92 protein-coding genes (1 of these 92 only partly in view) are annotated in these 113,181 nt (G+C 69.7%); 38 read left to right on the top strand and 54 right to left on the bottom strand.

Annotation, left to right across the window (positions count from 1 at the left end):
• Nucleotides 1–523, bottom strand: partial view of a putative bifunctional diguanylate cyclase/phosphodiesterase gene (locus Acor_RS10165; protein WP_246238542.1) — the start only. Its footprint begins 2,120 nt before the window's first position; only the first 523 of its 2,643 coding nucleotides appear in the window; the start codon lies at nucleotides 521–523; its stop codon lies off the left edge, out of view.
• 190 nt (nucleotides 524–713) lie between these two features.
• The gene (locus Acor_RS10170) at nucleotides 714–1,619 is read right to left on the bottom strand and encodes a 2-hydroxyacid dehydrogenase (protein ID WP_155336325.1); all 906 of its coding nucleotides are present in this window, start codon (nucleotides 1,617–1,619) and stop codon (nucleotides 714–716) included.
• Nucleotides 1,620–1,686: 67 nt separating this feature from the next.
• Here Acor_RS10170 and Acor_RS10175 point away from each other — a divergent pair, with 67 nt between their 5' ends.
• A complete protein-coding gene (locus tag Acor_RS10175) occupies nucleotides 1,687–2,781 on the top strand; it encodes a PQQ-dependent sugar dehydrogenase (protein ID WP_246238543.1) in 1,095 nt (364 codons plus the stop codon).
• On the opposite strand, the gene Acor_RS10180 is transcribed toward Acor_RS10175, so the two are convergent.
• From Acor_RS10180 to Acor_RS10200, 5 genes are all read right to left on the bottom strand, one after another.
• Nucleotides 2,782–4,740 carry a VanW family protein gene (locus Acor_RS10180; RefSeq protein WP_155336327.1) on the bottom strand — a complete coding sequence of 653 codons (1,959 nt, stop codon included), beginning with the start codon at nucleotides 4,738–4,740 and terminating at the stop codon, nucleotides 2,782–2,784. It abuts the gene before it with no gap.
• 172 nt (nucleotides 4,741–4,912) lie between these two features.
• Nucleotides 4,913–6,400: an Asp-tRNA(Asn)/Glu-tRNA(Gln) amidotransferase subunit GatB gene (gatB, locus tag Acor_RS10185; protein ID WP_174876131.1), complete on the bottom strand. Its 1,488-nt coding sequence runs from the start codon at nucleotides 6,398–6,400 to the stop codon at nucleotides 4,913–4,915.
• 11 nt (nucleotides 6,401–6,411) lie between these two features.
• A complete protein-coding gene (gene gatA, locus Acor_RS10190) occupies nucleotides 6,412–7,902 on the bottom strand; it encodes an Asp-tRNA(Asn)/Glu-tRNA(Gln) amidotransferase subunit GatA (protein WP_155336329.1) in 1,491 nt (496 codons plus the stop codon).
• Nucleotides 7,899–8,198, bottom strand: a complete 300-nt coding sequence (gene gatC / locus Acor_RS10195) for an Asp-tRNA(Asn)/Glu-tRNA(Gln) amidotransferase subunit GatC (RefSeq protein ID WP_155336330.1) — start codon at nucleotides 8,196–8,198, stop codon at nucleotides 7,899–7,901. The genes gatA and gatC overlap by 4 nt, the downstream gene beginning before the upstream one ends.
• 191 nt (nucleotides 8,199–8,389) lie before the next feature.
• Complete coding sequence (locus tag Acor_RS10200; RefSeq protein WP_155336331.1) at nucleotides 8,390–10,459, bottom strand: putative bifunctional diguanylate cyclase/phosphodiesterase; 2,070 nt, start codon at nucleotides 10,457–10,459, stop codon at nucleotides 8,390–8,392.
• Nucleotides 10,460–10,784: 325 nt separating this feature from the next.
• On the opposite strand from Acor_RS10200, the gene Acor_RS10205 reads away from it, so the two are divergent.
• Nucleotides 10,785–12,188: a glycoside hydrolase family 6 protein gene (locus Acor_RS10205; protein WP_155336332.1), complete on the top strand. Its 1,404-nt coding sequence runs from the start codon at nucleotides 10,785–10,787 to the stop codon at nucleotides 12,186–12,188.
• A gap of 475 nt (nucleotides 12,189–12,663) precedes the next feature.
• On the opposite strand, the gene ligA is transcribed toward Acor_RS10205, so the two are convergent.
• The 3 genes from ligA to Acor_RS10220 form a co-directional block, all read right to left on the bottom strand.
• Nucleotides 12,664–14,976, bottom strand: coding sequence for an NAD-dependent DNA ligase LigA (gene ligA / locus Acor_RS10210; protein ID WP_155336333.1), 2,313 nt, complete (start codon nucleotides 14,974–14,976; stop codon nucleotides 12,664–12,666).
• Between the two features lie 128 nt (nucleotides 14,977–15,104).
• The gene (locus Acor_RS10215) at nucleotides 15,105–15,512 is read right to left on the bottom strand and encodes a hypothetical protein (protein ID WP_155336334.1); all 408 of its coding nucleotides are present in this window, start codon (nucleotides 15,510–15,512) and stop codon (nucleotides 15,105–15,107) included.
• A gap of 63 nt (nucleotides 15,513–15,575) precedes the next feature.
• Nucleotides 15,576–16,577 carry a methionine synthase gene (locus Acor_RS10220; protein ID WP_246238544.1) on the bottom strand — a complete coding sequence of 334 codons (1,002 nt, stop codon included), beginning with the start codon at nucleotides 16,575–16,577 and terminating at the stop codon, nucleotides 15,576–15,578.
• Nucleotides 16,578–16,596: 19 nt separating this feature from the next.
• Between Acor_RS10220 and Acor_RS10225 the strand changes: the two genes are divergently transcribed.
• The gene (locus Acor_RS10225) at nucleotides 16,597–17,226 is read left to right on the top strand and encodes an MBL fold metallo-hydrolase (protein WP_155336336.1); all 630 of its coding nucleotides are present in this window, start codon (nucleotides 16,597–16,599) and stop codon (nucleotides 17,224–17,226) included.
• 10 nt (nucleotides 17,227–17,236) lie between these two features.
• Here the strand turns inward: Acor_RS10225 and mnmA are convergent, their stop codons facing one another.
• A complete protein-coding gene (mnmA, locus tag Acor_RS10230) occupies nucleotides 17,237–18,313 on the bottom strand; it encodes a tRNA 2-thiouridine(34) synthase MnmA (protein ID WP_174876128.1) in 1,077 nt (358 codons plus the stop codon).
• 233 nt (nucleotides 18,314–18,546) lie between these two features.
• Here mnmA and Acor_RS10235 point away from each other — a divergent pair, with 233 nt between their 5' ends.
• The 4 genes from Acor_RS10235 (at nucleotide 18,547) to Acor_RS10250 (ending at nucleotide 23,528) form a co-directional block, all read left to right on the top strand.
• Nucleotides 18,547–19,581, top strand: coding sequence for a DUF695 domain-containing protein (locus Acor_RS10235; protein ID WP_155336337.1), 1,035 nt, complete (start codon nucleotides 18,547–18,549; stop codon nucleotides 19,579–19,581).
• A 220-nt stretch (nucleotides 19,582–19,801) separates the two neighbouring features.
• Nucleotides 19,802–20,956: a cysteine desulfurase family protein gene (locus tag Acor_RS10240; RefSeq protein WP_155336338.1), complete on the top strand. Its 1,155-nt coding sequence runs from the start codon at nucleotides 19,802–19,804 to the stop codon at nucleotides 20,954–20,956.
• Between the two features lie 280 nt (nucleotides 20,957–21,236).
• On the top strand, nucleotides 21,237–21,758 hold the full coding sequence (locus tag Acor_RS10245; RefSeq protein ID WP_155336339.1) for a TetR/AcrR family transcriptional regulator: 522 nt from the start codon (nucleotides 21,237–21,239) through the stop codon (nucleotides 21,756–21,758).
• Nucleotides 21,759–22,349: 591 nt separating this feature from the next.
• Nucleotides 22,350–23,528, top strand: a complete 1,179-nt coding sequence (locus Acor_RS10250; protein WP_155336340.1) for an MFS transporter — start codon at nucleotides 22,350–22,352, stop codon at nucleotides 23,526–23,528.
• A gap of 102 nt (nucleotides 23,529–23,630) precedes the next feature.
• Here Acor_RS10250 and Acor_RS10255 read toward each other — a convergent pair whose 3' ends face one another.
• The 11 genes from Acor_RS10255 to glgP form a co-directional block, all read right to left on the bottom strand.
• Nucleotides 23,631–24,269 (bottom strand): flavin reductase family protein, encoded by a 639-nt coding sequence (locus Acor_RS10255; RefSeq protein ID WP_155336341.1) that lies wholly within the window; start codon nucleotides 24,267–24,269, stop codon nucleotides 23,631–23,633.
• Nucleotides 24,270–24,459: 190 nt separating this feature from the next.
• Nucleotides 24,460–25,413, bottom strand: coding sequence for an electron transfer flavoprotein subunit alpha/FixB family protein (locus Acor_RS10260; protein WP_155336342.1), 954 nt, complete (start codon nucleotides 25,411–25,413; stop codon nucleotides 24,460–24,462).
• 10 nt (nucleotides 25,414–25,423) lie between these two features.
• Nucleotides 25,424–26,203, bottom strand: a complete 780-nt coding sequence (locus Acor_RS10265; protein WP_155336343.1) for an electron transfer flavoprotein subunit beta/FixA family protein — start codon at nucleotides 26,201–26,203, stop codon at nucleotides 25,424–25,426.
• A gap of 123 nt (nucleotides 26,204–26,326) precedes the next feature.
• Entirely contained in the window at nucleotides 26,327–27,565 is a 1,239-nt protein-coding gene (locus Acor_RS10270; protein WP_155336344.1) for a serine/threonine-protein kinase, read from the bottom strand.
• A 62-nt stretch (nucleotides 27,566–27,627) separates the two neighbouring features.
• Nucleotides 27,628–29,649 carry a serine/threonine-protein kinase gene (locus Acor_RS10275; protein ID WP_155336345.1) on the bottom strand — a complete coding sequence of 674 codons (2,022 nt, stop codon included), beginning with the start codon at nucleotides 29,647–29,649 and terminating at the stop codon, nucleotides 27,628–27,630.
• Nucleotides 29,650–31,779 (bottom strand): serine/threonine-protein kinase, encoded by a 2,130-nt coding sequence (locus Acor_RS43120; RefSeq protein ID WP_155336346.1) that lies wholly within the window; start codon nucleotides 31,777–31,779, stop codon nucleotides 29,650–29,652.
• A gap of 106 nt (nucleotides 31,780–31,885) precedes the next feature.
• On the bottom strand, nucleotides 31,886–32,377 hold the full coding sequence (locus Acor_RS10285) for a YbaK/EbsC family protein (protein ID WP_155336407.1): 492 nt from the start codon (nucleotides 32,375–32,377) through the stop codon (nucleotides 31,886–31,888).
• A 14-nt stretch (nucleotides 32,378–32,391) separates the two neighbouring features.
• Nucleotides 32,392–33,933 (bottom strand): flavin monoamine oxidase family protein, encoded by a 1,542-nt coding sequence (locus Acor_RS10290; RefSeq protein WP_155336347.1) that lies wholly within the window; start codon nucleotides 33,931–33,933, stop codon nucleotides 32,392–32,394.
• The gene (locus Acor_RS10295; RefSeq protein WP_155336348.1) at nucleotides 33,930–34,772 is read right to left on the bottom strand and encodes a M55 family metallopeptidase; all 843 of its coding nucleotides are present in this window, start codon (nucleotides 34,770–34,772) and stop codon (nucleotides 33,930–33,932) included. The genes Acor_RS10290 and Acor_RS10295 overlap by 4 nt, the downstream gene beginning before the upstream one ends.
• A gap of 11 nt (nucleotides 34,773–34,783) precedes the next feature.
• Nucleotides 34,784–34,978 (bottom strand): hypothetical protein, encoded by a 195-nt coding sequence (locus Acor_RS10300; protein ID WP_155336349.1) that lies wholly within the window; start codon nucleotides 34,976–34,978, stop codon nucleotides 34,784–34,786.
• A gap of 145 nt (nucleotides 34,979–35,123) precedes the next feature.
• A complete protein-coding gene (gene glgP, locus Acor_RS10305) occupies nucleotides 35,124–37,727 on the bottom strand; it encodes an alpha-glucan family phosphorylase (protein WP_155336350.1) in 2,604 nt (867 codons plus the stop codon).
• Nucleotides 37,728–38,060: 333 nt separating this feature from the next.
• Here glgP and Acor_RS10310 point away from each other — a divergent pair, with 333 nt between their 5' ends.
• Genes Acor_RS10310 through Acor_RS10320 form a run of 3 tightly spaced genes read left to right on the top strand, consistent with a single transcriptional unit; the run spans nucleotide 38,061 to nucleotide 43,228 of the window.
• A complete protein-coding gene (locus Acor_RS10310) occupies nucleotides 38,061–40,136 on the top strand; it encodes an alpha-1,4-glucan--maltose-1-phosphate maltosyltransferase (protein ID WP_170316868.1) in 2,076 nt (691 codons plus the stop codon).
• Between the two features lie 31 nt (nucleotides 40,137–40,167).
• Nucleotides 40,168–41,880, top strand: coding sequence for a maltose alpha-D-glucosyltransferase (treS, locus tag Acor_RS10315; RefSeq protein ID WP_155336351.1), 1,713 nt, complete (start codon nucleotides 40,168–40,170; stop codon nucleotides 41,878–41,880).
• Between the two features lie 4 nt (nucleotides 41,881–41,884).
• Entirely contained in the window at nucleotides 41,885–43,228 is a 1,344-nt protein-coding gene (locus Acor_RS10320; RefSeq protein ID WP_155336352.1) for a maltokinase N-terminal cap-like domain-containing protein, read from the top strand.
• On the opposite strand, the gene Acor_RS10325 is transcribed toward Acor_RS10320, so the two are convergent.
• Together Acor_RS10325 and Acor_RS10330 are read right to left on the bottom strand one after the other, a co-directional pair.
• Nucleotides 43,229–44,923: a S49 family peptidase gene (locus Acor_RS10325; RefSeq protein WP_155336353.1), complete on the bottom strand. Its 1,695-nt coding sequence runs from the start codon at nucleotides 44,921–44,923 to the stop codon at nucleotides 43,229–43,231.
• A gap of 107 nt (nucleotides 44,924–45,030) precedes the next feature.
• Entirely contained in the window at nucleotides 45,031–46,614 is a 1,584-nt protein-coding gene (locus Acor_RS10330) for a glycosyl hydrolase family 18 protein (protein ID WP_246238546.1), read from the bottom strand.
• Between the two features lie 189 nt (nucleotides 46,615–46,803).
• Here Acor_RS10330 and Acor_RS10335 point away from each other — a divergent pair, with 189 nt between their 5' ends.
• From Acor_RS10335 to Acor_RS10370, 8 genes are all read left to right on the top strand, one after another.
• Complete coding sequence (locus Acor_RS10335) at nucleotides 46,804–48,702, top strand: 5'-methylthioadenosine/S-adenosylhomocysteine nucleosidase family protein (RefSeq protein ID WP_155336354.1); 1,899 nt, start codon at nucleotides 46,804–46,806, stop codon at nucleotides 48,700–48,702.
• Between the two features lie 253 nt (nucleotides 48,703–48,955).
• Entirely contained in the window at nucleotides 48,956–49,741 is a 786-nt protein-coding gene (locus Acor_RS10340; protein ID WP_155336355.1) for a vWA domain-containing protein, read from the top strand.
• A 21-nt stretch (nucleotides 49,742–49,762) separates the two neighbouring features.
• Nucleotides 49,763–50,317 carry a nucleotide exchange factor GrpE gene (grpE, locus tag Acor_RS10345; protein ID WP_155336356.1) on the top strand — a complete coding sequence of 185 codons (555 nt, stop codon included), beginning with the start codon at nucleotides 49,763–49,765 and terminating at the stop codon, nucleotides 50,315–50,317.
• A gap of 43 nt (nucleotides 50,318–50,360) precedes the next feature.
• Complete coding sequence (locus Acor_RS10350) at nucleotides 50,361–51,944, top strand: Hsp70 family protein (RefSeq protein WP_155336357.1); 1,584 nt, start codon at nucleotides 50,361–50,363, stop codon at nucleotides 51,942–51,944.
• A 4-nt stretch (nucleotides 51,945–51,948) separates the two neighbouring features.
• Nucleotides 51,949–54,456, top strand: coding sequence for a hypothetical protein (locus Acor_RS10355; RefSeq protein WP_155336358.1), 2,508 nt, complete (start codon nucleotides 51,949–51,951; stop codon nucleotides 54,454–54,456).
• A 3-nt stretch (nucleotides 54,457–54,459) separates the two neighbouring features.
• The gene (locus tag Acor_RS10360; protein ID WP_155336359.1) at nucleotides 54,460–55,602 is read left to right on the top strand and encodes a TRAFAC clade GTPase domain-containing protein; all 1,143 of its coding nucleotides are present in this window, start codon (nucleotides 54,460–54,462) and stop codon (nucleotides 55,600–55,602) included.
• Between the two features lie 4 nt (nucleotides 55,603–55,606).
• Nucleotides 55,607–57,838 carry a GAP1-N2 domain-containing protein gene (locus Acor_RS10365; RefSeq protein ID WP_155336360.1) on the top strand — a complete coding sequence of 744 codons (2,232 nt, stop codon included), beginning with the start codon at nucleotides 55,607–55,609 and terminating at the stop codon, nucleotides 57,836–57,838.
• Nucleotides 57,838–59,940, top strand: coding sequence for a TRAFAC clade GTPase domain-containing protein (locus tag Acor_RS10370; protein ID WP_155336361.1), 2,103 nt, complete (start codon nucleotides 57,838–57,840; stop codon nucleotides 59,938–59,940). The genes Acor_RS10365 and Acor_RS10370 overlap by 1 nt, the downstream gene beginning before the upstream one ends.
• Here Acor_RS10370 and Acor_RS10375 read toward each other — a convergent pair.
• The 3 genes from Acor_RS10375 to glgB all read right to left on the bottom strand — a co-directional run bounded on the left by Acor_RS10375 (nucleotide 59,924) and on the right by glgB (nucleotide 64,530).
• The gene (locus tag Acor_RS10375; protein WP_155336362.1) at nucleotides 59,924–60,841 is read right to left on the bottom strand and encodes an FKBP-type peptidyl-prolyl cis-trans isomerase; all 918 of its coding nucleotides are present in this window, start codon (nucleotides 60,839–60,841) and stop codon (nucleotides 59,924–59,926) included. The two genes, Acor_RS10370 and Acor_RS10375, sit on opposite strands and share 17 nt — an antisense overlap.
• 205 nt (nucleotides 60,842–61,046) lie before the next feature.
• The gene (locus tag Acor_RS10380) at nucleotides 61,047–62,192 is read right to left on the bottom strand and encodes a hypothetical protein (RefSeq protein WP_155336363.1); all 1,146 of its coding nucleotides are present in this window, start codon (nucleotides 62,190–62,192) and stop codon (nucleotides 61,047–61,049) included.
• A 163-nt stretch (nucleotides 62,193–62,355) separates the two neighbouring features.
• Nucleotides 62,356–64,530: a 1,4-alpha-glucan branching protein GlgB gene (gene glgB / locus Acor_RS10385; RefSeq protein ID WP_155336364.1), complete on the bottom strand. Its 2,175-nt coding sequence runs from the start codon at nucleotides 64,528–64,530 to the stop codon at nucleotides 62,356–62,358.
• A 156-nt stretch (nucleotides 64,531–64,686) separates the two neighbouring features.
• Here glgB and Acor_RS10390 point away from each other — a divergent pair, with 156 nt between their 5' ends.
• On the top strand, nucleotides 64,687–65,010 hold the full coding sequence (locus Acor_RS10390) for a hypothetical protein (RefSeq protein ID WP_155336365.1): 324 nt from the start codon (nucleotides 64,687–64,689) through the stop codon (nucleotides 65,008–65,010).
• 212 nt (nucleotides 65,011–65,222) lie between these two features.
• Here Acor_RS10390 and Acor_RS10395 read toward each other — a convergent pair whose 3' ends face one another.
• The 5 genes from Acor_RS10395 to Acor_RS10415 are packed head-to-tail and all read right to left on the bottom strand — an operon-like array spanning nucleotide 65,223 to nucleotide 69,032.
• Nucleotides 65,223–65,702 (bottom strand): flavin reductase family protein, encoded by a 480-nt coding sequence (locus tag Acor_RS10395; RefSeq protein ID WP_246238547.1) that lies wholly within the window; start codon nucleotides 65,700–65,702, stop codon nucleotides 65,223–65,225.
• Between the two features lie 47 nt (nucleotides 65,703–65,749).
• Nucleotides 65,750–66,664 carry an ABC transporter substrate-binding protein gene (locus Acor_RS10400; RefSeq protein WP_155336366.1) on the bottom strand — a complete coding sequence of 305 codons (915 nt, stop codon included), beginning with the start codon at nucleotides 66,662–66,664 and terminating at the stop codon, nucleotides 65,750–65,752.
• 37 nt (nucleotides 66,665–66,701) lie between these two features.
• The gene (locus Acor_RS10405; RefSeq protein WP_155336367.1) at nucleotides 66,702–67,364 is read right to left on the bottom strand and encodes an ABC transporter permease; all 663 of its coding nucleotides are present in this window, start codon (nucleotides 67,362–67,364) and stop codon (nucleotides 66,702–66,704) included.
• Nucleotides 67,361–68,032: an ABC transporter permease gene (locus Acor_RS10410; RefSeq protein WP_246238548.1), complete on the bottom strand. Its 672-nt coding sequence runs from the start codon at nucleotides 68,030–68,032 to the stop codon at nucleotides 67,361–67,363. Before Acor_RS10410 ends, Acor_RS10405 begins: the two co-directional genes overlap by 4 nt.
• Nucleotides 68,025–69,032, bottom strand: coding sequence for an ABC transporter ATP-binding protein (locus Acor_RS10415; RefSeq protein ID WP_155336368.1), 1,008 nt, complete (start codon nucleotides 69,030–69,032; stop codon nucleotides 68,025–68,027). The genes Acor_RS10410 and Acor_RS10415 overlap by 8 nt, the downstream gene beginning before the upstream one ends.
• Before the next feature lie 218 nt (nucleotides 69,033–69,250).
• Between Acor_RS10415 and Acor_RS10420 the strand changes: the two genes are divergently transcribed.
• Complete coding sequence (locus Acor_RS10420; RefSeq protein WP_155336369.1) at nucleotides 69,251–70,708, top strand: hypothetical protein; 1,458 nt, start codon at nucleotides 69,251–69,253, stop codon at nucleotides 70,706–70,708.
• A gap of 6 nt (nucleotides 70,709–70,714) precedes the next feature.
• Here Acor_RS10420 and Acor_RS10425 read toward each other — a convergent pair whose 3' ends face one another.
• Genes Acor_RS10425 through Acor_RS10445 form a run of 5 tightly spaced genes read right to left on the bottom strand, consistent with a single transcriptional unit; the run spans nucleotide 70,715 to nucleotide 75,412 of the window.
• Nucleotides 70,715–71,875 (bottom strand): lipid-transfer protein, encoded by a 1,161-nt coding sequence (locus Acor_RS10425; protein ID WP_155336370.1) that lies wholly within the window; start codon nucleotides 71,873–71,875, stop codon nucleotides 70,715–70,717.
• Between the two features lie 15 nt (nucleotides 71,876–71,890).
• Nucleotides 71,891–72,283 (bottom strand): MaoC family dehydratase, encoded by a 393-nt coding sequence (locus tag Acor_RS10430; RefSeq protein ID WP_281353194.1) that lies wholly within the window; start codon nucleotides 72,281–72,283, stop codon nucleotides 71,891–71,893.
• On the bottom strand, nucleotides 72,283–73,200 hold the full coding sequence (locus Acor_RS10435; protein ID WP_155336371.1) for a bifunctional MaoC family dehydratase N-terminal/OB-fold nucleic acid binding domain-containing protein: 918 nt from the start codon (nucleotides 73,198–73,200) through the stop codon (nucleotides 72,283–72,285). The genes Acor_RS10430 and Acor_RS10435 overlap by 1 nt, the downstream gene beginning before the upstream one ends.
• Nucleotides 73,197–74,351, bottom strand: coding sequence for an acyl-CoA dehydrogenase family protein (locus tag Acor_RS10440; RefSeq protein WP_155336372.1), 1,155 nt, complete (start codon nucleotides 74,349–74,351; stop codon nucleotides 73,197–73,199). Before Acor_RS10440 ends, Acor_RS10435 begins: the two co-directional genes overlap by 4 nt.
• Nucleotides 74,351–75,412, bottom strand: coding sequence for an acyl-CoA dehydrogenase family protein (locus Acor_RS10445; protein WP_155336373.1), 1,062 nt, complete (start codon nucleotides 75,410–75,412; stop codon nucleotides 74,351–74,353). Before Acor_RS10445 ends, Acor_RS10440 begins: the two co-directional genes overlap by 1 nt.
• Before the next feature lie 207 nt (nucleotides 75,413–75,619).
• Here Acor_RS10445 and Acor_RS10450 point away from each other — a divergent pair, with 207 nt between their 5' ends.
• The 4 genes from Acor_RS10450 to Acor_RS10465 all read left to right on the top strand — a co-directional run bounded on the left by Acor_RS10450 (nucleotide 75,620) and on the right by Acor_RS10465 (nucleotide 79,406).
• Nucleotides 75,620–76,291: a TetR family transcriptional regulator gene (locus Acor_RS10450; RefSeq protein ID WP_246238549.1), complete on the top strand. Its 672-nt coding sequence runs from the start codon at nucleotides 75,620–75,622 to the stop codon at nucleotides 76,289–76,291.
• 42 nt (nucleotides 76,292–76,333) lie between these two features.
• Nucleotides 76,334–77,461 carry a steroid 3-ketoacyl-CoA thiolase gene (locus Acor_RS10455; RefSeq protein ID WP_155336374.1) on the top strand — a complete coding sequence of 376 codons (1,128 nt, stop codon included), beginning with the start codon at nucleotides 76,334–76,336 and terminating at the stop codon, nucleotides 77,459–77,461.
• 261 nt (nucleotides 77,462–77,722) lie between these two features.
• Nucleotides 77,723–78,703, top strand: a complete 981-nt coding sequence (locus Acor_RS10460; protein ID WP_155336414.1) for an MBL fold metallo-hydrolase — start codon at nucleotides 77,723–77,725, stop codon at nucleotides 78,701–78,703.
• A gap of 7 nt (nucleotides 78,704–78,710) precedes the next feature.
• On the top strand, nucleotides 78,711–79,406 hold the full coding sequence (locus tag Acor_RS10465) for a FadR/GntR family transcriptional regulator (RefSeq protein WP_281353195.1): 696 nt from the start codon (nucleotides 78,711–78,713) through the stop codon (nucleotides 79,404–79,406).
• Nucleotides 79,407–79,477: 71 nt separating this feature from the next.
• Here the strand turns inward: Acor_RS10465 and Acor_RS10470 are convergent, their stop codons facing one another.
• The 8 genes from Acor_RS10470 to Acor_RS10505 all read right to left on the bottom strand — a co-directional run bounded on the left by Acor_RS10470 (nucleotide 79,478) and on the right by Acor_RS10505 (nucleotide 86,248).
• Nucleotides 79,478–79,957, bottom strand: a complete 480-nt coding sequence (locus tag Acor_RS10470) for a hypothetical protein (protein WP_155336376.1) — start codon at nucleotides 79,955–79,957, stop codon at nucleotides 79,478–79,480.
• A 168-nt stretch (nucleotides 79,958–80,125) separates the two neighbouring features.
• Nucleotides 80,126–80,530 (bottom strand): C40 family peptidase, encoded by a 405-nt coding sequence (locus tag Acor_RS44190; protein WP_246238551.1) that lies wholly within the window; start codon nucleotides 80,528–80,530, stop codon nucleotides 80,126–80,128.
• A gap of 755 nt (nucleotides 80,531–81,285) precedes the next feature.
• A complete protein-coding gene (locus tag Acor_RS10480; protein ID WP_246238552.1) occupies nucleotides 81,286–82,119 on the bottom strand; it encodes an amidohydrolase family protein in 834 nt (277 codons plus the stop codon).
• Nucleotides 82,112–83,041, bottom strand: a complete 930-nt coding sequence (locus Acor_RS10485; protein WP_155336378.1) for an aldo/keto reductase — start codon at nucleotides 83,039–83,041, stop codon at nucleotides 82,112–82,114. The genes Acor_RS10480 and Acor_RS10485 overlap by 8 nt, the downstream gene beginning before the upstream one ends.
• Nucleotides 83,041–83,343, bottom strand: a complete 303-nt coding sequence (locus Acor_RS10490; protein ID WP_155336379.1) for an L-rhamnose mutarotase — start codon at nucleotides 83,341–83,343, stop codon at nucleotides 83,041–83,043. Before Acor_RS10490 ends, Acor_RS10485 begins: the two co-directional genes overlap by 1 nt.
• A gap of 3 nt (nucleotides 83,344–83,346) precedes the next feature.
• The gene (locus Acor_RS10495; RefSeq protein ID WP_155336380.1) at nucleotides 83,347–84,093 is read right to left on the bottom strand and encodes an SDR family NAD(P)-dependent oxidoreductase; all 747 of its coding nucleotides are present in this window, start codon (nucleotides 84,091–84,093) and stop codon (nucleotides 83,347–83,349) included.
• Nucleotides 84,090–85,400, bottom strand: coding sequence for an enolase C-terminal domain-like protein (locus Acor_RS10500; protein WP_246238553.1), 1,311 nt, complete (start codon nucleotides 85,398–85,400; stop codon nucleotides 84,090–84,092). Before Acor_RS10500 ends, Acor_RS10495 begins: the two co-directional genes overlap by 4 nt.
• A complete protein-coding gene (locus tag Acor_RS10505) occupies nucleotides 85,397–86,248 on the bottom strand; it encodes a fumarylacetoacetate hydrolase family protein (RefSeq protein ID WP_155336381.1) in 852 nt (283 codons plus the stop codon). The genes Acor_RS10500 and Acor_RS10505 overlap by 4 nt, the downstream gene beginning before the upstream one ends.
• A 212-nt stretch (nucleotides 86,249–86,460) precedes the next feature.
• Between Acor_RS10505 and Acor_RS10510 the strand changes: the two genes are divergently transcribed.
• Nucleotides 86,461–87,663: a cytochrome P450 gene (locus Acor_RS10510; RefSeq protein WP_155336382.1), complete on the top strand. Its 1,203-nt coding sequence runs from the start codon at nucleotides 86,461–86,463 to the stop codon at nucleotides 87,661–87,663.
• Between the two features lie 3 nt (nucleotides 87,664–87,666).
• Here the strand turns inward: Acor_RS10510 and Acor_RS10515 are convergent, their stop codons facing one another.
• The gene (locus Acor_RS10515) at nucleotides 87,667–88,671 is read right to left on the bottom strand and encodes a GDP-mannose 4,6-dehydratase (RefSeq protein WP_155336417.1); all 1,005 of its coding nucleotides are present in this window, start codon (nucleotides 88,669–88,671) and stop codon (nucleotides 87,667–87,669) included.
• A 252-nt stretch (nucleotides 88,672–88,923) separates the two neighbouring features.
• On the opposite strand from Acor_RS10515, the gene Acor_RS10520 reads away from it, so the two are divergent.
• The 3 genes from Acor_RS10520 to Acor_RS10530 are packed head-to-tail and all read left to right on the top strand — an operon-like array spanning nucleotide 88,924 to nucleotide 91,949.
• Nucleotides 88,924–90,153, top strand: a complete 1,230-nt coding sequence (locus Acor_RS10520; RefSeq protein ID WP_174876130.1) for a glycosyltransferase family 4 protein — start codon at nucleotides 88,924–88,926, stop codon at nucleotides 90,151–90,153.
• A gap of 18 nt (nucleotides 90,154–90,171) precedes the next feature.
• Entirely contained in the window at nucleotides 90,172–90,891 is a 720-nt protein-coding gene (locus Acor_RS10525; RefSeq protein ID WP_281353197.1) for a class I SAM-dependent methyltransferase, read from the top strand.
• Complete coding sequence (locus Acor_RS10530; protein ID WP_155336384.1) at nucleotides 90,888–91,949, top strand: glucosidase family protein; 1,062 nt, start codon at nucleotides 90,888–90,890, stop codon at nucleotides 91,947–91,949. The genes Acor_RS10525 and Acor_RS10530 overlap by 4 nt, the downstream gene beginning before the upstream one ends.
• Before the next feature lies 1 nt (nucleotide 91,950).
• Here the strand turns inward: Acor_RS10530 and Acor_RS10535 are convergent, their stop codons facing one another.
• Nucleotides 91,951–92,571: a class I SAM-dependent methyltransferase gene (locus tag Acor_RS10535; protein WP_155336419.1), complete on the bottom strand. Its 621-nt coding sequence runs from the start codon at nucleotides 92,569–92,571 to the stop codon at nucleotides 91,951–91,953.
• A gap of 66 nt (nucleotides 92,572–92,637) precedes the next feature.
• On the opposite strand from Acor_RS10535, the gene Acor_RS10540 reads away from it, so the two are divergent.
• From Acor_RS10540 to Acor_RS10550, 3 genes are read left to right on the top strand one after another with little or no spacing between them, the layout of a single operon-like run.
• Nucleotides 92,638–93,090, top strand: coding sequence for a pyridoxamine 5'-phosphate oxidase family protein (locus Acor_RS10540; RefSeq protein ID WP_155336385.1), 453 nt, complete (start codon nucleotides 92,638–92,640; stop codon nucleotides 93,088–93,090).
• 10 nt (nucleotides 93,091–93,100) lie between these two features.
• A complete protein-coding gene (locus Acor_RS10545) occupies nucleotides 93,101–93,295 on the top strand; it encodes a ferredoxin (RefSeq protein ID WP_155336386.1) in 195 nt (64 codons plus the stop codon).
• An 18-nt stretch (nucleotides 93,296–93,313) separates the two neighbouring features.
• Complete coding sequence (locus Acor_RS10550; protein ID WP_155336387.1) at nucleotides 93,314–94,399, top strand: Zn-dependent alcohol dehydrogenase; 1,086 nt, start codon at nucleotides 93,314–93,316, stop codon at nucleotides 94,397–94,399.
• Nucleotides 94,400–94,487: 88 nt separating this feature from the next.
• On the opposite strand, the gene Acor_RS10555 is transcribed toward Acor_RS10550, so the two are convergent.
• From Acor_RS10555 to Acor_RS10575, 5 genes are all read right to left on the bottom strand, one after another.
• On the bottom strand, nucleotides 94,488–95,492 hold the full coding sequence (locus Acor_RS10555) for a sugar phosphate isomerase/epimerase family protein (RefSeq protein WP_155336388.1): 1,005 nt from the start codon (nucleotides 95,490–95,492) through the stop codon (nucleotides 94,488–94,490).
• A 145-nt stretch (nucleotides 95,493–95,637) separates the two neighbouring features.
• Complete coding sequence (locus Acor_RS10560) at nucleotides 95,638–96,804, bottom strand: Gfo/Idh/MocA family protein (RefSeq protein WP_246238554.1); 1,167 nt, start codon at nucleotides 96,802–96,804, stop codon at nucleotides 95,638–95,640.
• The gene (locus Acor_RS10565; protein ID WP_155336389.1) at nucleotides 96,801–97,865 is read right to left on the bottom strand and encodes a substrate-binding domain-containing protein; all 1,065 of its coding nucleotides are present in this window, start codon (nucleotides 97,863–97,865) and stop codon (nucleotides 96,801–96,803) included. Before Acor_RS10565 ends, Acor_RS10560 begins: the two co-directional genes overlap by 4 nt.
• Before the next feature lie 92 nt (nucleotides 97,866–97,957).
• Complete coding sequence (locus Acor_RS10570; protein WP_155336390.1) at nucleotides 97,958–99,010, bottom strand: ABC transporter permease; 1,053 nt, start codon at nucleotides 99,008–99,010, stop codon at nucleotides 97,958–97,960.
• 33 nt (nucleotides 99,011–99,043) lie between these two features.
• Nucleotides 99,044–100,576, bottom strand: coding sequence for a sugar ABC transporter ATP-binding protein (locus tag Acor_RS10575; protein ID WP_155336391.1), 1,533 nt, complete (start codon nucleotides 100,574–100,576; stop codon nucleotides 99,044–99,046).
• Nucleotides 100,577–100,692: 116 nt separating this feature from the next.
• Between Acor_RS10575 and Acor_RS10580 the strand changes: the two genes are divergently transcribed.
• Both Acor_RS10580 and Acor_RS10585 read left to right on the top strand, forming a co-directional pair.
• On the top strand, nucleotides 100,693–101,862 hold the full coding sequence (locus tag Acor_RS10580; RefSeq protein ID WP_155336421.1) for an ROK family protein: 1,170 nt from the start codon (nucleotides 100,693–100,695) through the stop codon (nucleotides 101,860–101,862).
• 167 nt (nucleotides 101,863–102,029) lie between these two features.
• Nucleotides 102,030–106,004: a ThuA domain-containing protein gene (locus Acor_RS10585; protein WP_281353198.1), complete on the top strand. Its 3,975-nt coding sequence runs from the start codon at nucleotides 102,030–102,032 to the stop codon at nucleotides 106,002–106,004.
• A gap of 66 nt (nucleotides 106,005–106,070) precedes the next feature.
• Here the strand turns inward: Acor_RS10585 and Acor_RS10590 are convergent, their stop codons facing one another.
• Complete coding sequence (locus Acor_RS10590) at nucleotides 106,071–106,925, bottom strand: GntR family transcriptional regulator (protein WP_155336392.1); 855 nt, start codon at nucleotides 106,923–106,925, stop codon at nucleotides 106,071–106,073.
• Between the two features lie 259 nt (nucleotides 106,926–107,184).
• Here Acor_RS10590 and Acor_RS10595 point away from each other — a divergent pair, with 259 nt between their 5' ends.
• The 4 genes from Acor_RS10595 to Acor_RS10610 all read left to right on the top strand — a co-directional run bounded on the left by Acor_RS10595 (nucleotide 107,185) and on the right by Acor_RS10610 (nucleotide 110,992).
• A complete protein-coding gene (locus Acor_RS10595) occupies nucleotides 107,185–107,412 on the top strand; it encodes a hypothetical protein (protein WP_155336393.1) in 228 nt (75 codons plus the stop codon).
• A 22-nt stretch (nucleotides 107,413–107,434) separates the two neighbouring features.
• Nucleotides 107,435–108,013 (top strand): HD domain-containing protein, encoded by a 579-nt coding sequence (locus tag Acor_RS10600; RefSeq protein WP_155336394.1) that lies wholly within the window; start codon nucleotides 107,435–107,437, stop codon nucleotides 108,011–108,013.
• Between the two features lie 283 nt (nucleotides 108,014–108,296).
• Nucleotides 108,297–109,535, top strand: a complete 1,239-nt coding sequence (gene fxlM, locus Acor_RS10605; protein ID WP_155336395.1) for a methyltransferase, FxLD system — start codon at nucleotides 108,297–108,299, stop codon at nucleotides 109,533–109,535.
• Nucleotides 109,536–109,861: 326 nt separating this feature from the next.
• On the top strand, nucleotides 109,862–110,992 hold the full coding sequence (locus tag Acor_RS10610) for a Fic family protein (protein ID WP_155336396.1): 1,131 nt from the start codon (nucleotides 109,862–109,864) through the stop codon (nucleotides 110,990–110,992).
• Here the strand turns inward: Acor_RS10610 and Acor_RS10615 are convergent.
• The gene (locus Acor_RS10615) at nucleotides 110,989–111,885 is read right to left on the bottom strand and encodes an SDR family oxidoreductase (protein ID WP_155336397.1); all 897 of its coding nucleotides are present in this window, start codon (nucleotides 111,883–111,885) and stop codon (nucleotides 110,989–110,991) included. The genes Acor_RS10610 and Acor_RS10615 overlap by 4 nt on opposite strands.
• Nucleotides 111,886–112,091: 206 nt before the next feature.
• Between Acor_RS10615 and Acor_RS10620 the strand changes: the two genes are divergently transcribed.
• On the top strand, nucleotides 112,092–113,141 hold the full coding sequence (locus tag Acor_RS10620) for an NAD(P)H-dependent amine dehydrogenase family protein (RefSeq protein ID WP_155336398.1): 1,050 nt from the start codon (nucleotides 112,092–112,094) through the stop codon (nucleotides 113,139–113,141).
• Nucleotides 113,142–113,181 lie beyond the last annotated feature (40 nt).

Below are 113,181 nucleotides of genomic sequence, written 5' to 3' on the forward strand. Positions count from 1 at the left end.
GCAGGCAGAGCACCGGCAGCGCCAGCGTGGAGTAGAACGCGCCGGTGTCCTCGGCCTGCGCGGCCATCGGCCCGAGCAGCACCGCCCAGGTGATCGCGAAGATCGAGGCCGCGCCCAGGTAGGCCTCGGTGGCCTGCCGGAACACGCCCCGGCGCTGCGGCGGCGGCACCGCGGTCAGCCAGCAGCCGATCATCAGCAGCAGCGAGCCGACCAGCATCAGCAGGTCGGCGAAGGTGAGCACGAACGCGGTGCCGGCCGCCACCGGGCGGACCCCGATGCCGAACAGCCAGGTGAGCGCGCCCCCGGCGAGCCAGCGCCAGGCGACCGCCTCGCGCCGGTGCGCGGAGGCGTTCCTGGTCGAGGCCACCACCAGCGAGACGGCGGCGAGCAGCCCGGTCACCAGGCCGGCCACGGCCGTCACCGCGGTGTCGGAGCCACCCGCGATGAGGGCACCGGCGATCACCGCCGCGCCGAGCCCGGCCGCGGCGATCAGCGAGACCCTCGGGTCCCTCCTGCCGTTCACGCTCGTCGCCCTTTACATCCGGTCACATCGTCAGTTTGCGCGGCGGCAGCTCTTGACTTCAGGCCAATGGCCCAGTCGTCACCGATCTGATAACAGGGATCCGCGCGTTAGGTAACGCTACGGACCAGAGGTCACGGGCCAGGCACGGTCCGGATCCATCTTCACTAGACGGCGCGTTCAGTAACCGAAGTCAGTACACCCCGCTGATCACGTTGACCAGCGGCTCACCGGCGCGGAAGCGGAGCAGTTGGGCGCGGACCAGCTCGATCGCCCGCCGGGTGGAGGCGGGCGTGCTGCCGGCCACGTGCGGGGTGAGGAACAGGCCGGGCGCGGACCAGAGCGGGTGCCCCGGCGGCAGCGGTTCCGGGTCGGTGACGTCCACGGCGGCCCGCAGCCGCCCCGAGTTCAGCTCTGCGACCAGGGCCGTCGTGTCCACGACCGAGCCGCGCGCGGCGTTCACCAGGACCGCGCCGTCCTTCATCCTGGCCAGGAAGTCGGCGTCCACGAAGCCGGCGGTGGCCTGGGTGGCGGGCACCAGCAGCACCACCACGTCGGCCTCCGGCAGCAGGGCCGGCAGGTCGGCCTCGGCGTGCACGCCGTCCCTGACGGTTCTGGCCACCCGGACCACGTTCACCTCGAACCCGGCCAGGCGGCGTTCGAGCGCCTCGCCGATCGAGCCGTACCCGACGATCAGCACGGTGGAGTCGGCGAGCACGCCGGTGTGGTGGTAGCGCCACTGGCCGGCCAGTTGGTCGGCGGTGAACCCGGGGAACTCGCGGAGCACCGAGATCATCGCGCCGACCGCCCATTCCGCGGTCCCGGCGTCGTGCACGCCGCGCGCGTTGCACAGCACCACGCCCTCAGGCACATGCGGCCGGTACGGCTCGACGCCCGCCGTCACCGTCTGAATCAGCCGCAGCCGTTTCATCCGTGACAGCAGTTCGGGGATCTCGGGCACGGGCATGAGTGTCGGCACCCAGACGTCGACGTCCTCGACGCCCGGCGGCTCGGTGGTGCCGTCATACACGGCGAATTCGATATCGGGCAGGTCGGACGGTATTGCCGCGGCCGCCTGGGGGGCGATCCAGATCTTCACAGCTGACAACCTTAGGGAACCTTTCGCCGAAGAAGCCAGTATGGGGAGGAACAGGAGGGTGGCAATCATGAAACTGAGCTGGATTGGCGCGGCGCTGCTGGTGGCGGGGTGTTCGGCCGCGCCCGCGGTGGACACCGCGAGCGACCCCGGCGGCGCGGGGCCGCCGACGCCGACGCTGGCGAGCGTGACCCCGGTACCGCCGGCCGGGCCGCCGCACACGCTGGTGCAGGGGCTTGAGGTGCCGTGGGCGATCGCGTTCCTGCCGGGCGGGGACGCGCTGGTGACGGAGCGGAACTCCGGACGGCTGCTGCGGGTGAGCGCGCAGGGCCAGACGAGCGTGGTGGCCACGATCGAAGGGGTGGCCGCCGGCGGCGAGGGCGGCCTGCTGGGCGTCGCGGTGTCCCCGACATTCGCGGAAGATCACTATGTCTTCCTGTACTTCACCGCGGGTGACGACAACCGGATCGTGCGCGCCCCCTACGACCAGCAGCTCGGCGACCCGGTCGCCATCGTCACCGGCATCCCCAAGGGCGGCAACCACAACGGCGGCCGCCTGGAGTTCGGCCCCGACGGCTTCCTGTACGCCGCCACCGGCGAGGTCGGCGACCGCGGCCTCTCCCAGGACAAGGCGTCACTCGGCGGCAAGATCCTGCGCATGACCATGCAGGGCACCCCCGCCCCCGGCAACCCGTACGGCACCCTGGTCTGGAGCATGGGGCACCGGAACGTGCAGGGCATGGCCTGGGACAACGCGGACAACATGTACGCCACCGAGTTCGGCCAGAACACCTACGACGAGATCAACCTCATCAAGCCGGGCGTGAACTACGGCTGGCCGGAGGTCGAGGGGGTCTCCGACGACAACCGCTACGCCAACCCGATCGTGACATGGTCCACCGACGAGGCGTCGCCGTCCGGGCTCGCGTACGCGGACGGCTCGCTCTGGGCGGCGGCGCTGCGCGGCCAGCGGCTGTGGCAGGTCCCGGTGACCGACCAGGGCACGGCCGGGAAGCCGGTGGCCCGCTACGTGGACGAGTTCGGCCGGATGCGCGCCGTGGCCACCGCGCCGGACGGGCTGCTGTGGGCCTCGACCAGCAACCTGGACGGGCGCGGCTCGTCCCGCGAGGGCGACGACCGCATCCTGGTCATCCCGACCGACTGATCACTCCGCCGCCGGGGGGCAGACCACCGCCCCCTGTGGCCGGTAGGTGGTGGTGATCGTCTCGGTCTTGGCGTCGCCGCCGTCGACGGGCGTGCTGGTCCGGGTGGTCCTGATGGTGAAGCCGTCCACGCCGGTGATCGGCGCGCAGTTCTCGGCCGGGCCGATGGTGGTGGTCGCGGGGACGACCTTGGTCCGGCCGGACTGCTTGACCTCGACGTCGTGGTGGGCGGTGCTCCAGAGCGCGACCGTGACCGCGGTGCCGGTGGCGGTGGCGCGGATCAGCACGCCGTACGGGGAGTCGTTGCGCCAGCGCAGGTCGGGGCCGGGGTAGGAGATGGCGACCTCCAGGCCGGGCGGGTACTGGGGGACGAAGGTCTCGTGCGGGGTGGCCTCCACGGTTTCCAGACCGGCGTACAGGACGGCCTGGTACATGGCGGTGGCGAACTGGGAGATGCCGGCCACGTCCTGGCCGCGCTTGCCGCGCACGTCGACCGCCTCGACCGAGCCGCTGTAGCCGGCGACGCCCTCGCGGCGGCCGGTGGCGGCGTTCAGCGAGAACGTCTCGCCCGGTTTGACCACCCGGCCGTCGAGCAGGCGGGCCACGGTCTGGATGTTGCTCACCCGGGGCTGGCAGCACGGGTACGCGGCGGAGCGGGCGCTGATCTGCTCGGTGACGCCGAGGGTGGCCGCCTCGTCGTCGCTCAGCGCGGGCCGCGCGACGGTCAGCGGGACGCTCACCCGGTGGCTGCCGCCCGCGCCGATCGCCTTGATCACCGCAGTGCCCAGTTCGATGACGTCCACGGCCCGGCCGGGCTTGGCCTTCACCAGGACGGGACGCTCGCCGGCGGTGCTGAAGGTGGCGTCCCTGGGGGCGAGCTCGGGCGGGACCAGCGGGAGCCCGCGGACGGCCGCCGCGGCGTCGAACCGCGCGTCCAGGCCGCCGGACCCGTCCGCGTAGAAGATCAGATGAGCGGCCACGGCCTCCGGCGTCAGCCTGACCTCCGCATCCTTGGTCACCAGCGTCAGCGGCTTGGCCACCGCCCGCTTGGCCCAGGCGACCGCCTCGTTCACCCCCGACTTGGTCACGGTCGGCCGGACCTGCCGGGGTTCCACCTCGACCATCAGATCCGAGGTGAGGTACGCCTTGTGCACGTCGGCGGCGATCTCCTCGATGTCGAGGGCGACCCCCGCCTCGGGTTCGATCGCGACCGGGCGGGTGCCGTCGAACCGCACCCCGCCCTCGACCATCTTCTTCTCCAGCTCCCGCCCCACGCTGGTGGAGATCACGTTGAGCAGCTTGGCGCGGTCGACGGCGATCACCGGCTCGATCTCGCGGTGGCCGGTCAGCCCCTGCCACACCTCGAAGGGGCTGGGGAAGCCCGCCGGGGCCGACTGGATCGTCGCGGGCACGTCCAGGGACAGGCCGCTGTCGTCGGGGTTGAGGCTGACCCGATGCTGGCCCTGCTTGATCACGATCGCGGTGGCGATGTGGCCGGCCATCCTGGCCCGTAATCGGCTCTCCGCCTCGGGCGGGCTGAGCCCGCCCAGGTCCACGCCGAGGATGGTGGTCCCCGGCAGGATGCCGCCGGTCATGAAACCGGCCGGGACCAGGTAGACCAGCAGGACCATGATGAGCAGGGTGATCGCCAGCAGGCGGCCCCAGCGCAGGTGCGGGTCCTCGGGTTCCGGCACCAGCTCGGGGGAGAGCGCCGCGCCGGGCTTGGTCCCCGCCATCGGCCACGGCTCGACCGTCAGCGGCGGCGGGAGCTGGCTTTCCTGGGTGGTGGTCGGCGCGGTGAGCGGGCGGCTACCGAAGATGTCCGAGGAGACGCCGGGCGGCAGGAAGGTCGGGCCGGTCGGGGCGGCGCGCATCTGCTGCCGTCGCCGACGGGGAACGGGCGGAGCTGCCGACGCGACCGGGTCCGTCGGCGGGTCGATGGACGCTCCGGCGTTCCGCACGCCTCGCTCTCCTCCGGCTCAGGGGAATCACCCTTCAGTTAACCCTAAAGCACTCACTTCTGAATATGTCACTAATTCAAGTCCTTCAAGTTGTCATCCCTCTCGTCAAGTCCCACCAATGACGAGCGGGCGTTCGGCTCGCCCGCCGGGAGCGGGCGAGCCTGACCTTCGGCTATTCGGTCACGCCGAGCTTGTCCAGGATCAGCTGGCGAGCCCGGCCGGCGTCGGCCTTGCCGCGGCTGGCCTTCATGACCCCGCCGACCAGCGCGCCCACCGCCGCGATCTTGCCGCCGCGGATCTTGTCGGCCGCGTCGGCGTTGGCCGCGATGACCTGGTCGATGATCGCCGACAGCTCACCGTCGTCGTTCACGATCTGCAGGCCGCGGGCCGCCACCACGTCGTCCGGGGAGCCCTCCCCGGCCAGCACGCCCTCCAGCACCTGGCGGGCCAGCTTGTCGTTGAGCGCGCCGGAGGCGACCAGCTCGGTCACCCGGGCGATCTGGGCGGGGGTGATCGGCAGGGCGGCCAGCGTGGTGCCCGCCTCGTTGGCGCGGCGGGCCAGCTCGCCCATCCACCACTTGCGGGCGTCCGCCGCCGGAGCGCCGGCCGCCACCGTGGCCTCGACCAGGACGAACGCGTCCGCGTTGTGCATGGCGGCCATGTCCAGGTCGGACACGCCCCAGTCGGCCTGGAGCCGGCGGCGCCGGACCGAGGGGAGCTCGGGCAGTTCGGCCTTGAGCCGGGCCACCCACTCCGGGTCGGGCTCGATCGGCACCAGGTCGGGCTCGGGGAAGTAGCGGTAGTCCTGCGCCTCCTCCTTGGAGCGCCCGGACGTGGTCAGGCCGGTGTCCTCGTGGAAGTGGCGGGTCTCCTGGACGATCCGGCCGCCGTCCGCCAGGATCGCGGCCTGCCGCTCGATCTCGCTCCGGACCGAACGCTCCACGCTGCGCAGCGAGTTGACGTTCTTGGTCTCGGTCCTGGTCCCCCACTCGGTGGCGCCGCGCGGCATCAGCGAGACGTTGACGTCGCAGCGCATCGAGCCCTCCTCCATCCGCACGTCGGAGACGCCCAGTGAGCGCATCACCTCGCGGAGCTCGGTCGCGTACGCGCGCGCGACCTCGGGGGCGAGCCGGTCGGTGCCGGGGATCGGCTTGGTGACGATCTCGACCAGCGGGATGCCGGCCCGGTTGTAGTCCACGATCGAGTAGTCCGCGCCCTGGATCCGGCCGGTCGCGCCGCCCACGTGGGTGGACTTGCCGGTGTCCTCCTCCAGGTGCACCCGCTCGATCTCGATGCGGACGGTGCGGCCGTCCACCTCGACGTCGAGGTAGCCGTCGAAGCAGAGCGGCTCGTCGTACTGGCTGATCTGGTAGTTCTTCGGCATGTCCGGGTAGAAGTAGTTCTTCCGGGCGAACCTGCACCAGCCGGCGATCGAGCAGTTCAGCGCCAGGCCGATCCGGATCGTCGACTCGATCGCCATCTCGTTGGCCGTCGGCAGCGAACCCGGCAGGGCCAGGCAGACCGGGCAGACGTGGGTGTTCGGCGGGGCGCCGAACGCGGTCGGGCAGCCGCAGAACATCTTCGAGACGGTGCCCAGCTCAACGTGCGTCTCCAGGCCGAGCACCGGCTCGAACTGCGCCAGCGCCTCGTCGTACGGCATCAGCGTGTCGGTCACAGGGCCGGAGCCTCCTTCAGCAGCGGGCCGCCCCAGCGGTCCTCGAACGCCTTCTCGACAGCGGCGCCGACCCGGTAGCAGCGGTCGTCGCCCAGCACCGGGGCCATGATCTGCAGGCCCACCGGCAGCCCGTCCTCGTCGGCGCGGCCGCACGGCACCGAGATGGCCGCGTTGCCCGCCAGGTTGGACGGAATGGTGCACAGGTCGGCCAGGTACATGGCCATCGGGTCGTCGGCCCGCTCCCCGATCGGGAACGCCGTGGTCGGCGTGGTCGGCGAGATCAGCACGTCCACCTGGTGGAAGGCGGCCTCGAAGTCGCGGGCGATGAGGGTGCGGACCTTCTGGGCCGAGCCGTAGTAGGCGTCGTAGTAGCCGCTGGACAGCGCGTAGGTGCCGAGCATGATGCGCCGCTTGACCTCGGGGCCGAAGCCGGCCGCCCGGGTCAGCGCCATGACCTCCTCGGCGCTGCGGGTGCCGTCGTCGCCGACCCGCAGCCCGTAGCGCATCGCGTCGAAGCGGGCCAGGTTGGAGGAGCACTCCGACGGCGCGATCAGGTAGTACGCGGGCAGCGCGTAGGTGAACGAGGGGCAGGACACCTCGACGACCTTGGCGCCGAGCGACTCCAGCAGGTCCACGGCCTCCTGGAAGCGGGCCAGCACGCCGGGCTGGTAGCCGTCGCCGCCGAACTCCTTGACCACGCCGATGCGCAGCCCGTCCACGGACGCCTGCCTGGCGGCCTCGACCACCGGGGGCACCGGCGCGTCGATCGAGGTCGAGTCCATCGGGTCGTGCCCGGAGAACGCCTCATGCAGCAGCGCCGCGTCCAGCACGTTGCGGGCGAACGGGCCGGGCGTGTCCAGCGAGGACGCGAAGGCGATCAGCCCATACCGCGACGAACCACCGTAGGTGGGCTTCATGCCCACGATGCCGGTCACCGCGGCCGGCTGCCGGATCGAGCCGCCGGTGTCGGTGCCCGTGCTCAGCGGCGCCTCGTAGGCGGCCACCGACGCGGACGCGCCGCCGGACGAACCGCCGGGGATCCTGGTCAGGTCCCACGGGTTGCGGGTCGGACCGTAGGCGGAGTTCTCGGTGGAGGAGCCCATCGCGAACTCGTCCAGGTTGGTCTTGCCGAGGATGACCAGCCCGGCCGCGCGCAGCCGCTGGGTCACGGTCGCGTCATACGGCGGGCGCCAGCCCTCAAGGATCTTGGAACCGGCCGTGGTCGGCATGTCGGCGGTGGTGAACACGTCCTTGTGCGCGATCGGCACCCCGGCCAGCGGGCCGAGCCGCTCCCCGGCCGCCAGCCGCTCGTCCACCGCGCGCGCCTGGGCCAGCACCCCGTCGGGGTCGACGTGCAGGAACGCGTGGACCTTGGGCTCGACGGCCGCGATCCGGTCCAGGTGCGCCTGGGCGACCTCGACGGACGAGGTCTCCCCCGTGGCGATCAGCCGGCCGAGTTCCGCCGCCGTCTTGTGGATCAGGCTCACGCTTCCTCCCCGAGGATCCTGGGCACCCGGAACCGGTCGTCCTGGACGGCGGGCGCGCCGGACAGCGCCTGCTGCGGGGTGAGGCTGGGCCGCACCTCGTCGGGGCGGAACACGTTGGTCAGCGGGAGCGCGTGCGAGGACGGCGGGATGTCGGCGCTGGCGACCTCGGCGACGCGGGCCACCGCGCCGACGATCTGGTCGAGCTGGGCGGCGAAGTGGTCGAGTTCCTCATCGGCCAGCGCCAGCCGGGACAGCCGGGCGAGGTGAGCGACCTCATCGCGGGTTATGGCGGACATGAGTCTCGAACCCGTTTCTGAATGGAAGTCTGGACACAGCCATCCTAGGGGCTGTGCTTATGGCCGATCCTCCGGATCGGCGGGCTTGGCCGCTGGGGAGCCTGTGTCTTCCCTCGTCACTCCGGCCGCTCCGCGACCTGCGTTCCTCAGTCCAGACACAGGCGCGGCCTAGCCAGTTGGTTACGGGAGAATTAGACGGTGCCGTCCATGGCCATATGTGAGTCGTGAGACAGGCTGGGCAGCCGGAGGCGGGCCTTGAGCCAGACGGTGGCCTCGGTGGCGGGCATTGGTTCGGCCAGCCACCAGCCCTGGCCCGCGTCGCAGCCCATGGCGCGGAGCTGGGTGGCGATCTCGGCGGATTCGACGCCTTCGGCGACCGCGCGCAGGCCGAGCGAGCGCACCAGGTCGATGATCGAGCGAACAATCCGCTCATCGTCCGGCGATTCGCCGATTTTTCGTACGAAAGAGGCGTCTATTTTGACTTCGTCGACCTGGAGGCGCTGGAGCCGTACCAGCGTGGAGTAGCCCGTGCCGAAATCGTCCAGGGCCAGCGGGACGCCGAGGGCGGCCAGGGTGCGGATGGTGTCGGCGGAGTAGGCCTGGTCGGTCATCAGGATGCGCTCGGTGACCTCCAGGTGGATGGCGTTCGGCGGCAGCGACAATCGGGCCAGACCGGCGGAGAGCTGGTCGGGCAGGCCGGAGTCGAGCAGGTCGCGGGCCGAGACGTTGACCGAGACCGGCACCTCCAGGCCGTCGTGCCACCAGCGGGCCGCCTGGTTCATGGCCTTGTCGATGACGTGCTGGGTGAGTTCCCGCATCAGGTACGACTGCTCGGCCAGCGGGATGAACTCGACCGGGGAGATCGGCCCGCGCACCGGATGCCACCAGCGGAGCAGCGCCTCGACGCCCTCCACCCGGCCGTCCGCCAGCGAGACCTTCGGCTGGTAGTGCAGGTCCAGCTCGTCCCGGTCGATGGCCCTGCGCAGGTCGCCGAGGAGGCTGAGCCGCTCAGGTGAGTTCCGGTCCCGCTCGGCCACGTAGAACTCCACCCCGGTCCTGCCCTCCTTGGCCATGTACATCGCCACGTCGGAGCGCTGGAGCAGGAGCTCGAAGTCGGGGGCGTGATCCGGGAAGAGCGCGATGCCGATGGAGGCGTCCAGGTCGAAGGTCATGCCCTCCAGGCGGACCGGCTCGGTCAGCGCCACCCGCAGCCGGGAGGCGACCTCCTTGGCGGCGTGGCCGTCCCGGATCGAGGGCAACAGCACGGCGAACTCGTCGCCGCCGAGCCGGGCCACCACGTCGCCGGGGCGCACGCTGTGGGTGAGGCGGTGCGCCACGATCTGGAGCAGCAGGTCGCCGACCGGGTGGCCGAGGGTGTCGTTGACCTCCTTGAACCGGTCCAGGTCGAGCAGGAACAGGCCGACCCGTTCGTCCTCCCTGGCCTCGGCCAGGGCCTCCTCGGTGCGCAGGATCAGCAGCTTGCGGTTGGGCAGCCCGGTCAGGCCGTCGTGCATGGCCTGGTGGTCGCGGCGCATGGACAGGGTGGCGGTGAAGTACACGGCCGCCAGCGGGGCCACAAACAGCGGCACCAGGCCGGTGGAATGCTCCATCACGACCACGACCAGGGGGGCCAGGCCGAGCAGGGCGCCGTAGACGAGGGCCTGCGGGCCGATCGAAGCCTTGATCACCCGGATGATCGATTTGCGTTCGTGCAGCGCGACCGCGCTGCAGACCAGCAGGCCCCGGACGGTGAAGTAGGCGAGCCCGGCCAGCGCGATGGCCGGCATGTCGGTGCCCTCGGGGGTCCAGGTGTCGAGCGGGCGGGGGTGGATGCCGAACGCCCCGAAGACGACGGCGGAGGCCGTACAGGCCAGGGTGATCTGGGCGATGTTGAACGCGATGCGGTGCCAGGAGCGGCGATGGACCAGGCCGCTGACGACCACCGCGACCGCCTGCATCAGCACGGCCGCGGACAGGCCGTGGTGCATCAGGACGGCGAAGGTGAACATGGTCGAGGTGGGGGTGCCGCCGACGAGGGTGGAGGAGCTGACCATGACCGGGCGCAGTTCGCCCAGGACGACCAGCACGACCAGGATCCAGAACAGCGCGGTCGCGGCGAGCCCGGCGAGTTCGGGCACGCCCAGCCGGATCTGCGCGACGGCCAGCGCCGTCAGCCCGATCGTGATCACCCCGGTGAAGTAGGTCCACAGGGGTGAGCCGAGGCGCGGTCCGGTGTCCCGCGTGTCGGTGGGGTCCGCCATCTCTGGGCATGGCGCGAGATGGCGCGCAATCGCTGTCATCGGTAAGAAACCCCCCAAGAGGTCACTATGGGAGGGTACGGCCTCTGGGCCACTTCGCGAAACCGGTTGGGCACGTTCCGTTACTGGATATTTCGCGGCTTCTCGTTATCTGGGCGCTTCGGGGTGAAAGTTTCAGACGGCCTGATACCGGTTACGAGCGCGTTGCCAGGGCGTTTCAAGTTGGACCTTCCGCCATATTGCCCTGGGGCTTCTAGTACCTACGATCAGGTGATTAGATCCCTGCAGATTAGTGGGAGCGCTCCCACTTCTCAGGGATGGAGACCTCATGTTTCGTAAAGGGCCCCTGACGGTGGCCGTTATCGCGGCGGCCACCGCACTCGGCATGGGCGCCGCGGTGCTCACGAGCTCCGCGGCCAACGCCGCGGATTCCGTGTTCTACGTGGATCCCCAGACGAGCGCGGCCCGCTGGGTCGCCGCCAACCCGAACGACAGCAAGACCGCCGTGATCCGCGACCGGGTCGCCGCGGTCCCGCAGGGGCGCTGGTTCACCACCACCAACACCGCCACCATCCGGAGCGAGATCAGCGCCTACGTCGGCGCGGCCGCGACCGCCGGGAAGATCCCCATCATGGTGGTCTACAACATCCCGAACCGGGACTGCAGCGGCGCCTCCACCGGTGGCGCGCCCAACCACACCGCCTACCGCGCCTGGATCGACGAGATCGCGGCCGGCCTGGCCGGACGGCCCGCGTCGATCATCCTCGAACCCGACGTGCTGCCGATCATGACCAACTGCCAGAACGCCACCCAGCAGGCCGAGACGCGGGCCTCCATGGCGTACGCGGGCAAGAAGCTCAAGGCCGGCTCGTCCGCCGCGAAGGTCTACTTCGACATCGGCCACTCCGCCTGGCTCGGCGCGGGCGAAGCCGCCAACCGGCTGATCGCCGCCGACATCGCCAACAGCGCGGACGGCATCTCGATCAACGTCTCCAACTACCGCTCCAACAGCACCGAGATCGCGTACGCGAAGGCGATCATCCAGGCCACCGGGATCAGCCGGCTCAAGGCCGTCATCGACACCAGCAGGAACGGCAACGGGCCGCTCGGCAGCGAGTGGTGTGACCCGGCGGGCCGGGCCACCGGCACGTGGAGCACCAACGTCACGGGCGACGCCGCGATCGACGCCTTCCTGTGGATCAAGCTTCCGGGCGAGGCCGACGGCTGCATCGCCGGGGCCGGGCAGTTCGTCCCGCAGCGCGCCTACGACCTGGCCATCGCCGCCCCGCCGCCCACCAACACGCCGTCTCCGACGCCGTCGCGCTCCCCTTCACCTTCCCCCTCCCCGTCACCGCCGCGCTCGCCTTCCCCCTCCCCGTCACCGCCGCGCTCGCCCTCCCCGTCTCCGTCGCCGTCCCCCAGCGCCGGTAAGGCCTGCACCGCGACCTACGCGGTCACCAGCCAGTGGAACAACGGCTTCGGCGCGACCGTCACCATCCGCAACAGCGGCACCGTGGCCACCACCGGCTGGACCGTCCGCTGGACCTTCGCCAACGGCCAGACCATCACCCAGCTCTGGAACGCCGCCCACACCGTGAGCGGCGCCAACATCACCGCCACCAACATCAGCTGGAACGGCAACCTGGCCGTCAACGCCAGCACCTCATTCGGCTTCAACGCCACCCACACCGGCACCAACGCCCTCCCCGCCGTAACCTGCACCGCCGTCTAACTCTCTCCCCCGGCCGGTACGCCTAAGCGCGACCGCCCCCTAGAGGCCACCCGGCCCCGCCACCAAACCGGCGCCGGGTGGCCTCCGCCGTTCCGCCCCACAACCGAATGGCTGCCGATGGCTCGGCGGGACATGCTTCGACTCGAGGGCTGGCCGAGGAGATCGTCCGACATTCCCGCCTCATGACCGAATGGCGGCTGGGTGGCCTCCGGCATTTCTGCCCCACCACCGAACGCGACCGCGTGACCTCCGGCATCCCATCCCGCGACCGAATGGCCTCCCGCGTTTCCATCCGACGGCCAAATCGCTGGAAACGTCCTCGCATTTCCGACCGCGCTCAGGGCTACTTCCCCAGCGGTCACCATGACGAGCTGCGGGCCCCACTTGGCGCCGATGCGGCGAGGAGTGTCACCGGTGTGAACGGCGCCGGATATCGGCGAGAAACCTGAAGAAGCGCCCGTTTCGGTGGGCGCTCCTACTCTTCGGTCAGTCCGGTGGGTGAGTCGGCAGCCGGTTCCGCGGGTGGACTGACAGCCTCCGGGCCGTCGGCTTCTTCAGCGGGTTCCGCGGGTGGGCTGACGGCCTCCGGGCCGTCGGCTTCCTCAGCCGGTTCCGCAGGTGGGCTGACGGCCTCCGGGCCTTCGGTGAGGAGGGTTTGGAAGGCCGCTTCTTCGAGGATGGGGACGCCGAGTTTGGTGGCTTTGTCGTGTTTGGAGCCGGCGTTTTCGCCGGCGATCAAGAAGGAGGTTTTCTTGGAGACGGAGGCGGTTACCTTGCCGCCCCGGGTGGTGATGGCGGCGGCGGCTTCGTCGCGGGTGTAGGCGGCGAGGGTGCCGGTGACGACGAAGGTCAGGCCTTCCAGGGTTTGCGGGCCCCGGTCGGCGGGGGGTTCGTCTTCCATGCGGACGCCGGCGGCTTTCCAGCGGGTGACGATGTCGCGGTGCCAGTCGACGGCGAACCAGTCGATGATGGCGGCGGCGACCCCGGCGCCGATGCCGTCGACGGCGGCGAGTTCCTCTTCGGTGGCGTTGGCGATGGCGTCGAGGGAGCGGAACTCGTCGGCCAGGGCTTGGGCGGTGGGCGGGCCGACGTGGCGGATGGAGAGGGCGACGAGCACACGCCAGAGCGGCTGTATTTTGGCCTTCGCCAGCTGTTCCAGCATCTTTTCCGCGTTCTTGCTGGGAGCTCCGGCCTTGGTGGCGAAGAAGGAGACCTCCTTCTGCTCGCCGGTTTCGCGGTCGGTCTTGGGCTGGCCGGTGTCCTGGTCGCGGACTATCGACCTGATCGGGAGCAGCCGGTCCATGGTGAGGTCGAAAAGATCGGCCTCGGTGCGGACCGGCGGATTCACGTCGTGCGGGGGCAGCGGCTGGGTGAGGGCGGTGGCCGCGACGTAACCCAGGCCCTCGATGTCGAAGGCCTTGCGGCCGGCCGCGAAGAAGATGCGTTCACGTAGCTGGGCGAGGCAGAACCGGGTGTTGGGGCAGCGCAGGTCGGCGTCGCCCTCCCGCTCGTAGGCGAGCTCGGTCCCGCACTCGGGGCAGTGCGTGGGCATCACGAAAGCCCGCTCGGTGCCATCCCGCAGGTCGATCACCGGCCCGACGATCTCCGGGATCACGTCGCCGGCCTTGCGGAGCACGATCGTGTCCCCGATCAGCACGCCCTTCCTGACCACTTCGGACGCGTTGTGCAGGGTCGCCCGCTCGACCGTGGACCCGGCCACGACCACCGGCTCCATCACCGCATACGGCGTGACCCGCCCGGTCCTGCCGACCCCGACGTGGATGTCACGCAGCTTGGTGTTGACCTCCTCCGGCGGATACTTGAACGCGATCGCCCACCGGGGAAACTTGCTCGTCGACCCGAGCTGCCGCTGCACGTCAATGCGGTCGACCTTGACCACCACACCGTCGATCTCGTACGCCGGATCGTGCCGGTGCTCGTTGTAGTAGTCGACGAACGCCTGCACCTCGATCAGCCCGTGCACCACCCGATAGAGGTCGCTGACCGGCAACCCGAACGACCGCAACCGGTCATACATCTCCGACTGCGTCTTGGGCGGCGCCGCGCCCTGCCACTTCCCGACCCCGTGCACGATCATCTGCAGCGGCCGTCGCGCGGTGATCCGAGGATCTTTCTGCCGCAGCGACCCGGCCGCCGCGTTCCGCGGATTGGCGAACGCCGGCCGCCCCGCGTCCATGATCTGCTCATTGAGCTTCTCGAACCCCGCGACCGGCAGGAACACCTCACCTCTGACCTCGACCAGGTCGGGAAAGTCGTCCCCGGTGAGCCGGTCAGGCACCCCGCGGACCGTGCGCACATTGGGCGTCACGTCCTCCCCGGTGCTCCCGTCCCCGCGCGTGGCGGCCCGCACCAGCCGCCCCTTCTCATAGACCAGCGCGATGGCCAGCCCGTCGATCTTCAACTCGCAGAGATAGGGCCCCGGCTCGGCCTCGACCAGCCCTTCGGCGCGCACCTGCCAGGCGACCAGATCCGCCGCGTTGAACGCGTTGTCCAGGCTCTCCATCCGCTGCAGGTGACTCACCGCGGCGAAATCCGTGGAGATCGGCGCCCCGATCTTCTGGGTGGGCGAATCCGGCGTGCGCAGTTCGGGGAATTCATCCTCGATCGCCCGCAGTTCGCGCATCCACGCGTCATACTGCGCGTCACTGACGGTCGGCGAGTCGAGCACGTGGTAGCGCCAGTTGGCCTGCTCGACCAGTTCGGTCAGCTCCGCATGCCGCCCCCGGCGCTCGGACAGCTCGTCGGAAACACCGTCAGGCGAGGTCATCCGGGACTCCCCTCATCGTCCAATCCCAGGAGAACGGTAGCGCCGACCACCGACATTCTCCTGGTCGAAGACCGGACCTTGACGGAAGAGGGCCGCGCCCCGAGGACATCGGGCACGGCCCCCCGCCCTCAGCCGCCCTGCGCCCAGACCCCTTCGTACGCCGAGCACTTGCTGGTGATTTTCACCGACGTGCCCCGGCACACCCGAGCCTCGACCGACAGGACATACCCGGTGTTCATCGTGAACTTCCGATAACCCGCCGAGCAGTTCTTGTAGCTCTTGTAGACGGTCTTGCCCTGGTCCGTGAGGTACTTGAACCGGATCCACGAGCAAGCCCCCGAACTGGACCCGTCGTACAGCTTCCCGGTGATCCGGAGGCCCCCCGGCCGGGTGGCGATCTTCCCGCTGGTCGCCTTGGCCTTGCCGTCCGAGGAAGACACCGGCCCCCAGTGCCACGTGTCGGCGGCGTTCGCCGGGGAAACCAGGACTCCGAGCAAGGTCGCGGCCGCGAGCCCGGCGATGACGAGTGCACGCATGTATCTCTCCTTAGATGCAGACCAAGAGATACGCGGCGGCGCTTGCAGTTGACTTGCTACCGGCTACTCCGCCTCGGGATCCTCGCGCAGCACCCGGGCCGCCTCGCGGCACCGGATCAGGGCCGCCTTCGCGTAGCCGGGTGAGGCTCCGGCCAGGCCGCAGCGGGGCGTGAGCACGACCTGCCTGGCCAGGTCCTCCGGCCGGAAGCCGAGGCGGCGCCACAGCTCGACCGCGGGTTTGGCGGCCACGTTGGGCGCGGGCAGGCGGCTGTCCACGCCCGGGACGACGCCCAGCAGGAAGGCGGTGCCGGCTTCGATCGCCTCGCCGATGTGGTCCTCGTCCGCCCGGCGCAGCAGGGACGCGTCCAGGGAGATGCCGCGGGCGCCGGCCGTACCGAGCACGGAGAAAGGGACCTGGGGCGCGCAGCAGTGCACGATCGGGAAATCGGCCACCGACAGCACCCGCCCGAGGCGCTCGGCGGCGACCTGCGCCTCCACGGCGGCGATCCGCCCGAATCCGGACGCGGTCGGCACCATCCCGGCCAGCACGCCCGGCAGGCCCGGCTCGTCGATCTGAACGATCAGCTCGGCTCCCGGCACCCGCTTGCGCACGTCCGCCACATGGGCGGCGAGCCCGTCCGCGAGCGAGTCGACCAGATCCCGGACCGCGCCCTTGTCCGCGAGGGTCTTGTCGCCATACCGCAGCTCGATGGCCCCGGCCAGGGTCCACGGCCCGCAGATCTGGATCTTGAACGCCCCCGCGTACCCCTGTGACTCCTCCTCCAGCAGGTCCAGGTCGCGCAGCAGATGATCGCGGGCGCGCTTGAAGTCCCGCCCCGGACGGTCGCTGAACCGCCACCCCGACGGCTGCACCTCGACGGGCAGCTCCACCAGCAGCGACGCCGTCCGCCCGATCAGGTCCGCGCCGACCCCCCGCCCAGGCAGCTCCGGCAGGTACGGCACCGGCAGCTCGTCGAACACGGTCTTCAACGGCGGTCGGCCGTCCTCGCCGGGATGCGACCCGACCCCGGTCGCGGAGCCCTCGTCCCAGGGATAGTCAGTCACAGGTCCTAGCTTAGAGACCATGAAGCTCACCAAGTTCGGTCACGCCTGCTGGCGGGTGGAGAAGAACGGCTCCACCCTCGTCATCGACCCCGGTTCGTTCAGCGGCTCCGGCCTGCTCGACGGCGCCCGAGCGGTCCTGATCACGCACGAGCATTTCGACCATTTGGACCTGAAGGTGCTCCAGGCCGCCTCGCCGGACGTGGAGATCTGGACCTGCCAGGCGGTCGCCGACCAGCTCGTCGACGTCCCCGCCAAGATCCACGTGGTCCGGGACGGCGACACCTTCGACACCGCCGGATTCTCCGTACGGACCATTGGGGAGTGGCACGCCCTCGTCCACCCCGACGTGGCGATCATCCAGAATGTCGGTTTCTTCATCGACGAGGAGGTTTTCTATCCGGGCGACGCCCTGACCCCGCCCGGCGTGGACGTGCCCACGCTGCTGGTCCCGTCCAACGCGCCCTGGATGCGAGGGTGGGAAATGATCGAATACCTACGCGCGGTCCGCCCGGCACGCGCCTATTCGACCCACGACGGCCTGGTCAACGAGTACGGCCAGCTCCTGATCGACAACTGGCTCACCAAGGAAGCCGACCACCAGAACGCCGACATCCGGCGCATCCCCGTCGGCGACTCCGTCGAGATCTAGGCCGCGGAATCTAGGCCGCGGACTCGATGGTGGCCGAGCCGATGACCATGTCACCGGTGTAGAGCACCGCCGCCTGACCCGGGGCCACGCCGGTGGCCGGGGTGGCCAGGTGGATGTTCAGCTGGTCGCCGGAGAGCTGCGCCCGGCAGGGATAGACCTCGCCGTGGGCGCGAAGCTGGACATGGCAGGCGAACGGGGTGGCCGGCGGGTCGGCCGGGCCGTTCCAGACCGGCCTCGCGCACGTGATCGAGGTGACCTCCAGGGAGGTTCGGGGGCCGACCGTGACCGTGTTCGAGACCGGCTCGATGGACAGCACATACCGCGGCCTGCCGTCGGCGGCCGGGCGGTTGAGGTGGAGGCCCTTGCGCTGGCCGATCGTATAGCCGTACGCCCCCGGGTGGGTGCCGACGACCTCCCCGGAGAGTGCGTCCACGATCGGGCCGTCGGCGGAACCGAGGCGGTCGGCCAGGAAGGCGCGCGTGTCACCGTCGGCGATGAAGCAGATGTCGTGGCTGTCCGGCTTGTCGGCGACGGTGAGGCCACGGCGGGCCGCCTCCTCGCGGACCTGGGCCTTGGTCGAGTCCCCCAGCGGGAAGACGGCGTGGCTGAGCTGCTCGCGAGTGAGCACGCCCAGCACATACGACTGGTCCTTGCCGGCGTCGGGCGAGCGGTGCAGGACCCCGTCGTCCAGCCGGGCGTGGTGGCCGGTGGCGACGGCGTCGAACCCGAGGGCCAGCGCCCGATCCAGCACCGCCTCGAACTTGATCTTCTCGTTGCAGCGCAGGCAGGGGTTGGGAGTGCGGCCGGCCGCGTACTCGCTGACGAAGTCCTCGACCACGTCGCGGTGGAAACGCTCGGCCATGTCCCAGATGTAGAACGGGATGCCGATCACGTCGGCGGCCCGCCGCGCGTCCCGGGAGTCCTCGACCGTGCAGCAGCCACGGGCTCCGGTCCGGTACGACTGGGGATTGGCGGACAGGGCGAGATGGACGCCGGTCACATCGTGACCCGCTTCGGCGATCCTGGCCGCCGCGACCGCTGAGTCGACACCGCCCGACATGGCGGCGAGCACACGCAAGGTTCCCATAACAATTCGAGGTTACCGCCACTGACGGGGTTACTCGGCGGGGTTTTCCGGAGGGCCGACGACGCTCACGCATTCGCACGGTCGCCCACCACCGCGGTCGTGTGATCGCACGCTCACCACCCGTGCCGGAGTCGCCCGTATCGGGGTCACCGCCCGTGCCGGGGTGGCCGGTGGGGTGGCCCGTTCGGGGTCTCGTTGGCGGTGGGGTGATTCGGCTGGGATGATTGCTGCCCATGCGACTGTTCGGGCGCAAGAGCGAGCCGGTGGACCATGGCGAGTTGATCGCTGCCTTCTGGAGCTGGTGGGACGAGGCTCGGCCTCGGGTGGATGCGCTGGTGGATGCGGGTGATGCCGGTGAGCTGGCCGAACTCGTCGGGCCCGCGGTGACCGCGCTGGACGCGTCGTTGATCTGGGAGGTCGCGCCGGGGCTGGCGGCGAAGCATGCGCTCGTGGTCAGTGCGGCCGGGAATCCGGAGTTGCGGGCGTTCGCCCATCGGTGGGCGCTGGCCGGGCCCGCCGCCGACGAGCGCTGGGAGTTCCATCCGTCCCGACAGGCCAATCCGCAGGCCCTCGATCTGACCATCGACGTCGGCGGCCATCAGTTCAGCATGGACCGGTTCGTCCTCGGGCTGCGGGTTCCGCCAGGTACGCCCCGGGTCAACGTCTCCGCGTACCACCCGATTTTTCAGGACATCGACGACGAGACGCGGATGGAAACCACCCTCCTCGCCCTCGACTGGCTCCTCGGCGAAGACGAGGTCGCCCGCTGGGTCGGCGACATCGTCGCCGCCGAATACGAGCCCATCGACTCCATCGCCGCCATCCACCTCCCCGGCGTCGTCGCCGACGTAGCCCAAAGCTTCCCGGCCGACCGCTGGGCCCTCCTCGAAGGCCAGACCGGCACCGGCAAACCCCTCACGGCCACCGCCCGCTACCCCCTCCGCCCGGTCGACTACCCCCTCTTCGACCAGCACATCTCCCTTACCGTCCCCTACCGCGACGCCGACCCCAACGGCCTCCCCACCCCCGAGGCCCTCGCCGCCCTAACCACCTTCACCGAACAACTAACCACCCACCTGACCGCCGAAGCCGTCCTCACCGCCCACCTCACCACCGAAGGCACCCGCACCTTCCACATCTACGCCAACCCCACCAGCCCCACCGCCACCACCCTCAAAACCTTCGCCACCACCTGGCCCACCGGCCGCCCCCGCCTCACCACCGACAACGACCCCTCCTGGTCAGCCGTGGCCCACTTCCTGACCTAAGTACTGCACCGCGTCAGTTCGTTGAGATTGCCGGATTTGGCGCGGCTTGCCGCACCCGCCCATCCTTCGTTTCACCTCGGGCTCCGCCCGCCCGCGCCATTGCCGTGACGGCACATCGGGAGTGGCAGGGTCTGGCGCGGCTCAGCCCACCCGCCGGTCCGAGCGATCGGCTGCGCGCACAGTACGCTTGGTTGGTTGTGCGTTTTTGAACGGAGGGGTCGTGGGGACCGCTTACCTGGATCATGCTGCTACCACGCCGATGTTGCCGGAGGCGATTGGGGCGATGGTGGCCGAGTTGGACCAGGTGGGGAATGCTTCGTCGTTGCATGCGGCGGGGCGGCGGACTCGGCGGGTGGTTGAGGAGTCGCGGGAGACGATCGCTTGTGCGCTGGGGGCGCGGCCCAGTGAGGTGGTGTTCACCTCGGGGGGGACTGAGGCGGACAATCTTGCGATTAAGGGAGTGTTCTGGGCGCGGAAGCGGGCTCGGGTGCTGGTGAGTGCGGTGGAGCATCATGCTGCGCTGGATCCGGCGTACTGGCTCGCGGATAACCAGGGGGCGGTTGTCGAGCTTTTGCCGGTGGATGAGCGGGGGCTGGTGCATCCGGATACGTTGCGGGCGGCTATCGACGCCGATCCGGGGGATGTCGCGCTGGTCAGTGTGATGTGGGCCAACAACGAGGTGGGCACGGTTCAGCGAGTGCCGGAGTTGGCGGAGATCGCGCATGCGCATGGGATTCCGATTCATACGGATGCGGTTCAGGCGATCGGGCAGCTTCCGGTGAACTTCGCGGAGTCCGGGGTGGACGCGATGACCATTTCGGGGCACAAGGTCGGCGGGCCGATGGGGGTCGGGGCGTTGCTGCTGGCGCGTGGGGTCGATCCGGTGCCTGTTCTGCATGGTGGTGGGCAGGAGCGGGACGTTCGGTCGGGCACGCTGGACGCGCCTGCCATCGCGGGGTTCGCGGCTGCCGTGGAAGCCTCGGTGGCGCGGCGGGCCGAGCATGCCGCACGTCTGGCCGCTCTGCGTGATGATCTCGTGGAGCGGGTTCGCCAGGCCGTTCCGGACGTCATCCTGAACGGTGACCCGGTCGACCGGCTGCCGGGTAACGCGCATTTCAGCTTCCCGGGGTGCGAGGGCGATGCCCTGCTCATGCTGCTGGACGCCAAGGGCATCGAGTGCTCGACCGGCTCTGCCTGCTCGGCGGGGGTCGCGCAGCCGTCGCATGTGCTGCTGGCCATGGGTCAGGACACGACGCGGGCCCGGGGGTCCCTGCGGTTCACGCTGGGGCACACCTCCACTCAGTCGGATGTCGACCGACTGGCCGACGTGATCGCCGTGGTGGTGGAACGCGCGCGTCGCGCCGGCCTCACCTGAGGTTCAGACCTCCGCATCACGCCAGCCTTACCTGCGGTTGAAACCCCGCAACACGCCGGCCCTTACTGCGGTTGAAACCCCCGCAACACGCCGGCCCTTACCCGCAGTGAGATTCGCATCACGCCAGCCCTTACCTGCGGTTGAACCCGCAACACGCCAGCCTTACCCGCTCGGGTGAGACCCCGCATCGCGCAGGCCCTTACCTGCGGTTGAGATCTCCGCGTCGCGTCGGTCTTGTCCAAGGTTGAGACTTAACCGTCCGGACGGTACAGTAGAGGGTATGAAGAGGGATGAGTTGCTTGACGCTGCGGAAGGCCTGCTGGCCGACCATGGCTCGCAGGCGCTTACCCTCGCTGCGGTCGCTGAGCGTGCCGGGGTCAGCAAAGGTGGGCTGCTGTACCACTTCAAGACCAAGGACGCCCTGGTGGCGGGCATGATCGAGCGGCTTATCGCGGACTTCGACGCGCTCATCGCCGCACAGGAGGAGACCCGCTACACCCGGGCGTATGTGCGAGCCACCTTCGTCGCCGTCCAGAGCGGACGCCTGCGTCGCTGGGCCGTCGCCACCGGAGCGGCGGGCGATCCCGCCCTGCTGGTCCCCCTCCGGGAGGCCATGGCCCGCTGGCACAGCCACGACCTGGCCGCCGAACCGGACCCGGTGATGTCACGGATTGTCCGGCTGGCATGCGAAGGCGTCTGGGAGGCCGCCACGCAGTGCCCCGCCATCTTCGACCCTGGCCGCAGCCCCGCCCAGGGCGACTACCCCGGACTACGTGACCGCCTCCTCTCCCTCCTGCCTTAACCGACGTTCACGTTCCCGACCTGACGCGGCGCCAAGATCCCTGATTAGGTCGGTCGCCTACGTTCCCGACCTGACGCGGCGCGAAGGTCCCTGACTTAGGTCGGTCGTCCACGTTCCTGACGTGACGCGGTCGCGCACCTATCTGACGGAACGCGGCCACGCACATTTCCGACGTGACGCGGTCACATAACCCCCGGTAGAACGCAGACGCACATGTTCATGACATGACCCGATCACGCACCTTCTCAGCGGAACAAACCCCACATGCGTTTCTGACGCGGTCGCGCTACGCAACCGCACATGTTCACAAATGACACGGGCGCACAGCTTCCCGACAGAACGCGGCCACACCGTTTCTGACGTAACGCGGTCGCACAACCCCCGGGTAGAACGCGGTCGCACATGTTCATGGCATAGCGCGATCACGCGCGCTCCTAGCGGAGCGTGGTCGCGCACGTTAGTGGCATGGCGTCGTGGTGCACGTTCATGACGCGGTCGCGTTGGGTTCGTGGTCAAGGGTCTGCCGTAATCCCTCTCTCATCATTATCTCGTCGCCATTTCTTGGCTGGCGGTCTCGAAAAGGAGTTTGTAATGACGCGCGCCCTGAGGACTGCTCGTTTGGGGGCAATCCTCACTTTTGTCCTGGCTGGAGTGATGTGCGGGACGTACACCGTGCGGATTCCGGCGTTGACCGACAAGCTCGGTATGTCCGAGGCGGAGGTCGGGCTCGTTCTGCTGGCCTGGGGGCTGGGGGCCCTGGTGACCATGCAGGCGATGCGCGGGGTCATGGGTCGGGTCGGCAGCCGCGGGGTGCTGCGGGTGGCCGCGCCGCTGTGCGCGGGGACGCTGGCGCTGGTGGCGTTCGCCTGGTCGGTGCCGGTGCTCGTGGTGGCGTCGGTCGTGTTCGGGATGGCGTTCGGGGCTGTGGATGTGGCCATGAGCGCGCAGGGGTCCGCGGTGGAGCGGCGGGCCGGGCGGCCACTGTTGAGCGGGATGCACGCGGGCTGGTGCGTGGGCGCCATCGCCGCAGGTCTGCTGGGTACGGCGGCCATCGCGGCGGGGTTGTCGCTGACCGCGCACGTGCTGGTGATCGCGCTGATCTCGCTCCCGGCCTCGATGGTGCTGAGCCGGTTCTACTTGAATGACCGCATCCGTACCGCGGAGGCGGGGACCAGGCGGCGGCTGCCCGCCGCCGTCTACCTGCTGGGCGCGATCATGTTCGGGGCGTTCATGGTGGAAGGCGTCGTCGCCGACTGGAACGGCCTCTACCTGCGCGACGTTCTGCACGCGCCGGAAGCGCTGGCCGCGCTCGGTTACCCCATCTTCGAGGGCGGCATGCTGCTCGGCCGTCTCTCCGGCGACCGGCTGCGGCTGCGCTTCGGCGCCCCCGGCCTGATCGCCTGCTCCGGTCTCGCCACGGCGGCCACCTACGGCGTGGTCATCCTGGTCGCGTCCCCGGTGGCGGCGGTGGCCGGCATGCTCTTCGTCGGCGTCGCGGTGGCGATGATCTCCCCCATGGCCCTGTCCCTGGCCGGCACCGCCAGTGACACCCCCGGTGCCGCCATCGCCCAGACGGGCGCGATGGGCTACGCCGGTCTGCTGCTGGGCCCGGTCCTGGTCGGCTTCCTGTCGGGGGCGACGTCCCTCCGGATCGCCATGGTCACCGCCGTCGTGCTCGGCGTGCTCATCGCGGTGGCCGCCCGCTTCCTGCCCCGATCCCGTACGGCCGAGATCACGGCAGTCCCGGAGCGCCTCCCGATCGCCGCCTGACGCCAGGCGGACGGTGCCGGTGGATAAGCGGGGGCTGGTGCATCCGGCGATGCCAGGCGGTGGATGAGCCGGGGCTGGTGCATCCGGCATCGCCGCCTGGCGTCAGGCGGACGCGCGCTCCAGCTGGTGCGGCATCTTCCAGCCCTCAGCCAGCCGGGACGGGTAGACGTTCTCGCCACCGCCGAAGAACTCGCAGAACTTCATGATCAGCGGATCCCACTTGAGCGGGTCGATGTAGTGGGTCCCCGGGATGATGAGCTTCTCCTCGATGTGCGCACGCAGCACCCTGACCTGGTACGCCGTCGCCTGCATGTCAGGCCCGCCGAACCGGTGGCTCGCCAGCAGCTCGCATTCCAGCTGGATCGGGCACTCCTTCACCCGGGGTGCCTTGACCAGTTCACCCGCCTGCTCGGTCAGCCCGGCCACCCCGAACTTGTCCCGCTCGAACCGGCAGTTCTGCGCCAGCCGGTACTCCGGAATGGGCGACTTCGCGGTGGTCAGCGCGAGCCGGTCGACGGCGTCCACCAGGTCGGCGGAGGCCAGGTTGAGCACGCACTCCCCCTCGCGGAGAATGTTCGGCCCGGTCTGCGCGTTGTCGCCGAGCCCCAGCATGCACGAGTCTCCCAGCCACCAGGCCGACGACATGGGCGAGATATTCGGCGTCCCGTCCTCATTCCGGGTCCCGACCAGCACCACCGGCGTACCGAAATACTTCACCTTCAGGTCAACGACCTCGTGCATTTTTCTGTCCCTTCGCCCGTCGCTTCGTTATGACTATCCCGCAGTCCGGGCCCTGGTGCTGGTGGAAATCGGACCTGGCATTTAGCGCCGGGGAAAGCACATATTCGCGCCCGAGTAAAGGGCCACTCTGAGTGGTACACGAAAAGACAATGGCGCCGCCCCGATCAGGGGGTGGCGCCATTGTCTGGAATTACTTGCGCTTCGCGATTTCCTCGGTCAGCTGGGGGACGACCTGGTTGAGGTCGCCGACGATGCCGAAGTCGGCGATCTCGAAGATCGGCGCTTCGGGGTCCTTGTTGATGACCACGATGGTCTTCGAGGTCTGCATGCCCGCCCGGTGCTGGATGGCCCCGGAGATACCCGCCGCGATGTACAGCTGCGGCGAGACCGTCTTGCCGGTCTGGCCGACCTGGAAGGCGTGCGGATACCAGCCCGCGTCGGTGGCCGCGCGGGACGCGCCCACGGCGGCGCCGAGCGAGTCGGCCAGCTTCTCGATGATGGCGAAGTTCTCGCCGGAGCCGACGCCCCGGCCGCCGGAGACGACGATGGCGGCCTCGGTCAGTTCGGGGCGGGCGCCCTTCTCCTGCTTGACCCGCTCGACGACCTTCGCGGCGCGGGCCGCGTCCGACAGCGCCACGTCCACCTTCTCCTCGGCGGCCGCGCCGGTCGAGGGAACCGGAGCGGTCGAGTTCGGGCGGACCGCCACGATCGGGGTGCCCTTGCTGACCCGGCTGTGCACGTTGACGCCACCGCCGAAGATCGACTGGTCGGCGACGAAGCCCTCGCCCAGGCCGACCGCGTCGGTGATGACGCCGGAGTCGGTCTTGACGGCGAGCCGGCCGGCGATCTCCTTGCCCTCGGCGGTCGAGGCGATCAGCACCGCCGCCGGGGCGCGGGAGGCGACCAGCGACGCGAGCAGTTCGGCCTTCGGCGCGACCACGTAGTCGACGATGTCGGCGGAGTCGGCCACGTAGACCTTTTCCGCGCCGAACTCGGCCAGCCTGCCCTTGGCGACCTCGGAGTAGCCGGGACCGGCCCAGACCGCGGCCGGTTCGCCCAGCGAGCGGGCCAGGGTCAGCAGCTCCAGGGTGACCTTCTTGACGTCCCCGTCGACGTGCTCGACGAGCACCAGGATCTCTGTCACGCCACCCTCCTCAGATGAACTTCTTCGACGCGAGGTAGTCGGCGGTCTTGACGCCGCCGTCACCCTCGTCCTTCACCACGGTGCCGGCCGCGCGCGGCGGCGCGACCGCGAAGTCGGCGACCTCGCTCCACGCGTTGGCGACGCCGACCTGGGCCGCGTCGATCTCCGCGTCGGCGATGCCGAAGGTCTGCACCTGCTTCTTCTTGGCCGCCATGATGCCCTTGAAGGACGGGTACCTCGGCTCGTTGATCTTCTCGACCACGGAGACGATGGCGGGCAGCGACGCCTCGACCTTGTCGAAGCCGTAGTCGGTGACCCGCTGGACGGTGATGCCCGCGCCGGAGATCTCGACCTTGTTGGCGAGAGTGAGCTGGGGCGTGCCGAGCCGCTCGGCCAGCATCGCGGCGAGCATGCCGGTCCTGGCGTCGGTGGACTCGGAGCCGAGGATGACCAGGTCAAACCCGATCTTCTTCAGCGTCTGCGCCAGCGCGTAGGACGTGGACAGGGCGTCCGAGCCGTGCAGGGCCGGGTCGACCAGGTGCACGGCCTTGTCGGCGCCCATGGCCAGGGCCTTGCGGATGGTGTCGGTGGCCTTGTCGGGGCCCATGGTGAGCACGGTCACCTCGCCACCGTGGGCCTCCTTCAGACGCAGCGCCTCCTCGACCGCGTACTCGCACAGCTCGTTGATGACGCCATCGGCGGCGTCCCGGTCGAGCGTCTTGTCATCGGACCGCAGCTTGCGCTCGGTCGCCGTGTCGGGGACCTGTTTCACGCAGACGACGATGTTCATGGCCGGTGGCCGACCTCCCGTATTCGGTGTGGCTCTGATCGCATGTTACCCGTGAGTAGCTTAGCCGCAAACCTTATACCCGCACCCTACCGAATTATGTTCCGGAGGCGACCGGCGGGGGGCTCAGCCGGCCAGCGCCAGCAGGCCGAGGGCGAACAGCAACGCGCCGACCGCAAGTAGCAGCGTGAACGTGCTGAACAGCGTGCTCAATCCCGCCCACAGCACGACGGAACCGGCGATGCACACCAGATCCACGACCACCCGGGGCCGGGCCTTCGCCACCAGGCCGAAGCCCGCGTCCACCAGGACTCCTGTCCCGTACGCGACGAGCAGCAGCAACGACAGTTCGGGCACGTGCTCCCGCCCGGTCGCGGCCAGCAACCCCACCACCAGGCCGGTGCCCACCACCCAGCGGCGGCGGACGACCTCCCGGCGGCGCAGCCGCGCGTCGTCGGGCCCCGGCTTGCGCTCGGGGGTGAGGCCGGGCCGCCACTCGCGCGTCTCGGCCTCCCGGTGACCCGCCGACTCGACCGGCATCGGCTCGGCCGCCGGCTCGGGCGCGCCGGTGAGCACCCGCTGCCGGGCCGTCCCGGCGAGGCGGTTCAGCAACTGGGCGGCGGACGGGCGGGCGGACGGTTCCGCGCGCAGGCATTCGCGCAGCAGCGGCACCAGCCAGGTGGGCACATCGTCCAGGTCCGGGTCCCCGTGCACGACCCGGTAGGCCACGCCCGCCACCGGTCCGAGCCCGTACGGGTGCCGCCCGGAAGCCGCGAACGCCAGCGTGGCCGCCCAGGCGAAGACGTCGGCCGCAGGACCGGCCTCCCGGCCCTCCAGGACCTCGGGCGCCAGGTAGCCTGGCGTGCCGACGACCGCGCCCGAGGTGGTCACCGCGGCCGTGTCCAGCGCGTACGCGATGCCGAAGTCGATCACGTATGGTTCGCCGTCGGCGACGATCACGTTGGCCGGTTTCAGGTCACGGTGCACGACCCCGGCCCGGTGCACGGCGACCAGAGCCTCGGCCAGGCCGTGCGCGAACCGGACCAGATCGTCGCCGTGCAGCGGCCCGTCGGCGACGACGGCGGAGAGCGCGCGGCCCTGCACATACCGGGTCACCAGGTACGGCTGGTCGCCGTCCAGCGAGGCGTCCAGGACCTCGGCGACGTGGTGGCCGTGGACCCGGCGCATGGTCTCCACCTCGCGGGCCAGCCGGGCCAGCGCGGAGGCGTCGGCGGCCACGTGCGGGTGCAGCACCTTCACCGCGACCGTCCGGCCCTCGCCGTCCAGCGCCAGGTGGACCGCGCCGAAACCGCCTGAGCCAAGGGGGGAGAGCAACTTGTAGGGCCCCAGAAACTCCTCGCCCATGCACCCTCCCTCGCGACTCCACGATCTATCGTGCCCAATCAGGGCACGACCGCACCTATGGGTCAGTTCCAGAATGTGATGAAGCCAAGTCCGAGCTGGTTCATCAGGTCCTCGATCAGGCCGCCGACCAGGTTGACGACCGTGTCCTCGCCCTTCTGCCTCAGGTCGGCGACGATCGCCTCGATGGCCTCGGACGGGGGCCGCCAGGGCGCCCAGGACGGAGCCGACGAGATCGCGGTCATCACCACGAAGAAGGCGAGCGTGCCGACCGCGATGGCGGCCACCATGCCCGCGCCGGGGCTGCGGATCAGCCCGCTGAGCGATTTGGCGACGGCCTTACGGGGGCCGCCGCCGCCCGGCAGGATGAACAGGCCGGCCACGAAGGCTCCGGCCGCGTATCCGGCGGCGGGGTCGGTGGGCAGGTTCGCGCCGTACACGAGCGCGCCCCAGACGCACATCCCGAACATGATCGAGAGCGGCACCTGGACCAGCGTGCCCAGGGCCGCCCTGATCAGCGCCCACGGGGTGCCGAGCACGGCCAGCATCGGCGTCTGCCGCCGGTCGGGGTGGTCGCCGAACAGGTAGTTGACGACCCGCAGGCAGAGCGCGGCGGCGATGGCGAACAGGCTGATGATCACCGGCAGCAGGCAGGCCGCCGCGACCAGCACGACCAGCAGCAGCCCCGCCAGGAACGGGTGCGCGGTCCGATACCTCGGCCCGGCCTCCGGCTGGTACGGCCTGGCCTGCGCGGGCGGCGGCGGCTGGTACCGAGGCGGCGCGCTCGGCTGCGCGTTGGCCGGCGCCGGATACCCGGCCACCCGCTGGTCGGCGTAGGGCGCCGGCTGGTACGGCGGCGGCACATACGGAGGCGGCGGCGCGGCCTTGCGCGCCTTCGGCACCTTGGGCGGCTTCTGCGGCCGCTGCGGCCGATCCGGTTTGACGTAGTTCACCGGAGTCAGCAGGTCGGCGTGGTTCTTGTCGACCGGCAGCCCCCGGGTGTGACCGGGCGCGTCGTCCAGAACCCGGGTGCCGTCATTAAGGATCTTGGTGCCATCGGTCAGCACCCGCGTCCCGTCGCTGCGGACCTTCGTGCCGTCGGCCAGCACCCGCGTGCCGTCGCTGAGGACCTTGGTGCCGTCGTTCAGCACCCGGGTGCCGTCCACGTGGATGCGGGTGCCGTCCGCGAGGACCTGCGTCCCGTCCTCCAGGACCCGCGTGCCGTCCTCCCCGGTCAGCACGTGGGTGGCGGCGGACTCCTTGAACACGGTGACCGACGGGTCCAGCGCCCGCGCCAGCCGCAGCAGCGCGCCCGCCGTCGGCCGGGTGGTCGCGTCGGTGGACAGGGCCAGCCGCAGCCAGCCGCGCAGCCAGGCGGGGGCCAGCTCGACCTTGGCCTTGCCCTCCAGGATGTTGTAACAGACCACCTCGAAGGTGCCGGACCCGAACGGCGGCTGCGCGGTGGCCGCGAAGAACACGGTCGCCGCCAGCGCGTGCACGTCGGCGGCCTGGGTGATCGCGCTGTCCCTGATGATCTCCGGGGCCAGGTAGCCGGGGGTGCCGACGAACATGCCGGTCTGGGTCAGCCGGGTGGCGTTGACCAGGTGCGCGATGCCGAAGTCGATGACCAGCGGCTCCACCCCGCCGGATCCCTCGACCATCATCACGTTCGCCGGTTTGAGGTCGCGGTGGATGACGTCGGCGGCGTGCACGGCGACCAGCGCCTCGCACAGGCCGCGCGCCAGCCGGACCAGTTCCCGGCCGCTGAGCGGCCCGCCGTCCAGGACGCGCTGCTCCAGCGTTCGTCCGGGCGCGAACCTGGTCACGATGTACGGCGTGGCCCCCACCAGATCCGCGTCGAGCACTTCGGCGACCCGCGGGCTGCGCACCCGCCGCATGGTCTCCACCTCGCGGGTGAGCCGGTCGCGCGCCTTCAGGTCGGACGCGACGTGCGGGTGCAGCACCTTGACGGCGACCTCGCGGTTGTCCCGGTCGAGTCCGAGGTGCACGACCCCCATGCCGCCTTCACCGAGCCGGCGAAGCAATCGGTACGGACCGATTCGCTCCGGAGCCTCAGTTGTGGCCATTTATGACCCCCCAGGTCCCTTTTGCCGTAGAACGGTCAAGCGGTCAACCAGATCCAGAATGTCGAAGCCCCAGAACAGGCCGGCGGTGTCGTCCCCCCTAACCGACAACAACGCGATTCCAGCCAACATCACCGCGAGCACCCCCGTGCCCCACGCCACGCCGACGGCCGCCGTCCTGGCCGGGAAGAGCGAGGCGAGCGTCCGCCGTACCTGGCGGGTGGGGGCTTCCACGGCGGGTCCCGCGCAGATCGCCCACAGGGCGACGGCGATGCCCCAGGCGATGGTGGCGCTCTCGTCCATGCTGGTGACCAGGACGGTCAGCAGCAGGGTGACGGGGACGCCGAGGATCAGGCCGTACAGGACGAGCCCGGCCGTGGCCGCGATCGACTTGAACAGCGGGCCGGGCAGGCTGATCACCCGGAACACGTCGGCCGCCGCGGCGCCGATCGGGCGGCGCGAGTTGAGCTGCGGCTGGGCGATGTCGGCGGCCCGGAACAGCACCACGGCGGGCAGCGCGATCAGCGCCACCAGCACCGGCGCGATCACGGCCGCCGCGGTCATCGCGACCAGCATGAGCACACTCGCCACCCCGTACGCCTTGGAGCGCTGCAGCATCGTGGCCCCCGGGCGCATGCCCGGGTTGTGCGGCGGCTGCGGCGGCGGCACCCTGACCGTCTGCTGGAACGGCGGCGGATGCGGCTGGTTGACGTGCGGGGTCTGCTCGTAGAAGTCGGGCGGCTGCTCGAAGAAGACCTGCTGCGGAGCCGGCCGGAGCTCCTCGGGACGCACCCGCCGGGTGGGGATGTCGCCATCCCGGCCGGGCTGCTGCTGCGGCGGAGGCGGCGGCTGATGCGGCTGATGCGGCTGATGCCAGGCGCTCGCGCCGGACGGCGGCCCCATCCGGGTAGGGATGTCCCCTTCGACGATCTTGGGGATGGTCGGCGGCTCGTACTTCGGCGGAGACGGAGGAGACGGAGGGGACGGCGGCTGCGACTGCTGCGTCTGCGGCTTGGCGCCCAGCCCGGCCCGGCGCAGATCCTCGCCGGTCACCCGCACCGTCGGGAACGGATCGCCACCCTGACCGGCGGGCGGCGGCGACGCCACCTGGCCGGTCTCCGGGGCGTCCCCGAGCAGCGACACGAACTCCGACCGCGACACGGCCGGAGTGATGTGCGGGTTCGGCCTGACCGGCGCGACCGGCTGGTTGACCTGCTCGTGCGAGGCCGGGCGCGGCACCGGCGGCGGCCCGTCCAGCCCGAGGATCTTGATCGGCTTGCCGGTGGTCTGGTCCACGTTCGGAACCGTGGTCACCTCGTCCGGCACCCGCTGCCGGTACGGATGCGGCAGCAGCCGGGAGACCTGGTCCCGCAGCTCACTCGCGGTCGGCCGGCGGGCCGGATCGCGCTGCAGCGCGGCCCGCAGCACCGGCTGGATCACCTGCGGCGCGCCCTCCACGTTCGCCTTGCCCGCGGTGATGTTGAAGAAGATCATCTCCAGCGTGCCCTTGCCGAACGGCGGCAGGCCGGTGGCGGCGTAGAGCAGCGTGCCCGCCCAGGCGTGCACGTCGACCTCGGGCCCGGCCTCCTGACCCTCGATGATCTCGGGGGCGAGGTAGCCGGGCGTGCCGATGAACATGCCGGTCTGGGTCAGCCGGGTGGCGTCGACGGCCTGCGCGATGCCGAAGTCGATCAGCACCGGCTCGCCGTCCAGCATCAGCACGTTGCCCGGTTTCAGGTCGCGGTGGATGACCCCGGCGGCGTGCACGGCGGCGAGCGCCTCGGCCACCCCCGCGGCCACCTTGAGCAGCGCCTCCACCGGCAACGCGCCGTCCTGCTTGACGATCTCGTCCAGCGGGCGCCCCGGCACGTATCTGGTCACGATGTACGGCCGCTGGCCGGTCACATCCGCGTCCACGACCTCGGCGATGTGCCGGTTGCGGACCCGGCGCATGGTCTCGACCTCGCGTGAGAGGCGACGGCGCGCGGTGTCGTCTCCGGCGACCTCCGGGCGCAGCACCTTGACGGCCACCTGCCTGCCATGAGCATCCAAGGCCAGGTGGACCACGCCCATACCACCCTCACCGAGCCGCCGCAGCAACCGGTAGGGGCCCAGTCGGTCGTCCTGATTCATGCCTTAAGCACCATACCGACTAAAACACCGTCCATGAGTGAGCCATCGGGCCACATTCCTGCTAAGCACAACGTTAGGAGTGGCTCAACGGTTTCCCACCCTACGGTCACAATGTGAGCACCAGTGTCTCGCCACCCGTCGCCGCGACCAGGTCCGCGCCGGAAATGGCCAGCTTAGAGCGGCGAAGACCACTCCCGATCACTAAAAATGAACGGCTGGTCACGTTTTCATCAACGAGCACCGGCCAGCTCTCCGGCAGGCCCAGCGGGGTGATACCGCCGTATTCCATGCCGGTGAGGCTGACCGCCTCCGGCTGCGGGGCGAAGGAGACCTTCCGGACGTCCAGCCGTTTCCTGATCACGCCGTTCACGTCGGCGCGGTCGGTGGCCAGGACCATGACGGCCGCGTAGCGGGTCTCGCCGCCGCGTCTGCCGGCCACGATCACGCAGTTGGCGGAGTCTTCCAGGGCCACGCCGTACCGGTCGCAGAAGGCGGCGGTGTCGGACAGGCCCGGGTCGATCTCGGCCACCCGCAGGCCGGGGACGAGCGCCTTGGCCACCGGATCGGCGAGCAGGTCGAGGTGGTCGGCGGCGGGCATCCAGTCGAGCTGCGTCACTCGGACTCCTCCTTCAGCACCCGCTGGTGCAGGCTGGCCACCACGTGGCGGGCGGATTCGAAGGCTCCAGCCTGCCAGGCGACCAGATGGGTGAGCCAGTCGCCGGCGAAGTAGACCCGCCCGGCGGGCTGCTTGAGCAGACCGGCCGAGGGCATGTAGGCCCAGGCGCCGTTGATGTGCGGGCGGTTGGACCAGGTCATCGAGATGCTGGAGAGCAGGTCCTTCCGGTATTTCGGGCCGTGCACGCGTTCGCCCTGGGCGAGCGCCTTCTCCAGGCGTTCCGGGTGTTTCAGACCGGCGTAGGCGTCGGCGTCTGCGGCGAAGTTGTAGTAGCCGACCACCAGGCCGCGGGGGCGGTGGAACCCCTCGGACGGGTACCAGATCCGGCCGATGTCCAGGTCGGTCTCGGTGATGCCGCCGTAGATGCGGTCCTCCTGCTCCCACCAGCGGCGGCCGTACTCCAGGCCGAGCTTGCCCGCAGAGAACGCGGTGGCGGAGCGGAGCGCGGCCACGACGGGCGCTTCCAGGTTGCCGGGGACCAGGGCCATCAGGTGCGGCGGGAGGGTGGCGATGCAGTAGTCCGCCCTGAGCACGCCGCCGGAGTGGGCGACCTCGACGCCGTCCGGCAGGTTGGCGACCTTGGTGACCTTGGACGAGAGCCGGATCCGGTCCCGGCCGACCACGTCGGCCAGCGCGGTCACGATCCGGTCCATGCCGCCGACCGGCTGGAACATGGGCATGGCCTGGTCGGCGGCGAGGTCGAAGGTGAGCGCGGGGCCCAGCTGGTAGCCGAGGAGTTCGCTCAGCGTGGGCGGCGGCGGCAGCGGCGCGCCGGCCTCCATGCCCGGATAGGTGGCGAAGCCGCGCCGCTCGGAGTCCTCGTAGGTGGTCTTCTCGCCGAGATCCCCGTACTGGCGGAGGAAGTCCAGCAGGAGTTGCCGGTCGGACTCCTGGACGTTCTCGTCGAGCGCGCCCTGGCTGGTGACCTTGGCGAGGAGTTCGGCGAGGTGGCCCTGCATGTCGGCGCGCGCCGTCCGGTAGCGGACGGGGGCCTTCATGCCGGAGGTGTAGACATACGCGGAGGCGTTGCTGTTGACGAACAGTTCGATGGGCACGCCGAGTTCGCGGCAGTAGTCGAGGGTGACCATCCACGAGGCGATCCGGGCAGGGCCCGCGTTGAAGTAGACCCCCTCCCCGAAGGCCACCGCCTGCTTGGCGCCGCTCAGCTCGGTGACCTGGTCGCCGCCGCGCAAGGTCAGATTGCGCCCGCCGATCCGATCCGCGGCCTCCAGGATCGTGCAGTCATATCCGGCTTTGCCTAATTCGTAGGCACAGGCCAGCCCCGCCACCCCCGCGCCCAGCACGATCACCTTGGCGGCGGCCTTGCCGCGTAACGTGAAGTCCGACTGACGCGGCGCCTCGAAGTCCGAACGCTGCTCCCCCGGGGCCAGCCCGAGCACGTTCATGGCCGCGAACATGGTGCCCGCCCCGCCGGCGGCGCCCAGGCCGATCAGCAGCGCCCGGCGGGAGATCGTCATCCGTACACCCCACTCCCGCAGGCCACCTGGCCCGCGATCATCGCGTAGATCCCGAACAGCGCCATGATCTCGTGGTAGTCGTCGGTACGGAACTCGGTGTGCCTCGGCCCGAGCAGCCGCGTGCCCGGCACGATCGCGCAGCCCGCCGCGATCGCCGTGGAGTTCCACTCCACCCCCAGCCGGTACGGCGGCTCCACCACATAAGGCGAAAAATCCGGCAGCCGGTTCAACGCCCGCCCGGCCGCCTCCCGGATCCGCGCCTGCGCCACCGCCGGCGGCAGCAACTCGGCGGCGAACCGGTCCACCCCCTTCTTCACGGCGACCGTCTCCACCTCGCCCAGCAGCTCGGCGGCCTCGGCACAGACCGCCTCATCCCCCGTGACCAGCATGACCGGCACCCCCAGCGCCCCCGCGAACCCAGCGACCAGCCGCGTCTCCCCGCAGATCTCGCCGTTGAGGTAGACGTTGTGGATCTCCTTACCCATCCAGGTGTGGTTGAGCACCCCATCCGGCACACCGGCCCGCGCGTGATACCCCGCGAAGCAGGCGGCGGCGAACCCCGCGGTCAGCCCCTGGGCCATCCGATGCGGCTTCCCCGGCCCCCGAATCAGCGTGGCCCTCGGATCGATCAGGTCGATCCGGAGATTCTTGGTGGAGCCGTGCGCGTCATTGACCAGCACGCTCCCCGCGCCCGCGTCGAACGCCCCCGCGACGACCGCGTTGGCGTCCCCGGTCATCAGCTCGCAGCCGCGCTCGTAGCCCCGGCCCCCCGCGTGCATCTCCTCCGGATCGGTCAGCCCGGTGACACCCTCCATGTCGACCGACACATAGACCTTCATACGCCCCGCTTTCAGACGGCCTTGAGATCCCGTAGCCGGTCCAGTTCGCGGCGCAGCGCCACCACCTCCCGCCGCAACATCTGGACCTCCCACAGGGTGTCCCTGATGTCCCGCAAGTGATCGGCCTTCGTGACATAACGCGCATCGATCCGGACCCGCACCGCCCGCCGAAGCCGCCTGGGAACCACCCTCAAGACGAACCGCATGAACGGCCACGATAGTGGCTTCCCGTGACGATTCCGCCGGGCTCTGATCACAATCGAGTGGCTTCCCAGCGTATGTCGCGAACTGGGTGACCTGCACAACGTGCGAACGGCCCGCCGCAGGTGCGGCGGGCCGTTCGCATGATCGTCAGCGGAGGGTGCCGTTGGTCATACCGGCGGGTTCCTCGGGGACGGCGATGAGACCGAGCTCGGCCGGGGAGGCCATCAGGGGGTGGTGCGGGACCACCCGGACGGAGTAGCCGAAGGCGCCGGTGCGGTCCAGCGGGATGGTGCCGGTGAAGGGAGCGCGGCCGTCGTCGCCGGGGTCGCCGGGGGTGAGGGAGACATAGGTGGGTTCGATGAGTTCGTCGTGCGGGCCGACCCGGCCGTAGCCGGCCTGGACCTGGACGTCCTCGGGGGTGAGGTCGCCCAGGGCGATGGTGGCGGTGATCTCCATCAGGACGCCCAGCTCCGGGGTGTCGCCGATGCCGGAGGTCTCCACGTGCTCGACGCGGACGCCGGGCCAGGCCTGGGAGACGCGGAGTTTCCAGGCCGCGAACGACTTGGCGCCGTGGAAGTGGTCGGCGGAGAGGGTTCTGGCCGCGTGGGCGGCGGGCGCGTACAGATCCACGACGTAGTCGCGGAGCATGCGGCCGGCCAGGACCTTGGGGCCGAGGGAGCTGAGGGTGTGCTTGACCATCTCCAGCCAGCGGCGCGGCAGGCCGTCGGCGGCGCGGTCGTAGAAGCGGTCGGCGACCTCGCGTTCGATCAGGTCGTAGAGGGCGGTGGCCTCGAGTTCGTCCCGGCGGTCGGGGTCGGTGACGCCGTCGGCGGTGGGGATGGCCCAGCCGTTGGTGCCGTCGTACCACTCGTCCCACCAGCCGTCCTTGATGGACAGGTTGAGGCCGCCGTTGAGCGCGGCCTTCATGCCGGAGGTGCCGCAGGCTTCGAGCGGGCGGAGCGGGTTGTTCATCCAGACGTCGCAGCCCTGGACCAGGAGCTGGCCGAGGGCCATGTCGTAGTCGGGGAGGAAGACGATGCGGTGCCGCACGTCCTCCATGTCGGTGAAATTCACGATCTGCTGGATGAGCTTCTTGCCGCCCTCGTCGGCGGGGTGGGCCTTGCCGGCGATCAGGATCTGTACCGGCTTGTCGGGGTCGAGCAGCAGCTCGCGCAGGCGGTCGGGGTCGCTGAGCATGAGGGTGAGCCGCTTGTAGGAGGGCACCCGCCGGGCGAAGCCGATCGTCAGCACGCCCGGGTCGAGGGCCTCGTCGGTCCAGCCGAGTTCGGCGGCGGAGGCGCCGCGCTGCCGCCAGGAGTGGCGCAGGCGCTTGCGCGCGTCCGCCACCAGGCGGCCCCTCAGCTGGCCGCGGATGGTCCAGATGTCGGCCTCGGAGAGCTTCTGCACGCTGTCCCAGCCCTGCGCCCGGTCCACCAGCGTGGGCAGCTCCTTGCCGGCCAGTTCCATCACCTCGCGGCCCACCCAGGTGGGGGCGTGCACGCCGTTGGTGATCGAGCCGATCGGGATCTCGGACAGGTCGAAGCCGGGCCACAGGCCCTGGAACATCCCCCGGCTGACCTCGCCGTGCAGCACCGAGACGCCGTTGACCCGCTGGGCCAGGCGCATGCCCATTACGGCCATGTTGAAGACGGCCTTCTCGCCGTCCCCGTCCGAGCCCTCCGGCTCGGCGCCGAGCTCCAGGATGCGGTCCACGTTCACGGTCGGCCAGGCGTTGTCGCCGCCGAACTGGCGGCCGATCATCTCGGCCGGGAAGCGGTCGATACCGGCCGGGACGGGCGTGTGGGTGGTGAACACCGTGCCCGCGCGGACGGCCTCCAGGGCCTCGTCGAAGGAGAGCCTGGCCTCGGTGAGCTCGCGGATGCGCTCCAGGCCGAGGAAGCCCGCGTGGCCCTCGTTGGTGTGGAAGACCTCAGGCTCGGCGTGGCCGGTGATCCGGCAGTACGCGCGCAGCGCCCGGACGCCGCCGATGCCGAGCAGCAGTTCCTGCATCAGGCGGTGGTCGCCGCCGCCGCCGTAGAGGCGGTCGGTGACGTCGCGGGCGGCGGCGTCGTTGTCGGCCACGTCGGAGTCGAGCAGCAGCAGCGGGATGCGGCCGACCTGCGCGATCCAGATCTGGGCGTGCAGGGTGCGCCCGCCGGGCAGGCCGATCCGGATCCTGGACGGCGTGCCGTCCTCCTCCTTCAGCAGCGTGAGCGGCAGGCCGCCGGGGTCCAGCGACGGGTAGTGCTCCTGCTGCCAGCCCTCCGGCGACAGCGACTGGGAGAAGTAGCCGTGCCGGTAGAGCAGGCCGACGCCGAGGATCGGCACGCCCAGGTCGCTGGCGGCCTTCAAGTGGTCGCCGGCCAGGATGCCGAGGCCGCCGGAGTACTGGGGCAGCGCGGCGGCGATGCCGTACTCAGGGGAGAAATAGCCGATCGCGGCCGGACCGCCGGGGATGGTCTGGAACCAGCGCGGCGCGGTCATGTACTCGCGGAGATCGTCGGCGGCGTCGGCGAGCCGGCGCAGGAAGCGGCGGTCGCGGGCGAGTTCGCGCAGCCGGTCGGCGGCCACGGCGCCGAGCAGCGCCACCGGGTCGTGACCGACGCGCTCCCACACCTCGGGGTCGACCTCGGCGAACAGGTCCATCGTCTCCGGGTGCCACGACCAGCGGAGATTCTGGACCAGCTCACCGAGCGGGGCGAGTTCGGCCGGAAGGACGGTACGGACGGTGAACCTGCGAATAGCTCTCACGTGGCCAGACCCTAGGGGATGTGAGGGGGTGGAGGAGCACATACAGCTCTCACCAAAGGTGGTCCCGCTCAAACATCACAGGTCCGCTGCCCGCCACGGTGAAACCGTTGACACGACATGTAGTTGATCAGTAACCCTGCGGAAGAGGATGGAGTTGACTGTCGCGATGCTCTTTCATATCGATGGGTAAACATGGAGCATTAGGGCAACTCCTGTATGAGCTACCGGCCCGCCCGGCGGGTCGTGGTTCGTGCTGCCCGACTCCGAGCCAAGATCGATCCTTGCCCGTGAACTCCGGCGGTACCGGGTGTGCCGTCGCTACGTTGAGAAACGATGATCGGAAGAATCCCAATCCAGGACATCCACCCTGTCGTCGACTGCGGGAAGCGTCCCGCGAAGGCGGCCGCGGGTGAAACCTTCGAGATCAGCGCCATCGTGTTCCGTGAGGGACACGACGCGGTCGCCGCCGGGGTGGTGCTCATCGACCCGGACGGCGTGCCGGGGCGGCTGCAACCCATGCGCGAACTGGCGCCGGGCACGGATCGATGGGGGGTGAGCGTCACCCTGCCGTCGGAAGGGCTGTGGTCCTTCCGGGTCGAGGCGTGGAGCGACCCGGTCGCGACCTGGCTGCACGACGCCGGGATCAAGATCCCCCGAGGGCTGGACAGCGACCTGATGTGCGAGGAGGGCGCCCGGCTGTTCGAGCGTGCCGCCAAGGCGGTGCGGACCGGGGACTGCCCTTCCGGCACCGGCCGGCTGGGCCGCAAGGGCAAGGATCGTGCGCCGGCCCAGGTCTGCGGGCATCGGGCGGCGCTGCAGGCGCTGGCCGCGCGGCTGCGGGACGACGAGGTGGATCCGCGGGCCAGGTTCACGGCGGCGCAGCGGCCGGAGTCGCTGGCGCTGATCGCCGCGCACCCGCTCCGGGACCTGGTCACCAGGTCCACGCCGACGAAGATCCGGGTGGACCGGCGGCGGGCCCTGTTCGGCTCCTGGTATGAGTTCTTCCCCCGCTCGGAGGGGGCGGTGGTCGAGGACGGGGTGCCCACGTCCGGCACGTTCGCGACCGCCGCGCTACGGCTGCCCGCGGTCGCCCAGATGGGCTTCGACGTGGTCTATCTGCCGCCCATCCACCCGATCGGGATGGCGTTCCGCAAGGGCCGCAACAACACGCTGACCCCCGAGCCGTTCGACCCGGGGTCGCCGTGGGCGATCGGCGCGGAAGAAGGCGGACATGACGCCATAAATCCGGATCTGGGGACGACCGAGGATTTCGATGCGTTCGTGGAGCGGGCCAGGGAACTGGGCATGGAGGTCGCGCTCGACCTGGCGTTGCAGTGCTCGCCGGACCATCCGTGGGTGAAGGAGCATCCGGAGTGGTTCAACATCCGGGCCGACGGGTCCATCGCGTACGCGGAGAATCCGCCGAAGAAGTACCAGGACATCTATCCGCTCAACTTCGACAAGGATCCGGTCGGGATCTACGCCGAGGTCAAGCGGGTGGTGCGGCACTGGATGGCGCACGGCGTACGGATCTTCCGGGTGGACAACCCGCACACCAAGCCGGTGGCGTTCTGGGAGCGGCTGCTGGCCGACATCCGGGCCGACGACCCCGACGTGCTGTTCCTGTCGGAGGCGTTCACCCGCCCGGCGATGATGCGCGCCCTGGCCAAGGTCGGGTTCCACCAGTCCTACACGTACTTCACCTGGAAGAACTCGCGGACCGAGCTGGAGGAGTATCTCTCGGAGCTCGCCCAGGAAACGGGACATTTTTTGCGCCCGAATCTATTCGTCAACACTCCCGACATCTTGCATGAGTACCTTCAAAACGGTGGCATACCAGCCTTCAAGATCCGCGCGGTGCTGGCCGCGCTGACCGCGCCGAGCTGGGGGGTGTACGCGGGATATGAACTGGGCGAGAACGTCCCGGTACGTCCGGGCAGCGAAGAGTACCTGGACAGCGAGAAGTACCAGTACCGTCCAAGGGACTGGTCAGCGGCCGAACGCGAGGGCCGCAGCCTGGCCCCGCTCATCACGCAGCTCAATTTGTTCAGAAGAGCACACCCGGCACTCCAGGAATTGCGTAATCTACGGTTTCACAACGTTGATCAGCCCGATGTGATCTGCTTCTCCAAGCGGCTCCCCGGCGCCTACGACACGGCCACACGACGGCACGGCCTAGGCGACGTCGTTCTGGCTGTCGTCAACCTGGATCCGCACAACACCCATGAGGGCACCGTCCATTTGGACTTGCCGGCCCTCGGTCTCGACTGGCAAGCCGAGTTCGTCGTGGACGACGAGCTGTCGGGCGAGTCGTACCGCTGGCGGCAGGCCAACTACGTGCGCTTGGACCCTCACGTCAATCCCGCACACGTCTTCACGCTGCGTCACGGGTCAGCGCACCGCCCGTGAGGTCAGCCCTGCACATCCGGGGAGTACAACGGTGAGCCTTATACCGAGTCAGAATCAGCCCATTCCGAACACCTTCACGCACGAGAAACCCCGCGATCAGTACTGGTACAAGCGGGCGGTGTTCTACGAGGTGCTGATCCGAGGCTTCGCCGACTCCAACGGTGACGGCACGGGCGACATTCGCGGTCTGATCGACAAGCTCGACTACGTCCAGTGGCTGGGGGTGGACTGCCTCTGGCTGCTCCCGCTGTACGAGTCCCCCCTACGAGACGGCGGATACGACATCGCCGACTTTATGAAGATTTTGCCGGACTTCGGCGATCTGGGGGACTTCGTCCGGTTGATCGAGGAGGCTCACAAGCGCGGCATCCGGGTCATCGCCGACCTGGTCATGAACCACACCAGCGACCAGCACCCGTGGTTCCAGGCCTCCCGGCGTGACCCGGACGGTCCGTACGGCGACTTCTACGTCTGGAACGACAACGACGAGCTGTACAAGGACGCCCGGATCATCTTCATCGACACCGAGACGTCCAACTGGACCCACGACCCGGTCCGCGGCCAGTACTACTGGCACCGCTTCTTCAGCCACCAGCCGGACCTCAACTACGAGAACCCGGACGTGCAGGAGGCGATGCTGGAGGTGCTGCGGTTCTGGCTGGACCTCGGCATCGACGGGTTCCGGATGGACGCCATCCCGTACCTGTTCGAGCAGGAGGGCACCAACTGCGAGAACCTGCCCAGGACGCACGAATACCTCAAGCGGGTCCGGAAGGAGGTGGACCGCCTCTACCCGGACCGGGTGCTCCTGGCGGAGGCCAACCAGTGGCCGGCCGACGTGGTCGAGTACTTCGGCGACCCGGTCACCGGGGGCGACGAATGCCACATGGCCTTCCATTTCCCGCTGATGCCCCGCATCTTCATGGCGGTACGGCGGGAGTCGCGCTACCCGATCTCCGAGATCATGGCGCAGACCCCGAAGATCCCGGAGAACTGCCAGTGGGGCATCTTCCTGCGTAACCACGACGAGCTCACCCTCGAAATGGTCACCGACGAAGAGCGCGACTACATGTACTCCGAGTACGCCAAAGACCCCCGGATGCGCGCCAACGTGGGCATCCGCCGCCGCCTGGCGCCCCTGCTGGAGAACGACAGGAACCAGATCGAGCTCTTCACGGCGCTCCTTTTGTCCCTGCCGGGTTCGCCGGTGCTCTACTACGGGGACGAGATCGGGATGGGGGACAACATCTGGCTGGGCGACCGCGACGGAGTCCGTACGCCCATGCAGTGGACCCCCGACCGGAACGCGGGCTTCTCCACCTGCGACCCTGGCCGCCTCTACCTGCCGCCGGTGATGGACCCCATCTACGGCTACCAGGCGATCAACGTCGAGGCGCAGCAGAAGAGCTCGGGCTCGCTGCTGCACTGGACCAAGCGGATGATCGACATCCGCAAGCGGCACCCGGTGTTCGGGCTCGGCGAGTTCATCGAGCTCAACTCCTCCAACCCGAGCGTGCTGGCCTTCGTCCGGGAACTGGGCGACGACCGGGTGCTCTGCGTCAACAACCTGTCCCGCTTCCCGCAGCCGGTCGAACTGGACCTGCGGCGATTCGAGGGCGCCGAGCCGGTGGAGACCATGGGTGGCGTGCCATTCCCCCCAATTGGTGAACTTCCGTATCTTTTGACGCTCCCTGGGCATGGTTTCTACTGGTTCACCATCCCACCGGTGTCACGGGAGGAATAGGAACGTGCTGACCGAGCTCCTTACCGGCTGGATCGCCAATCAACGCTGGTTCGCCGGTAAGGGCCGCCCGATCGACGACCTGTCGATCGAGTCGAGCACGCAACTCGCCGCCGACGACCCTATCCTCGCCCACCTGGTCGTCTCGGTACGGCAGGGCGACCGGGCCACCCGCTACCAGCTGCTGCTGGGGCTGCGCGACGAACTCCCCGACCGGCTCAGGCACGTGCTGATCGGCCGCACCGAGTGGGGCGGCCGGGAGCGCTACGCCTACGACGCCGCCCACGACTCGGGCCTGACCGGACGGCTGCTGGCCGGCATGGACGTGGAACTCCAGATCGGCCCGCTCTCCTTCCACCGGATCCAGGACGTCGAGATCGACACCACGCCGCGCAGCCTGGTGATGACCGCCGAGCAGTCCAACACCTCGATCGTCTTCGGCGACCGGTACATCCTCAAGCAGTTCCGCGCGCTGATCCCCGGCGTCAACCCCGAGCTGGAGATCGTCACGGCGCTGGCGGCGGCCGGGTCCTCGCATGTGGCCAAGCCGTACGGGTGGATCGAGAGCACGCTGGACGGGCAGCCGACCACGCTGGCGATCATGCAGGAGTTCCTGTCGAACTCCAGCGAGGGCTGGGCGATGGCGCTGACCAGCGTCCGCGACCTGTACGCGCAGCCCAGGGACCTGTCCGCGGCCGACTCCGGCGGCGACTTCGCGGCCGAGGCGCACCGGCTGGGGGCGGCCACCGCGCAGGTGCACCGGGACCTGGCCCGGGTGTTCCCGACGGCGGTGATCGAGCCGCCCGAGGTCAAGCGGATGACCGAGACGTTCCGCCGCCGGCTCGACCGGGCCATCGCGGAGGTGCCGCAGCTGTATCCGCACGCGGATGTCGCGCACGCGGCCTACGACCAGCTGGCCGACATCGACCGGCCGGTGGCCGTGCAGCGGGTGCACGGCGACTACCACCTGGGCCAGGTCATGCGGACGGCCGCCGACTGGGTGGTCCTCGATTTCGAAGGGGAGCCGGGGCAGCCGCTGGCCGAGCGGCGGGCGCTGGACTCGCCGCTGCGGGACGTGGCCGGCATGCTGCGCTCGATCGAGTACGCGGCCCGGCACCTGCTGGCCGACCACCCGGACGCGGCTTCGCTGGCCTCCCGGGCCCAGGAGTGGGCGGCCCGCAACCGGTCCGCGTTCCTGACCGGCTACACCGAGGCGGGCGGCAGCATCACCGGCGCGGACGCCGTGCTGCTGCACGCCCTCAAGCTCTCCAAAGCCGTGTACGAGGTCGTGTACGAGGCGCGGAACCGGCCGACCTGGCTGCCGATCCCGCTGGCCGCCTTCCAGGAATGATCAGCGAATCGTCCACTGGCCGGGCAGCATCAGCGGCCCGCCGGCGGCCGGCAGGCCGAGTTCTGCGGCCAGCGCCGACATCGGGCCCCACGCCTCCAGCCTGATCCTGGTCAGCGCGGCGGCCTTGTCCTCGCTGGACTCCGCCGGGCGCAGCCGCTCCAGCGGGTTCAGCCGGGGATAGGAGCGCACCGGCGCGTCGACCGGCAGGCCCGCCTTCTTGCGGGCCAGGGCCAGCGCGTCCTCCAGGCCGCCGAGCTCGTCCACCAGGCCGTTCTCCCGCGCGTCCGCGCCGGTCCACACCCGGCCGCGGGCCAGCTCGTGCGCCCGGTCGCGGTCCAGGCCGCGGCCCTCCGCCACCTTGCCGACGAAGTCGTCGTAGATCCGGTCCAGCCAGGCGTTGACCCGCGCCCACTGGGCCTCGGAGAAGCCCCGGGTGAGGGAGAACATCCCGGCGTTGGCGCCCTCGGTCACCGTCTCGGAGACCACGCCGATCCGGCTGAGCAGTTCGCCCAGCACCGGCTTGCCGCCGAAGACGCCGATCGAGCCGGTCAGCGTGCCCGGCTGCGCCATGATCACGTCGGCGGCCATGGCCACGAAGTAGCCGCCGGAGGCGGCCACGTCGCCCATCGAGACGATCACCGATTTGCCGGCCTTGCGGGCCAGCACGACCTCGCGCCAGATCGTGTCTGAGGCCACGTACGACCCGCCGGGGCTGTCCACCCGGAACACGATCGAGCGGACCTTGTCGTCGCGGCGGGCCGAGCGCAGCGCGGCGGCGATGGTGTCGGAGCCCATCGCGCTGCCGCCGCCGAGCGGGGACCGGCCGCTGCGGCCCATCCGGATCGGCCCCGAGCCCTGGACGAGGGCGATCACGTCCGCGTTCGGGTGCGGCATCTTGCGGGGCAGGGCGTTCTTGGCGTAACGCGCCACGTAGAGAAGGTGCGAGCCCTCCGGCACGGTCTCCGCGTAGACCTCGTCACGATATTTCAGGTCATCGACCAGACCGGCGTCCACCGCTTCCGCGCCGATGAAAGGCCCCTGGTCGATCAGTTCGCGCACCCGGGCCGGCGCCAGACCGCGCGAGTCCGCGATGCCGGCCACGATCTGCTCGGTCACCGACTCCGCGATCCTGGCCGCCGACTCGCGGTGCGCCTCGGTCATATGGTCCTGGGTGAACATGTTGGCGGCGGTCTTGTACTCGTGCCGCTGCCCCATCTGGTACTCCACGCTGAGCTTGGCCAGCGCGTCCTTCACGAACCGCTGCTCCAGCGCGATCCCGGTCAGCCCCACGTCGCCGGACGGCTGCAGATAGACCCGCTCGAAGGCGCTGGCCAGGTAGTAGGCGACGGTTCCCGCGCCGAACTCCCCGTACGTCTCCGCGTAGGCCACCGTCAGTTTCCCGGCGGCGCGCAGCTTCACCACCGCGCCGCGCAGCTCCTGCACCACGCCCAGGCCCAGCGGGCCGCCGCCGATCCGCACGATCAGCGCCTTGACCCGGGGATCCTTGCGCGCCCTGCGCAGCCCGGCCAGCACGTCGGCCAGCCGCGCCTTGCGCATGGTCAGCAGCGCGCCCAGCGGATCGGCGGGCGGCGCGTCGGCCAGGCCCTCGGTCAGGTCGAGCTCAAGGACCAGTGGTCCCGTGCGGCGCTGCCGCATCCGCCCGACGGTCTCCACGATCGTCCTCGTCGCGTCCATACCCGCCACCCTAAGCGACGCGGGAACGGCCCTCGCGTCCTCAGACGCGAGGGCCGTCGATCCTCTGGGGGGTGTGGGGTGATTCAGCCCTGAGGATCCGGAATTGGCTAGCTGAGGCCGTTGGCGATGGCGCTGATCAGCTCGCCGTTGGCGGTGTCCCCGCTGGTCTCCCAGAAGAACGCGCCCGCCAGGCCCTGGTTCTTGGCGTAGCTCATCTTCCCGGCGATCGTGGCGGGGGTGTCGTAGGACCACCACTGGCCGTTGCAGAACCCGTACGCGGTGCCGCCGACGGTGCCGGTGGCCGGGCACCTGGTCTTGAGCACCTTGTAGTCCTCGATGCCCGCCTCGTAGGTGCCGGGCGCGGCGCCCGTGGCCGTGCCGCCAGGAGCGCTCTGGGTCACGCCGGTCCAGCCCCGGCCGTAGAAGCCGATGCCGAGCAGCAGCTTGTTGGACGGGATGCCCTTGGACTTGAGCTTCTGGATGGCCGCGTCCGAGTAGAAGCCCGGCTGCGGGATGCCGGTGAAGGAGGTCAGCGGCGAGTGCGGCGCGGTCGGCCCGGCCGGGGCGAAAGCGCCGAAGTAGTCGTAGGTCATCGGCATGTAGAAGTCGACGTGCTGGGCCGCGCCGGCGTAGTCGGCGGCGTCGATCTTGCCGCCGTTGGTGCCGTCGGCGGTGATCGCGGCCGTCACCAGGTTGTTCGGGCCGAACCGGGTGCGGAGCGCCTGCATCAGGTTCTTGAAGGAGGCGAAGCCGGTGGCGTCACAGGTGAGGCCGCAGGCGTTCGGGTACTCCCAGTCGATGTCGATGCCGTCGAACACGTCCGCCCAGCGCGGGTCCTCGATCACGTTGTAGCAGGAGTTCGCGAACGCGGTCGGGTTGGCGGCGGCCTGGGTGAAGCCGCCGGAGTAGGTCCAGCCACCGAAGGAGAAGATCACCTTCAGGCCGGGGTGCATCGCCTTGAGCCGCCGCAGCTGGCCGAAGTTACCGCGCAGCGCGCCGGTGTCCCAGGTGTCGGCGACGCCGTTCACCGAGTCGCCCGCCGCGTAGAACTTGTCGTAGTCGGAGTAGGTGTCGGAGAGCGAGCACTGGCCGTTGGTGACGTTGCCGAAGGCGTACAGGATGTGGGTGAGCTTGTTCGCGGAGCCGCTCGTCTCCAGGTTCTTCACGTGGTAGTTGCGTCCGTAGACGCCCCAGTTGGTGAAGTAGCCGATGACCTTGCGGCCGGGCTGCACGGTCGGCGTCGGAGTCGGCGTCGGGCTGGGCGAGGGCGACGGGGAAGGTGAGGCCGTCGGTGTGGGGCTGGGTGACGGCGACGGGTTCGTGCCGCCGGCGCAGGCCGCGCCGTTGAGGGTGCAGTTCTGTACGGCCGACAGCCCGCCGGGCGCGCCGATCAGGCCGAACGCGGCCTGCCCGCCCGCCGGGACCGCGCCGTTCCAGCCCTTGTTCACGAACGTGTAGTGGTTGCCGGTCTTCGTCATGTCGGCGTCCCAGGCCGAGCTGATGGCGGTGCCGGCCGGCAGGTCGAACTCGACGCGCCAGCTCGCCAGCGCGGAGTCACCCGCCCGGACCGTCACCTTGCCCTCGAAGCCGGAGCCCCAGTTCGAGGTGACCGCGAAGGTGGCGGTGGCCGGAGTGGCAGCGGAAGCCGTCCCGATCCCCAGCGGCACCAGCAGCGCCGCCGCAGCGATCAAGGACCCGAATGTCATTCGACGCAAGGGTTGCTCCAGATCAGATAGGGCCAATTCCCGTACTAATAGGAAAGTTTCCTAAGAGTTAGCCGGAGCGTACGGTTCATGATGACGGGGGGTCAATGACCTGCGGTTCGCGTTAATCTTCGCTTAAGCCGCCCATAAGACACCACCACGGTGCAAGGTATATGCGTGCTTCCCGACGGCGACCGATCACGGCTCTCGTTCCTGGCCGCCAGGGAGGCCGCGCGCCGCGTCCGACGCGCGGAACGCGGCCGCCAAGCCATCGGCACGGTACGGCCACGCGGAGTCGGCGTGTTCCGCGCGAGGGCGCCACTGGCCGTGGTCCTGTACGCGGCCGACCGGGAAGGCCGCCTGGTCTGGCAGGACCCCCACACGTTCGCCCTGCTGGAACCACCCCAGGACGACATGCGCGGCCATCGCCCCCGGGGCTGGCTCCGCGCGGTCGACCGCCAGTGGGAGTTCGCGATGTTCCTGGGCCCGGCCACGCTGGTCATGCTCAGCGGGCTGGTCGTCGGGCTGGCCTGGTCTCCCGTGCTCGGCATCCTGCTCGCGCTGGCCGCCATGCTGTACGCGGGCGCGCTGATGACCCTCACCGTCTGCCTGCTGACGCTGGGCTGGCTCCGCCACATCCTGACGCGGCGGACCGGCGACGAGGCGAAAGACTCCGTGAGTTTCGTCCACTGGACAATGCCGCTGTGCCACTGCGCGGACGCGGGACGGGCCCCGGCCCTGCTCGCGGCGGTCGCGGATCGGCTGCACCGGCTCATGACCATCCGGGTCGACCGGTCCACCGAGAACCTCGGCGCGGTCGCGGCCCGGGTCGAGATCGTGGAACCGCTGGTCTGCGTGCTCAGCGGGGCCACCGGCGCCGGCACCGAGGCGGCGATCATCGCCGCGTCCACCGGCCCCCCGGAGGCCGGGATCACGTTCCTGACCAGGAGTTCGCGCAGCCGGATCCGCCGCCCGAAGCTCATCGAGACGGGCGGCGGCCTCGCCCTCTACCTCGTCGCGACGGCGCTCCTGCTGGTGGTCCAGGCGCTGGGGGTGTACGAAGGCGAGCGCGAGGCGTGCGAACCCGTGGGCGACTGCGCCGGGCGACCGGCCACGTTCGGCAGGGCGGTGCTCTGGTTCACCTACCGGCTCGCGTTCCAGAGCCCCCCGGGCATCGTCCCCGCCACCACCCAGACCTGGGTCGGCGGCTGGGCCGACGGCCTGCTCGGGCTCACCGGGCTGCTGCTGGCGGGGGTCACCCTGCGCCGGGCCGCCGCGGCCCGCAAGGAGCGGCTCACCGACTTCCGGAAGGACATCGACACCGTGCTGAGCACGTCCACGGTCCTGTTGCTGGTGGTCACGCCCGCGGAGCGCAACGCCGTCATGGCGGCGGTCGCCGGGCTCACCGGAGTGCCGGCCAGCCGGCGCCATCTGGGCTATCACACCGCTTTCGACCTCGGGGTGGTGAAGGGAGCCAGGGTCATGCTGGCGCAGAGCCGGCCGGGGTCGATCGAGCCTGGCGCGGCCACCCTGACCGCGCAGTCACTCATCGACCAGCTGAAACCGGACTATCTCCTGCTGGTCGGGGTCTGCTACGGGCTGCGTGAGCGGGATCATCGGCTGGGGGACGTGCTGGTGTGCACGCAGCTGCGGGTGATGGACCACAAGAAGGTCGTCGACTACCGGTGGGGCGAGCCCGCCGAGATCATGCGCGGAGATCGGGTCACGCCGTCGGTGACCCTGCTCGACCGCTGCCACCACGCCCGGCTGGAGGAGGGCGTCCCGGGGGTGCACTTCGGCCCGATGCTGTCCATGAACACCCTGCTGGACTCCGCGGAGCTGCGGACCCGGATGGCCGCCGCCGAGCCCGACGCGTACGGCGGCGAGATGGAGGGGTCGGGGGTGTACGCCGCCGCCGGCAAGGGCAAGGTCGACTGGATCGTGGTGAAGGCGATCAGCAACTGGGGCATGGCCAAGAACGACGACGCCGAGGAGCTGGCGGCCCGCAACGCGGCCGAGTTCGTCGCCGACCTCCTCGCCAACGGCGGCCTGGACCGCCCACCGCCCCGCCCATAACAATCCCTAAGGGTCATGTTGACCCAAACACCTCTCCCAGGTTAAGGTGAAGGTGACCTAAACCAAAGGGAGTCAAGGCGATAATCCGCCCATCGGCCGACATTTCCAGTTAAATCGCGATATCGGCATGTCTTTTGCGCTGCGATTCATCGGAACAACTCTGCATCATCACAATTCACCACAACATCTCGAAACACTCCCAACACCCCCCTTATTCTGATTTCTCGCTGGAACGATCCACGGGAGGCCCTCAATGTCAGGTGATTTCCCTCGCCTGGGCGGCTCCGGACATTCGCCCGGCCGGTTACCCGGCCCGACCGGCTCCGGCCCGAAACCGCCGGTCGGCGGCGGCGTGTCCCGGCTGGCCATCGGCGGACTGATCGTTCTCGCCATTCCGGCCGCCATCGCGATCTGGTTCTACACCGGAAAAGCGAACAACCCCTCCCTCCAGGAGACCACCCTCACCGGCGCCCGGGTCACCCAGGGCGCGGTCTGCCTGGACGTGGCCGGCGACTTCTCCGGCTCGATGCGGAACAGCGTCGACGCCAGGGACGAGGCGCTGACGCTGCTGAAGGACTTCATGACCAGGGAACTCCAGCCCGGCGACGTGCTCACGGCCGTCCGCTTCGCCCACACGGCGACGATCTCGTTGCCTCCCACCAAAGCCTCCGCGCTCGCCAACACCAGCGAGGGCGAAAATTACCCCGAAGACGGCGAATACACCTATTTCGCACCCGCACTCAAAGAACTGGACCGCGCCCACCAACGCGCCGGCACCACCTGCGCGAAACGTGTTCTGGTCGCCATCACCGACGGCGAAATCAGCGACACCATGTCCGACCTGGTCCCGCTGACCCGGCATTTCGACCGGATCTATCTCGGCATCCCCGACCAGGCCCCGAATTTCCGCCCGACATTCGCCTACGACCCAGAACTGCGTTCCATCGCGACCGCCGGATACGTCGACGCGGAACAGCTCAGCCTGGTGTACGGCAAAGCCCTGGCCGAAGCCACCGGCCAGCACCTCACCCACCCCTAATCTCCCGCCCAGGACCGGAAAATGACCGAAGAAGTGATCGAACAACCCAGCCTCGAAACCCAGGACCCACCGGAAACGCTGGACTCGGTGCACGAGGCCCTGGCCCGGCTCACCGCCGAGATCAAGCGCGACCACGACCGCGCCACCCACCGCGAAGAGATCATCGACCGGCTGCACGCCGACAACCGCGACCTGCGCCACGGCCTGCTCCAGGAGGCCCTCACCCCGGTACGCGCCGGGCTCTACCGCCTCTACGACATGGCCAACCGCGAAGCCGCCCGGCTCCGTACCGCACCCGGAGACGGCCAGCACGTCGGCGCGCTGCTCGCGGCGGTCGCCGACGAGGTGGCCGAGATCCTGGCCAGAACCGGCGCGGAACTCCTGGAGACCGCCCCAGGAGACCCGTACGACCAGGCCCGCCACCGCCCGGCGGGCACCGAGGATGGCCCCGACGGCCAGGTGGTGACCGTCCTCGCGGACGGCTTCCGGCTGGGCGAGCGGGTCCTGCGCAAGGCCGAGGTGACGGTGGGCCGCCCCGCCGCGCCGCCGGAGACCCAGCAGAGGGAGGACGCATGACAACGAGCACCGTAATCGTGCCCGCAAGAAAGAGGGTGCCCTAGTGACCGTTCACGGAATCGACCTGGGCACCACCTACTCGTGCATCGCCAGCATCGGCCAGGTCGGCCGCGCCGAGGTGTACCGCAACCAGGAGGGCTCCGACACCACCCCGTCGGCGGTCTTCTTCGAGACGCCGGACAACGTGATCGTCGGGCAGGCGGCCAAGGACAACGCCGTGCTCTTCCCGGACAACGTGGTCACCCTGATCAAGCGGGAGATGGGCCACGGCACCCCCCGCTCGCTGCACGGCCGCGAGTACACGCCGGAGGAGATCTCCGCGCTGATCCTGCGCAAACTGGCCGAGGACGCCGAGCAGGACAGCGGCGTCAAGGTCTCCGACGTGGTGATCACCGTGCCCGCCTACTTCGGCGCGGCCGAGCGCGACGCCACCCGCAAGGCCGGCCAGATCGCCGGGCTCAACGTGATCGACATCATCTCCGAGCCGACCGCCGCGGCCATCACCTACGGCGTGCTCAACCCGGCCCAGGACTGCCACATCCTGGTCTACGACCTGGGCGGCGGCACCTTCGACACCACCGTCATCGCGCTCCGCGGCGGCAGCATCGAGGTGATCTGCACCGACGGCGACCACGAACTCGGCGGCACCGACTGGGACTCCGCCGTGATGGAGCACCTGGTCCAGCGGTTCGTGGCCGAGCACCCCGACGTCAGCGACCCGCTGGACAACCGGCAGACCGAGCAGGACCTGCGCCGGATCGCCGAGGACGCCAAGAAGATGCTGTCCGCCCGGGTCAAGCACGGGATCAGGGTGATGCACGAGGGCCGGGTCACCACGGCCGAGCTGACCCGCGAGGAGCTGGAGTCGGTCACCCGCCACCTGCTCGACAAGACGGTGTCGATCACCGACAGGACCATCGAGACGGCCCGCGCCAAGGGCGTCGCGCACCTGGACCACCTGGTGCTGGTGGGCGGCTCGTCGAAGATGCCGGCCGTGGCCGAGGCGCTGGCCAAGAAGTTCGGGCTAACCCCGAAACTCCAGGACCCTGACCTGGCCGTCGCCAAGGGCGCCGCGCTGTACGCGTTCGAGGAGACCTACCGGCGGCTGCTCAGCGCGGGCCAGCGCACCGTGGCGGAACAGATGGCGCTCGGCGCCGGCCTGACCCACGACCAGCAGGAGGAGATCGCCGCCCGCACCATCAGGACGGTCGCCTCCCGCGCCTTCGGCATCGTCACCACCGACGGGCGCACCCGGATCGACTCGGTCGCCCACCTGGTGCACGCCAACGACACCCTGCCGGCCGCGATCACGCGGGGCTTCTCCACCCTGGACGACAACCAAACGCGGGTCGCGATCCAGGTGATGGAGCAGGCCGGAGCCAAGGAGTCGGCGGAGGTCGCGGACAACAACAAGATCGGCGAGGGCGACCTGCGCATCCCGCCGGGCAAGCCGGCCGGGTTCCCGATCGAGGTCACCTTCGCGCTGGACACCTCCGGCCTGCTGCACGTCACCGCCCGCGAGAACGAGACCGGCCAGCAGCTCGACCTGGACATCCAGATCGGCGGCATGTCCGAGGAGGAGGTCGTCTCGTCCCGCGCCTCGCTCGCCAGGATCCAGGTGAGCTGACCCGATGGCCTTCGACGAGGCGGCCTACCTCCGCGACGTGCTCGACCCGGCCAGGGCCGCCGGCGGCACCCCGCCGGCGGACCTGCGCCGCCGCTACCAGCTCAGGGAGCCGCTGGCCGCCGCCGAGGTGACCGAGACGGTCCGGCAGGTACGGCAGTGCTGGCGGCGCTCCCGGCAGCTGCTCAAGTTCCGCAAGCTCATCGACGTGCTGGAGCTGGAGCACACCGAGAAGTACGCGGCCATCTTCCAGGCGGCCGCGGACGGCGACCTGGCCGGGCTGCGCGCCGAGATCGCCGAGGCCGGGCAGCGCGACCAGCGCCGCCTGGACGACCTGCGCCGCCGCCTGGACGACGCGGCCGGGCGGCTCCGCCTGCTGCCGCCCGACCTGGTGGCGGGCATCGCCAAGTCGGTCGGCGTCGAAGGCCCCCGGGCCACCGAGATCGCCGCCGGCCTCGGCGTCGAGGTGCGCGAACCCGACGCGCTGCCGCAGACGCCGCCGTACCCGGCCTACGCCAGGGTGCGGGACGCGCTCGACACGCTCGGCGCAGCCCACCTGGCGATGTTCGTCTTCAACGGCAAAAAGGTCCGGGTGCTGGGGGCCATCCCCGGCGTGCTCGACCAGGTCACCGCGCGCGAGCAGGAGGAGCAGCGCAAATCCCGGGGCCCGAGGACGGCCAGCGCGGACACGGTCTGCTCGGCGGTCCGGGCCACCGCCGACCCTGCCTCCCTGCTGCTGTACGACGTGGTCGCCCGGCTGCGCGAACGCGTCCGCGAGCACCCGAACGACGAGACGCTGCTCCGGCACGCCACCGAGGACCTGGCCCTGGACCCCGGCGAGGCGAAACGCCTCATCTTCGCCATCCGCCACGAGACCGGCACCTTCGGCGGCCCGACGGCGCGGCTGCGCGAACTGGTCGACGCCGGCGAGATCCAGACCGCCGCCGACTTCGCCGCCGCGCTCCCCGCCGAAGCCCTGACCGGCGAGGCCGCCGAGCTGGCCACCGAGATCCGGGTCCGGCTGGACGGCGCGGTCAAGCTGCTCGACCGCGCCCGCGCCGAACGCGACCCTGACCAGGCCTGGGCCCTGCTGGCGGACGCCCTGCGCCGGGTGCCCGACCTGCCCGGCGCCGAGGATCTGCAGGACGGGCTGCCCCCGCATCCGCCCACCGAGGTCCGCGCCCGGCTGCGCGGCGAGACCGTCGTGGTCACCTGGACCCCGTCCAGGTCCCGGAGCGGCGAGATCAGCTACGACGTGCACCGGGACGGCGTCCCTTTCGCCGAGGCCGACCGCCCCGGCGTCGAGGACGCCGGCCCGCCCGTCAACGTGCCGGTCGTCTACGCGGTGTCGGCCCGGCGCAAGCACGCGGCCACCGCGCCCGTCCCCGCCGCGCCCGTGCTGCACCGGCCTGAGCCGCGCGACCTGCGGCTGACCGGCGGGGACGGCGTGGTCGTCGGTGCCTGGTCGCGCCCGCCGGAGGCGACCAGGGTGGTCGTCACCCGGGACGGTTCCCCGGTGCCGGTGTCCGGCGCGGGCTTCCGCGACCACGCGGTACGCAACGGCGCCGGGCACGAGTACGTGGTGTCCGCCGTCTACCGGACCCCCGGCGGCGACGTCACCACGCCCGGCCTGCGCCGGACCGTCACCCCGCAGGCCAGGCCGGAACCGATCGCCGACTTCACGGTGGAACCGTACGGCGACCGGCTGCTGATCCGGTGTGCGCCGCCGGCCGCCGGGGTGGCGGAGTTCTTCGCGCTGGCCGACGCGCCGCCCTGGCCGTACGGGGCGACCGTGCCGGCCGACGAGGTGCGCGCGGCTGGACGGCCGCTGGCTGCGGTGCCTGCCGACGGCGGGTATGTGATCGCGCGGGACCGGCTGTCCGGTGTGCTGCTGGCGGTGACGGTGGCCGGGGACGGCGCGACCGTCGGGGCGCACCGGGAGCACGTGCACCTGGCCGCGCTGCGGCGGGTCACCGCGCGGCGGCGGGGCGGGGCGATCCTGGTCGGGCTCGACTGGTCGCCGGACCTGACCGAGGTGGAGGTGCGCTGGGACGGCAGGACCGTGGTGGTGAACGCGGCGGCGTACCGGTCGCAGGGCGGCATCCGGCTGGACGCGCCGGAGGACCGGGCGGTCACGGTGGAGGTCGCGCCGACCGTGGTGACGCATGGGCGGCGGGTGCGCGGGCCGGGCGTCACCGTCGCGCTGGCCGCCGTCACGGTGGCCCGCTACCAGCTGCGCAAGGCCGGTTCGTTCCGGAACCGGCACCTGGTGGTGGAGCTCACCGCCGACCGGCCGGTCCGGGTCGACCGGCTGGTGCTGGTGGTCAAGGCGGGGCAGGTGCAGCCGTACTCGGCCGAGGACGGGGTGGTGCTGCGGGAGTGGGCGCAGGTGGACGCGCCCGCCCAGTTGACGGCGCCGCTGCCCCGGCAGCGGGGGCCGTACTGGCTGCGCTGTTTCGCCGAAGGCGCGGTCGCGCTGCTGGATCCCCCCGTCCGCACCCTGAAGTCCGGATAAATCATGATCAGATGCCCTTACTGCTTTACCAAGATCGCCCGGAAGCGGATCGCCTTCCGCTGCATGGGCAAATCCGGGCAGATGCCCGGCTGTGACACCGAACTGGACGCGCTGCTGAACCAGTCGCTGCCGCCGGTGTTCGCGGTGCGCCGCCCCGGCCGCCGCGCCGCCTGCCCGAAGTGCGCGCGGGAGAGCGGCTGGCGGGTCTGCCCGAGCTGTCACAACCGCCTGTCGGCCGAATACTGCGCCAACCCGGGCAAGATCGTCGCACTGGTCGGCGCGAAGGGCTCCGGCAAGAGCACCTACATCGCGGTGCTGATCCACGAGCTGATGAACCGGGTCGGCGCCGAACTGGACGCGTCCCTGGTGGCCTGCGACGACCGCACGATCGAACGCTACAAGACCGACTTCGCCCGCCCGCTGTACGGCGAGCGGAAGCTCCTCGAAGTCACCCAGTCGGCCGCCATGCAGGTCCGCCATCCGCTCGTCTACCTGCTCACCCGCACCATCCCGGGACGGCTGCGACGGCGGACAGAATCGCTGACGCTCGTCCTGTTCGACACCGCCGGCGAGGACCTGCGCTCGCGCGACGTGAGCGAACTCCACCTGCGCTACCTCGGCTCGGCGGACGCCGTGATCTTCCTGCTCGACCCGCTCGAACTCCCCGGCGCGCGGGCCTCGCTGGACCCCGCCGCCCGGGACCAGGGCGGCAAGCTGGACGACGACCTGATGAGCGGCGCGATGGACGTGATCCCCCGGATCACCGAGCTGATCCGGGACAGGGACGGCAAACGACTGCCCATCCCGGCCGCCGTCGCGCTCAGCAAGATCGACGCGCTTCAGCCGACGATGGAGCAGAACTCCGCGCTGCACCGCGCCCGCGATCCGCTCGGCACGCTCGATCTGGACGATCGGGACGCCGTGCACGAGCAGATCCGCGGCCTGCTGCACCAGTGGCAGGCGGGCGAGGTCGACCGCTATCTAGAGCAGAACTACGCCCGGTATGGCCTGTTCGGGCTGTCCGCGCTGGGGGCGATGCCCGAGCACCAGGAAGTGTCCGGCAGCGGGATCCGGCCGTATCGGATCGAGGATCCGCTGCTGTGGCTGCTCTACCAGTTCAAGATGCTCGACGGCACCCGGAGGTAGCGCGATGGCCTGGCAGCTGCACTACACCTCGGCCGAGGCGGGCCCGACCGGCCGGGCCGGGTTCCAGTTCACCGCCTGGTCGGCGGGGATGCCGGACGGGGTGAGCGCGCTCGTCTCGCCGTACCTGACCTACCGGCCGCCGCCGAGCCTCCCGGCGTCGCCCGGCCCCGCGCAGATCGAGGCGATGCCGGCCGCGTTCGCGTTCGGCCCGGCCGGGGACCGGTTCGCGCTCACCCAGTGCCGTTATCTGGGTCAGGACTACTCGGGCCGGTTCGGCAACTTCCTCGGGCACTCGATCGTCGCGGGCGAGGACGAGCTGGTCGGCCTGCGCCCGATCGAACTGTGGGGTGCGCCCATCTGGGCCCGCGATCCCGCCAGGCCCGGCGCGGAACTGCCCGAACTGACCGACCTCGCCCCCGGCCCGGTGCTGGACCCCGAATCGCTCGGCGCCTGGCTGCGGGCCAACGCGACAACCTCCTACCAGCGGCTCGCCGTCATCCTCGAACTGGCCAGGAAAGCACTGATCGACGGGCACGGCCGTCTGGTGCTGGTCAGCGCGGACACCGAGGAGATCGTCCGGTGGATCGCGGTCGTCTCCTACTCGCTCCCGTGGGAGCTGGTCAAACGGCTGTCCTTCGTCACCTACAGCGGCGACCCGTCGGCCACCGCGCAGACGATCGTCGGCACCGCCCCCGACGTCTGGCTCCCGTCCGACCTGGACGCCACCGTGATCCGCCTCGACCAGCCGCCGCAACCGTCTCAGTCGGGGAGGTTCGCCGCCACCGTCACCCAGCTCTGGCGCGAGCAGAACCTGGACGGGATCGACGAGCTGGCCGCGTTCGGCCAGGCCGACCCGGAGACGGCGGCGGCGCTGATCGCGCTCACCCTGTCCGGCGCCAAGCTGACCCCGGCCGAGCAGGAGGCGGTGGCCGGGCTGACCGAGGGCGAGCTGCCCGGCTGGGTGTGGACCGGGCTCGGCCGCCAGGCGCACCTGCTCGGCCACGCGCTGGCCGCCGCGACGGCGGCCAACGGCCCGCCCGAGGCGTCAGAACCGGCCACCGCGCGATGCGTCCTGCTGGCACTGCGCGACCCGTCGCTGCCGCCGCCCGGACGCCGGCTGGCCCACCGGTATGTGGCCGAACTGTCGGCCGCCGCCCGCACCGCGCTCACCACGGCGGACGGTTTCGGCCATCTGGTCACGCTGCTCCGCGTCGCCGACCAGGCCGGCTGCTCGCTCCCGGTGGCCGAGGTGGAGCACGCCGCCGCCCGGCAGGTCCGGGACGGCGCGGACCTGGTCAGGGAGCTCACCCGGGCCCCGTTCGGCTGGCGCGACCCGCTGCTGTCCGGCCTGGTGGCCGGGCTGGAGAAGAGCGAGCCCCGCCGCCGCGATCGGCTGCTCACCGTCGACCTGTGCGACCTGCTCGCCGACCGCGACCTGCGGTCCGCGCCGCGCACCGGCATCGCGGTGGTCCGGGTCGGCTTCACCGCCGGCCGGGTGGGCAGGGTCGAGGCCACCCGCCACCTGGTACGGCACTACCAGGCGGCGGCCCTGCTGTCCGACCGGGAACAGGCGCTCACCGAGATCTGGCGGGCCGACCCCACCGCCGACGACTGCCTCCAGCTGATCGACGACCTCGGCCCGGCCCTGCAGAACTCCCCCACCCTGTGCGAGCTGCCAGGCCGCGCCTTCGTCAAGTACGGCCTCAAGGCCCGCGAGACCCGCCGCGTCGCGGAACGGGTGCTCGACGCCCGGGTGCCCGGGCTCACCGCCGAGGACGCCGACGCCGTGCTGATCGCGATCGGCATCGCCGACCACCGCACGGTTCCGCCCGTCGCGGTGGCCGCGGAACGCCTCACCCAGCTGACCGCGCACGCCTCGCCCGCGCTGGCCACCCAGATCCTGACGCACGCCGCCCGGTCCGCCGCCGGCTTCGACCCCGCCTTCCGGACCGCGCTGCTCCGCAAGCTGAGCGACCGCACCCTGGACTGGCTGCTCGGAGCCTGGCTGGACGGCAAGCTCAACCGGGACGGGCAGGCGGCCCTGCTGGAGATCGCGATCCGCCTCTACCTGGTCCACGACGAGATCGAGGAGCTGCGCTCCTGGGCGCACGACCTGGTCCACGGCTGGAACAGGTTCACCACGCTGGAGGGCCGGTTCAAGAAGGACCGGGAGCTCGCCCACGGGCTGCGCGCGTTCACCCGCCCCACCCGGCGATCACGACGCGGAGGCCACTGATGCACATCCTCATCGGAATGCTCATCGGCCTCATCTTCTGGGCCGCGCTGTTCGCACTGATGTGCATGGTGGGCCTGGTGCTGTTCCCGATCGCGCTGGTCGGGGCCACGGCGGTCGCGGTCACCGCCTACTGCCAGCAGGCCGGGGCCACGCTGCTGCCCGACACTTCGTACGGTCCCTCGCCGGTGGCCCGGCCCGACGGCGCGGACGGGCGGGAGCCCGCCTACCGGCACTACCTGGTCGCCCAGGTGTGGGCGGACTGCCGGTCGATCCTCGCCGGGTCGTCCCCGCTGATCCGCGGCAAGCTGGCCGCCGGGACCGGCTGGGCCACCCGCACGTTCGTCGGCACCGGGGAGCGGGCCTGGCTGCTGCTGCCGCTCTGGCTGGGCGTCACCCTCGGGATCGTGTCCTCGGTCGCGCCGGTCGCCGTGCTGGTTGTGCTGATCGCGGCGGCGTACCTGGTCACGGTGGCGGTCGGGCTGTCGGCGTGGATCGTCTGCGTGGGCGTGTTGCGCGTGTTCGACCAGGTGCTCATGCTCGCGCGGCGGATCCTGCAGGCGTGCCCGTACGCGGGTTGCTACAAGCGGTTCACGTTGCCGGTGTACGCGTGCTCGACCTGTGGCGCGAAGCACGCGAAGCTGCGGCCTGACCTGGCCGGTGCGTTCTGGCACGTGTGCCAGTGCGGCACCCGGCTGCCCACCACGATCCTGCTCGGCCGATACCGGCTCCAGGCGCACTGCCCGGCCTGCGCACGCCGGCTGCCTGGCCGGATCGGCAGGGTCAGGATCGAGCCGGTGCCGCTGGTCGGCGGCCCGGACGCGGGCAAGACCACGTTCATGGCGCTGGCCGTGGACGCGCTGCACGACGCGGCCAACGCGGCCGGCGGCAGCGTGCTGTTCGCCGACACCGGCGACGAGAACACCTTCCGCCGGCTACGCCGCGAACTCGCGGTCGGCAAGGTCAGCAAAACCCTCACCGAGCTGCCCAAAGGCGTCACTCTGGACGTCACGCTGCCGAAGGGCGGCAACCGCATCCTCTACCTGTTCGACCCGTCGGGCGAGCACCACACCGAGGCCAGCAAGGTCGAGGCGCTCGGCTACCTGGCCCAGGGCGAGGCGCTGATCCTGGTCATCGACCCGTTCGCGCTCCCGGCCGTCCAGGACCACCTGCTGGAGTCGGAGTCCAACCAGCTCAGGGCCAAGGGCGTGATCATGTCCAGGGAGGACCCGGCCGACACGTTCAGCCGGCTGCGCAACGAGCTGGCCGCCCGCGCCGACGGCGGCGGGCTGCGCCGGGTCTCGGTCGTCCTCACCAAGGCCGACCTGCTGCGCACCACCACCTCGGGGCGCGGCGTGGCGGACGACCTGCCCGGCTGGCTCGGCCTCATGGGCCTGGGCAGCCTGGTCCGCGAGCTGAAGAACCAGCGGGTGGAGGCGCGGTACTTCCTGTCCGGCCTGCCGCCGGACTCGGCCGGGATCACCCGCCTGTTCGGCTGGCTGACCGGCCTGCGCCTCACCGAGACGGCGGGCTCCGGCGCGACCAGCGAGTTTCAGACCGGCGAACTCCGCCGGCCGTGGCAGGCTCAGGCCCGCCCGGAGGGCCGCCCGCCGCTGAGCTACCTGATCACCCGCCGCGGCCTCGCCGCGGTCACCGTGCTGCTCTCGGTCTCGATGATCATCCTGCTGAGCCTGACGATCATCTCCGCCGGAATGCCGCAGGAGCCGCAGTACGCCCCGGTAGAGCCCGTCCAGATGGCGCTGGTGAGCGTCCCGGCGCCGAAGGAGTACGCCGGACGCTGGAGCGGCAAGCTGCGGAGCGACGGGGAGACCGTCACGCTGACGCTGCGCGCGAACAAGAGCACGGGCACCGTGCGCTTCACGAACCTGAAGTGCACGGCGTCGGTGTCCGTGCAGCGGGACAACCTGGCGCCGGACCGGCTTCAACTGTTCGCCGAGGCGGCCGCGAACGCGAACGCCGGCTGCCCGAACGCCCTGTGGTTCACCCTGGCGAAGATCTCCAAGCGCAAGATCGACGCCCGGATTTTCGACAATCCGAGCAGCGCCGTCCCGCTCGCCGCCGCCGTCCTCACCTTGCGGGATTGAGACCCGCGTCGAGGACGTCGATGACGTAGCTGACGACCCGGCCCTGCGGCACGATGACGCCGCCGGTGGTGATGGTGAAGCCGGGCTTGGGCTGGGCCACCAGCAGGACCCGGCTGCCGGTCCTGACGCCGGTGAGGCCCTCCACCCAGCCGGGCGGGACCGAGTTCTCCGCGAGCAGGAACCCGTTGGGGCCGCCCCGGGAGTAGGAGGCGTCGGTGGGGGTGGCGTCACCCCAGGGCGTGGTGACGTACTGGACGACGACGGTCGAACCCGCCTGAACTTTGGGCCCCGAACCCTTCCGCAGGGTACGGACGGTGAGGGCCTGCGGCGGGCTCTTGGGGAAGCTGCCCGGGGACGGCGGGAAGCCGCCGACCATCGGCAGGGTGGGGCCGCCGTCGACCTTCCTGGTGCCGCCACCGACGTTGGCCGTGGGCGCGTACGAGCCGATGATGTCGAACACGATGACCAGGGTCTCCGACGGCGAGATGCCGGACGGAGCCATGCCGCCGGGGCCGAAGCCCTGCGCGGCGGGGCTGACCAGGACGACCCTGCTGCCCGCCTTCCGGCCGGTCAGGGCGGCGGTCCAGGTCTCCGAGACGTGCTGGCCGTCCATGGTGACGGTGGTGGGCTGCTTGAGGTCGTGGGTGCTCAGGTAGGTGTTGCCGTTGCGCCACAGCCGGATGTCGGCGTGCGTGATGACGGCCTGGTCCTTCCGAACGACCGGTCCCCGGCCCTCGGTGAGGACCTGGATGGTCGGTTTGACCGGTGGCGACCCGGACAGCACCACCGTGGGTCTGGCGCCGAACTCACCGCTGACCTTGGGGGTGCCCGGGGTTTCGGGAGATTGCCCGCAGGCGGGCGCGAGCAGGAACAGGAACGTGAAAGGCAGCAACCGGCGCACTTTTCAATCCTCTGAGGTGTGCGCCGGTCGGTGCTTTTCCCACGGGCGGGCTTGCCGGAAGCGTTGCCCGCCGATATTGGTTCCATGAGGAACGACGCGGCCGCGAAACCGCGCGAAGGAATGTCAACGCGTCAGGGATGACGCGGGTCAGATGTCGCTATGTCTGTTCGCGCGGTGACTTACCTGCGCGATCTGGGCGATGTGGCTACTTGGCCGGGGTCAGGGCGGCGGGGACGGCGTCCACGATGGGCGCCGGCTGCTGCTGTTCCTGCTTCTCCTGGACGTCCGCGGGGCAGCGCGCCTCGCGGCCGGGCGAGGAGGCGCACGGGAGCACGACCGGCGTGACCGGGCCGATCGGGCCGACCGGGGTGGTGTTCAGGACGGCCGCGTGGCCCACGGTGAGGTCGGCGGCGTTGGTGCCCAGCACGCTGGCGTGGATGGCGTTGATGTAGCCGCTCGCCGCGATCGGGTTGTACTGGTAGGTGCTCCGGCCGGGAGCCAGCGTGCCGGTGCCGTTGGGGTTGGTGGTGACCTGCTCGTTGGTGGTGACGATGGCCAGCGGCGGGCCGAACGGGGTGGGGATCTCCACGCCGAAGTTGGCGGGCCACTTGGCCGGGATGTCGATGAACTTCTTGCCGAAGCTGGCGATGAAGCCGTGCGCGAAGTTGCCGGCGAACTCGACGGGCTTGCCAGGGACCGAACGGGCCGACACCGCGATGCCCTCCACGTGCACACGCAGCGGCGAGGAGTCACGCAGTTCGGTCCAGGACGGGGAGACGCCGGGACGGAATGGGTTGATCTTGTTGAACAGGCCGCCGATGGCGCCGGCCGCGCCGGTCACGAAGCTGAATCCGGGGATGCCCGGCAGGCCGACGTCGATCATCGCGCCGCCCGCCTCGGCGTACGCGGCGCACGGCGCCGGCACGTCGTCGCCGCTGATCTCGGTGGACGGGAGGGCGTTGCCGATGGCCTTGGCGTAGAAGGCGGACGCCTGGCCGAAGGAGAGGCCCGGGGTGAGCCGGGTCGGGTCGGGGATCTTCAGGTCGATCAGGGCCTTGCCGCCCGCGGTCTTCCTGGCCTGGCCGAACTCGGGGTAGTGCGCCTGGAACAGGGTGGTGTTGACGATGCCGCCCAGGCCCTTCAGCCGGGCGATCCAGGCGTCCGACTGCACGCACTCGGGCAGGGCCATGACCGTGCCCCAGTTGGAGACGTCCTTCGGGTCGCCGCGCATCACTTCGGGCACGCCCGTGTCGGCGTACGCCTGCGTGACCGGCACCGCACTCATGATCATCCCAGCGGTGACGACCGCGGCCAGGGCGCCGGCGCGCCGGAAGTAGATGTGACCTCGCATGAGGTAGCACTCCTCTTATGTGGAAATATCTGGAAGCTCTGGAATGCACATCTCGCCGCTATTGCGGCGAGACACTTTCCATTCCAGACATCACCACGAAAGAGTGCAGTCGAACTCTAATGTACGCTAACAAACGCCAAGGCCATTCATTTCGCCTATTTAATTAAATGTCGGAAATTTCCGATTTGTGCCGAAGCCAGACGGCGCCCAGCGGGGGCACCCGGAGGCGGGCCGAGCAGGGCTGGCCGTGGTGCGGGAGGTCGGTCGCGGTGACCTCGCCGAGGTTGCCTACGCCGCCGCCGGCGTACTCGTACGCGTCGGTGTTGAGGACCTCCTCCCAGTGGCCCGGCCGCGGCAGGCCGAGGTGGTAGTCCTCGTGCGGGCTGCCGGAAAAGTTGGCCACGCAGGCGAGAACCGAGCCGTCAGAGCCGTACCTGAGGAAGGAGAATACGTTCCCCGGCGCGTCGTCGGCGTCGATCCAGCTGAATCCGTCAGGGGTGAAATCCTGCGAATACAGGGCAGGCGTCGCCGTGTACACCCGGTTCAGGTCCCGGATCAGGCGCTGCACGCCCTGGTGGAAGTCGAAATCCAAGACCCACCAGTCGAGTCCCCGCGATTCCGACCATTCCGAGCCCTGGCCGAACTCGCCGCCCATGAAGAGCAGTTGTTTGCCGGGATGCGCCCACATGAACGCGTAGAGCGCGCGCAGGCCGGCGAACCGCTGCCATTCGTCGCCGGGCATCTTGGCCAGCAGCGAGCCCTTCAGGTGCACCACCTCGTCGTGCGAGAGGGGCAGCACGAAGTTCTCGGTGAAGGCGTACATGAGCGAGAACGACAGCTGGTGGTGATGGTACTGGCGGAACACCGGCTCGTGCGCCATGTAGGCGAGCGTGTCGTGCATCCAGCCCATGTTCCACTTGAACCCGAAGCCGAGCCCGCCCAGGTGCACCGGCCGGGACACCCCGGGCCAGGCGGTGGACTCCTCCGCGATCGTCACGATCCCGGGGGCCTCCCGGTAGGCGAGCGTGTTCATCTCCTTGAGGAACTCGATCGCGTCCAGGTTCTCCCTGCCGCCGTAGATGTTCGGCTTCCACTCGCCTTCGCGGCGCGAGTAGTCCAGGTAGAGCATCGACGCCACCGCGTCCACCCGGAGCCCGTCCACGTGGAACTCGCGCAGCCAGTAGACCGCGTTGGCGACCAGGAAGTTGCGCACCTCCAGGCGGCCGAAGTCGAAGACGTAGGTGCCCCAGTCGGGGTGCTCGCCGCGCTCCGGGTCGGCGTGCTCGTAGAGCGGGGTGCCGTCGAAGCGGGCCAGCGCCCAGTCGTCCATCGGGAAGTGCGCGGGCACCCAGTCGACGATCACGCCGATCCCCGCCTGGTGCAGCGTGTCGACCAGGAACCGGAAGTCGTCCGGGCTGCCGAACCGCGAGGTCGGGGCGTAGTAGGAGGTCACCTGGTAACCCCAGGAGCCGCCGAACGGGTGCTCGGCGACCGGCATGAACTCGACGTGGGTGAAACCCAGATCCTTGACGTACGCGGTGAGTTGCTCGGCCAGTTCCCGGTAGGACAGGCCCGGCCGCCACGATCCGAGATGGACCTCGTAGGTGCTCATCGGCTCGGCCAGCGCGTCCCGCGCCGACCGGTCGGCCAGCCACTCCTCGTCGTTCCAGACGTAGTCGGTGGCGTCGACCACCGAGGCGGTCAGCGGCGGGATCTCGGTCCGCCGGGCCATCGGGTCGGCCTTGCTCCGCCACACCCCGTCCACGCCGAGAATCTCGAACTTGTACTGCGCGCCCGCCGCCACCCCCGGGATGAACAGCTCCCACACCCCCGACCGGCCCAGCGACCGCATCGGATGGCCGCCGCCGTTCCAGTGGTTGAAGTCGCCGATGACCCGCAGGCCGAGCGCGTTCGGCGCCCACACCGCGAAAGCCGTACCCGTCTCGCCGTCGTGGTCGAGCACCCGCGCGCCCAGTACCTCCCAGAGCCGCTCGTGCCGCCCCTCGCCGATCAGGTGCAGGTCGACTTCACCGAGCGTGGGCCAGTGCCGGTACGGATCCCCCGCCTCGTACGGCTCCCCGCCCGGATAGGTCACCCGCACCCGGTACGCCGGAATCTTGTCCAGCCCCGGCAACGCCACCTCGAACACCCCGAGCGCGACATGCCGCAGCTCGGACGCGGAACCGTCGACCAGCGCCTCGACCTTCTCCGCGAACGGCCGCAGAACCCGGATGACGACCCCGTCGGCGGTCAGATGACCACCCAGAATCGAATGCGGATCATGATGCGCACCCCCGGCCAGCCGATCCAAATCCTTGCGTGTCTGGTCGTTTACCACTGTCACTCCTCGACTAACCGGCCGCCGCTCCTACCCTGCCCCAGAACCCCGCGCACACCCACCCCCCGCGCCCGAAAGATTCATTTCACTGCGCGGACCGGAGCACGTGAACCCCGATGAAGTGATCGAAATTTGATCATCAAGGAGGACATGTCCGTGACCAGATATCGCTTCTGGGTCGTCGGGGTGCTCCTCGCCGGCGGGTACGCCTTGATCTTCGCAGCGACGACCGCCTACCTCAATCTCGTCGGCGACGACCTGCCCATGTGGCTGATCGCGCAGACCTGGTACGCGCCGTTCGACGATCCCGCGATCTTCGCGGTGCCACGGCTCGTGACGGCGGCGCTCACGGTATGGGGGTTATGGCAGATCTCCCGGGGGCCGACCAAGGACACGCTCCCCTTGCGGTCGCCTCGAAGGACCGGTGGCGTCGACGGTCTGCGCCGCACGCTCTACGAACTCCCTCTTGGCTGCTCCTGATCCTGATCGCCCAGTGGCGGGACGGCCGGTGGACCTGGCGAGCATTGTGGCCCGGTTGGGCCGGTTTCGTGGCAGCGCATCTGATCTGGTGGTACCTGCTGGACCTGCCTTCTTTCGTCACGATTTCCGGAATCGCCTGGGAGTTGATTCTCCAGTTCGGCGGCGTGGCCGGGATCCTCTTCGCGCTCTGGCAGGTGCGGTCGGCGCACGAACTAGCCGACAGGCCGGTAACGGGAGCGGAGCCGTACCAGGGGGGACCTGGTGGCGTCGATGTAGTCGACGGACAGGACGGCGGCGAGGAAGAGGGTGTGGTCGCCGGCCGGGACGACTCTGGTGGTCTCGGCTTCGAGGGCGGCCACGCCGCCGTCGACGATGAGCGCCTCGGAGAGGGAGCCGCGGTGGTGCGGGGTGCCCGCGAGCAGTAGCCGCGCGCCCGGCCGGCCGGGGGTGGCGAAGCGGGAGGCGATGGTCTGCTGGCCGTCGGCGAGCAGGCTGGCCGCCCAGCGGTCGCGGCGGAGCAGGAGTTCGGTCAGGTAGCTGGACGAGGTGAGGCTGACCAGGATCAGCGGCGGCTCTGCGGACACCGACAGCAGGGTGCTGACCGTGTTGCCCACGTCGTCCCTGTCGTCCTTGACGGTGACCACGGCCACCCCGCCGGCCAGTTGCGCCATCGCCTCGGTGAACTCGCTCACCCGAGGAACCCTAGCCCTCGGGTGAGGGCCAGGGTTCCGGTGGTGGGTTAGAGCAGGCCGTTGGCAGTCAGCCAGTCCTTGGCGACGACCGGCGGGTCGTCCTTGTCGACGGCGATCTTCTTCATCATGTCGAGCAGGCCCTGGGTGGTGAGCTTGGACGAGATGGCGTCCAGGGTGGACTTCACGGTGTCGTCCACGCCGGCCTTGAAGACCAGCGGGGTGACGTTCTCGGCCGCGAAGGCGCTCTTGTTGTCCTCAAGGGAGACCAGGTCGTTGAGGATGATCTTGGGGTCGGTGGTGAAGACGTTGCCGACCTGGATGGTGCCGCTCTTGATGGCGTCGGCGGTGGTGGCGCCGGTGGGCTCCCACTGCTTGAACTCCAGGCCGTAGACGGTCTTGAAGTTCTCCTCCTGGCGCTCCTTGAACTCCGGCGGGCCGCCGACGATGAAGTCCTTGGAGACCTTGGCCAGGTCCTCGATGGTGGTCAGGCTGTTCTTGGTGGCGGTCTCCTTGCTGACCGTCAGCGAGTTGTTGTCCTGGGCCGCCGCGGGGGCCAGAACCTGCAGCTCGGGCGGGAGTGCGGTGCCCAGCGCGGCCACCACGTCGGTGGTGCTCTTGGCGGTGGCGTTCTTGTCGACGAAGGCCAGCAGCGAGCCGATGTACTCCGGCAGGATGGTCAGGCCGCCGGTCTTGATCTGGTCGTAGACGATCTCGCGGCTGCCGATGTTGGGCTTCTCGGTGACGGTGACGCCCTTGGCCTGGAGGGCCTGGGCGTAGATGGAGGCCAGCAGCACGCTCTCGGGGAAGTCGAACGAGCCGATGGTGACGCTGGCGGCGGCCGGCGCCGAACCCCCCGTACTGGCCGCCGTGGTCGGAGTGGCTTGAGTGAGCGGATCGGATCCGCCGCCGCACGCGGACAAGGCGAACACCGCGGCGACCGCGGTGGCGATGAGACGTTTCACGGGATATTCCCTTCGAAATCGGGAGGTTAAGTAGAGATTAGCGGACCTGGCGCACCCCCGGCGAGACGATCACCCGGTGCAGCAGCGCGAAGCCGAACTGCACGGCCAGCGCCAGCAGCACGACGAGCACCGCTCCCCCGAAAACACTGGGGTAGTCCTTGGTGGCCAGACCGTCGATGATGTAGCGGCCGAGCCCGCCGAGACCCACGTACGCGGCGACGGTGGCCGTGGCCACCACCTGGATCGCGGCCAGCCGCAGCCCCAGCAGGATCAGCGGCAGCGCGACCGGCACCAGCGCCCGGAACAGCACCTGCGGCCCGCGCAGGCCCATCCCGTATGCGGCGTCCCGCAGATCGGCGTCCACGCCCCGGATGCCCTCGTAGGTGTTGACCAGGATCGGCGGGATCGCCAGCGCCACCAGCGGGATCAGCACCGGCCAGATGGTGCCCACCCCGATCAGCAGCACGACCAGCACCAGCAGGCCCAGCGTCGGCAGCGCGCGGGCCGCGTTGGCGGACAGCACCACGATCACGCCGCCCCGCCCGGTGTGCCCGATCAGCAGCCCCAGCGGCAGCGCGATCAGGGCCGCGATCGCGAAGGCCAGCACCGAGAACTCGACGTGCTGGAGCAGCCGGACGGGGATGCCGTCAGAACCCGACCAGTTGTCCGGGTTACCGAAGAAGTCGATCAGCCAGTTCACGCCGACCTCCGGGCCCGCGACCACGGCGTCAGCAGCCGTTGCAGCGCGATCAGCACCAGGTCGGCGCCGACGGCCAGCAGCACGATCAGGGCGATGCCCACGATGATCGGCGTGTAGAACTGCCGCTGCCAGCCGTCGGTGAAGAGCGCGCCCAGGCCGCCCTGGCCGATCAGCGCGCCCACGCTGACCAGGCTGATGCTGGCCACCGTGGCCACCCGGACCCCGGCCAGCACCACCGGCGTGGCGATCGGCAGCTCCACCTGCAGCAGCCGCCGCAGCGGCCGGAAGCCCATCGCGACCGCCGACTGCCGGACGTGGTCGGGCACCGAGGTCATCCCGTCCACCACGGCCGGGATCAGCACGGCCAGCGAGAACAGGGTGAGCGGGATGATCACCGTGGTCTGGGTGAGCCCGGTGACCGAGAGCAGGATGGAGAACAGGGCCAGCGACGGCATCGCGTAGACGATGTTCATCACGGCGGTGGCGGGCTGGTAGAGCAGCCGCCAGCGGGCGCAGGCCAGGCCGATCGGCAGCGCCAGCAGCAGCCCGAACAGGACCGGCGCGAACGCCATCACGACGTGGTTCTCCAGCAGCGTCCTGATCGCCAGCGGGCTGCCGTTGTCCCAGTTCCTGGCGATCCAGTCCCAGCGGACCAGCGGCTCATCCACGCGCGACCCCCGACACGGCGGCGTCCAGCGCGTCCCGGCCGAGCACGCCGAGCACGCCGCCGTCGCCGTCCACCGCGACCGCCAGGCCGTTGGCCGACAGCAGCGACGCGTCCAGCGCGGCCCGCAGCGAGTCCGTCGCCGGGTTGAAGCTCCCGTACGGCCGCAGCCCGCCGTCCAGCTTCCACCCCACCGGCTTGCCCTCCGCGAGCACCAGTTCCGGCGGCGGCGGGCTCAGCGGCACGTCCGCGGCCGGGATGAACGACAGCCGGCGGATGCCCCGGTCCCGGCCGAGGAACCCGCGGACGAAGTCGTCGGCGGGCTCGCTCAGCAGCGTGGCCGGGTCGCTGATCTGGGCCAGGTGCCCGCCCACCCGGAACACCGCGACGGTGTCCCCCAGCTTGACGGCCTCGTCGATGTCGTGGGTGACGAACACGATCGTCTTGTGCAGTTCGGACTGGAGCCGGAGCAGCTCCTCCTGGAGGCTGGCCCGGACCACCGGGTCGACCGCGCTGAACGGCTCGTCCATCAGCAGCACCGGCGGATCGGCGGCCAGCGCCCTGGCCACCCCCACCCGCTGCTGCTGCCCGCCGGACAGCTGGAACGGATACCGCCTGGCCAGCTTCGGGTCCAGCCCGACCCGCTCCAGCAGCTCCATGGCCCGCGCGCGGGCCTTCTTCCGGTCCCAGCCCAGCAGGTACGGCACGGTGGCGATGTTGTCCACGATCCGCCGGTGCGGGAACAGGCCGGCCTGCTGGATGACGTAGCCGATGCCGCGCCGGAGGGTGGCCGGCTCGATCGCCTTGACGTCCTGGCCGTCCAGCAGGATGCGGCCGGCGGTGGCGTCGATCATCCGGTTGATCATGCGCAGCGAGGTCGTCTTGCCACAGCCGGAGGGCCCGACGAAGACGGTGATCGTCCCGCTGGCCGCCTCCAGGCTGAGGTTGTCCACCGCCACGGTCCCGTCCGCGTAGCGTTTGGTGACGCCATCAAATGTGATCACTCGTGACCTCGTCCCGGCAGTTGATCTCAGTGAGCCAGCCTACGAGGAGGCTGTCAGTTCTGTCGCCCAGGGCATCCGAATTGGAACTTTCGAAATGATCTATCGATAACCCGCCTCAAATATCCAATCAAAAAGACCGCTATATAGTGCGCCGAAGGTCCCCCGCTTGGCATGATTGCTCCTACGATCCCTCCACAGGAACCCCAGAGGTACCGGCCGTGACACAACCGCTCACCGGTCATCGCTCGCGGAGCGATCTGATCGCCGAGCTCTACGAGCGTCACGCCGCCGGGCTGTTCGCGTACTGTCACGATCAGCTCGGTGAGACCGCCTCCGCCGCCGACGCCCTGGTGTCCGTGCTCACCAGCGTTCCCGGCAGCGAGCCGCAGCGTGCCGCTCTGTACGCGCTCGCCCGCCGCGAGATCTACCGTCGCGACGTCAGCTACGCCCTGCCCGCCGTCGACTCGGTGGCCGACCCGGCGACCGCGCTGATCGAGCGCGTGTTCCGGGACATCCGGCCACACCAGCGCGAAGTGCTCCTGCTGTCCGCCGTCTGCGGGCTGAGCGTCAACGAACTCTCCTGGGTGCTCGACGTGGCCGTCGACACCGCCACCGAACTGACCAGCAGCGCGCGTAACCGGTTCGCCCAGACGCTGGCGACCGCGGTGCACGCCGCCGGTGAGGCCCCGTTCGTCCCTGCGGACGTGGCCGAGATCTACGACGCCATCGGCGTCGCCCCGATCGAGGACGTGCTCGCGCGGCTGCCGTGGCGGCAGCCCGCCCACGGTGTACGCCAGCGCGTGCTGTCCGCGCTCCCTTTTGAGGAGCCGACGGCGGCCAAACCCCCGGGGTTGATCACCAAGAAGTTATGGCCGACCACACCGGTGTGGCCGCTGCCGCTGAAGGACCCGGACCAGGTCAGCAACGCGTGCGTGGTGCAGTCCGAAGGACTGGCCGCACCGGCGGAGACCAAGACGGCGGAGACCAAGCCGCCGGGGCGGCGTCGGCATGAGGCGCTGACCGAGCCGATGCCGCGGATTCGCGGGTCGATCATGCGGGTGCTTTCGGACACCAAGCCGAGGCGCAGGCGTGCGCTCGGCGCTCCCGTCGCGCCGGCCCGGCCGGTCGACCAGGTGGAGGCGCTGGTCGAGGAGGGCCTGGCGACCTTCGGCAAGATGGAGTCGTTCGACGCCTTCACGCCGGCCGAGACCGAGGAACCGGCGACGCCGGAGCCCGAGGTCACCCCGGAGGCCACCGACAAGGCCGTCGAAGCCGACGAGGCTGTCGAAATCGCAGAGGTCGGCGAAGCCACCAAGGCCGAGACGATCGAGAAGGTCGAAACCCTCGCCGCCCTCGGCACCCCCGAGGTCGAGCGGGACGAACTCGTGCTCACCGAGCCGGTCAGGCTCGAGGCCACCCTTCCGGTGCGGGACGACGACGACTTCCCCGCCGGCACGACGACGGTCGACCAGACGCCGAGCGCGCTCGCGCGGGCCGTCCAGACCGGGGACATCACGCCGCCCGAGCGGCGCAGGCGGGTGCGCAAGCGCAAGCAGCGGCCGGTCAAGACGGGAGACAGGCACTACGACTGGCTCTGGGAGCTGGTCGGGTTCATCATCTGCCTGGCGATCGCGCTGCTGGTCTTCTTCTCGGTGCCGACGCTGGTGACGCCCTAACCCCTGCTAACCCCTGCTCAGGATCAGGCCGCTGGTCGGGACTCCGGTCCCGGCCGTGACCAGCACGTTCTCGACGTCGCTGACCTGGTTCACCGAGGTGCCCCGGATCTGGCGCACGCCTTCGGCGATGCCGTTCATGCCGTGGATGTAGGCCTCGCCGAGCTGCCCGCCGTGCGGGTTGACGGGCAGGTGGCCGTCGATCTCGATGCCGCCGTCGCGGATGAAATCCTTGGCCTCGCCGCGCGCGCAGAACCCCAGTTCTTCCAGCTGAGTCAGGACGAATGGGGTGAAGTGATCATAAAGAATGGCGGCCTGGATATCCGCCGCGCTAAGGCCCGAGATTTGCCACAATTTCCGGCCGACGACGCCCATCTCGGCCAGGCCGGTCATGTCATCGCGGTAGTAGCTGGTCATCATCATCTGCCCCGCGCCCGCGCCCTGCGCCGCCGCCGTGATCATCGCCGGGGTCCGCCTGAGGTCGCGGGCCCGCTCCGCCGAGGTCACGACCAGGGCCACCGCGCCGTCGCTCTCCTGGCAGCAGTCCAGCAGGTGTAGCGGCTCCACGATCCACTTCGACGCCTGGTGATCGTCCAGCGTGATCGGCCGCTGGTAGAACCAGGCCGCCGGATTGCTCGCGGCATGCCGCCGCATCGCCACGGCCACCCGCCCGAAGTCCTCGGATTTAGCGCCATATTCGTGCATATAGCGCTGCGCGAACATGGCCACCCACGCCGCCGGCGTCATCAGCCCGTACGGCACATGCCAGCTCATCTCCAGCCCCTGCGACGAGGGCTCCCCGCTGAGCCGCGCGTCCGGCTGCCCGAACCTGCGCCCGGAACGTTCGTTGAACGCCCGGTAGCACACGACCACCTCCGCCGCGCCCGTGGCCACCGCCATCGCGGCGTGCGCGACCGTGCCACAGGCCGCGCCGCCGCCGTAGTGCACCCGGGAGAAATAGGTCAGGTCGCCGATGCCGACCTCGCGGGCGAGGGCGATCTCCTGGTTGCTGTCCTGGGTGTAGGTGACCAGCCCGTCCACGTCCGCGGGGGCGAGCCCGGCGTCGTCGAGGGCGGCGAAGACCGCTTCCGCGGCCAGTTGCAGTTCGGACCTGCCGGAGTTCTTGGAGAACTCGGTGGCGCCGATGCCGGCGAGAGCCGTACCGGTCAATGGAGGACCTCTCGTTCAGAGGGAGAAGCGAACACTACCGGTGGCATGGGCGCCGAGCGAGACTGCGCCACGCACGTCGACCAGGCAGGTGTCGCCGTCGCGTTCGGCCACCGTGCCGCTGAAGGTGAGAGTGTCGCCCGCGTACGCCGGGACGCCGAGTTTGACGTTGATTCCCCTGATCAGAGCTTCCGGCCCGGCCCAGTCGGTGACGAAACGCTCGACCAGCCCCATCGTGGTCAGGATGTTGAGGAAGATCTCCCTGGAGCCCTGGGCGCGGGCCAGCTCGACGTCGTGGTGGACCGGGGTGAAGTCGCGGGTGGCCAGCGCGGTCGAGATGATGAAGGTCGGGGTGAGCGGGATCACCAGCCCGGGGAGGGCGGTGCCGACGGTCATCTCCAGGGTGCGCATCAGGACTCCCGGTGCTGGACGGGCGTCCACATGGGGAGGGTCAGCTCGTCGTCCATGACGTGGTAGGCGACTCGCACGGGCATGCCGATCTCCACCTCCGCTGCTGCGCAGTCGACCACGTTCCCCACGATACGTACCCCTTCCGGCAGTTCCACCACAGCGACCACGAAGGGCGTTTCGCGGCCAGGAACCGGCGGGTTGTGGTGCACCACGTAGCTGTAGACCACGCCGGTCCCGGCCGCCACCGCGTACGTGCGCTCGGTGGAGCGGCACGACGGGCAGAGGGGTCCCGGCGGATGCCGCAGTTCACCGCAATCGCCGCACTTCTGGATCCGGAGCTCTCCGCTTCTGGCACCCTCCCAGAAGAAGGCCGTGTCCCTGTTCTGGGCCGGGCGCAGGGGGTACGGCTTCCGCTCCTCGGAGGGGGATCTTTTCTCCCGGGGGCGGAACTTCAGCAACCTGAAGATCATTTCTGCGACCGGTTCGTCCTGTGCGTACCAGGTGACGTTCCAAGTCACGAAATATCCGTCGCCGAGGGCGGTTTTCTTGGGTCCGGCCAGGTCGGTCAGCCGGGTGGCGGAGGTGAGCTCGTCGCCGGGGACGACGTGGCGGTGGTAGGTGTGCTCGCAGTTGGTGGCGACAACGCCGGTGTATCCGGCCTCGGTGAGGGCGTCCAGCAGGTCGTCGAGCGGGACCCTGATCCGGCGGGCGGACGCGCGGTCCAGGCCGTACATGCTCCAGACCTGGATCATGGCGGGCGGGGCGATCGCGTCCTGGCCCCGGTAGCGCGGGTTGGCGTCGCCGATCGCCTCGGTCCAGTGGCGGATCATCGTCTGGTCGACCGGGCTGGCCGCGGGGAGCCGGGGGCCCTCGCCTTCGGCGGCGACCTTGGCGGCGAGCGCGTGCAGGTCGGTCATCGGGGTGGCCTCGGCAGGCCGAGACCGAGCATGGCGATCAGTTCGCGCTGCACCTCGTTGACGCCACCGCCGAAGGTGAGCACGATCCCGCCCTTGACGCCGCGGTCCACCCGGTCGATCAGGTCGCGGGTCTCCTCGTCGGCGGGGTCGCCGAACCTGGCCAGGGCCTCGCCGACGATCCGGCCGACGTCCTGCATGCGCTCGGAGCCGTAGATCTTGGTGGCGGAGGCGTCGGGGGCGCCCAGCCAGCCGAGGTCCATATTGGCGGCGACCTGCCAGTTGAGCAGCTCGTTAGTCCGGAAATATGCGTATATATGGGCCAGAGCCCGGCGGACGGCCGGCTGTTCGATCGTCCCGGTGTTCCGGGCCCAGCGCTCGAACCTGAGGTACGTGTGCGCGATGTTGCCGGCCGGACCCAGCGTCACCCGCTCGTGGTTGAGCTGGTTGACGATCAGGTCCCAGCCCTTGTTCTCCTCGCCGACCACCATGCCGACCGGCACCCGGACGTCGGAATAGTAAGTCGCGTTGGTGTGGTGGCGGCCGTCCATCGTGACGATCGGCGTCCAGGAGAACCCGGGGTCGTCGGTGGCGGCGATCATCATGGTGATGCCCCGGTGCTTCTTGGCGTCCGGATCGGTACGGACGGCCAGCCAGATGTACTGCGCGTAGTGCGCGCCCGAGGTGAAGACCTTCTGCCCGTTGACGAGGTAGTGGTCGCCGTCCAGGACCGCCGTGGTGCGCAGCGACGCCAGGTCGGTGCCCGCGCCCGGTTCGCTGTAGCCGATGGCGAAATGGCAGTCCCCGGCAAGGATCCGGGGCAGGAAGAACTCCTTCTGCCCGGGCGTACCGTACTGCATCAGGGTCGGGCCGACCGTCTGCAGGGTGATGATCGGGTACGGGACCTCGGCGCGGGCGATCTCGTTGGCGAAGATCTGCTGTTCCAGCGGGCCGTAGCCGCGGCCGCCGTACTCGGCCGGCCAGCCCATGCCGAGCATGCCGTCCCGGCCGAGCCGCCGGCAGTGCTCCATGTACGCCTTGCCGAAGGGGTCCTCGGCGATGTTGCGGCGGTCCTCGGCGGTCAGGCAGGCGCTGAAGTAGTCGCGCAGTTCGTCGCGGAGGGCCTGCTGCTGGGCGGTGAGTTCGATGAACATCAGACCAGGGCTCCGATCAGGTTCAGTTGGGCCTCCGCGCCGCCGATCAGGTGGGCGGCGTGTTTGCCCCAGGCGAAGTAGCGGTGCAGCGGGTAGGACACGTCGAGGCCGATGCCGCCGTGCAGGTGCTGGCAGGTGTAGAGGGCGCGGAGCGCCGAGTCCGCCGTGTGCAGGGCGGCGATCGCGAGATCCTCCTCGGCGGGCAGGCCCTGGGCGAGCCGCCACGCGCCGGACCAGACGGCGACGTCGAGGACTCGGCCGGCGATGTAGACGTCGGCGATCTGGACCGTGACCGCCTGGAATTCGGCGAGGGCGCGGTCGAACTGGCGGCGGGTCCTGATGTACTCGGTGGTCAGTTTGAGCGCGCCGGACAGGACGCCCGAGGCGGTGGCGGTGATCGCGGCGAGCGCGTTGAGCCGGAGCGCGTCGTGCGCCCGGGTGTCCCCGACGGGTTCGCCGGGGGTGTCGTTGAGGGTGATCACCGAGCCGGGCTCGCCGGTGGAGAGCGGGGTGCCGGTGATCTCCACGTCGGCCGGGTCGACCAGGTAGAGCCGAACGCCGTCGCCCGTATCCGCTGAAACCAGGATTTTTGCGGATTCGCGGGCGTAGGAGATGAGGCTCTTGCGGCCGGTCAGCCGGTCGCCGGTCGCCGTGGTGCGCGGGCGGTCGTGGAGGTCGGCGCCCGGTTCCCTGAGCGCGTAGGTCAGCACGATCTCGCCCTCGGCGAGCGGGGCGAGGGCCTCCCGCTGGGCGTCGGTGCCGTGCTGGGCGATGGTCAGACCGGCCACCAGGCTGGCCGCCAGCGGGACCGGCGCGACCCGCGCGCCCGCCTCGCGCAGGATCACCGCCAGTTCGACCGGGCCGAATCCGGCGCCGCCCGCCGAATCCGGCAGGCAGATGCCCAGCAGCCCGGCTTTGGCCAGGGCCCGCCAGAGCTCCGCGTCGTACGGGCTGCCGCCCTTCTCGTGGGCCTCCAGCCGGGCGGGGGTGACCTCCCGGGTGAGGAGGTCGGCCGCGAGGGTGCGGATCTCGGTCTGCGTCTCGTCCAGATTGAAGTCCACTAGCGCTCCCGGTTGTGCTGGCTCACAGGCGTCCCGGATTCAGGCCAACCGAGAGGCAAAGTAGAACAGATTCTAATCCGTGTCCAGAGCAAGCGCTGGGTTGCACGGTTGACATGCGGATGAAACGTGAAAGACATGCATGTGCACGGTGGGTTGTGACTGATGAGTAACCATCCGGGTGAAATGGAAATCAGATAACGTGTTCTCATGCGCTCATCGCGTGTCGCCACGGGGGGTCCGGCGGGAGACCTCGGCGTTGATCCCGTGCCCAGCCAGGCTCCCTCGCCCGCTCTCGGCGTCCGCACCCGCAGTCAGCATCAGCGGCGTAAGCGGATCGTCCAGGCGGCCGGGGCGCTCGCTTCGCGTGGCGGGGTCGAGGCGATGCAGATGCGTACCGTCGCGGAGCGCGCGGGTGTCGCGCTCGGCACGCTCTATCGCTACTTCCCGTCCAAGATGGATCTCGTCGTGGCGGTGGTCGGCGAGGAGATCGATCTGCTCGAATCGAGCATCGAGCGGCGTCCGCCGCAGGCGGCGACCCCTGCGGGGCGGGCCGTCGACGTGCTGATGCGGGCTACCCGGGGGTTGATGCGTGAGCCCGAGCTGGCGGACGCGCTGATCCGGTCGTTGATCATCGCTGAGGTGGACACGCCGTTCGGGGATCGCATGACCGGGCTGCTGCTGCGGGTCGCGGCCGACGGGCTGACGCCGGAGGACGCCACCGAGGAGCAGTTCGCGCTGGCGGGGTCGCTGTCCAGTGTGTGGGTGCACGAGTTGCTGGAGATGCTGCGCAGCCGGCGTACCTATGACCAGATCCAGCGGCGGATCGAGATCGCGGCCGGGCGGCTGCTGGCGGACTTCCGGACTACCGGTCCAAAGTAGAACGCGTTACATTCCTTCCAGAGCGATGTTCTGGAGGTCTGTATGGGCACGCCGGTGATCGTCGACGCGGTCCGGACGCCGATCGGCAAACGCAACGGGTGGCTGGCGGGGGTGAAACCGCAGGCTCTGCTCGCGGCGGCGCTCAGTGGGCTGGTTCGGCGGTCCGGGGTCGATCCGCTTTCTGTCGGGCAGGTGTTCGCCGGGTGTGTGACCCAGGCCGGGGAGCAAGGGGGGCATGTCGGGCGGCATGCGTGGCTTTACGCGGGCTTGCCGTACCAGGCCGGGGTGACCACCGTCGACGCGCAGTGCGGGTCGTCGCAGCAGGCGGTGCACCTGGTCGCGGCCCTGATCCAGGCCGGGGTGATCGACGTCGGGATCGCCTGCGGGGTCGAGAGCATGAGCCGCCAGCCGCTCGGCAGCAACGTCATCCCCGCTCAGCCCCGCCCCGACGACTGGCGAATCGACCTCCCCGACCAGTTCACCGCCGCCGAACGCATCGCCAGGCGCCGGGGCCTCACGCGGGACCGGCTGGACGCCTTCGGCGCCCGATCCCAGCAGCTGGCCGCCAAAGCCTGGGCCGACGGGCGGTTCGAGCGCGAGATCCTGCCCGTCGACACCGAGCACGGCCCGATCACCAAGGACCAGGGCCTGCGCGAGACGACGGTCGACGGCCTGGCCCGGCTCAAGCCCGTGCTGGGCGAGGAGTCCATGCACACGGCCGGCACCTCGTCCCAGATCTCCGACGGCGCCGCCGCCGTCCTCCTGATGAGCGAGGAAGCCGCCGCCCGCCAGTCCTTACGCCCCCGCGCCCGCATCCTCGCCCAAGCCCTGGTCGGCTCCGAGCCCTACTACCACCTCGACGGCCCCGTGGACGCCACCGCCAAGGTCCTCGCCCAGACCGGCATGTCCATCTCCGACCTGGACCTGTTCGAAGTCAACGAGGCTTTCGCCTCAGTCGTCCTGTCCTGGAGCACGGTCCACCGCCCCGACCTGGCCCGCGTCAACCCCAACGGCGGCGCCATCGCCCTCGGCCACCCGGTCGGCGCCACCGGCGCCCGGCTGATCACCACCGCCCTGCACGAACTGGAACGCTCAGACACCAGCACCGCCCTGATCACCATGTGCGCCGGCGGCGCCCTCTCCACGGCCACCATCCTGGAACGCCTCTGAGACCACGCCAATCAGGCCGTTAAGCTTGCCCTCCCAAGGAGAACAGAACAATTCGGGGGAAATGTGGACCTGGAGGACCTCAGCCAGGAAGGCCACCGCCGGCTCTCAACGAGCGCCGATCGATCCGAGGGCCACGCGGACCTGGATGACCCCTCCCACGAAGGCCGCGACCAACTCTCAATGAGAGCCGAACGATCCGGGGGAAATGTGGGGGAAGACCGCGTCAGTTCGCGGCGGCGGGCGTACCGCGATCAGCGGCCGATGGACGTCGGCGGGGGTGTGTGGAGTGTCCCGGTGCCGATTCCGGGGAATCCGCTGGGTTACACGCTGGTCTACGCGATCGAGTCGCCCGGCGGGCCGGTGCTGGTCGACGCGGGGTGGAACCATCCGGATGCCTGGCTCGCTCTGACCGACGGGCTGGCGGCGGTCGGCATGGATGTCGCGGATGTGCGTGGTGTGGTGGTCACGCACTATCACCCGGATCATTCTGGGCTGGCCGGTCAGGTGCGCGAGCGTTCCGGCGCGTGGATCGCGATGCACGAAGCGGACATCGCGTTGGTCAAGCTGTTCCGTGACGTGGTGACGGACGGAACCCACAAGGACTTCCAGAGCGACATGCTGCGCCGGGCGGGAGCCGACAGCCACGAAGTGGCCGAAGCCGTCGCCATGCGCCCAGAACCTCCCGCTCTCCCCGATCTCGCCCTGACCGACAGAGACCTGATCGACCTCCCCGGCCGGCGGCTGCGCACGATCTGGACCCCCGGCCACTCCCCCGGACACATCTGCCTGCACCTGGAAGACGCCGACCGCCTCTTCACCGGCGACCACGTCCTCCCCGACATCACTCCCCATATCGGGATTTATCCGTATGACCGGAGCGACGTCGATCCGCTCGGTGACTTCATGACGTCGCTGGAACGGGTACGGGAATTCGGCCCGATCGAAGCGCTCCCCGCCCACGAAGCCCGATTCGCGGATGTTTCCTCCCGAGCCGCGGAGATCTGTTCCCATCACGAAGAGAAGCTTGAGCACCTGCGCGCCCTGATGGCAGCCGACCCCCAGCCGCGCACCATCTGGGAGCTCGCCGCCCGGATGACCTGGAACCGGCCATGGGATCAGCTCCCCGCGATGCTGCGCGGCATGGCCGCCGGAGAGGCCGCGGCACACCTCCGAACCCTCGAAGTTCGCGATGTGATCGAACGCACAGCAGATGCGCCGGTCCGGTTCGTCATACACTCGTAGACATCGGATGTCTAAGGGTGGGGTGCGTAGCGTGGCGGTTACCGACGCGGCGATCGACAGAATCAAAGACATGATCATCACAGGCGAGCTGACTCCAGGAGACCGGCTCCCCAAGGAGGCCGACCTCGCCGAACGGCTGGGCCTGTCCCGCAACTCCCTCCGCGAGGCCGTCCGCGCCCTCGCCCTGATCAACGTCCTGGACGTACGGCAAGGCGACGGCACCTACGTCACCAGCCTGGAGCCCCGCCTCCTCCTGGACGCCCTCTCCTTCGTCGTCGACTTCCACCGCGACGACACCGTCCTCCAGTTCTTCCAGGTCCGCCGTATCCTCGAACCCGCGGCCACCGCGATGGCCGCCACCACGATGTCCGACGCCGACATCGCGGAACTCCGCAAAATCCTGGACGCGCTCCCCGCCAACCCCAGCATCGAACAGCTGGTCGCCAACGACCTCGAATTCCACCAGCGCATCGCCGAAGGCTCCGGCAACGCCGTCCTCTGCTCCCTGATCGAAAGCCTCTCCGGCCCCACCACCCGAGCCCGCGTCTGGCGCGGCCTCACCCAGGAAAACGCCCCCAGCAAAACCCTCGACCAGCACTACGCCATCTACGAGGCCATCGCCGCCCGCCAACCCGAAATAGCCAAATCCTGGGCCACCGTCCACATCGCCGGCGTCGAAGAATGGCTCCGCCAAGCCCTCTAACCCGCTAGAAGCCCGCACACGCGTGCGGGCTTCCCTGATCGGGCGACGATGCGAGCACCTCAGTTCCGCTGTCAGAACTTGCCGTGCACCGTGTTGCTGCGAGCGGACCTGAGGGTGTTTCCCGACGGGTTGAGCAGACGGGCGCCGACGTAGATGTCATCGACTTCGCCGTCGAACACGCCCGAGTCCTCGTTCAGTGTCGTGCCGCGCTTGAAGTAGTAGTACGTGTGGAGTTCCATGCCCTGGTCCGTGACGTCGTACCCCCTGAAGAAGTCGGGACCCCAGCGGACATTGTCGCTGGCCGGGTCTTCGCCCCAGATCCTGAGGACGATCGGGTGGCCGGCGTTCTTCAACTGCTGAGCCTGGGCCGCGGTCATGACGATCACGACATCGATGTTGACCTTGAAGTAGTCGCCGGGCTGTTTGGTGATGGCGATGACCGCCGAGTCGGCCGCGGCTGTCGCCGGGGTGGCGGCGAACCCGAGCCCGAGCAACGCCGCGACGGCACCGAACGCGACACCGCGCCCGATCCGCGAAATAATCTTGTTCATTTGAGTTCCCCTAAGAAGGATGAGCTGTTTCATCCCTTAGGCGTTCCAGGCCGTCCCAACACAGGGACATTCCGTTCCATTTCGGGAGCGTCAAGGAACTACCGGTTCACTTGACCGCGGGCTTCGTGGATGCAGCGCACGACTCCATGCGCTTCACCGCAGTCCAGGTCACTTCGTGTGCGAGGAGGGGCGGGTGGCTCCCCGGTAGATGGACATGTAGTGCTTGGAGTTGAGGACCTTCACCTTGCGGACTACGTCGCCGGTTTTGGGGGCGTGGATCATTGTGCCGCCGCCCACGTACATGCCGACGTGAGCGGGGTGGGCGGCGGTGCCGCCGAAGAACATGAGGTCGCCTGGGCGCAGGTCTTTGACGGCCACTCGACGGCCCTCGCGGATTTGGGTGCCGGTGTAGTGCGAAAGGTCGACTCCGGCCTTCGCCCAGGCGGCCATCACGAGTCCAGAGCAGTCGAAGCCGACTCGAACGGCTCCTCGACCGATTCCCCGGCTCGGCCCGTTGTCGTTCCCGCCGCCCCAGGTGTACGGCGTCCCAAGCCATCCCTTGACCGCAGCCACCGCTACCTCCCAAGGCTGCCTGGCCTTCGTTGTCGAACTCGCCGAAGGCTTCTCGGCACCCCCCGGCTTTCGGTCGGCCTCAGGTTTCTCGCGGAGCTCTGGCGCCCGCGTGTTCTCGGGATTCTTGTTGATTTCTGGTTTCTCGCCGGAATCGGGCGGTGGGACGGGGTGCTGGGGAGGGCATGCGCGCTGACGACCGAATGGAATTGTTTCGGCGGGAGCATTTCGGGGATCGGCGTCGTAAAAGAATCGGGCGGTGAGCATATTCCACCAATAGGCCTGCCGTTCCGCCCAGTCCTCCCAATGTTCGTCCCAACTGGACCACCAGTCGTCGGACTGATCGGATTTCACGCTGAAGACGTCAGGGGCTACCCATGATCGATCGGGATAGGGCTGGTCGGCGGCGCAGTGGCGGGTGGGGACCTCGTCCCCGGTGGGGATGGCGAGGGCGACGCCGACTGCTGTGGAGACGGCGAGGAGGGTGGGTAGCACGGACTGCTCCTGGGCTTGGATGGGAAACCGAGCCCAAGAGTGCAACCGAGCGGCCATGCGCCAAGTGGCCGAGCGGGATTCTGTGGATGAGTGCTTGGGGGAAGATATCGGGCACTCATTGATGAAATTGCGAAAGCCCTGTTCGGGCGGTGTTGAAGAAGATCCGTATTAGGAGTTGCCGAATGGGTTATCCACAGGAACGTAGCCGGCAGTCCTTTCGCGCGGCTCGAAACGGCTGCGGCGGACCGTGAACCCAGTCGCCGTCAGCTGGTTAGGCCGTATACGGATTCGGCGGTGGATTTGAAGATCTGGGTGTGGTCGGTGGGGGTGAGGGAGCGGGCCAGCGCGGTCACCTGGGAGTAGGTGGCGGCGAGTTCGCAGACCGGCCAGTCGGAGCCGAACATCACCCGGGAGGAACCGAAGGAGTCCAGGACGTGTTCGGCGTAGGGGGCCAGATCGGCGGGGGTCCAGTCGGACCAGGAAGCCTCGGTGACCAAGCCGGAGAGTTTGCAGCTGACGTGCGGCAGTTTGGCCAGTGCCGCCAGCGCATCGGACCACGGGTTCAGCTCGCCGGAAGCGACGGGGGGTTTCGCGGCGTGGTCCAGGACGAAGCGGAGGTCGGGGAGGCCGGCGACCACCTCGCGGGCGACCGGCAGCTGCGGAACCAGGACGAGCAGGTCGTAGACGAGGCCGGCGGCGGCCACGGCGAGCAGGCCACGGCGGACGTCGGGGCGGGCGAACCAGTCGGGGTCGGGTTCGTCCTGGACCTGGTGGCGGATTCCGACGAGGAGGTCGCCGCCGGGCAGGGTGCGAAGGCGGGCGAGCTGGTCGGACACGTCGGGCGCGGTGAGGTCGACCCAGCCGACGACGCCGCGGATGAGGCCGTCAGAGGCGGCGGCGAGAGAGAGGAACTCTTCGGTCTCGGTGAGGTCGCTGACGGTCTGCACGAGGACGGTTCCAGTGATCCCGGCGGCGGACGTCTCCCGGCGCAGGTCCTCGACCCCGTACGCCCGCCGCAACGGCGCCAGCGCCTCCCCCGCCATCCACCCGTAGACCCGACGAGCCGGATCCCACAGATGATGATGCGCGTCAATCACGCTCGACCCCCGCCAGCTCGTCCCAGAGCTCGTCCGGAACCGGCGAAGCCACCAAGGCCATGTTCTGCCGTACCTCATCCGCCGACCGCATGCCGATCACGACCGACGACACGGCCGGATGCCGCAACGGGAAGGCGAGCGCGGCCTGCGGCAACCTCACCCCGTACTTCTCGCAGATCCGGGCCAGCAGACGCGCCCGCTCCAGGAGCGCGGGAGCGGCCGGCACGTAGTTGTAGGTCCCCTGAGGGTCATGCGTGGCCAGTATCCCGCTGTTGAACACCCCGCCGGCCATCACCGAAACCCCACGCTCCACGCAGAGCGGCAGCAGTTCGGCCGCCGCCGACTGGTCGAGCAGCGTGTAGCGCCCCGCCAGCAGGATCGTGTCGACCTCGGTTTCCCTGACGAAGTCGGCGAGCATCGGCCACTGGTTCATCCCGACGCCGATGGACTTGATCAAGCCCTCCGCGCGGAGTTCGGCCAGCGCGGGGATGGCCTCCCCGACGGCTTCCTTCCAGTGGTGGTCGGGATCGTGGAGCAGCGCGACGTCGACGTGGTCGAGCCCGAGCCGCTCCAGCGACTCGGTCAGCGACCGCCGTATCCCGTCCCGGGAGAAGTCCCAGACCCGGGTGTGGGTGGCCGGCACGTCGAAGCCCTGGTCGTCCTTGCCGACCGGGTCGCATGGTTCGAGCAGCCGCCCCACCTTCGTGGACACCGTGAACTCGGCACGCGGCCGGTGCCGGAGCGCCTCGCCGAGACGGCGCTCGGACAGGCCGAGGCCATAGTGGGGGGCGGTGTCGTACCAGCGGATACCGCAATCCCAGGCCGCGTCGAGGGCGGCGGCGGCCGTCTCGTCGGTCAGCGCGGTGAACAGGTTCCCGATCGGCGCGCACCCGAAGCCGTACTGCGTCACGTCAACCCCCATCACATTTCCCAAACCTGGTGGAGCCCGCCGTTGCCGGGGTCGAAGTCGCCGTCCAGGAACCGGTTCATCCGGGCCTGCCACGCCTGGTTGGCCGGGCTGTCGCGGAGCTTGGCCTGGAGTATGGCGTAATCTTCCACCTCCACGTAGTGGAAAAGCTCCCGCCCGTCCCGCCAGATCCGCCAGCAGTGCACCCCGAGAGCGCGCATCTCGGCCTCAAGCTCGGCCGGGATGACGGCGTGCTCGCGGTCGTACTCCTCCTCGCAGCCGGCTTTGAGCCGGGTGTGCAACGCGATCCGCTGCATCTTTCAGCCCTTGGGGCGGAGCCGGAGGCCCTGCATGCCGCCGTCCACGGCCAGCGAGGTCCCGGTGGTCGCGGCGGCGAGCGGGCTGGCCAGGTAGGCGATCGCGTGCGCGATCTCTTCGGCGTTGACCAGGCGGCCCATCGGCTGGCGCGCGTTGAGTGCGGCCCGCTCGGCCTCGGGGTCGGCGGCGGCGTCGAGCAGCCGGCCCACCCAGGGCGTGTCCGCGGTGCCGGGGTTGACGCAGTTGACCCGGATGCCCTCGCCGACGTGGTCGGCGGCCATCGCCAGCGTGAGCGACAGCACCGCGCCCTTGGTCGCACTGTAGAGCGCCCGCTGCGGCAGCCCGGCGGTGGCCGCGATCGAGCAGGTGTTCACGATCGCGGCGTGATCGGACTCCCGCAGGTACGGCAGCGCCGCCCGCGCCACCCGCACCATCCCGACCACGTTGACGTCGAGCACCCGCAGCCACTCATCGTCGGGATTGTCGGCGATGGTGCCCGCCGCCCCGATCCCGGCGTTGTTGACAACGATGTCCAGGCCACCGAAATGCTCGGCAACGGCGGCGACGGCCGCCCGCACCGAGACGTCGTCGGTGACGTCGGCCTTGACCCCGAAGAAGGGTTCGCCCGGCGGGTTGACGTCCAGGCACGCGACCCGCGCGCCACGCTCGGCCAGCAGCGTCGCGGCGGCCAGGCCGATGCCCGAGCCCCCGCCGGTGACCAGCGCCACCAAGCCGTCGAATTCACTCATGAGGCCCTCCAGACCGGCCCGTCCGGGTACGAGTAAGCCGCGATCGACTCCGGATGCATCGTCGCGCTGAAGCCGGGCTTGGTCGGCACCCGGTAGGCCCCGTTCTCCACCACGACCGGATCGACGAAGTGCTCGTGCAGGTGGTCGACGTACTCGATGACCCGGTCCTGCATCGATCCACTCACCGCGACGAAGTCGAAGAACGACAGGTGCTGGACGAGCTCGCACAGGCCGACGCCGCCGGCGTGCGGGCAGACCGGGATGCCGAACTTGGCGGCCAGCAGCAGGATCGCGATGTTCTCGTTCACCCCGGCCACCCGGGCCGCGTCCAGCTGCAGGTAGGAGATGGCGCGCGCCTGCAGCAGCTGCTTGAAGACCACCCGGTTCTGCACGTGCTCGCCGGTCGCGACCGGGATCGGGGCGATCGCCCGCGCGATGGTGGCGTGCCCGAGCACGTCGTCGGGGCTGGTCGGCTCCTCCACCCACCACGGCTGGTACGGCGCGAGCGCGTCGATCCACCGCACCGCGGTCGTGGTGTCCCACCGCTGGTTGGCGTCGATGGCGATCGGGAACCCGTCGCCGCACACCTCCCGGGCGATCCGCATCCGCCGGATGTCGTCGTCCAGATCGGCGCCCACCTTGAGCTTGATCTGCCCGAACCCGTCCTGGATCGCCTGCAGGCAGAGCCGCCGCAGCTTCTCGTCGTCGTATCCGAGCCAGCCCGGCGACGTGGTGTACGCCGGATACCCGCTCTCCAGCGCCTGCGCGATCCGCTCCTCGCGCCCCGGCACGGCCCGGCGCAGGATCTCCAGCGCCTCCTCCGGGGTGAGCTCGTCGGTGAGGTAGCGGAAGTCGACGAGATCGATGATCTCCTCGGGCGACATCTCGGACAGCAGCAGCCAGACCGGCTTGCCCTCCCGCTTGGCCCGCAGGTCCCAGAGCGCGTTGACGACCGCGGAGATCGCCATGTGCATGACGCCCTTCTCCGGGCCGAGCCAGCGCAGCTGGGAGTCGTAGGTCATCTCCTTGTAGATCGCGCCGAGGTCGCTGACGTCCCGATCCAGGATGTACGGCTCAAGCGCCCGGATCGCGGCGGTCTGGATGTCGTTGCCACGCCCGATGGTGAACGCGAACCCGTGCCCCTCCAGCTCGCCGTCGCCGATGATCACATACGACGCCGAGTAGTCGGGGTCGGGGTTCATCGCGTCGGAGCCGTCCAACTCCAGCGAGGTGGGAAAGCGGATGTCGAAGGTCTGGAAGCTCGTGATCGCCCGCGTGGACGGGAGAAGAGGCGCCGGCTGGATCACGCCTGACCCACCGTCTGCCGCTGCCGACCAAGTCCGTCGATCTCCAACTCCATGACATCGCCCTCGCGTAGGTAGGGAAGCCCGCCGAGCGCCACGCCCGCCGGGGTTCCGGTGTTGATCAGATCACCGGGTTCGAGCACCATGAACCGGCTCAGGTACCGGACGATCTCGGCCACCTCGAAGATCATGTTCTTGGTGTCGCCGTTCTGCCGGGGCTGGCCGTTCACCCAGAGCCGCAGGCCGAGATGCTGCGGGTCGGCCACCTCGTCGGCGGTCACCAGCCACGGCCCGAGCGGGTTGAAGGTCTCGCAGGACTTGCCCTTGTCCCACTGGCCGCCGCGCTCCAGCTGGAACTCGCGCTCGGAGACGTCGTTGGAGATCGCGTAGCCGGCGATGCAGTCCAGCGCGTCCTGGTGCGAGTCCAGGTAGCGGGCGGTCCGGCCGATTACCACGGCCAGTTCGACCTCCCAGTCGGTCTTCAGGCTGCCACGCGGAATCAGTACCTCATCAAAAGGTCCGACGACTGTGTTGCTGGCCTTCATGAAGACGACCGGTTCCGCGGGCGGCTCCGCGCCGGACTCCTCGGCGTGGTCCCGGTAGTTCAGCCCGATACACACGACCTTTCCCGGCCGGGCGATCGGTGCGCCAATCCGCAGTCCGGCCCCGTCCAACTCCGGAAGGCCACCTTCGGCCACCGCCGTCCGAATTCGGGCGATCCCGTCGGAGGCGAAGAAACTGCCGTCAAAGTCCTCGCCAGCAAGAAGATCTCCCAGGTCGAGCAGGCGGCCATCGTCCGCCAGCACGGCAGGCCTCTCCCCACCTCTGTCGCCAACTCGAAGTAGCCTCACAACGCCCCCTATACATCCGATGTTTTCATCAGAAAGAGTGCCGGGCGACGGTCCTATGTGTCAATACGGACCCAAGATAAGACATCGGATGACCTTTTGGGCGGTATGCTGCCGCCTTGACGTTGCCACCTGCTCGTAATAGAACACGTTTCAGTAAACGAAACCAAGCGCTTGATCAGTCTGGTCCTCTTCGACAAACTCGGGTGATTCGCATGCACATCGACCTCGTCAATCAGGACCAGTACGCCCGTAGCGGCGTCCCGCACGACCAGCTCAGCTGGTTGCGGGAGAACGCCCCCGTCTACTGGCACGACGGCGACGCCGAGCGCGGCTGGCCCGGCTTCTGGGCGCTCACCAAGCACGCCGACGTGGTGCACGTCTCCCGCAACAGTGACCTGTTCTCCTCGGCCCGGCGGCTCGCCCTCTTCAACGAGGTCCCCGACGCGCAGGTCGAACTCCAGCGGATGATGATGCTCAACCAGGACCCGCCGGAGCACACCCGCCGCCGCTCCCTGGTCAACCGCGGCTTCACCCCGCGCGCCATCGCCAAGCTGGAAGAGCACATCCGCGAGATCTGCCACAAGCTCCTGGACGAGGCCCAGGCCAAAGGCGAGGTCGACTTCGTCCGCGATATCTCCGCGCCGCTCCCCCTCTACGTGATCTGCGAGCTGCTCGGCGCCCCCGTCGAGGACCGCGACAAGATCTTCGAGTGGTCCAACCGGATGATCGGCTCGGAGGACCCCGACTACGCCAACAGCCCCGAGGAGGGCGGCGCGGCCGCGATCGAGCTCTACTCCTACGCCAACGAGCTGGCCGCCTCCCGCCGCGAGGACCCCAGGGACGACATCGTCACCAAGCTGCTCCAGCCCGACGACGGCGGCGAGGTCCTGGCCGAGGACGAGTTCGACCTGTTCGTCCTGCTGCTGGTGGTGGCCGGCAACGAGACCACCCGGAACGCGGCCTCCGGCGGCATGCTCACCTTCTTCGAGCACCCCGCCGAGTGGGCCAAGCTGGTGGCCAACCGCGCGCTGGCCCGCCCGGCCTCCGACGAGATCGTGCGCTGGGTCTCCCCCGTCAACCTCTTCCGCCGTACGGCGACCACCGAGACCTCGATCCGGGGCCAGCGCATCGCCGAGAACGACAAGGTCGTCGTCTTCTACTCGGCCGCCAACCGCGACCCCGACGTCTTCGCCAACCCCGGCATCTTCGACATCGCCCGGGACCCCAACCCGCAGATCGGCTTCGGCGGCGGCGGCGCCCACTTCTGCCTCGGCAACCACCTGGCCAAGATGGAACTCCGCGTCCTGTTCGAGGTCCTCGCCGAACGCGCCCCCGGCATCCAGCAGTCCGGCCCGGCCGCCCGCCTCCGCAGCAACTTCATCAACGGCATCAAGGCCCTTCCGGTCACCCTCTGAGGGCTACGGCCAGGAACTGTCCTGGTCGGGGTCGCCGCCGTCGGTGAGGAGGCGGAGGTCGGATTCGACCATGAGGGAGATCAGTTCCTCGAACGGCATGGTGGCCTCCCAGCCGAGCTGGGTTCTGGCCTTCTTGGGGTCGGCGCAGAGCAGGTCCACCTCGGCCGGGCGGTGCAGGCTCTGGTCGGCGATGACGTAGTCCTGCCAGTTGAGGCCGGCCGCGCCGAAGGCGGCTTCGACGAGTTCGCGGACCGACTGGGTGCGGCCGGTGCCGATGACGTAGTCCTCGGGCTTGTCGGCGCTGAGCATCAGGTGCATGGCGCGCACGTAGTCGCCGGCGAACCCCCAGTCGCGGCGGGCCTCCAGGTTGCCGAGGCGGAGTTCGGCAGCCAGGCCGAGTTTGATCCTGGCGACGCCGAGGGAGACCTTCCTGGTCACGAACTCCGCGCCGCGGCGGGGGGACTCGTGGTTGAACAGGATCCCGGAGACGGCGAACATGCCGTAGGACTCGCGGTAGTTCTGGGTGAGGAAGTGGCCGTACGCCTTGGCCACCCCGTACGGCGAGCGCGGGTGGAAGGGGGTGCGCTCGGTCTGCGGGGTCTCCCGTACCTGGCCGAACATCTCCGAGGAGGACGCCTGGTAGAACCGGATGGTGGAGGAGGCGCCGCTGATCACCCGGATCGCCTCCAGCATGCGGAGCACGCCCATGCCGGTCACCTCGGCGGTGAGCTCGGCCTGCTCCCAGGACATCGGGACGAAGGAGATCGCGCCCAGGTTGTAGACCTCGTCGGGGCGGACCCGTTCGACCGCGGAGATCAGCGAGCCCTGGTCGAGCAGGTCGCCGCGGGCCAGCCGGACGTCGCCGAGCAGGCGGCGCAGGCGGGAGACGCGGGGGTTGGCCTGGCCGCGGACGAGGCCCCAGACCTCGTAGCCCTCGGACAGCAGGTGTTCGGCGAGATAGGAGCCGTCCTGACCGGTGATGCCCGTAATCAGCGCACGCTTGGCCAACACGTCCTCCCTCTGCTGATGTGGTCCGCCTGTGGACAGAATGTACCGCTCTGCCGCTATCTGAGCGCAGCCCGGGGTAGAACATGTTTCACCGAACCATGTTCGGCTAGGCTGCTATCCAGTCGCGACAGCGCAAATGTGACAGCAGAGACAAGGTCTCCTTACCTGGCACCCTCCACCGCAAATGGGAGGGATTGCAAGCTAAGGTCATCTTTGTGGCGCCCCGGACCGGGGCCGGAAAGGGGTGCTCCCTTGGCGGAGAGGCTGCGCGTCGCGCTGCTGTCATATCGCAGCAAGCCCACCTGCGGCGGCCAGGGGGTCTACCTCCGGCACATCAGCCGGGAACTGGTCGCCCTCGGGCACCACGTGGAGGTCTTCTCCGGCCAGCCGTACCCGGAGCTGGACGAGGGCGTCATCCTCAACAAGATCCCGAGCCTGGACCTCTACAACGACGACGACCCCTTCCGCACCCCGCCGCTGAAGGAGTTCCGGGACTGGATCGACGTCCTGGAGGTCGCCACCATGTGGACCGCCGGCTTCCCCGAGCCGCTGACCTTCAGCCTCCGGGCGCACCGCGAACTCAAGAAGCGGGTCGGCGACTTCGACGTCGTCCAGGACAACCAGACGCTCGGCTACGGCGTGCTCGGCATCCAGAAACTCTTCCCGGTGGTCGGCACCATCCACCACCCGATCAGCGTGGACCGCAGGATCGAGCTCAAGGCCGCCAAGCGCTGGAAGAAACTGTCCATGCGCAGGTGGTACGGCTTCGTCCGGATGCAGGCCCACGTGGCTCCCCGGCTGAGCCCGATCCTGACCGTGAGCGAGTCGTCGGTGGCCGACATCCACCGGGACTTCAACGTGCCGCAGGCGAACCTGCGCCTGATCCCGCTCGGGGTGGACACCCGCTTCTTCCACCCGCGCCCGCAGCTGCCCAGGCGGCGCGGCTCGATCGTGGCCGTGGCCAGCGCGGACTCGCCGATGAAGGGCGTCGCCACGCTGCTGCGCGCGGTCGCCAAACTCGCCACCGAGCGGGACGTGAACCTCACCGTGGTGAGCCGTCCGACGCCGGGCGGGCCGACAGAGAAGCTGGTCACCGAGCTGTCGCTGCAGGATCGGGTCACCTTCGTGCACGGCATCTCCGACGAGGAGCTGGCCGAGCTGATCGCGACCTCGGAGATCTCGGTGGTGCCGTCGCTGTACGAGGGGTTCTCGCTGCCGGCCGTGGAGCACATGGCGTGCGGCACGCCGCTGGTGGCCTCCCGTACGGGGGCGCTGCCCGAGGTGGTGGGGGACGCCGCCGTGCAGGTCGCGCCGGGTGACCCCGAGGAACTGGCCGGGGCGCTGCGGCGGCTGCACGACTCGGCCGAGGAGCGGGCGGCCGTCGGCAAGCGTGGCTATGACCGGGTGATGGAGCGGTACGCCTGGCCGGTGGTGGCCCAGCGCACCGTGGAGGCCTACCGCGAGGCCATCGCCGCTCGTTGACACTTGAATATCTGGAGGGTGCACGTGCTGACCGTCGACTTCGACAAGCTGCCGGTGGGGCCGGGTAATCGTGTCCTGGACCTGGGCGCGGGCGGCGGAAGGCACGCCTTCGAAGTGCTGCGCCGGGGAGCCGACGTGGTCGCGTTCGACCTGGACGCGGGCGAGATGGAGAAGGTGGCCGCGATGTTCGCGGCCATGGACAAGGAGGGCGAGGTCCCGGGGGGCACCGTCGCCGAGACCGTGGTGGGGGATGCGCTGGCCATGCCGTTCCCTGACGGGCACTTCGACCGGGTGATCGCGTCGGAGGTGCTGGAGCACATTCCGGATGACCTGGCCGCGATGCGGGAGATCGTCCGGGTGCTGAAGCCGGGCGGGCGCCTGGCGGTGACCGTGCCGAGTTTCCTGCCGGAGCGGGTGTGCTGGGCGCTGTCGGAGGACTACCACACCGCCCCCGGCGGACATATCCGGATTTATACCCTGGCGGAGTTACGGGCGAAGCTGAAGTCGTCCGGGCTGGAGGTCGGCGGGCATCATCACGCGCACGGGCTGCACACGCCGTACTGGTGGATCAAGTGCGCGGTCGGGGTGAACGACGACCGGCACCCGCTGGCGAAGGCGTACCACGAACTGCTGGTCTGGGACATCATGAAGCGGCCCGCCGCGACCCGGATCGCGGAGGCCGTGCTGAACCCGCTGATCGGCAAGAGCGTGGTGGTCTACGGCCGGAAGCCCGCATGATCCCGGCCGTACCCGGCGTGATCAGCGCCGAGCAGGTGCGGCGCACGGCGGAGAGCATCGCGGCCATCCAGGACGCCGACGGCGGCATCCCGTGGCCGGAGGGCCACGTGGACGCCTGGAACCACGTCGAATGCCTGATGGCGCTCACCGCGGCGGGCCTGCGCGCGCAGGCCAGGCAGGGCTTCTCCTGGCTGGTACGGCACCAGCGCGCCGACGGCTCCTGGCCGATGAAACTCCGCGACGGCGTCCCCCTGGAGGGCGGCGGCGAGTCCAACCACGCCGCGTACGCGGCCGTCGGCGTCTGGCACGACCTGCTGGTCACCGGCGACAAGGCGTTCGCCCGCGCGATGTGGCCGGTGGTCGCCCGCGCCCTGGACTTCGTGGTCGGCCTGCAGACCCGGCGCGGCGAGATCGTCTGGGAACGCGACGCGCACGGCGACCCGGCCCCCTACGCCCTGCTCACCGGCTGCTCCTCGGTCTACCAGGGCCTGCGCTGCGGCGTCGCGCTGGCCGAACGCCTGGGCGACCCCCGCCCGGAGTGGGAGCTCGCCGCCGACCACCTCGGCCACGTCCTGCGCGAGCACCCGGAGGCGTTCGCCGACAAGAGCCGCTTCTCGATGGACTGGTACTACCCGGTGCTCGGCGGCGCGGTCCGCGGCTCCCGGGCCACCCGCAGGATCGAGGAGGAGTGGGACGTCTTCGTGGTGCCGGGACTGGGCATCCGCTGCGTCTCCGACCAGCCCTGGGTGACCGGCGCCGAGTCCTGCGAGCTGGTGCTGGCCCTGGACGCCGCCGGCGACCGGGAGCGGGCCCTGAAGCTCTTCACCGACATGCAGCACCTACGCCACGACGACGGCTCCTACTGGACCGGCTGGCAGTTCGTGAACGAGAAGCACTTCCCGCACGAACGCTCCGCCTACACGGCGGCGGCCGTCATCCTGGCCGCGGACGCGCTCTCCGGCAGCACCGGCGGCGCGTCCATCTTCCGTGACGCGGGCGAACACGCCGCCGACCGCGCCCCCACGGGCTGCGGCTGCGAACGGGTGCCCAGCCTCTAGCTCAGCGGATCCGTTCTAGTGTGCGCAGCGATCCTTCGACGCCCACCTCGGCGAACTCTCCGGAGGCGAGTGCGCGCTGGTAGACGTGGAAGGGGGCCTGGCCGCCGTCCTTGGGGTTCGGATAGATGTCGTGAAATATCAACGCACCGCCGACGATGACGTGCGGGGCCCAGCCCTCGTAGTCGTGGGTCACCGGGTCCTCGGAATGGCCGCCGTCGATGAAGAGCAGGGCCAGCGGGGTGTTCCAGTACCGGGCGACGGTCACGGACGCGCCCACGATGGCCACCACCTCGTCCTCAAGCCCGGCGGAGGCGATGGCGGCCCGGAAGAAGGGCAGCGAGTCCATCTTGCCGAAGCGGGGATCCACCAGGGTGGGGTCGTGATGGGCCCAGCCGGGCTGGATCTCCTCCGAGCCCCGGTGGTGGTCCACCGTGAAGAGCACTGAGCCGCCCAGCCGGGCCGCCGCGCCCAGGTAGATGGCGGACTTGCCGCAGTAGGTGCCGATCTCGCAGAGCGGGCCGAGTGCGGCGTACTTACAGGCGATGTCGAACAGGGCCCGGCCTTCGGCGGCGGGCATGAAGCCTTTGGCGCGTTCGGCCGCGAAGCGGAGTTCGGGGGGCATTGCGGTCATCGAGGAAGGCTACCCGACCTCTTGTCCGGCGTTCTGGAACGTGTTCTACTTTGCTGCGTGAATCAGCGTGCTCGGATCGCGATGGACGAGGAGGAGGTGGCGGCGCTGCTGCGGGACTCCCGCAAACTCCAGCTCGCCACGATCAACCCGGACGGGACTCCGCACCTCGTCACCATGTTCTACGGCCTGTCCGGCGGACGGCTGACCTTCTGGACCTACCACAAGGCCCAGAAGACCAAGAACATCGCCCGCGACTCCCGGGTCACCTGCCTGGTCGAGACCGGCGACGACTATTTCGAACTCAGAGGCGCCCTCGTGTACGGCAAGGCGGAACTGATCGACAACCCCCAGGACATCCTGGCCGTCGGCATGGACGTCACCCGCCGCATGACGGGTCTCGCGGACGTGGAGCAGCTCAGGGAATACGTCGAGCACACCGGCCGCAAACGGCTGGCATTCGTCGTCGAACCAACCCGCGTAGTCTCCTGGGATCACCGCAAACTGGCTTGAGGGAGACGTGATGAAAGTAATCGTGGACTACGACGTGTGCGAGGCGAACGCGGTCTGCGCCGGCCTCGCCCCGGAGGTCTTCGACGTGGACGACGACGACAATCTGCACGTCCTGCTGCCCAACCCGCCCGCCGAGGTGCAGGACCGGGTCCGGCACGCGGTGCGCTCCTGCCCGAAGGCAGCCCTCTCCCTCGAAGAGGATTAACCCACCCCAGGAGGTTCCATGCGCGGCGCAATGCTGCACGCGATCGGTGACGACAAGCTCGACATCCGCGACGATCTCACGCTGGCGCCGGTCGGCCCCACCGATGTGCGGATCCGGATCCGGGCCACCGGGGTCTGCCACTCCGACCTGTCGGCGATGTCCGGGGTCCTGCCGATGCCGGTGCCGCTCATCCCGGGCCACGAGGGCGCGGGCGAGGTGCTGGAGGTCGGCGACCACGTCACCACCGTGCAGCCCGGCGACCACGTCATCATCAGCTGGACGCCCGCCTGCGGCAGCTGCGCGAGCTGTGTGCGGAACCAGCCGTTCCTGTGCCTGACGTACGTGATCCGCGGCTACTCGCACGCCGGCTTCCGGTTCGACGGCGACAAGTCCGCGTTCGGGATGGCCGGCTGCGGCACCTGGGCTGAGGAGGTCGTGCTGCCCTGGCAGGCCGCGATCAAGGTCGACCCCGACGTCCCGTTCGAGGCGGCCGCGCTGATCGGCTGCGGCATCACCACCGGCGTCGGCGCGGTGCTCAACACCGCGAAGGTCAGGCCCGGCTCGACGGTGGCCGTGGTCGGCTGCGGCGGCGTCGGCCTGTCGGTGATCCAGGGCGCCCGCGTCTCCGGCGCGACCACGATCCTGGCCATCGACCCGCTGGCGTCCAAGCACGAGCTGGCCAGGAAGGTCGGCGCCACCCACGCCTGCACCCCCGACCAGCTGATGGAGACGCTGGGCGCCGTCACCGGCGGCCAGGGCTTCGACTACGGCTTCGAGGTGGTCGGCAAGTCCCAGGCCATCATGACGGCCTGGCAGGCCACCAGGCGCGGCGGCGACGTCATCGTGGTCGGCGCGGGCGCGATGGACGACACCGTCCCGTTCAACGCCTTCAGCCTGCTCTTCGAGGGCAAGAACCTGCTCAGCTCGCTGTACGGCGGCGCCGACGTGCGGCGCGACTTCCCGTACTTCGCGAATCTCTACAAGGAGGGCAAGCTCGACCTGGACAGCATGATCAGCTCCAGGATCCGGCTGGCCGACCTCAACGACGCGGTCGCCAACCTCAAGGGCGGCGAGGTCCTGCGTCAGATCGTCGTCATCGACTGAGTCGACTGAATCGGCTTGCTGGTGAGATACGGCCTGCGCCCCTGACCTGAGACGCAGGCCGTACCCGTCTATGGGATCACAAAAGTGGTCACTCCGACGAGAAGGCGGCGTCGAAAGACGCCGTCGGCGGGGTGATCCGGTTGAGCCGGGTGATGTAGCCGAGCGCCTCGGGGGCGCCGTCCAGCCGGTCCATGCCCGCGTCCTCCCACTCGATCGAGATCGGTCCTTCGTAGCCGATCGCGTTGAGCGCGCGGAAGCAGTCCTCCCACGGCACGTCGCCGTGCCCGGTCGAGACGAAGTCCCAGCCGCGGCGCAGGTCCGCCCAGGGCAGGTGCGAGCCGAGCCGCCCGCGGCGGCCGTCCCGCGAGCGGACCTTGGCGTCCTTGCAGTCGACGTGGTAGATCCGGTCGGCGAAGTCCAGGATGAAGTTCGCCGGGTCCAGCTCCTGCCAGACCATGTGCGAGGGGTCCCAGTTGAGGCCGAACGACGCGCGGTGACCGATGGCCTCCAGCGTCTTCACGGTCGTGTAGTAGTCGTAGGCGATCTCGCTCGGGTGCACCTCGTGCGCGAACCGCACGCCCTCGGCCTCGAAGACGTCCAGGATCGGGTTCCACCGGTCGGCGAAGTCCTGGTAGCCCGCCTCGATCATCGCCGCCGAGGCCGGCGGGAACATCGCGAGGGTGTGCCAGATCGACGAGCCGGTGAACCCGACCACGGTGTTGACGCCCAGCTTGGCCGCCGCGCGGGCGGTGTTCTTGATCTCCTCGGCGGCGTTGCGGCGCACCGTCTCGGCGTCGTCCGACCACAGGCGGCCGGGCAGGATGCCCTTGTGCCGCTCGTCGATCGGGCTGTCGCAGACGGCCTGGCCGACGAGGTGGTTGGAGATCGTCCAGACCTTGAGGTTGTGCTTGTCCAGGGTCTCCAGCTTGCGGGTGACGTAGTCGGGCTCGGCGAGCGCCCGGTCCACCTCGAAGTGGTCGCCCCAGCAGGCGATCTCCAGGCCGTCATACCCCCACTCGGCGGCCAGCCGGCACACCTCTTCGAAGGGCAGGTCGGCCCACTGGCCGGTGAACAGAGTGATCGGTCGCGTCATCCCACTTCTCCTCTTCCGTGAAAGGTTGAGCCTGCCGCCCGGTCGGGTCGGGTGGCACCCGCCCGGTTCCGCGCTTCGGCGCGGCGTGGAACCGGGCGCCCTGACCAGGACGCGTTCCGGGCGGCAGGCTGGCGGACCCCCGAGCTCATATGGCGGTCCATCTACTCTCTTCTGCGGCGCTGCGCTCGACCGCCGCGAGCACGCGCTGCACTTGCAGGCCATCCTCGAACGACGGGGCGGGGTCGTACCCGCCCGCGATCGCCTCCAGGAAGTCCTTGATCTCGTTGGTGAAGGTGTTCTCGTAGCCGAGGCCGTGGCCGGGCGGCCAGTAGGCCCCCGCGTAGGGATGCCCGCCCTCGGTCACCAGGACACGCCGGAAGCCGCTCTCCTCGGCCGTGAGCGCGTGGTCGTGGAACCACAGCTCGTTCATCGCCTCGAAGTCGAACGCGATACTGCCGAGCGAACCGTTGACCTCGATCCGCAGCGCGTTCTTGCGGCCGGTGGCGAACCGGGTGGCCTCGAACGAGGCCAGCGCCCCGCCCGCGAAGCGGCCGGTGAACAGCGCGGCGTCGTCGACCGTGACCTGACCGGTGGCCGCCGCGCTGCCCGCCGCGGAGAGCCCGGCCGAGTCGTCGGCCAGCGGGCGCTCGGTGATGAACGTCTCCGTGATGGCCGAGACGCCGGTCAGCAGGTCGCCCAGGATGAACTGGGCGGTGTCCACGATGTGCGCGCCGATGTCACCCAGCGCGCCGGACCCGGCCTTGTCCTTCTGCAGCCGCCAGACCAGCGGGAACTCCGGATCGACGATCCAGTCCTGCAGGTACTGGGCCCGGACGTGCCGGATCTGGCCGAGCCGGCCTTCGGCCACCAGCTGGCGGGCCAGCGCGATGGCCGGCACCCGGCGGTAGTTGAACGCGACCATGCTGCGCACACCCCTGGCCGCCGCGGCGCGGGCCGCGGCGGCCATCGCCTCGGCCTCCTCGACCGTGTTGGCCAGGGGCTTCTCACAGAGCACGTGCTTACCGGCCTCCAGCGCGGCGATGGCGATCTCGGCGTGCGAGTCGCCCGGCGTGCAGATGTCGACCAGCTGCACGTCGTCGCGCTTGACCAGCTCCTTCCAATCCGTCTCGACGGCGGCCCAGCCGAGTGACTCGGCCGCGCCGGCTGTCCGGTCGGCCGACCGGCCGGACAGCACCGCCATCGACGGCGAGAGGGGCAGGTCGAAGAATGCTCCGACACTGCGCCAGGCCTGGGAGTGCACGCGTCCCATGAACGCGTACCCCACCATGCCGACCCCGATTGGCTGCTTCACGACTCGAAGCCCAGCGGCAGGTACTGGTCCACGTTCTCCTTGGTGATGGTCTCGGAGGCCAGTGTGATGGACTGCGGGACCTGGTTCTCCAGCAGGTCGCTCATACCCTTGCCCTGCGCGATGAGGCGAGCCAGCTTGATCGCCGAGGAGGCCATCGTGGGGCTGTAGGTGACCGTCGCCTCAAGGACGCTGGCGCCGGCCTGGATGTCCCGCATGGCGTTGGCGGAACCGGCGCCGCCGACCATGAAGAACTCGCTGCGGTTGGCTTCCTTGATGGCGGCCAGCACGCCGATGCCCTGGTCGTCGTCGTGGTTCCAGATGGCGTCGATCTTGGCGTGCGCCTGCAGCAGGTTGCTCGCCACCTCGGTGCCGGACTCCACCGTGAACTGCGCGTCCTGCTTGGCGGTCACGCTGAAGCCGTAGGACTTGAGCGCGTCCTCGAAGCCCTTGCTGCGGTCCTGGGTCAGCGGCAGGGTGGCGATGCCCTGGATCTCCAGGATGACCGGGTTGGTGGTGCCGGCGGTCTTGAGCTTGTTGCCGATGTAGTGGCCGGCCGCGACGCCCATGCCGTAGTTGTCGCCACCGATCCAGGTACGGTACGACAGCTTGTCCGGGAAGATGCGGTCCAGGTTGACGACCGGGATGCCGGCGTCGGTGGCCTGGCGGGCCACCTGGTTGAGCTGCTGGCCGTCGTTCGGCAGCATGACGATGACGTTGACCTTCTGCTGGATCAGCGACTCGACCGCGGAGATCTGCACGTTGATGTCGTTGGTCGGCTCGACCGGCTTGAACTCGACGTCGCTGTACTGCTTGGCCGCGGCCTCGGCGTTCTTGGCGATGGCGGCGATCCAGCCGTGGTCGGCGGCGGGGGCAGAGAAGCCGATGACGACCTTGGTGCCGGGGGCGTCGTTGCCGCCGGTGGCGGCGGGGACCGGCGCGGCGGGAGCGGTGGCGCTCGGGGCCGCGGCCGGCTCGTTGCTGGTGCACGCCGCCGCCAGAGCGCCGACGCCGATGACCGCTCCGCCGACGAGGAATCCGCGGCGACCCGGGTTCTGGGCCATGGTGTTCTCCCTTTGTGTTTTTGTCAGGCAGTAAGGAATCAGGGCCAGGGGTGGATCCCAGGGCCCGTTGAAGGCGATGGAGGATGCGATAGCTAGGTAGCTGTTTGCAGACTGCGTCGCTGCAGGAGCACGGCGACGACGATGATCAGGCCCTTGGCGATGAGCTGGTCACTGGTGTTGAGCCCGTTCAGGATGAACAGGTTGGTGATCACGGTGAAGATCAGCAGGCCGAGGATGGAGCCGATGATCGTGCCGCGCCCGCCGGTGAGGAGCGTGCCGCCGATGATGACGGCGGCGATGGCGTCCAGCTCGTACAGGTCGCCGTGGGTCGAGGAGCCGGTGGTGGTGCGGGCCATGATGATCACCGCGGCGATGCCGCAGCACAGGCCGGACAGGCCGTACAGCAGCATGGTGTGGCGGCGGACGTTGATGCCGGCCAGCCGGGCCGCCTCCGGGTTGCCGCCGACCGCGTACGTCCGGCGGCCGAAGGTGGTGCGGTTGAGGATCAGCCAGCCGAGGGCCACGATCACGGCGAAGATGTAGACCAGCAGCGGCAGGCCGAGCACCCGGGTGGTGGACAGCTCGACCAGCGCGCCGTTGTCCTGGCTGACCAGCTGGGTCCGCCGCTCGGACATGCGCTGGGCCAGGCCGCGCGCGGCCACCAGCATGGCCAGGGTGGCGATGAAGGGCACCATCCGGCCGTACGAGATCAGGAAGCCGTTCAGGAGGCCGGCCCCGGTGCCGACGACGATGGCGCAGATCGCCATCACCACAGGCCCGTACGCCTGGGTGGCCAGGGTGGTCGCCCAGACCGAGGCCAGCGCCATGATCGCGCCCACCGACAGGTCGATGCCGCCGCCGATGATGACGAAGGTCATGCCGACCGTGATGACGCCGATGGTGGCGGCCAGGGCCAGCAGGCTGACCATGTTGGACGTGGTGGCGAAGGTCTCGGGGGCGGTGATCAGGCCGACGATGGCGAGCAGCGCCAGCGCGACCACCAGGCCGAGATGGCGGGCTCCCGTGATTCTGCCCAGGGCCAGCCGTCCGGCCCCCGGTCCTGAGGGCGCGACGGCGGCCGCCTCCACCCGCGCCTGTTCATCGGCCTCCGGCGCGGAGACTTTCTGCGGATTCACCTCGGTCATCAGACGAACTCCTGAGGTCGGATGTAAGCGATATCAGCCATGGGACGGGGTGGCGTCCATGACGAGGTCGAGGACGTGGTGCTCGTCGAGCTCGGTGGCGGGGGCCTCGTGCACGATCCGGCCCTCCCTGACGACCAGCACGCGGTCGGCCAGGCCGAGCACCTCTGGCACTTCGCTGGAGACCAGCAGGACCCCGACGCCTTCGTCGGCCAGCCTTCTGACCAGCGCGTAGAGCTCGGCGCGGGCGCCCACGTCGACGCCTCTGGTGGGCTCGTCCAGCAGCAGCAGCTTGCGGCCCTCGACCAGCCAGCGGCCGAGCACCGCCTTCTGCTGGTTGCCGCCTGAGAGCGTTTTGATCGGGCGGTTCGGGTCGGGCGGCCGGATGTCCAGCGCCTTGACCAGGCGTTCGGCCTCGGCGTTCTCCAGCTTCCTGTTGAGCCAGCCGAACCGCGAGTAGCGGCCCAGGCTGGCCAGGGTGATGTTGCGCGCCACGCTCTGGTCCAGGAGCAGGCCCTGAGCTTTGCGCTCTTCCGGGGCCAGGCCCATGCCGATGCGGACCGAGTGGGAGGTGTCGCCGAGTTTGACGGGCCGGCCGTTGAGGGTGACCTTGCCGGTGGCCCGGCGGGCGCCGTACACGGCTTCCATGATTTCCGAGCGGCCGGAGCCGACCAGACCGGCCAGGCCGACGATCTCCCCCGCCCGTACGGTGAACGAGACGCCGGACACCACGCCGGGGACGGTCAGGTCCTCCACCTTGAGCACCTCGTCGCCGAAGCCGCCGGTCGGGCGGGGCGGGAAGACGTACTCGACGTTGCGGCCGGTCATCAGGGAGACGACGGTGGCGGTCGGCGTGGTACGGGCGGGCAGGCCGACCGCCACGGTTCTGCCGTCCTTCAGCACGGTGACCCGGTCGCCGATCTCCCGGATCTCCTCCAGCCGGTGCGAGATGTAGACCACCGCGACACCCTGGCTGGTCAGTTCCCGGATGATCCGGAACAGGTTGGTCACCTCGTCGTGCGCCAGCGCCGCCGACGGTTCGTCCATGACGATCAGGCGTGCCTCGTGGGAGAGGGCGCGCGCCATGCTGACGACCTGCTTGCCGGCGGGCGACAGGCGGCCCACTTCGGTGCTGGGACGGATCTCGCCATGGCCGAGCCTGGCGAGAAGTTTGCGGGTGGCGGCGAACATCTCGCCGCGCCTGGTGAAGCCGAACGTGGCCTGCTCGTGGCCGAGGAAGATGTTCTCCGCCACGCTGAGGCCGTCGACCAGGTCGAGCTCCTGGTAGATGGTGGCGATGCCCTGCCGCATGGCGGCGGTGGGGTTGGCCAGCTTGACCGCCTCGCCGCCGAGGAGCACCTCGCCGGTGTCCGGCTGGTGGGCGCCGGCCAGCACCTTGATCAGGGTCGACTTGCCCGCCCCGTTCTGGCCGAGGAGGCAGTGCACCTCGCCGGCGCGGACGTCGAGGTCGACGCCGTCCAGGGCGCGCACTCCGGGGAACTGCTTGACGATCCCGCGCATCTGTAGCAGCGAGGAGCTATCCGACTGTTCCCGGCTTATGTCTTCCATATTTCCGGATGCTAGAGAGGACTTATGCTGACGGTCAAGCAAAAGTCGATGGCATGATGTCATAATGAGATCTGGAATCATCGACTAGGCGAAAGGAGGCGAGGTTGACACAGGGGATGCTGAGCGAGCCGACCGGTTCTGTCACCGGCGCGGGAGCACTGCTCTCGATCCTTCGGGACGGCCAGGCCCGGACCCGGGCCGAGCTCGTGCAGCTGACAGGGCTGGCCAGATCCACGGTCTCGCAGCGCCTGGACGCGCTGCTGACGCACCAGTGGATCGTGCCCGCGACCGACTCGATCTCCTCCGGGGGGCGGCCCGCGACCGCCTTCGCCTTCAATCAGGGGGCTCGGGTGGTGGCCGCGGCGGATCTTGGTGCCACCCATGCCCGGGTCGCGGTCACCGATCTCGCTTCCACAGTACTCGTCGAGAAGACCGCTGACCTCCCGATAGACCGCGGCCCTGAGGCGACGCTGGGCTGGCTGGTGGACACCCTGAAGGAGCTGCTGGCCGAGACCGGCGGGCAGCTGTGCGGGGTCGGCGTCGGCTTACCCGGCCCGGTAGAGCACTCGTCGGGCCGGCCGGTCAATCCGCCGATAATGCCCGGCTGGGATGGCTTCCCGGTCCCGGAGTGGCTGGGCTCGCGCCTCGGCGCGCCCGTTCTGGTAGACAACGATGTCAACATCATGGCCCTGGGCGAACACTGGGCGGCCCGGCCCGAGGTCGAGCATCTGGTCTTCGTGAAAATCGGCACCGGCATCGGCTGCGGGATCATCTCGGAGCGCCGGCTGCACCGGGGCGCGCAGGGAGCCGCGGGTGACATCGGTCACATCCGGGTCACCTCCGCCGCCGAAGTGATCTGCCGCTGCGGCAACACCGGCTGCCTGGAAGCGGTGGCGGGCGGCGCGTCCGTCGCCTCGCAGCTGCGCAACGCCGGGATCCCCGCCGAGAACAGCCGGGACGTGGTGGGCCTGGTGCGCGCCGGGAACACCCAGGCCGTGCAGTACATCCGGCAGGCCGGGCGGGAGATCGGCGACGTGCTGGCCTCCATCGTGAACTTCTTCAACCCGTCAGTGATAGTGATCGGCGGCGACATCGCGGAGGCGGGCGAGCACGTGCTGGCCGGGGTCCGCGAGGTCATCTACAGCCGGTCGCTGCCGCTGGCCACCCAGCACCTCAGCATCCGGGCGACCGAGCTGGGCGACCGGGCGGGCGTGATCGGAGCGGCGGTGATGGTCATCGAGGCCGTGCTGGCGCCGGAGGCGGTAGACCTCACGGTCAGCGTCTGAGAGCGCTCTCTAGCCCTGGATAACAGGCACTTGACGCAACGGCAACATCCTAGCAACAATGTCGGCGAACGCCTCCATTCTGGGCACCGTGGCACGTTGGCCAGAGTAAGAGAGCGCTCCCTCATTGGTCGCGTTCGGCGCACGCGTCCCGTTCCGAAAGGATCGTCGTGCGCCCATTGCCCCGCCTGTTATCCCGGATACTCCTGAGCGCCCTGCTCGTGTTGACCGGGATCACCGTGGCGAGCCCCCCGGCCTTCGCCGCACCCGACTTCACCGTCCTGGTCTTCTCCAAGACCGCCGGCTTCCGGCACAGCTCCATCGGCCCCGGCATCACCGCGATCCAGCAGCTGGGCACGGCCAACAACTTCGCGGTCGAGGCCACCGAGGACGCCGCCCAGTTCACTGAGGCCAACCTGGCCAGGTTCAAGGCCGTCATCTGGCTGTCCACCACCGGCGACGTGCTCAACGCGGCCCAGCAGACCGCCTTCGAGCGCTACATCGAAGCCGGCGGCGGCTACGTCGGCGTGCACGCCGCCTCCGACACCGAATACGACTGGCCCTGGTACGGCGGCCTGGTCGGCGCCTACTTCGCCTCCCACCCCGCCCCCCAGCAGGCGACCGTGAAGGTCGCCGACCGGGTGCACCCGTCCACCGCGCACCTGCCGCACCGCTGGAGCCGGTTCGACGAGTGGTACAACTACCAGGCCAACCCGCGCGGCAAGGTGCACGTGCTGGCCACCCTGGACGAGACCAGCTACACCGGCGGCGGCAACGGCATCGACCACCCGATCGCCTGGTGCCAGAACTACGACGGCGGGCGCTCCTGGTACACCGGCGGCGGCCACACCGACGAGTCCTACACCGAGACCAACTTCCGGCAGCACCTGCTCGGCGGCATCAGGACCGCCGCGGGCTTCGTCACCGGCGAGTGCGGCGGCACCGTCAACTCCAACTTCCAGCAGGTCGCGCTGGCCAAGGGCGTCGACGAGGTCGGCGAGCCGATGAGCCTGACCGTGCTCCCCGACGGCGGCGTCTTCCACACCGCGCGCAACGGCACGGTCCGCTACACCGACAACGCGGGCAACACCAAGGTGGCCGGCGCCCTCGCCGTCTACAGCCACGACGAGGAGGGCCTGCAGGGCATCGCGGCCGACCCCGGCTACGCCACCAACCGGTGGATCTACCTGTTCTACGCGCCGCCGCTGACCACGCCGGGCGGTGACGCGCCCAGCACCGGGACCGCCGCCTCCTTCGCGCCGTTCAACGGGGTCAACCGCCTGTCCCGGTTCACCGTACGGGCCGACAACACGATCGACCCCGCCTCCGAGCGGACCGTGCTCGACGTGCCCACCAGCCGCGGCATGTGCTGCCACGTCGGCGGCGACATCGACTTCGACTCGGCGGGCAACCTCTACCTGTCCACCGGCGACGACACCAACCCGTTCGACTCGGCCGGCTACGCCCCGATCGACGAGCGCGCCGACCGCAACCCGGCCTACGACGCGCAGCGCACCTCCGCCAACAGCAACGACCTGCGCGGCAAGGTGCTGCGGATCAAGCCGACCGCGACCGGCACCCCCGCCTACACCATCCCGCCGGGCAACATGTTCGCGCCCGGGACGGCGCGGACCCGCCCCGAGGTCTACGCGATGGGCTTCCGCAACCCGTTCCGGATGAGCGTCGACAAGGGCACCGGCATCGTCTACCTGGGCGACTACGGCCCCGACTCCGGCACCACCGACCCGAACCGCGGCCCGGCCGGGCAGGTCGAGTTCGCCCGGATCACCCAGCCGGGGTTCTACGGCTGGCCGTACTGTTCGAGCTTCAACGACGCCTACAACGAGTACACCTTCCCGTCCGGCCCGTCCGGCGCGAAGTACAACTGCGCGGGCGGCCCGGCCAACAACTCGCCCAACAACTCCGGCATCCCGACGCTGCCGCCGTCGCAGCGCGGCTGGATCCCCTACACCGGCTCCACCCCGCCCGAGCTGGGCGGCGGCGGCCTGTCCCCGATGGGCGGCCCGGTCTACCGGTACGACCCCGCGTCGACCTCGCCGATCGCCTTCCCGCGCTACTTCGACGGCACCTTCTTCGCCGGCGAGTTCGGCCGCCGGTGGATCAAGAACGTGACCATCGACAGCGCCGGCGCCCCGCTCACGATCACCCCGTTCCCGTGGACGGGCACCCAGATCATGGACATGGAGTTCGGCAAGAACGGCGCGCTCTACGTCCTGGACTACGGCACCGGCTGGTTCAACGGCGACGCCAACTCCGGCCTCTACCGGATCGAGTACGCCCGCAACGGCCAGGCCCCCGCGCCGGTCGTGACCGCCAACCGGACCTCCGGGCTCGCGCCGCTCGCGGTGACGTTCTCCTCGGCCGGCACGGTGGACCCCGACGGCGACCCGATGACGTTCGCGTGGGACTTCGACGGCAACGGCTCCACCGATTCGACGGCGGCCAGCCCGTCGTTCACGTACAACACCAACGGCACCTACAGCGCCACGCTGACCGCGCGGGACACCACCGGCAAGACCGGCACCGCCAGCGTGGTCATCACGGTCGGCAACACCGCGCCGACGGTGACCATCCAGGCGCCGCTGGACGGGCGGGTGTTCTCCTTCGGGGACACCATCCCGTTCCAGGTGACCGTGACCGACCCGCAGGACGGCACGATCAACTGCGCCCGGGTGAAGGTCAGCTACATCCTCGGCCACGACTCGCACGGGCACCCGATCACCAGCGCCAACGGCTGCACCGGCACCCTGCAGACCACCGCCGACGGCGAGCACGACACGGCCGCCAACATCTTCGGCGTGATCGACGCCGAATACACCGACAACGGCGGCGGCGGCCAGGCCGCGCTCACCACCCACACCCAGGCCATCATCCAGCCCAAGATCCGCCAGGCCGAGCACTTCGGCGCCATGAGCGGCGTCCAGATCAGCGCGCCGGCCAGCGCGAACGGCGGCCGGGCGGTCGGGTTCATCGAGAACAACGACTGGATCTCGTTCAAGCCGTACAACCTGACCGGGGTGACCTCGTTCACCGCCCGGGTCGGCGCGCCGACCGCGGGCAACACCCTGGAACTGCGGGTCGGCTCACCGACCGGCCAGCTGGTCGGCTCGGCCACGGTCCCGGCCACCGGCGGGTACGCGGTCTTCCAGAACGTGACCGGCACGATCACCCCGCCGGCGGGCACCCAGGAACTGTTCCTGGTCTTCAAGGGCACCGGCAGCGGCCTGTACGACATCGACGAGTTCACCCTCAACACCGGCCCCGTCGTGTCGCCCTCGCCGTCACCGTCGCCTTCACCCTCCCCGTCGCCGTCGCCGTCGCCCTCTCCCCCGGTCGGCGCCAACCTGGCGCTCAACAAGCCGGTGACGGTCACCAGCACCGAGGCCGCCTACGTCGGCGCCAACGCGGTGGACGGTGTCGCCACCACCCGCTGGGCCAGCGCCTTCGCCGACCCCCAGTCGATCACCGTCGACCTGGGCCAGACCTACAACATCAACCGGGTCCGGCTGAACTGGGAAGCCGCCTACGGCTCCGCCTACCAGATCCAGACCTCCACCGACGGCGCCGCCTTCACCACCCTCAAGACGGTCACCGGCGAGAACGGCGGCATCGACGACCACACCGGCCTGACCGGAACGGCGAGATACGTCCGCATCCTCGGCACCACCCGCGCCACCGCGTGGGGCTACTCCCTCTGGGAGTTCGAGGTGTACGGCTCCGGCGGCCAGCCCGCCCCGACCAACGTGGCCCTGAACAAGCCGGCCGTGGCCTCCAGCGTGGAGAACGCCACCTTCCCCGCCTCGAACGCGGTGGACGCCTCGGCCACCACCCGCTGGGCCAGCGCCTTCGCCGACCCCCAGTGGATCCAGGTCGACCTGGGCCAGACCTACACCGTCAGCAGGGTGCGCCTGTCCTGGGAGGCGGCCTACGGGTCGGCCTACCAGATCCAGACCTCCCCCAACGGCACAACCTGGACGACCATCAAGTCGGTCACCGGTGAGAACGGCGGCATCGACGACCACACCGGCCTGTCGGCCTCGACCAGATATGTCCGCATCAACGGCACCACCAGAGCCACGGCCTGGGGTTACTCGCTCTTCGCCTTCGAGGTCTACGGCACCTAACCGATGACAGAGGAGCCCCGGCCACCACGGCCGGGGCTCCTCTGCTCCGGGCAGCGAGGAGGGAGTTCACGTGTGGGGTACCGGCCAGTGCTTGGGCGGCGCGGCCACGGGACGCCGGTACGGTACTGCGATCACCCAGCCGAGGGACTTCAGCAAGGCCACCGCTTGGCGGATGGTGTGGTCGCAGACGCCGTGCCGGGCTTTCAGATCGTCGCGTACCGGGATCGGGTGGTGGACCGGGATCACCCCGGCGTAGATCTGCCCAGCCAGGTCGGCGGCGATCCGCTGATAGAGCGGGCGGAGATGCCCGGCACTCGCGGGGCCGGTGAAGCTGGCGCGGCCGGGCACCGTATGAATCAGGCCCTGGTCGGTCAGTTCCCGTAGTGCCCTGCCGGCGGTGGCGTCGGAGATCGCGAACTCCCGCCGGAGCGCGGCCGTACTGGCGAACCGCTCACCGGCGGGGAACTCCCCCGTGGCGATCCGTCCGGCCATGACGTCGGCGACCTGCTTGAACACACAGGTGCTGACGTCCCGTTCGATGACGGCGGGGCCGGTGAGAGCGCCGCCAGGGGTGAGTGCGGTGATGGTGTCCGTGTCGGCGTGCGGTTTCGTCAGCAGCACATCCGCGCTGGGGATGGGGCGCTGGCCGCCCGGCCCGGCGACTAACCAGGTGAGCGCGTCCGGATCGTCGTCACGCGGCGGCACGGGTGTGGCATCGGGCACGCCGACGACGTAGCCCAGGCCCGGCACCCGTCGGATGAACCTCCGATCGGCCAGCTCACGCTGGATACGACGGGCGGCCGAACCGGGAATGTCATAGGTGTCCCGCAATTTTCGGGTACTGGCGATCCGGGCCCCTGCGGCGAGCTCACCGTCGGCGATCTGCCCGGCCAGATCCTCGACGATCTCTCGGCAGCGCATTCTCAGGACGGCCCAGCTCGGCCGCCCATCCACTGGGAGGCGGTCTGGGTATCACCAGCTGTCATGATCGCTCCGACCCGTGCACGATGGACAGAAACGATCGGCCGGAACGGCGAGGCAGCGACGGGACCGCGGAGCGCGCCGCATCGAACAGGGCGAAGAGCTCGTCGAAGGTCACCGGTCCCCATCCGCGATGGCGCGAAAGCGCTCTCACGTGCTCACAGGAAGAGTCGCCTAACACTGGGACGGCAAGAAGCTGATGCGTCACCTTCTCAGTCGACTCGACAGCGAACTGGGATTCGTCGAACTGAACGTTCACACCCTTTGGGCGCTGGTACATGTGAGACCGGACCTGTTACGTGAAAGAAAGATCAGAGATGAGCTGAAGATGCGCATCGGTCGGTTGCTGGATGAGAGTCCGGTGAGCGCGCGAACCCGGCGCGAGCTGGAGGCGCTCAGGTACGGCGTCGCGATCGCGACACCGTGATGACCACGGCGACGGGATGGGCATGAGCGACCAGGCGCGAAAGATCACCGCTTTCCTCTACGAGATCGGGCTGCTCAAGAGGTTCAAGCGGACCGGCTGGTCCACGGTCGGGGTTCCCTTGCCCGAGTCTGTCGCCGATCACTCCTACCGTGTTTCCGTCATGGCATCTGTGCTCGCCGCCATGGAGGGCGCCGACTGCCAGCGGGCCGGCTTCCTCGCGCTGTGGCATGACTCCCAGGAGACCCGCACCACCGACATCCCGCATCTCACCAAGCGGTATGTGACCGCCGTCGGCAACGCGGCCGTCACCGCCGATCAGGTCGCTCCCCTTCCCCCGGCCGTGGCCGAGATGATCAAATCGGCCGTCGCCGAGTTCGAGGGCGGCGAGACCCTTGAAGCCCGGTGCGCTCGCGATGCCGACAAGCTCGAATGCCTCTTCCAAGCACGTGAATACCAAGACCAAGGGCACGCGAACGTACAGGACTGGATCGCAAGCTCACTCGCCGGGCTGACCACGGCCTCCGCCAAGCAGATCGCTGAGGAGGCTCTGGCTCAGAACACACTTGACTGGCTGCTCGCCGCCAAGCGCCAACCCCGTTGATCCGGGGTTCCACGTCGGGTTTCACGGACTCGAAGACCTGATGAGACCAAGGCTCGGGGCACCACGGCCAGGTATCCCTCCCGAGGAGAAAGCGCTTTACCCTCGCACGGGCTTCGCGACGTTGTCGCGCTTTCGAATGGACGGGCTCACAACCCACCGAGGTGCCTGAGCATCTCCCCGACTTCTTGAGTCTCGGGATGGTCAGGGCCGAAAAGGAGCAGGAGATCGTCGCGTGCGGCGCGCAAGCGCCACCGCCCAGGTCCGGGAACAATACGCTGGCGGCATGGGTATCGACACGGCTTCGACCATCCCACCCGCCGCTTCCTCCGAGGCCCTGCGCAAGGCGATGGTCGACACGCTGCGGAGCTGGGGTGGGGTGCGCACGGCGGCGGTGGAGGCCGCGATGCGGGCGGTTCCCCGGCACCTGTTCGTGCCCGAGGCATCTCTGGAACGGGCGTACGGGCCGGAGTCGGTGGTCACATTCCGGGATGAGGACGGGGTCGCGATCAGCTCGGCGTCCGGTCCCGGGGTGGTCGCGGCGATGCTGGAGCAGCTGGATGTGCGGCCCGGCGACCGGGTGCTGGAGATCGGTGCGGGCACCGGGTACAACGCGGCCTGCCTGGCTGAACTCGCCGGCCCGTCCGGGTCAGTGACCACGATCGACATCGGCCCGGAGATCGTGGAAGAAGCCCGGCGCGGCCTGGCGGCGGCGGGCTACGACCGGGTCCTGGTCCGCCACGGCGACGGCGCGGACGGCCACGCTGCAAACGCACCGTATGACCGGATTATCGTGACGGCAGGCGCGTGGGATGCGCCGCCCTCCTGGCGGGAGCAGCTGGCGCCAGGCGGCCGACTGGTCGTGCCGTTGCGGATCCGGGGCGTGACCCGGGCGGTGGCGCTGGAGCTCGACGGCCAGGTCTGGCGGAGCGTGTCGATCGAGGAATGCGGGTTCATGCCGATGCGGGGGCCCGGCGCCGTCGAGGAACTCAACCTCGAACTCCCCCCGAACAGGGGGGTGCGGATCCGCGTTGATGACGGTCGGCCGGTCGACGTGGACGCGCTCGCCTCAGCCCTCGATGCCTCGCCGGTCCTGGCCTGGTCGGGGGTGGTGGTGCCGTGGAAGCCGCTGGTGCACCTGGATTTCTGGCTTGCCGGGGCCTCCGCTGAGGTCTGCCGGATCATCGTGCTGTCCCGTGTGAGGGAGGCGGGTCTGGTCAACCCGATCTACTCCTGGGGGAGCATGGGCTGCTACACCTCCGACACGTTCGCCTACCTGATCCGCCGTCCCGCCCCCAGCGAAGACGGCCAGGAGATGGTCGAACTCGGGGCGTGCGCCTACGGGCCCGACGGTCAACGACTCGCCGCCGAGGTCACCGGCCGGGTCCGTGCCTGGGGCTGTTCCCGTGACATGCTGGCCGGTCTGCGCATCGAAGTTCACCCAGCGGGAAGCCCCAACCTTCCGGCCATGATCACAGCGGACAGGCGGCACAGCAGGGTCTTCGTCATCATTGGCCCCGCCTGACGCTGGAGCGGCGCTCTCCACGTTTCGTCAAGGGCCCGGACATGCAACGCCGTGCATGGCTGGGCCGCTCGCCCTGCTATCTGCCGCCGTGTCAGCCGGGTTGGACAGTCGACGGACACACCACAGCGGTCCGCACCGCCGCGACCTGGCTCCTCGCCCAGCAGGCACCCTGCACCACCAGTTGGCCTCCCTACATCACCGGCACCGAACTCGACGACCGGTAACCCACACCGAATCCCACGTTGTGGTGGCCCACCCCACTGGTACCGGGAACGAAACGACAGTAGAGCGTTGACGTAATGACTACGTCAAAATATCATTGATTCATGCTGTTCTCCACACCTGTCCTCACGCATGATGACGAGCGCGTTGTGGCCGGAATCGAGGCCATGCGGCACGAGCTGCGTCACCAGTTGAGGAGCACGCCGACCAGGTGGACGGAGGGCCTGCGAAAGTTCCTCACCGCCGACGCGGTCGCGGCCTCGAACTCCATCGAAGGTTTCCAGGTGTCCACCGTGGACGCGGAGGACCTGATGACCGGGGAGCGGGACGTGGAGGTCTCGGAGGTCAATCGCGAGGAGACCCTCGCCTACCAGCGGATGATGACCTATATCCAGACGCTCCAAGACGCGACGGATTTCCGGTACGACAAGGGGCTGCTCAACGGACTGCACTGGATGCTGCAGGGACACCACCACAGTGGCCGCAGGCCTGCCGGGCAGTGGCGTAAGGGCCCTGTCTACGTCACGGATCCACGGGATCGCAGCATCGCCGCGTACACGGGCCCGGATGCGGCGGAAGTGCCGGGCCTGATGGCGGAACTGGTCGACTGGCTGAACACCGACGACGGATCCCACCCGCTGATCCGGGCCGCGATGGCCCATCTGCACCTGGTCTCCGTCCGTCCTTGGGCGGATGGGAACGGACGGATGTCCCGTTCTCTGCAGACGCTGATGATCGCGCGTGAGGGCATGCTGGCTCCGGAGTTCTCCTCCATCGAAGCCTGGCTCGGACGTCCGGGGAACACCTGGGAGTACTACCGCGAACTCGGCCTGCGCGGCTCGCACTACCTACCCGACCAGAACGTGTCCGGCTGGATCCGGTTCAATCTGATCGCGTACCACCAGCAGGCCCAGACGGTTCAGGGACGGTTCGACCGGTCCCGGGCTATCTGGGGAATCCTGTCCGAGTTCGCCGAGAGCACCGCCGCCGACCAGCGGATCGTCTCCGCGCTCCACGACGTCGCGATGTTTGGCCGGGTTCGGCGTTCCCGGTATGAGAACGCCGAAGGGCTCAGTCTTCAGCAGGCTCAGCGAGATCTGCGTGAGCTGGTGGCGGCCGGGGTGCTCACCCCGGTCGGGCGCACCCGTGCCCGCGCCTATCTCGCCGGGCCGCGATTTCCCGAGCGTGCCCTGGAGGTCGCTCGGACGCCGATGACGCTGACTCAGCCGTACTAGAGCATTGCCTTCATCGAGGCGCTGGCCTGCTGGCCGAGGGTGGTCGGCTGGAGGTAGGGCTGTTCGGTCATGATGGTGGGCCAGTTGTCGCGGATGGACTCCATGGTGAGGTCGTCCGTGCGCCAGCCGGGGCCTTCCGCCACGAACACCCGGGCGACGCGGCCGCCGCCGACGCTGAAGACCTCGCCGGTGCTCTCGCAGGATTCGTGGGCGAGGAAGGCGACCAGCGGGCTGATCGCCTCGACGGTGAACTTGGCTTCGAACTCGGCCGGCAGCAGGGCCTCGGTCATCCGGGTCCAGGCGATGGGGGCGATGGCGTTGGCCTTGATGTTGGCGCGGGCGCCTTCGATGCCGATGGTCTTGGTGAGGCCGACCAGGCCCATTTTGGCGGTCGAGTAGTTGGCCTGGCCGAAGTTGCCGAACAGTCCCGCGGGTGAGGAGGTGTTGACGATCCGGCCGTACGCCTGCTCCTTCATGTGCGGGAACGCGGCCCGGCTGACCAGGTAGGAGCCGCGGACGTGGACGGCGAGGACGGAGTCGAACTCCTCGACCGACATCTTGCCGAAGGACTTGTCGCGCAGGATGCCGGCGTTGTTGACGACCACGTCGACCCGCCCGAAGGCGTCGATCGCGGCCTGGACGATCGCGTCCGCGCCTTCGGGGGTGGCCACGTTGTCGGCGTTGGCGACGGCCGAGCCGCCGTTCTTGGTGATGAGTTCGACCACCTCGGCCGCGGGGCCGGCCGAGGCGCCCGAGCCGTCCAGGGCGCCGCCCAGGTCGTTGACGACGACCGCTGCCCCGCGCTCGGCCAGGAGCAGCGCGTGCGCCCGCCCGAGTCCGTGCCCGGCACCGGTGACGACCGCGACCTTCCCGTCGAACCTGAGATCGGACATGGGCCCACCCTTCAGAAGAGAACAACATTCTAGTCAGGGTGCACTTTATCAAGGGCTGTGGGCCCTACAAATGGGTCGTTGCGGATAGTGATCGGACGAGTAAATTCCTGCTATAGTTTCGGCTTCGCCCGGGCGTGGGGTCACCGGCGACACCCCTCCCAAGCATGGCCTCCGCCCTGACTTCCCCCTTTGCCTGGAGGCTCTGCATGCCCCGTCTGCGCGTGGTCCAATGGGCCACCGGAGCAGTAGGCGGCTACGCCCTGCGAAGCGTCATCACCCGCCCGGAGTTCGAACTCGCGGGCGTTCTCGTTTACGACCCCGACAAGGTCGGCCTGGACGCGGGCGCCCTGGTGGGCCTGGACCCGGTCGGCGTCGAATGCACCGATGACGTGGACCGCGTCCTGTCCCTGGACGCCGACTGCGTCCTGCACATGCCCCTCCCCGCCTCCTACTTCGGCGGCGACCACGCCACCGACGTCGAGACGATCTGCGCGCTCCTCGCGTCCGGCAAGAACGTGATCACCACGACCGGCTTCGTCTATCCCGCGGCGTACGGCCCCGGCGTGGTCGAACGCCTCGAAGCCGCCTGCGCGGAAGGCGGTGCCACCCTGCACGGCACCGGCATCAACCCCGGCTTCATCAGCGACCTCCTCCCGCTGACCCTGACCGGCCTCTCCAGCCGCCTCGACCACATCTACGTCCGCGAATCCTCCGACTACCGCGGCCACCCGTCCCGCCAGATCGTCACCGACTTGATCGGCTTCACCCGCTCCGCCAAGGACTACGCCGCCGCCGTCCGCCCGTTCCGCGCCTTCCAGCGCGCCCTGTTCGCGGAAAGCGTCCAGCTCGTCACGACCGCCTTGAATGTACGGCTGGACGAGATCGAGGAGAGCGACGAGTTCGAACTGGCCACCGAGGAGTTCGAGATCGCCGCAGGCACCGTCCTCCCCGACACCGTCTGCGCCTCCCGCTGGACCTTCTCCGGCCTCATCCGCGGCCGCCCCTTCATGACCGTCGAATGCGTCTACAAAGCCGACGCCACCAAGGTCCGCCGCTGGGCCGACCCCGGCTTCGCCATCCACATCGAGGGCCGCCCGACGATCGCCCTCACCATCGACGAGGTCAGCCACGGCTTGGCGGGCGCGGCCGCACACGCGGTCAACTCGATCGCCTCGGTCTGCGCGGCGTCCCCTGGCATCCGGACAATCCTCGACCTCCCTCTCACAATCGGCAGAGGTACGGCCCGCCTGGCCTGACCAACCTTGGGCACGGGTGATTGCGGTGGAACTCCCACCC

Origin of the sequence: Acrocarpospora corrugata (assembly GCF_009687845.1) — a bacterium.
GTDB lineage: Bacteria > Actinomycetota > Actinomycetes > Streptosporangiales > Streptosporangiaceae > Acrocarpospora > Acrocarpospora corrugata.

Excerpts from the sequence above, each read along its gene's own strand:
- Acor_RS10175 (WP_246238543.1), top strand. The coding sequence starts at position 1,687 with ATGAAACTGAGCTGGATTGGCGCGGCGCTGCTGGTGGCGGGGTGTTCG.
- gatB (WP_174876131.1), bottom strand. The coding sequence starts at position 6,400 with ATGCCGTACGACGAGGCGCTGGCGCAGTTCGAGCCGGTGCTCGGCCTG.
- gatC (WP_155336330.1), bottom strand. The coding sequence starts at position 8,198 with ATGTCCGCCATAACCCGCGATGAGGTCGCTCACCTCGCCCGGCTGTCC.
- Acor_RS10200 (WP_155336331.1), bottom strand. The coding sequence starts at position 10,459 with ATGGCGGACCCCACCGACACGCGGGACACCGGACCGCGCCTCGGCTCA.
- Acor_RS10205 (WP_155336332.1), top strand. The coding sequence starts at position 10,785 with ATGTTTCGTAAAGGGCCCCTGACGGTGGCCGTTATCGCGGCGGCCACC.
- ligA (WP_155336333.1), bottom strand. The coding sequence starts at position 14,976 with ATGACCTCGCCTGACGGTGTTTCCGACGAGCTGTCCGAGCGCCGGGGG.
- Acor_RS10215 (WP_155336334.1), bottom strand. The coding sequence starts at position 15,512 with ATGCGTGCACTCGTCATCGCCGGGCTCGCGGCCGCGACCTTGCTCGGA.
- Acor_RS10225 (WP_155336336.1), top strand. The coding sequence starts at position 16,597 with ATGAAGCTCACCAAGTTCGGTCACGCCTGCTGGCGGGTGGAGAAGAAC.
- mnmA (WP_174876128.1), bottom strand. The coding sequence starts at position 18,313 with ATGGGAACCTTGCGTGTGCTCGCCGCCATGTCGGGCGGTGTCGACTCA.
- Acor_RS10235 (WP_155336337.1), top strand. The coding sequence starts at position 18,547 with ATGCGACTGTTCGGGCGCAAGAGCGAGCCGGTGGACCATGGCGAGTTG.
- Acor_RS10245 (WP_155336339.1), top strand. The coding sequence starts at position 21,237 with ATGAAGAGGGATGAGTTGCTTGACGCTGCGGAAGGCCTGCTGGCCGAC.
- Acor_RS10250 (WP_155336340.1), top strand. The coding sequence starts at position 22,350 with ATGACGCGCGCCCTGAGGACTGCTCGTTTGGGGGCAATCCTCACTTTT.
- Acor_RS10255 (WP_155336341.1), bottom strand. The coding sequence starts at position 24,269 with ATGCACGAGGTCGTTGACCTGAAGGTGAAGTATTTCGGTACGCCGGTG.
- Acor_RS10265 (WP_155336343.1), bottom strand. The coding sequence starts at position 26,203 with ATGAACATCGTCGTCTGCGTGAAACAGGTCCCCGACACGGCGACCGAG.
- Acor_RS10270 (WP_155336344.1), bottom strand. The coding sequence starts at position 27,565 with ATGGGCGAGGAGTTTCTGGGGCCCTACAAGTTGCTCTCCCCCCTTGGC.
- Acor_RS10275 (WP_155336345.1), bottom strand. The coding sequence starts at position 29,649 with ATGGCCACAACTGAGGCTCCGGAGCGAATCGGTCCGTACCGATTGCTT.
- Acor_RS43120 (WP_155336346.1), bottom strand. The coding sequence starts at position 31,779 with ATGAATCAGGACGACCGACTGGGCCCCTACCGGTTGCTGCGGCGGCTC.
- Acor_RS10285 (WP_155336407.1), bottom strand. The coding sequence starts at position 32,377 with ATGCCCGCCGCCGACCACCTCGACCTGCTCGCCGATCCGGTGGCCAAG.
- Acor_RS10290 (WP_155336347.1), bottom strand. The coding sequence starts at position 33,933 with ATGACGATCTCCCGCCGGGCGCTGCTGATCGGCCTGGGCGCCGCCGGC.
- Acor_RS10295 (WP_155336348.1), bottom strand. The coding sequence starts at position 34,772 with ATGAAGGTCTATGTGTCGGTCGACATGGAGGGTGTCACCGGGCTGACC.
- Acor_RS10300 (WP_155336349.1), bottom strand. The coding sequence starts at position 34,978 with ATGCGGTTCGTCTTGAGGGTGGTTCCCAGGCGGCTTCGGCGGGCGGTG.
- Acor_RS10310 (WP_170316868.1), top strand. The coding sequence starts at position 38,061 with ATGATCGGAAGAATCCCAATCCAGGACATCCACCCTGTCGTCGACTGC.
- Acor_RS10325 (WP_155336353.1), bottom strand. The coding sequence starts at position 44,923 with ATGGACGCGACGAGGACGATCGTGGAGACCGTCGGGCGGATGCGGCAG.
- Acor_RS10340 (WP_155336355.1), top strand. The coding sequence starts at position 48,956 with ATGTCAGGTGATTTCCCTCGCCTGGGCGGCTCCGGACATTCGCCCGGC.
- grpE (WP_155336356.1), top strand. The coding sequence starts at position 49,763 with ATGACCGAAGAAGTGATCGAACAACCCAGCCTCGAAACCCAGGACCCA.
- Acor_RS10355 (WP_155336358.1), top strand. The coding sequence starts at position 51,949 with ATGGCCTTCGACGAGGCGGCCTACCTCCGCGACGTGCTCGACCCGGCC.
- Acor_RS10360 (WP_155336359.1), top strand. The coding sequence starts at position 54,460 with ATGATCAGATGCCCTTACTGCTTTACCAAGATCGCCCGGAAGCGGATC.
- Acor_RS10365 (WP_155336360.1), top strand. The coding sequence starts at position 55,607 with ATGGCCTGGCAGCTGCACTACACCTCGGCCGAGGCGGGCCCGACCGGC.
- Acor_RS10370 (WP_155336361.1), top strand. The coding sequence starts at position 57,838 with ATGCACATCCTCATCGGAATGCTCATCGGCCTCATCTTCTGGGCCGCG.
- Acor_RS10380 (WP_155336363.1), bottom strand. The coding sequence starts at position 62,192 with ATGCGAGGTCACATCTACTTCCGGCGCGCCGGCGCCCTGGCCGCGGTC.
- Acor_RS10430 (WP_281353194.1), bottom strand. The coding sequence starts at position 72,283 with ATGCGCACCCTGGAGATGACCGTCGGCACCGCCCTCCCCGGGCTGGTG.
- Acor_RS10435 (WP_155336371.1), bottom strand. The coding sequence starts at position 73,200 with ATGACCGACCTGCACGCGCTCGCCGCCAAGGTCGCCGCCGAAGGCGAG.
- Acor_RS10440 (WP_155336372.1), bottom strand. The coding sequence starts at position 74,351 with ATGTTCATCGAACTCACCGCCCAGCAGCAGGCCCTCCGCGACGAACTG.
- Acor_RS10450 (WP_246238549.1), top strand. The coding sequence starts at position 75,620 with ATGCGCTCATCGCGTGTCGCCACGGGGGGTCCGGCGGGAGACCTCGGC.
- Acor_RS10455 (WP_155336374.1), top strand. The coding sequence starts at position 76,334 with ATGGGCACGCCGGTGATCGTCGACGCGGTCCGGACGCCGATCGGCAAA.
- Acor_RS10460 (WP_155336414.1), top strand. The coding sequence starts at position 77,723 with ATGGACGTCGGCGGGGGTGTGTGGAGTGTCCCGGTGCCGATTCCGGGG.
- Acor_RS10465 (WP_281353195.1), top strand. The coding sequence starts at position 78,711 with ATGTCTAAGGGTGGGGTGCGTAGCGTGGCGGTTACCGACGCGGCGATC.
- Acor_RS10470 (WP_155336376.1), bottom strand. The coding sequence starts at position 79,957 with ATGAACAAGATTATTTCGCGGATCGGGCGCGGTGTCGCGTTCGGTGCC.
- Acor_RS10485 (WP_155336378.1), bottom strand. The coding sequence starts at position 83,041 with ATGGGGGTTGACGTGACGCAGTACGGCTTCGGGTGCGCGCCGATCGGG.
- Acor_RS10490 (WP_155336379.1), bottom strand. The coding sequence starts at position 83,343 with ATGCAGCGGATCGCGTTGCACACCCGGCTCAAAGCCGGCTGCGAGGAG.
- Acor_RS10495 (WP_155336380.1), bottom strand. The coding sequence starts at position 84,093 with ATGAGTGAATTCGACGGCTTGGTGGCGCTGGTCACCGGCGGGGGCTCG.
- Acor_RS10510 (WP_155336382.1), top strand. The coding sequence starts at position 86,461 with ATGCACATCGACCTCGTCAATCAGGACCAGTACGCCCGTAGCGGCGTC.
- Acor_RS10530 (WP_155336384.1), top strand. The coding sequence starts at position 90,888 with ATGATCCCGGCCGTACCCGGCGTGATCAGCGCCGAGCAGGTGCGGCGC.
- Acor_RS10535 (WP_155336419.1), bottom strand. The coding sequence starts at position 92,571 with ATGCCCCCCGAACTCCGCTTCGCGGCCGAACGCGCCAAAGGCTTCATG.
- Acor_RS10545 (WP_155336386.1), top strand. The coding sequence starts at position 93,101 with ATGAAAGTAATCGTGGACTACGACGTGTGCGAGGCGAACGCGGTCTGC.
- Acor_RS10550 (WP_155336387.1), top strand. The coding sequence starts at position 93,314 with ATGCGCGGCGCAATGCTGCACGCGATCGGTGACGACAAGCTCGACATC.
- Acor_RS10555 (WP_155336388.1), bottom strand. The coding sequence starts at position 95,492 with ATGACGCGACCGATCACTCTGTTCACCGGCCAGTGGGCCGACCTGCCC.
- Acor_RS10565 (WP_155336389.1), bottom strand. The coding sequence starts at position 97,865 with ATGGCCCAGAACCCGGGTCGCCGCGGATTCCTCGTCGGCGGAGCGGTC.
- Acor_RS10570 (WP_155336390.1), bottom strand. The coding sequence starts at position 99,010 with ATGACCGAGGTGAATCCGCAGAAAGTCTCCGCGCCGGAGGCCGATGAA.
- Acor_RS10575 (WP_155336391.1), bottom strand. The coding sequence starts at position 100,576 with ATGGAAGACATAAGCCGGGAACAGTCGGATAGCTCCTCGCTGCTACAG.
- Acor_RS10580 (WP_155336421.1), top strand. The coding sequence starts at position 100,693 with ATGCTGAGCGAGCCGACCGGTTCTGTCACCGGCGCGGGAGCACTGCTC.
- Acor_RS10590 (WP_155336392.1), bottom strand. The coding sequence starts at position 106,925 with ATGCGCTGCCGAGAGATCGTCGAGGATCTGGCCGGGCAGATCGCCGAC.
- Acor_RS10595 (WP_155336393.1), top strand. The coding sequence starts at position 107,185 with ATGCGTCACCTTCTCAGTCGACTCGACAGCGAACTGGGATTCGTCGAA.
- Acor_RS10600 (WP_155336394.1), top strand. The coding sequence starts at position 107,435 with ATGAGCGACCAGGCGCGAAAGATCACCGCTTTCCTCTACGAGATCGGG.
- fxlM (WP_155336395.1), top strand. The coding sequence starts at position 108,297 with ATGGGTATCGACACGGCTTCGACCATCCCACCCGCCGCTTCCTCCGAG.
- Acor_RS10610 (WP_155336396.1), top strand. The coding sequence starts at position 109,862 with ATGCTGTTCTCCACACCTGTCCTCACGCATGATGACGAGCGCGTTGTG.
- Acor_RS10615 (WP_155336397.1), bottom strand. The coding sequence starts at position 111,885 with ATGTCCGATCTCAGGTTCGACGGGAAGGTCGCGGTCGTCACCGGTGCC.
- Acor_RS10620 (WP_155336398.1), top strand. The coding sequence starts at position 112,092 with ATGCCCCGTCTGCGCGTGGTCCAATGGGCCACCGGAGCAGTAGGCGGC.